This window comes from Mesorhizobium sp. M0954, from assembly GCF_040319155.1.
In the GTDB taxonomy this organism is placed as follows: domain Bacteria; phylum Pseudomonadota; class Alphaproteobacteria; order Rhizobiales; family Rhizobiaceae; genus Mesorhizobium.
This window is the reverse complement of sequence record NZ_JAMYNR010000011.1, coordinates 1-114450: the sequence shown is the minus strand read 5'-3', so window position 1 is coordinate 114450 and position 114450 is coordinate 1. Positions and strand designations below refer to the sequence as shown.

General features: G+C 63.5%; 107 protein-coding genes, 1 pseudogene and 1 riboswitch (1 of these 109 only partly in view). Of the genes and pseudogenes, 47 read left to right on the top strand and 61 right to left on the bottom strand.

Translation table 11 applies throughout. From position 1 onward, the window contains the following. The 3 genes from NKH93_RS17080 to NKH93_RS17070 all read right to left on the bottom strand — a co-directional run. On the bottom strand, window positions 1–1262 hold the 5' portion of the coding sequence (locus NKH93_RS17080; RefSeq protein ID WP_352819046.1) for a putative sulfate exporter family transporter. It extends 169 nt beyond the left edge of the window; 1262 of the gene's 1431 nt are visible here — the first part of the coding sequence; the start codon lies at window positions 1260–1262; the stop codon falls past the left edge of the window. Then, window positions 1259–3346 (bottom strand): di-heme oxidoredictase family protein, encoded by a 2088-nt coding sequence (locus NKH93_RS17075; protein ID WP_352971154.1) that lies wholly within the window; start codon window positions 3344–3346, stop codon window positions 1259–1261. Before NKH93_RS17075 ends, NKH93_RS17080 begins: the two co-directional genes overlap by 4 nt. A gap of 339 nt (window positions 3347–3685) precedes the next feature. After that, window positions 3686–4399, bottom strand: coding sequence for a GntR family transcriptional regulator (locus tag NKH93_RS17070; RefSeq protein WP_352819051.1), 714 nt, complete (start codon window positions 4397–4399; stop codon window positions 3686–3688). 258 nt (window positions 4400–4657) lie between these two features. On the opposite strand from NKH93_RS17070, the gene NKH93_RS17065 reads away from it, so the two are divergent. From NKH93_RS17065 to NKH93_RS17040, 6 genes are all read left to right on the top strand, one after another. Beyond that, window positions 4658–5746, top strand: a complete 1089-nt coding sequence (locus NKH93_RS17065) for an ABC transporter ATP-binding protein (RefSeq protein WP_352819053.1) — start codon at window positions 4658–4660, stop codon at window positions 5744–5746. 36 nt (window positions 5747–5782) lie between these two features. Continuing rightward, window positions 5783–7072: an ABC transporter substrate-binding protein gene (locus NKH93_RS17060; RefSeq protein ID WP_352472208.1), complete on the top strand. Its 1290-nt coding sequence runs from the start codon at window positions 5783–5785 to the stop codon at window positions 7070–7072. 197 nt (window positions 7073–7269) lie between these two features. Further along, a complete protein-coding gene (locus NKH93_RS17055; protein ID WP_352612193.1) occupies window positions 7270–8181 on the top strand; it encodes an ABC transporter permease in 912 nt (303 codons plus the stop codon). 4 nt (window positions 8182–8185) lie between these two features. Beyond that, window positions 8186–9004 carry an ABC transporter permease gene (locus tag NKH93_RS17050; RefSeq protein WP_352451583.1) on the top strand — a complete coding sequence of 273 codons (819 nt, stop codon included), beginning with the start codon at window positions 8186–8188 and terminating at the stop codon, window positions 9002–9004. A 2-nt stretch (window positions 9005–9006) separates the two neighbouring features. After that, the gene (locus tag NKH93_RS17045; RefSeq protein WP_352971034.1) at window positions 9007–9747 is read left to right on the top strand and encodes an aspartate/glutamate racemase family protein; all 741 of its coding nucleotides are present in this window, start codon (window positions 9007–9009) and stop codon (window positions 9745–9747) included. A gap of 5 nt (window positions 9748–9752) precedes the next feature. Beyond that, a complete protein-coding gene (locus NKH93_RS17040; RefSeq protein WP_352819060.1) occupies window positions 9753–10589 on the top strand; it encodes a GNAT family N-acetyltransferase in 837 nt (278 codons plus the stop codon). A gap of 51 nt (window positions 10590–10640) precedes the next feature. On the opposite strand, the gene NKH93_RS17035 is transcribed toward NKH93_RS17040, so the two are convergent. From NKH93_RS17035 to NKH93_RS17010, 6 genes are all read right to left on the bottom strand, one after another. Next, a complete protein-coding gene (locus NKH93_RS17035; RefSeq protein WP_352452379.1) occupies window positions 10641–10787 on the bottom strand; it encodes a hypothetical protein in 147 nt (48 codons plus the stop codon). 76 nt (window positions 10788–10863) lie between these two features. Continuing rightward, window positions 10864–12156 (bottom strand): NAD(P)/FAD-dependent oxidoreductase, encoded by a 1293-nt coding sequence (locus NKH93_RS17030; protein WP_352819062.1) that lies wholly within the window; start codon window positions 12154–12156, stop codon window positions 10864–10866. After that, a complete protein-coding gene (locus NKH93_RS17025; protein WP_352819163.1) occupies window positions 12153–13130 on the bottom strand; it encodes a branched-chain amino acid ABC transporter permease in 978 nt (325 codons plus the stop codon). The genes NKH93_RS17030 and NKH93_RS17025 overlap by 4 nt, the downstream gene beginning before the upstream one ends. Continuing rightward, entirely contained in the window at window positions 13127–14035 is a 909-nt protein-coding gene (locus NKH93_RS17020; RefSeq protein ID WP_352819064.1) for a branched-chain amino acid ABC transporter permease, read from the bottom strand. Before NKH93_RS17020 ends, NKH93_RS17025 begins: the two co-directional genes overlap by 4 nt. Next, entirely contained in the window at window positions 14032–14781 is a 750-nt protein-coding gene (locus tag NKH93_RS17015) for an ABC transporter ATP-binding protein (protein WP_352819066.1), read from the bottom strand. The genes NKH93_RS17020 and NKH93_RS17015 overlap by 4 nt, the downstream gene beginning before the upstream one ends. Next, on the bottom strand, window positions 14778–15575 hold the full coding sequence (locus NKH93_RS17010) for an ABC transporter ATP-binding protein (RefSeq protein WP_352612206.1): 798 nt from the start codon (window positions 15573–15575) through the stop codon (window positions 14778–14780). Before NKH93_RS17010 ends, NKH93_RS17015 begins: the two co-directional genes overlap by 4 nt. Before the next feature lie 125 nt (window positions 15576–15700). On the opposite strand from NKH93_RS17010, the gene NKH93_RS17005 reads away from it, so the two are divergent. From NKH93_RS17005 to NKH93_RS16980, 6 genes are read left to right on the top strand one after another with little or no spacing between them, the layout of a single operon-like run. After that, on the top strand, window positions 15701–16438 hold the full coding sequence (locus tag NKH93_RS17005; RefSeq protein ID WP_352502975.1) for a GntR family transcriptional regulator: 738 nt from the start codon (window positions 15701–15703) through the stop codon (window positions 16436–16438). After that, window positions 16435–16923: a DUF3830 family protein gene (locus tag NKH93_RS17000; RefSeq protein ID WP_352452384.1), complete on the top strand. Its 489-nt coding sequence runs from the start codon at window positions 16435–16437 to the stop codon at window positions 16921–16923. The genes NKH93_RS17005 and NKH93_RS17000 overlap by 4 nt, the downstream gene beginning before the upstream one ends. Next, on the top strand, window positions 16924–17283 hold the full coding sequence (locus tag NKH93_RS16995) for a TIGR04076 family protein (protein WP_352472221.1): 360 nt from the start codon (window positions 16924–16926) through the stop codon (window positions 17281–17283). It abuts the gene before it with no gap. Next, entirely contained in the window at window positions 17280–18335 is a 1056-nt protein-coding gene (locus NKH93_RS16990) for an aldo/keto reductase (protein WP_352819069.1), read from the top strand. Before NKH93_RS16995 ends, NKH93_RS16990 begins: the two co-directional genes overlap by 4 nt. Before the next feature lie 8 nt (window positions 18336–18343). Next, window positions 18344–18772: a DUF4440 domain-containing protein gene (locus tag NKH93_RS16985; RefSeq protein WP_352819071.1), complete on the top strand. Its 429-nt coding sequence runs from the start codon at window positions 18344–18346 to the stop codon at window positions 18770–18772. A gap of 48 nt (window positions 18773–18820) precedes the next feature. Beyond that, complete coding sequence (locus NKH93_RS16980; RefSeq protein WP_352472226.1) at window positions 18821–20080, top strand: ABC transporter substrate-binding protein; 1260 nt, start codon at window positions 18821–18823, stop codon at window positions 20078–20080. Here the strand turns inward: NKH93_RS16980 and NKH93_RS16975 are convergent. Both NKH93_RS16975 and NKH93_RS16970 read right to left on the bottom strand, forming a co-directional pair. Further along, on the bottom strand, window positions 20074–20337 hold the full coding sequence (locus NKH93_RS16975) for a sigma-70 region 4 domain-containing protein (RefSeq protein WP_352503014.1): 264 nt from the start codon (window positions 20335–20337) through the stop codon (window positions 20074–20076). The two genes, NKH93_RS16980 and NKH93_RS16975, sit on opposite strands and share 7 nt — an antisense overlap. 202 nt (window positions 20338–20539) lie before the next feature. Further along, window positions 20540–21079: an Lrp/AsnC family transcriptional regulator gene (locus NKH93_RS16970; RefSeq protein WP_352452390.1), complete on the bottom strand. Its 540-nt coding sequence runs from the start codon at window positions 21077–21079 to the stop codon at window positions 20540–20542. Window positions 21080–21127: 48 nt separating this feature from the next. Here NKH93_RS16970 and NKH93_RS16965 point away from each other — a divergent pair, with 48 nt between their 5' ends. After that, window positions 21128–22309: an MFS transporter gene (locus NKH93_RS16965; protein WP_352819073.1), complete on the top strand. Its 1182-nt coding sequence runs from the start codon at window positions 21128–21130 to the stop codon at window positions 22307–22309. 49 nt (window positions 22310–22358) lie between these two features. Then, window positions 22359–22787, top strand: a complete 429-nt coding sequence (locus NKH93_RS16960) for a GNAT family N-acetyltransferase (RefSeq protein WP_352971030.1) — start codon at window positions 22359–22361, stop codon at window positions 22785–22787. Here NKH93_RS16960 and NKH93_RS16955 read toward each other — a convergent pair whose 3' ends face one another. The 9 genes from NKH93_RS16955 to murA form a co-directional block, all read right to left on the bottom strand. Continuing rightward, window positions 22788–23918: an anhydro-N-acetylmuramic acid kinase gene (locus NKH93_RS16955; RefSeq protein WP_352971027.1), complete on the bottom strand. Its 1131-nt coding sequence runs from the start codon at window positions 23916–23918 to the stop codon at window positions 22788–22790. A gap of 5 nt (window positions 23919–23923) precedes the next feature. After that, window positions 23924–24925: a serine hydrolase domain-containing protein gene (locus tag NKH93_RS16950; RefSeq protein ID WP_352971024.1), complete on the bottom strand. Its 1002-nt coding sequence runs from the start codon at window positions 24923–24925 to the stop codon at window positions 23924–23926. A 69-nt stretch (window positions 24926–24994) separates the two neighbouring features. Continuing rightward, window positions 24995–26743 (bottom strand): ABC transporter ATP-binding protein, encoded by a 1749-nt coding sequence (locus NKH93_RS16945; protein ID WP_352971021.1) that lies wholly within the window; start codon window positions 26741–26743, stop codon window positions 24995–24997. Next, window positions 26740–27579 (bottom strand): ABC transporter permease, encoded by an 840-nt coding sequence (locus NKH93_RS16940; protein WP_352971018.1) that lies wholly within the window; start codon window positions 27577–27579, stop codon window positions 26740–26742. Before NKH93_RS16940 ends, NKH93_RS16945 begins: the two co-directional genes overlap by 4 nt. Then, a complete protein-coding gene (locus tag NKH93_RS16935; RefSeq protein ID WP_352472240.1) occupies window positions 27579–28538 on the bottom strand; it encodes an ABC transporter permease in 960 nt (319 codons plus the stop codon). The genes NKH93_RS16940 and NKH93_RS16935 overlap by 1 nt, the downstream gene beginning before the upstream one ends. Before the next feature lie 32 nt (window positions 28539–28570). After that, window positions 28571–30091: an ABC transporter substrate-binding protein gene (locus NKH93_RS16930; RefSeq protein ID WP_352472241.1), complete on the bottom strand. Its 1521-nt coding sequence runs from the start codon at window positions 30089–30091 to the stop codon at window positions 28571–28573. A 100-nt stretch (window positions 30092–30191) separates the two neighbouring features. Further along, entirely contained in the window at window positions 30192–31115 is a 924-nt protein-coding gene (gene murQ / locus NKH93_RS16925) for an N-acetylmuramic acid 6-phosphate etherase (RefSeq protein ID WP_352819165.1), read from the bottom strand. Between the two features lie 184 nt (window positions 31116–31299). Beyond that, entirely contained in the window at window positions 31300–32190 is an 891-nt protein-coding gene (locus tag NKH93_RS16920) for a glucosamine kinase nucleotide-binding domain-containing protein (protein WP_352542245.1), read from the bottom strand. Continuing rightward, on the bottom strand, window positions 32187–33443 hold the full coding sequence (murA, locus tag NKH93_RS16915) for a UDP-N-acetylglucosamine 1-carboxyvinyltransferase (protein WP_352971015.1): 1257 nt from the start codon (window positions 33441–33443) through the stop codon (window positions 32187–32189). Before murA ends, NKH93_RS16920 begins: the two co-directional genes overlap by 4 nt. Before the next feature lie 187 nt (window positions 33444–33630). Between murA and NKH93_RS16910 the strand changes: the two genes are divergently transcribed. The 3 genes from NKH93_RS16910 (at window position 33631) to NKH93_RS16900 (ending at window position 36743) form a co-directional block, all read left to right on the top strand. Beyond that, window positions 33631–34479 carry a MurR/RpiR family transcriptional regulator gene (locus tag NKH93_RS16910; RefSeq protein WP_352472245.1) on the top strand — a complete coding sequence of 283 codons (849 nt, stop codon included), beginning with the start codon at window positions 33631–33633 and terminating at the stop codon, window positions 34477–34479. A 212-nt stretch (window positions 34480–34691) separates the two neighbouring features. Continuing rightward, a complete protein-coding gene (locus NKH93_RS16905) occupies window positions 34692–35801 on the top strand; it encodes a carbohydrate kinase (protein WP_352472247.1) in 1110 nt (369 codons plus the stop codon). 12 nt (window positions 35802–35813) lie between these two features. Further along, complete coding sequence (locus NKH93_RS16900; RefSeq protein ID WP_352502990.1) at window positions 35814–36743, top strand: pseudouridine-5'-phosphate glycosidase; 930 nt, start codon at window positions 35814–35816, stop codon at window positions 36741–36743. A gap of 35 nt (window positions 36744–36778) precedes the next feature. Here the strand turns inward: NKH93_RS16900 and NKH93_RS16895 are convergent, their stop codons facing one another. The 8 genes and pseudogenes from NKH93_RS16895 to NKH93_RS16860 form a co-directional block, all read right to left on the bottom strand. Further along, window positions 36779–38170 (bottom strand): FAD-binding oxidoreductase, encoded by a 1392-nt coding sequence (locus NKH93_RS16895; protein ID WP_352971011.1) that lies wholly within the window; start codon window positions 38168–38170, stop codon window positions 36779–36781. A 221-nt stretch (window positions 38171–38391) separates the two neighbouring features. Continuing rightward, window positions 38392–38541, bottom strand: a pseudogene (locus tag NKH93_RS16890) (VWA domain-containing protein); the annotation flags it as partial. A 268-nt stretch (window positions 38542–38809) separates the two neighbouring features. Next, window positions 38810–40090 carry an amylo-alpha-1,6-glucosidase gene (locus NKH93_RS16885; RefSeq protein ID WP_352971008.1) on the bottom strand — a complete coding sequence of 427 codons (1281 nt, stop codon included), beginning with the start codon at window positions 40088–40090 and terminating at the stop codon, window positions 38810–38812. 32 nt (window positions 40091–40122) lie between these two features. Next, entirely contained in the window at window positions 40123–41163 is a 1041-nt protein-coding gene (locus NKH93_RS16880) for an ABC transporter ATP-binding protein (RefSeq protein WP_352768439.1), read from the bottom strand. A 21-nt stretch (window positions 41164–41184) separates the two neighbouring features. After that, window positions 41185–42027 carry a carbohydrate ABC transporter permease gene (locus NKH93_RS16875; RefSeq protein WP_352502993.1) on the bottom strand — a complete coding sequence of 281 codons (843 nt, stop codon included), beginning with the start codon at window positions 42025–42027 and terminating at the stop codon, window positions 41185–41187. After that, a complete protein-coding gene (locus NKH93_RS16870) occupies window positions 42024–42869 on the bottom strand; it encodes a carbohydrate ABC transporter permease (RefSeq protein ID WP_352971005.1) in 846 nt (281 codons plus the stop codon). The genes NKH93_RS16875 and NKH93_RS16870 overlap by 4 nt, the downstream gene beginning before the upstream one ends. Before the next feature lie 75 nt (window positions 42870–42944). Beyond that, window positions 42945–44213 (bottom strand): ABC transporter substrate-binding protein, encoded by a 1269-nt coding sequence (locus tag NKH93_RS16865; RefSeq protein ID WP_352768442.1) that lies wholly within the window; start codon window positions 44211–44213, stop codon window positions 42945–42947. Window positions 44214–44249: 36 nt separating this feature from the next. Next, window positions 44250–45293 (bottom strand): LacI family DNA-binding transcriptional regulator, encoded by a 1044-nt coding sequence (locus NKH93_RS16860; protein WP_352768445.1) that lies wholly within the window; start codon window positions 45291–45293, stop codon window positions 44250–44252. A 226-nt stretch (window positions 45294–45519) separates the two neighbouring features. On the opposite strand from NKH93_RS16860, the gene NKH93_RS16855 reads away from it, so the two are divergent. The 10 genes from NKH93_RS16855 (at window position 45520) to NKH93_RS16810 (ending at window position 57256) form a co-directional block, all read left to right on the top strand. Continuing rightward, window positions 45520–46479 carry a sugar-binding transcriptional regulator gene (locus tag NKH93_RS16855; RefSeq protein ID WP_352971002.1) on the top strand — a complete coding sequence of 320 codons (960 nt, stop codon included), beginning with the start codon at window positions 45520–45522 and terminating at the stop codon, window positions 46477–46479. Between the two features lie 59 nt (window positions 46480–46538). Beyond that, window positions 46539–47984 (top strand): ABC transporter substrate-binding protein, encoded by a 1446-nt coding sequence (locus NKH93_RS16850; protein ID WP_352455241.1) that lies wholly within the window; start codon window positions 46539–46541, stop codon window positions 47982–47984. 152 nt (window positions 47985–48136) lie between these two features. After that, window positions 48137–49060 carry a carbohydrate ABC transporter permease gene (locus NKH93_RS16845; protein WP_352452414.1) on the top strand — a complete coding sequence of 308 codons (924 nt, stop codon included), beginning with the start codon at window positions 48137–48139 and terminating at the stop codon, window positions 49058–49060. Between the two features lie 9 nt (window positions 49061–49069). Then, entirely contained in the window at window positions 49070–49927 is an 858-nt protein-coding gene (locus NKH93_RS16840; protein WP_023676025.1) for a carbohydrate ABC transporter permease, read from the top strand. 4 nt (window positions 49928–49931) lie between these two features. Then, window positions 49932–51050: an ABC transporter ATP-binding protein gene (locus tag NKH93_RS16835; protein ID WP_352970999.1), complete on the top strand. Its 1119-nt coding sequence runs from the start codon at window positions 49932–49934 to the stop codon at window positions 51048–51050. Beyond that, a complete protein-coding gene (locus tag NKH93_RS16830; RefSeq protein WP_352970996.1) occupies window positions 51047–52171 on the top strand; it encodes an ABC transporter ATP-binding protein in 1125 nt (374 codons plus the stop codon). The genes NKH93_RS16835 and NKH93_RS16830 overlap by 4 nt, the downstream gene beginning before the upstream one ends. After that, window positions 52171–53733 carry an FGGY-family carbohydrate kinase gene (locus NKH93_RS16825; protein WP_352472265.1) on the top strand — a complete coding sequence of 521 codons (1563 nt, stop codon included), beginning with the start codon at window positions 52171–52173 and terminating at the stop codon, window positions 53731–53733. Before NKH93_RS16830 ends, NKH93_RS16825 begins: the two co-directional genes overlap by 1 nt. A gap of 7 nt (window positions 53734–53740) precedes the next feature. Beyond that, entirely contained in the window at window positions 53741–54781 is a 1041-nt protein-coding gene (locus NKH93_RS16820; protein WP_352472266.1) for a 2-hydroxyacid dehydrogenase, read from the top strand. Between the two features lie 19 nt (window positions 54782–54800). Continuing rightward, complete coding sequence (locus NKH93_RS16815; RefSeq protein WP_352970993.1) at window positions 54801–56318, top strand: glycerol-3-phosphate dehydrogenase; 1518 nt, start codon at window positions 54801–54803, stop codon at window positions 56316–56318. Beyond that, window positions 56318–57256 carry a sugar phosphate isomerase/epimerase family protein gene (locus tag NKH93_RS16810; RefSeq protein WP_352472317.1) on the top strand — a complete coding sequence of 313 codons (939 nt, stop codon included), beginning with the start codon at window positions 56318–56320 and terminating at the stop codon, window positions 57254–57256. Before NKH93_RS16815 ends, NKH93_RS16810 begins: the two co-directional genes overlap by 1 nt. Before the next feature lie 47 nt (window positions 57257–57303). Here the strand turns inward: NKH93_RS16810 and fba are convergent, their stop codons facing one another. Further along, entirely contained in the window at window positions 57304–58368 is a 1065-nt protein-coding gene (fba, locus tag NKH93_RS16805; RefSeq protein WP_352472270.1) for a class II fructose-bisphosphate aldolase, read from the bottom strand. A 255-nt stretch (window positions 58369–58623) separates the two neighbouring features. Here fba and NKH93_RS16800 point away from each other — a divergent pair, with 255 nt between their 5' ends. Genes NKH93_RS16800 through derI form a run of 3 tightly spaced genes read left to right on the top strand, consistent with a single transcriptional unit; the run spans window position 58624 to window position 60627 of the window. Then, complete coding sequence (locus tag NKH93_RS16800) at window positions 58624–59388, top strand: DeoR/GlpR family DNA-binding transcription regulator (RefSeq protein ID WP_023676017.1); 765 nt, start codon at window positions 58624–58626, stop codon at window positions 59386–59388. A gap of 10 nt (window positions 59389–59398) precedes the next feature. Beyond that, entirely contained in the window at window positions 59399–60157 is a 759-nt protein-coding gene (locus NKH93_RS16795) for a triose-phosphate isomerase (protein ID WP_352472271.1), read from the top strand. 26 nt (window positions 60158–60183) lie between these two features. Next, entirely contained in the window at window positions 60184–60627 is a 444-nt protein-coding gene (gene derI, locus NKH93_RS16790) for a D-erythrulose-4-phosphate isomerase (RefSeq protein WP_023676015.1), read from the top strand. Here the strand turns inward: derI and dhaL are convergent. The 10 genes from dhaL to mtnK form a co-directional block, all read right to left on the bottom strand. Next, complete coding sequence (gene dhaL / locus NKH93_RS16785; protein WP_352835260.1) at window positions 60624–61262, bottom strand: dihydroxyacetone kinase subunit DhaL; 639 nt, start codon at window positions 61260–61262, stop codon at window positions 60624–60626. The genes derI and dhaL overlap by 4 nt on opposite strands. Window positions 61263–61271: 9 nt before the next feature. Further along, entirely contained in the window at window positions 61272–62279 is a 1008-nt protein-coding gene (locus NKH93_RS16780) for a dihydroxyacetone kinase subunit DhaK (protein WP_352768455.1), read from the bottom strand. 68 nt (window positions 62280–62347) lie between these two features. Continuing rightward, window positions 62348–62821 carry a 6,7-dimethyl-8-ribityllumazine synthase gene (locus NKH93_RS16775; protein ID WP_352612254.1) on the bottom strand — a complete coding sequence of 158 codons (474 nt, stop codon included), beginning with the start codon at window positions 62819–62821 and terminating at the stop codon, window positions 62348–62350. 77 nt (window positions 62822–62898) lie between these two features. Next, window positions 62899–63045: riboswitch (FMN riboswitch) on the bottom strand. A gap of 116 nt (window positions 63046–63161) precedes the next feature. Then, window positions 63162–65471 carry a xanthine dehydrogenase family protein molybdopterin-binding subunit gene (locus tag NKH93_RS16770; protein WP_352970988.1) on the bottom strand — a complete coding sequence of 770 codons (2310 nt, stop codon included), beginning with the start codon at window positions 65469–65471 and terminating at the stop codon, window positions 63162–63164. A 98-nt stretch (window positions 65472–65569) separates the two neighbouring features. Next, complete coding sequence (locus NKH93_RS16765; protein WP_352970985.1) at window positions 65570–66040, bottom strand: nuclear transport factor 2 family protein; 471 nt, start codon at window positions 66038–66040, stop codon at window positions 65570–65572. 71 nt (window positions 66041–66111) lie between these two features. Beyond that, entirely contained in the window at window positions 66112–67098 is a 987-nt protein-coding gene (locus NKH93_RS16760; protein ID WP_352681004.1) for an FAD binding domain-containing protein, read from the bottom strand. 3 nt (window positions 67099–67101) lie between these two features. Continuing rightward, window positions 67102–67761, bottom strand: a complete 660-nt coding sequence (locus NKH93_RS16755; protein ID WP_352681006.1) for a 2Fe-2S iron-sulfur cluster-binding protein — start codon at window positions 67759–67761, stop codon at window positions 67102–67104. Window positions 67762–67891: 130 nt separating this feature from the next. Beyond that, window positions 67892–68776, bottom strand: coding sequence for a helix-turn-helix domain-containing protein (locus NKH93_RS16750; protein ID WP_031211585.1), 885 nt, complete (start codon window positions 68774–68776; stop codon window positions 67892–67894). 181 nt (window positions 68777–68957) lie between these two features. After that, window positions 68958–70052 carry an S-methyl-5-thioribose-1-phosphate isomerase gene (gene mtnA, locus NKH93_RS16745; RefSeq protein ID WP_352612266.1) on the bottom strand — a complete coding sequence of 365 codons (1095 nt, stop codon included), beginning with the start codon at window positions 70050–70052 and terminating at the stop codon, window positions 68958–68960. After that, window positions 70049–71320, bottom strand: a complete 1272-nt coding sequence (gene mtnK / locus NKH93_RS16740; protein WP_352970982.1) for an S-methyl-5-thioribose kinase — start codon at window positions 71318–71320, stop codon at window positions 70049–70051. The genes mtnA and mtnK overlap by 4 nt, the downstream gene beginning before the upstream one ends. Before the next feature lie 135 nt (window positions 71321–71455). On the opposite strand from mtnK, the gene NKH93_RS16735 reads away from it, so the two are divergent. The 4 genes from NKH93_RS16735 to NKH93_RS16720 all read left to right on the top strand — a co-directional run bounded on the left by NKH93_RS16735 (window position 71456) and on the right by NKH93_RS16720 (window position 76148). Further along, on the top strand, window positions 71456–72967 hold the full coding sequence (locus tag NKH93_RS16735) for a sugar ABC transporter ATP-binding protein (protein ID WP_352970979.1): 1512 nt from the start codon (window positions 71456–71458) through the stop codon (window positions 72965–72967). A gap of 83 nt (window positions 72968–73050) precedes the next feature. Next, window positions 73051–74046, top strand: a complete 996-nt coding sequence (locus NKH93_RS16730) for an ABC transporter permease (protein ID WP_352615088.1) — start codon at window positions 73051–73053, stop codon at window positions 74044–74046. Window positions 74047–74092: 46 nt separating this feature from the next. Beyond that, complete coding sequence (locus tag NKH93_RS16725) at window positions 74093–75148, top strand: substrate-binding domain-containing protein (RefSeq protein WP_352472282.1); 1056 nt, start codon at window positions 74093–74095, stop codon at window positions 75146–75148. Between the two features lie 157 nt (window positions 75149–75305). Then, on the top strand, window positions 75306–76148 hold the full coding sequence (locus tag NKH93_RS16720) for an acyl-CoA thioester hydrolase/BAAT C-terminal domain-containing protein (RefSeq protein WP_352970976.1): 843 nt from the start codon (window positions 75306–75308) through the stop codon (window positions 76146–76148). Between the two features lie 29 nt (window positions 76149–76177). On the opposite strand, the gene NKH93_RS16715 is transcribed toward NKH93_RS16720, so the two are convergent. The 4 genes from NKH93_RS16715 to NKH93_RS16700 form a co-directional block, all read right to left on the bottom strand. Next, window positions 76178–76450: a type II toxin-antitoxin system RelE/ParE family toxin gene (locus NKH93_RS16715; protein WP_352918040.1), complete on the bottom strand. Its 273-nt coding sequence runs from the start codon at window positions 76448–76450 to the stop codon at window positions 76178–76180. A gap of 1 nt (window position 76451) precedes the next feature. Continuing rightward, window positions 76452–76709: a type II toxin-antitoxin system RelB/DinJ family antitoxin gene (locus NKH93_RS16710; protein ID WP_352970973.1), complete on the bottom strand. Its 258-nt coding sequence runs from the start codon at window positions 76707–76709 to the stop codon at window positions 76452–76454. A 72-nt stretch (window positions 76710–76781) separates the two neighbouring features. Then, on the bottom strand, window positions 76782–78836 hold the full coding sequence (locus NKH93_RS16705; protein ID WP_352970969.1) for a bifunctional aldolase/short-chain dehydrogenase: 2055 nt from the start codon (window positions 78834–78836) through the stop codon (window positions 76782–76784). An 81-nt stretch (window positions 78837–78917) separates the two neighbouring features. After that, entirely contained in the window at window positions 78918–79883 is a 966-nt protein-coding gene (locus NKH93_RS16700; protein ID WP_352542222.1) for a sugar-binding transcriptional regulator, read from the bottom strand. A gap of 146 nt (window positions 79884–80029) precedes the next feature. On the opposite strand from NKH93_RS16700, the gene NKH93_RS16695 reads away from it, so the two are divergent. From NKH93_RS16695 to NKH93_RS16670, 6 genes are all read left to right on the top strand, one after another. After that, entirely contained in the window at window positions 80030–80275 is a 246-nt protein-coding gene (locus NKH93_RS16695) for a type II toxin-antitoxin system ParD family antitoxin (protein WP_352453248.1), read from the top strand. 17 nt (window positions 80276–80292) lie between these two features. Further along, entirely contained in the window at window positions 80293–80607 is a 315-nt protein-coding gene (locus NKH93_RS16690) for a type II toxin-antitoxin system RelE/ParE family toxin (RefSeq protein ID WP_352970966.1), read from the top strand. A 90-nt stretch (window positions 80608–80697) separates the two neighbouring features. Further along, window positions 80698–82338 (top strand): acyl-CoA synthetase, encoded by a 1641-nt coding sequence (locus tag NKH93_RS16685; RefSeq protein ID WP_352970962.1) that lies wholly within the window; start codon window positions 80698–80700, stop codon window positions 82336–82338. Between the two features lie 238 nt (window positions 82339–82576). Beyond that, entirely contained in the window at window positions 82577–83185 is a 609-nt protein-coding gene (locus NKH93_RS16680) for a TetR/AcrR family transcriptional regulator (RefSeq protein WP_352542219.1), read from the top strand. A gap of 62 nt (window positions 83186–83247) precedes the next feature. Further along, window positions 83248–84396 (top strand): efflux RND transporter periplasmic adaptor subunit, encoded by a 1149-nt coding sequence (locus tag NKH93_RS16675; RefSeq protein ID WP_352970959.1) that lies wholly within the window; start codon window positions 83248–83250, stop codon window positions 84394–84396. Window positions 84397–84604: 208 nt separating this feature from the next. After that, window positions 84605–87739 (top strand): efflux RND transporter permease subunit, encoded by a 3135-nt coding sequence (locus NKH93_RS16670; RefSeq protein ID WP_352970956.1) that lies wholly within the window; start codon window positions 84605–84607, stop codon window positions 87737–87739. 58 nt (window positions 87740–87797) lie between these two features. On the opposite strand, the gene NKH93_RS16665 is transcribed toward NKH93_RS16670, so the two are convergent. Together NKH93_RS16665 and NKH93_RS16660 are read right to left on the bottom strand one after the other, a co-directional pair. Then, on the bottom strand, window positions 87798–88256 hold the full coding sequence (locus tag NKH93_RS16665) for a helix-turn-helix domain-containing protein (RefSeq protein WP_352455217.1): 459 nt from the start codon (window positions 88254–88256) through the stop codon (window positions 87798–87800). After that, window positions 88249–88620 (bottom strand): DUF4258 domain-containing protein, encoded by a 372-nt coding sequence (locus tag NKH93_RS16660; protein WP_352472295.1) that lies wholly within the window; start codon window positions 88618–88620, stop codon window positions 88249–88251. Before NKH93_RS16660 ends, NKH93_RS16665 begins: the two co-directional genes overlap by 8 nt. Before the next feature lie 178 nt (window positions 88621–88798). Between NKH93_RS16660 and NKH93_RS16655 the strand changes: the two genes are divergently transcribed. The 3 genes from NKH93_RS16655 (at window position 88799) to msuE (ending at window position 92454) form a co-directional block, all read left to right on the top strand. Beyond that, window positions 88799–90292, top strand: coding sequence for an aldehyde dehydrogenase family protein (locus tag NKH93_RS16655; RefSeq protein WP_352970953.1), 1494 nt, complete (start codon window positions 88799–88801; stop codon window positions 90290–90292). A 133-nt stretch (window positions 90293–90425) separates the two neighbouring features. Beyond that, window positions 90426–91781, top strand: coding sequence for an LLM class flavin-dependent oxidoreductase (locus tag NKH93_RS16650; protein ID WP_352502051.1), 1356 nt, complete (start codon window positions 90426–90428; stop codon window positions 91779–91781). A 112-nt stretch (window positions 91782–91893) separates the two neighbouring features. After that, window positions 91894–92454 (top strand): FMN reductase, encoded by a 561-nt coding sequence (gene msuE / locus NKH93_RS16645; protein ID WP_352455213.1) that lies wholly within the window; start codon window positions 91894–91896, stop codon window positions 92452–92454. A gap of 146 nt (window positions 92455–92600) precedes the next feature. On the opposite strand, the gene NKH93_RS16640 is transcribed toward msuE, so the two are convergent. The 16 genes from NKH93_RS16640 to NKH93_RS16565 form a co-directional block, all read right to left on the bottom strand. Then, a complete protein-coding gene (locus NKH93_RS16640; protein ID WP_352970950.1) occupies window positions 92601–94310 on the bottom strand; it encodes a trimethylamine N-oxide permease in 1710 nt (569 codons plus the stop codon). 276 nt (window positions 94311–94586) lie between these two features. Further along, window positions 94587–96956: a trimethylamine N-oxide demethylase gene (locus NKH93_RS16635; protein WP_352970947.1), complete on the bottom strand. Its 2370-nt coding sequence runs from the start codon at window positions 96954–96956 to the stop codon at window positions 94587–94589. A 273-nt stretch (window positions 96957–97229) separates the two neighbouring features. After that, on the bottom strand, window positions 97230–97859 hold the full coding sequence (locus NKH93_RS16630) for a sarcosine oxidase subunit gamma (protein ID WP_352970944.1): 630 nt from the start codon (window positions 97857–97859) through the stop codon (window positions 97230–97232). Continuing rightward, window positions 97852–100836 (bottom strand): sarcosine oxidase subunit alpha, encoded by a 2985-nt coding sequence (locus tag NKH93_RS16625; RefSeq protein WP_352970941.1) that lies wholly within the window; start codon window positions 100834–100836, stop codon window positions 97852–97854. Before NKH93_RS16625 ends, NKH93_RS16630 begins: the two co-directional genes overlap by 8 nt. Continuing rightward, complete coding sequence (locus tag NKH93_RS16620; RefSeq protein WP_352970938.1) at window positions 100836–101111, bottom strand: sarcosine oxidase subunit delta; 276 nt, start codon at window positions 101109–101111, stop codon at window positions 100836–100838. The genes NKH93_RS16625 and NKH93_RS16620 overlap by 1 nt, the downstream gene beginning before the upstream one ends. Before the next feature lie 17 nt (window positions 101112–101128). Next, window positions 101129–102382: a sarcosine oxidase subunit beta family protein gene (locus tag NKH93_RS16615; RefSeq protein WP_352970936.1), complete on the bottom strand. Its 1254-nt coding sequence runs from the start codon at window positions 102380–102382 to the stop codon at window positions 101129–101131. 36 nt (window positions 102383–102418) lie between these two features. Further along, window positions 102419–103726: a type III glutamate--ammonia ligase gene (gene glnT, locus NKH93_RS16610; protein ID WP_023673983.1), complete on the bottom strand. Its 1308-nt coding sequence runs from the start codon at window positions 103724–103726 to the stop codon at window positions 102419–102421. 33 nt (window positions 103727–103759) lie between these two features. Then, window positions 103760–105088: an FMN-binding glutamate synthase family protein gene (locus NKH93_RS16605; protein WP_023673984.1), complete on the bottom strand. Its 1329-nt coding sequence runs from the start codon at window positions 105086–105088 to the stop codon at window positions 103760–103762. Between the two features lie 6 nt (window positions 105089–105094). Then, on the bottom strand, window positions 105095–105829 hold the full coding sequence (locus tag NKH93_RS16600) for a GltB/FmdC/FwdC-like GXGXG domain-containing protein (RefSeq protein ID WP_352453795.1): 735 nt from the start codon (window positions 105827–105829) through the stop codon (window positions 105095–105097). Window positions 105830–105833: 4 nt separating this feature from the next. Continuing rightward, window positions 105834–106727 (bottom strand): class II glutamine amidotransferase, encoded by an 894-nt coding sequence (locus NKH93_RS16595; RefSeq protein WP_352612295.1) that lies wholly within the window; start codon window positions 106725–106727, stop codon window positions 105834–105836. Window positions 106728–106811: 84 nt separating this feature from the next. After that, window positions 106812–107144, bottom strand: a complete 333-nt coding sequence (locus NKH93_RS16590; protein WP_352970933.1) for a hypothetical protein — start codon at window positions 107142–107144, stop codon at window positions 106812–106814. Beyond that, entirely contained in the window at window positions 107141–107821 is a 681-nt protein-coding gene (locus NKH93_RS16585; RefSeq protein ID WP_352970930.1) for a hypothetical protein, read from the bottom strand. The genes NKH93_RS16590 and NKH93_RS16585 overlap by 4 nt, the downstream gene beginning before the upstream one ends. A 46-nt stretch (window positions 107822–107867) precedes the next feature. Continuing rightward, window positions 107868–109268 carry an APC family permease gene (locus tag NKH93_RS16580; RefSeq protein ID WP_352755444.1) on the bottom strand — a complete coding sequence of 467 codons (1401 nt, stop codon included), beginning with the start codon at window positions 109266–109268 and terminating at the stop codon, window positions 107868–107870. A gap of 15 nt (window positions 109269–109283) precedes the next feature. Further along, window positions 109284–109445 carry a hypothetical protein gene (locus NKH93_RS16575; protein ID WP_023673991.1) on the bottom strand — a complete coding sequence of 54 codons (162 nt, stop codon included), beginning with the start codon at window positions 109443–109445 and terminating at the stop codon, window positions 109284–109286. 15 nt (window positions 109446–109460) lie between these two features. After that, on the bottom strand, window positions 109461–109838 hold the full coding sequence (locus NKH93_RS16570; protein WP_023673992.1) for a hypothetical protein: 378 nt from the start codon (window positions 109836–109838) through the stop codon (window positions 109461–109463). Between the two features lie 11 nt (window positions 109839–109849). After that, window positions 109850–110137: a hypothetical protein gene (locus tag NKH93_RS16565; protein WP_352472310.1), complete on the bottom strand. Its 288-nt coding sequence runs from the start codon at window positions 110135–110137 to the stop codon at window positions 109850–109852. A gap of 283 nt (window positions 110138–110420) precedes the next feature. On the opposite strand from NKH93_RS16565, the gene NKH93_RS16560 reads away from it, so the two are divergent. The 4 genes from NKH93_RS16560 to NKH93_RS16545 are packed head-to-tail and all read left to right on the top strand — an operon-like array spanning window position 110421 to window position 114177. Next, entirely contained in the window at window positions 110421–111554 is a 1134-nt protein-coding gene (locus tag NKH93_RS16560; protein ID WP_352472311.1) for an aminomethyl transferase family protein, read from the top strand. A 14-nt stretch (window positions 111555–111568) separates the two neighbouring features. Beyond that, entirely contained in the window at window positions 111569–112165 is a 597-nt protein-coding gene (locus NKH93_RS16555) for a dimethylamine monooxygenase subunit DmmA family protein (RefSeq protein WP_352472312.1), read from the top strand. Then, entirely contained in the window at window positions 112162–113127 is a 966-nt protein-coding gene (locus NKH93_RS16550) for a PDR/VanB family oxidoreductase (protein WP_352970925.1), read from the top strand. The genes NKH93_RS16555 and NKH93_RS16550 overlap by 4 nt, the downstream gene beginning before the upstream one ends. Before the next feature lie 9 nt (window positions 113128–113136). After that, window positions 113137–114177 carry a heme-dependent oxidative N-demethylase family protein gene (locus NKH93_RS16545; RefSeq protein ID WP_352970922.1) on the top strand — a complete coding sequence of 347 codons (1041 nt, stop codon included), beginning with the start codon at window positions 113137–113139 and terminating at the stop codon, window positions 114175–114177. The last annotated feature ends 273 nt before the right edge of the window (window positions 114178–114450 follow it).

Here is a 114450-nt window from a genome sequence, read left to right as displayed (position 1 = left end):
GGCGTTGTCCGCCATTCGGCGCCGATGGCGTTACCCTGGATGATCTTGTCGTCGAGCGCCGATCCCATGTCGTGCAGCAAAAGGTCCGAGTAGAGCCTGACTTCGCCGTTTGTGCCCGCCAGCGCCGGCACATGGCATTTGGCGCAGCCGACCGAAGCGAAGAGCCTTCCGCCATCGCTGGCCAGCATTGCGCTTTCGCTCGAGACCGACGGCGAGGCCAGGAAGCCGGCCGAGAACGGGATCAGTGCGCCATAGGCCAGGGTTGCCGACAAAAGCACTCCGCTGGAGCCGAGGCCGATCAGGCGCCACGCACCGCCGGCTTCGCCGAGACGGCCGATGCGTGTGGTGACCCCGAGCGCGACCATCACCATCAGGAACAGGAACTGGTCGACGTCGAGAATGCCGCGGCGCAGTTGCGGATCGAGCGTGATTTGCGAATTGAGCATCACCACGCCGATGAAGGCGACGATGAACCACGGGAACGGGATCGGCGTTGCTCCGGGCGCGCTCTTGCGGCCGCGAAAGAACGTGCCGATGGCCAGCAGAAGCGGGATGAGCATCAGCACCTTGCTGAGCTTGACGAGGGTAGCGGTGTTCAGCGCCCCGTCCGAGACTGCGAAGGAGGCGCCGTAGACCTGCGCCAGTTCGAAGATGCTCGCGCCGACGAACACGCCGTAGAGCCGGTCGTCGAGATGCGGCAGCCAGCCGCCCAGGAACATCACGGGATAGACGAGCAGCGCCGCGGTGCCGCTGAGCGTGATCAGGGCGATCGCAACCCCGGCGCTCTGGTCGCGTGCGCGCATCAGCGCAGCCACTGAGAGAATGGCGGCTGCGCCGCAGACGGCGCTTCCGACCGCGACCAGCAACGCGATCTCGGCCTCCAGCCTGAACAGCCTACGTGCGATGGCGTAGAGCAAAGCCGCGACCAGGATCAGTTCGATGGCCGCCACCGCGAGCGGCATCAGCCCGAGATCGAGGAACAGTCGCGTCGTGATGCGGAAGCCGACAAGGACGACCGCCAGGCGCAACAGGTAGCGCTTGGTGAAGTCGAGCCCCGGGCGCAGGACGTCGGGGCAGGCAAAGCTGTTGCCGATCAGCAGCCCGAAGAGCATGGCGACGAGGACCGGATTGCGCGACAGCGGCTCGCCCAATCCGCCGGCAATCCAGCCGCCCGCAAGGGCGAGCGCGGCCGCCACGGCTATACCGGGCAAGATCGAGTGCGCTTGTTCCGGCGCATGCGAAAACGTCAGGGCGATGCTCATCGCCTGGCCTCCTCGGCCGGGGTGAGCGTTCGCAGATAGGCAGCCACCGCCTCGATCTCTCCGGACCCTTGTTCGACGGGTTGCGTGTCCGTCCCGCTGTGGCCGGAGACGACGCTGGTGATGCCGAGCTCCCTGGTGAAAGCGTCGGCGACCATCTCTTCGAGGACCGCAATGTCGGCCTTCCAGCCATAGCGGCCGACGCGCGTCGCGCCGTTGGCATCGAGGACATAGTGCGGGCGGCCCTTGATCCCGTCGCCTTTGCTGACTGCCTGCGCCTCGATGACGCTGTCGGGTATGTCGTCTATGCCAGCGACGCCGTAGAGGCTGGGCGGCATGCGCAGCGAGATGACATTGGCCTGCTGCGGCAGTGCAGCCGGTTCAGCCGCGATGCCGGCACCATCGCGCAGCATGTAGCGCCGGGCGACCGGGCTGTTGGGATGATCGATCGGGACCGTGCGCCCGGATCCCGGATCCATATGGGCTATCCTGCGCGCGAAACGGTTCTCATCCGCGCTCGCACCGCCGGGGCCGGGATGACAGGACAGGCAGGACGTCGCATTGAACAATGGTCCAAGACCGGTCCGCGGCGTGAAATCGGTCTGAAACAGCTCCCTTCCGCGAGCGGCGAGATCGGGGTTGGCGGCAGCATTTTGCGTCTGCTGGGCCGTCGCCGACACGCCGTGCTCGTCAAAAGCAGGAACCTCGAGCAGCGCTCCGTCGCGGCCGGGAAATCCGGGAAGCTCGCCGCCTATCGTTATCCAGATCCGCTGCGCGTCCGCCGACGTTCCGATGGCTCGCAGGCGATCGCCGCCGAGAGGCCCAAGGCCAGGGATGTCGATCGTCGCTCGTGCGAGAAGCCGGCCGTCCTGGCTTATGCGCAGCAGCGAGCCGTCGCCGCGATTGGCGACGAACAGGTCCGACCCCCCGGCAAGCGTCGTATGGCTCGAAAAGTGCGGATTGGCGATCTCGGGGACAGCGGCGGCGATGTCGACTGGACGATCGAATTCCGGCAGCGAGACCATGCCAGCCCCGGCGACCGTGAAATGCCGCCGGTCGTCTTGCAGTTTCAGCAGCACCAGCCGGTCGCGGCCGGGGTCGGCGATGTAGAGAACACGGTCCGGATTCCACTTGAAGGCAATGCCGATGACGCCGGGATCGTCGCCGCTGTTGCGGCCCGTGCTCACCGTGCCAGGGCCGGCTAGGCCGTCGACACCGTCCTGGACATGGACCTGGACCACGCTGCCGTCCGCAGTGACCGCAGCGAACACGGCAAATCCGCTGCCGTCCGGTGACGGGCCGAGAAACGCCGTTCCGAGCGCGCCGGTCTGCAGCCCGCCGGGCGTCAGTTGGCCGCTTGCCCGGTAGTTCAGCCGCTTCGCCAGCCATCCGTTGGCCAGCCAGCCGCTCGCCAGCCATCCAGTGGGTTGAGCGATCTGCGCTTGTTTGCGATCGGTAGACCGGCCGGCGAACACGCCGCCGGCCTCGCGGCTTGGCGCATTGTCGAGCGGGGCTCCGTCGGGGTCGACGACGGTGACGCTGCCTTCGCCGGCCAATCCGTTCGGCGCGTTGGCGATCCAGGGCCTTCCAAAGGCGTTGTTGATCGAGATGTAGCGCGGTCCGGATGCCGCCGCCAGCCGCGCCGTTCGAGCCTGGCCATTGTAGCGCCGGTTGAGGAATGGCTCGCTCTGCGCCGTGTAGAGCTGGACTGGGCTCGCTCCGCCATAGTCGGCTAGATCTTGGTCGGTGAGATCCTGCGGAACCAGGATCGTGCCCGATTTGTCGCCGCGCGGATCGATTGACAGGATCGCGCCAGGTTTGAATACGAGATCGCATGGTGGCGCGCCGAAATTGCTGCCTACCGCGACCAGAACCCTAAGCGGATCGAGCACACGTCCTTCGCGCGTGGTCAGCAGGAATTCCGGATTTCCCGGTATCGGTCCGCCATTATGAAAACGCCCCACCTCGCGCACGCCGGCCACGCCCGGCAGCCCGACGGCGACGATACGGGCGCCCAGGCGCCAGGCGGAGATGTGATCGCTGGTGAAGCCCACCGTCGGCAGCAAGATGAAAGACACCGCTGTCATTCCGGAGATAATCCGGCCAAACGAAAGGTCCAGCGAGGCGCAGCTTCCTCGCGACCGACGAGTTTTGACGAAATCCATAAGCACCGCGGCAAGGCCCTTGCGCATTGCGACATCCCCGGCTCGATACCTCGATGCGTCTACATGCGGCCCCGAGCATGTGACGCTTATCTCGACGCAATCATTGAGCGGGTGCACTTACGTATCGTGTACGGCACCTCAACCGCCGGCCGTATCTTGCGCTTTGGGGGAAGGCGTGCGGCCGCGCGCGCTTCGCAAGGCAAGCGCTTGTCGGGCAAAGGTGATTATGGGCATGGCGAGGTTGCCGCGAACGGCAAATTTTCAGAACTCGAGCGCCTGCCTGAGTGCCGGGCCGCTCCTGACGCGCAAATCGAGGTCGGCCTCGATATGGTCGATGTGGTGCAGCATCAGCGCGCTGGCGCGTTCGGCATTGCCATTTTCCAGCGCCTCGAGGATCTGCGTGTGTTCGTTGTGGCCGCAGCTCGAGATGCCCGAGCGGCCATAGAGTGCGATCACCAGCGATGAACGAGCGACCAATTCCTCCATGAAGCGCTGCAGGATGACGTTTCCCGCGACCGACGCCAGAAGCAGGTGAAAATCCCCCGACGCCTTGATCTCCGATCGCCTTGCGTTCGGTCCGCGTTCGGCGATGAAACGGCCTTCTTCGTCGAGCTGGGCCTTGAACGCGGCGACATGCGCCGGCGTTATCCGTCCGGCGGCGGCGATCGCGATGCCTGGTTCGATGAGCCGGCGCGAAGCAAAAACCTGCCGCGCTTCCTCCGGCGACGGATTGGCGACGAAGGCGCCGCGATTGCGCTCGGTGCGCACCAATCCCTCGAAGGAAAGCATCTGCAGTGCGGCACGCGCCACGGTGCGGCTGACATCGAACAGCGTGCCGACTTCGCCTTCGGAAAGCTTTGTTCCCGGCGCCAGCCGGCGATCGACGATCGCGTCGCGCAACTGGTCGCGGATCGCCTGCGCGCGATCCTCGTTGGCGGCCTCGATAGCAGGGAAGGTCTGGTCGGCAATGTTCATGGCAGTGGTCCTGCGTTCTTCTACCCTGAATCGCATCGCTTGGACGAGAGACAAAGTGAATACAGAGATGAAAAAGATTGCATACGATCTTGACGAAGATCGGCGGCAATCGCCTATAATTTGTGCATCGCACAAGGGCGACGTGTCGGCAGCTACATAGAGGCAGCCCTGATTTCTTCGAGGATTCAGTCAGTTGGTGCGGCGGCGCGCAACTGGCACGCATGATGCTTTGGCTAATCCGACCAAAGGGGAAGCTGGATGTCCAAAGCCGCCGAAATCGACATTGTGTCCGTTTCGAAAGTCTATGGCGCGACGACTGCCGTCGAAGGCATCAGCCTGAAAATCCCTGCGGGAACCTATTGCTGCCTGCTCGGTCCGTCCGGCTGTGGCAAGACCTCGACGCTGCGCATGATCGCCGGGCACGAGAGCATATCGAGTGGCGACGTGCGTCTCGGCAACACAGTGGTCACCGACCTGCCGCCGGCCAGGCGCGGCACTGCCATGATGTTCCAGTCCTACGCACTGTTTCCGCATCTCGACCTGATCGACAACGTCGCCTTCAGCCTGAAGATGAAAGGCGTCGGCAAGGAGGAGCGCCGCGCCAAGGCGCTCGACATGCTGAAGCTGATGCAGATGGAGGCCTATGCCAGCCGCCGCCCGGCGCAGCTTTCCGGCGGGCAGCAGCAGCGCGTTGCCCTTGCGCGCGCCTTAATCACCGATCCCGAGGCGCTGTTGCTCGACGAACCGCTTTCGGCGCTCGATCCTTTCCTGAAGATCCGCATGCGAGCCGAACTGAAGAAGCTGCAGACGTCGCTCGGCATCACTTTCGTCCACGTCACCCACAGCCAGGAAGAGGCGATGGCGCTGGCCGACCTGATCGTGGTGATGAACGACGGCCGTATCGAGCAGGCGGCGCACCCTCGCACGGTGTTCGAGCGGCCGGCCACGGCCTTCGTCGCTCGTTTCATGGGCGACCACAATGTCATCTCCGGGCGCGTCGCCGGCAGTCGCGACGGCATGGTCGTTTTCGATGTGCCCGTCGGCGTCACGCTCGCCGCCAGCGGGCAGGGCAGGGAGACCGGGGAACCCATCGACATCGCCATTCGCACCGACCACGTGCGCATCGGCGAGCCGCCGGCAGCCGGGCTCGGCTTCACTGGCATCGTTTCAAACATCGAGTACCGCGGTTCGACCGTGAAGCTCTTGGTCAATGGCGCCGGCATCGAAGATTTCACGGTGATCGTCGACGACACCAGCTTCTTCGCCAGGCCGGTTGCCGTCGGCGACGCAGTGCCGATCGCCTGGGACGCCGAGGACGCGATCGTCCTTGGCCGTCTCGATTCCTGAAATCCAGCATAACCAACCAAAACAGGGGAACTGAACATGACCAACACCACCGACAAGAAGACTGGAATATCGCGACGTTCGCTGCTCAAGACAGGTGCCGCCGCCGTCGGTTTCGCCGCCGGTTCCGGCGCCATATCTGGCTTTCCGACCATCTGGGCGCAATCGAACATTACGCTGCGCCAGTTCGGCACCGGCGTATCCAACCTCAATGCCATCGCCGACAAGTGCAAGGCCGACCTCGGCATCACGCTGGAGATGACAGCAACCGATTCCGACGCCGCCGCGCAGCGCGCCGTGACGCAGCCCGACAGCTACGACATCGCCGACATCGAATACTGGATCTGCAAGAAGGTGTTCCCGACAGGCGTCCTGCAGCCGATGGATGTCAGCAAGCTGAAATATTACGACGAGCTGGTGCCGCTGTTCAAAACCGGCAAGCTGACGCCGGACAGCGTCATTGCCCAGGGCACCGCGCCGCATACCGTCGGTTACGTCGAGGCGCAGGACAGCAAGGTCTTCGCCAAGGCGCCGACCAACTGGTTCACCATGGTGCCGACGATCTACAATGCCGATACGCTCGGCATCCGCCCCGACCTCGTCGGCCGCGATATCACCACCTGGGCCGACATCATGGATCCGGCCTTCAAGGGCAAGACCGCCATCCTCAACATCCCGTCGATCGGCATCATGGATGCGGCGATGATCATGGAGGCAACGGGCAACATCAAATACGCCGACAAGGGCAACATGACCAAGGAGGAGATCGACAAGACGATCGACTTCCTGATCAAGGCCAAGCAAGCCGGCCAGTTCCGCGCCTTCTGGAAATCCTTCGACGAGAGCGTCAACCTGATGGCTTCAGGCGAAGTCGTAATCCAGTCGATGTGGTCGCCGGCCGTGGCCGCGGTCCGCTCCAAGGGCATCGCGTGCCGGTTCCAGCCGCTCAAGGAAGGCTACCGGTCCTGGGGTGGCGGGCTTGGCCTGGCAGCCCATCTCTCCGGCGCCGAACTCGATGCCGCCTATGAATACATCAACTGGTACACGTCCGGCTGGGTTGGCGGCTATCTCAACCGCCAGGGCTATTACTCGGCCAACATGGTGTCGGCCAAGAAGTTCATGTCCGAGGACGAGTGGGGCTACTGGATCGAAGGCAAGCCGGCAAAGGGCGATATCCTGTCGCCGGACGGCAAGGTCATGGAAAAGGCTGGCGCCGTGCGTGACGGCGGCTCGTTCGAAGAGCGCATGGGCAAGGTCGCCTGCTGGAACTCGGTCATGGACGAGGACCGCTACATGGTGAAGCGCTGGAACGAGTTCATCGCTGCTTGATGCCCTCTGCCTTCTCCCCTTGTGGGAGAAGGTGGATTGGCGCGCAGCGCCAAGACGGTTGAGGGGTGCTGGACGGAGCACTGTTGGTGCCAAGCTGGAACACCCCTCATCCGACCGAGCTTCGCTCGGCCACCTTCTCCCACAGGGGGAGAAGGGAACACCCCTCAGTCGCATCGCCGACTTCGACCGAGATATAGATGGCAGTAGCGCTCGAACAATCCACGCACGTTACGTCTGCAAAGCCTGCCAGACGTAGGCGCTCCTTTGCCGGAGTCGCCCCCTATCTCCAGGCGGCACCGCTGGCGCTGATCCTCGGCGCGTTCCTCCTGCTGCCAATTCTGATGATCGCCGTGGTCTCATTCTGGGATTACGATTTCGCGGCGATGTATCCGGATTTCCTGACCACCAATTATTCCGACACGCTCGGCTCCTGGGTCACCTGGAAAACCTACCTGAATACGCTGAAATACGCCGCCATCGTCTGGGCGCTGACGCTGTTCATCGGTTTCTGGGTCGCCTATTTCCTTGCCTTCCATATCAGGACCACGGCCATGCAGATGGTGCTGTTCCTTGTCTGCACGGTGCCGTTCCTGACCTCTAACATCATCCGCATGATCTCGTGGATTCCGGTGCTTGGCCGCAATGGCCTGGTCAACTCGACGCTGGTGCAAATGGGGCTGATCCCGAAGCCGATCGAATGGCTGCTCTATTCCGAATTCGCCGTGGTGCTGGCCATGGTGCATCTCTATACGCTGTTCATGGTGACGCCGATCTTCAACACGCTGATGCGCATCGACAAGTCGTTGATAGAAGCCGCGCGCGACGCCGGTGCTTCCGGCTGGCAGGTTCTGTGGAACGTCGTCATTCCGCTCGCCAAGCCCGGCATGGCGATCGGCACCATTTTCGTCGTCACCCTGGTGATGGCCGACTTCTCGACGGTGCAGGTGATGTCCGGCGGGCAGAGCGCCTCCGTCGCGCTGATGATGAAGAACCAGATGTCGCTGCTGCAATATCCGGCAGCCGCCGCCAACGCCGTCGTGCTCTTGGTGCTGGTGCTGCTGATGGTCGCGGGCATCCTGCGCATCGTCGACATCCGCAAGGAGCTGTGAGGCGATGAGCCAGGACAAGCGCACCCTCGAATTCTATGTGTTGGCGGCGTTCTTCGGTCTTTTCGTGTTGTTCCTCTACGGCCCGCTTTCGGCGATCCTGATCCTCTCTTTCCAGGGCGAGAACGGCGGTCTGACATTTCCGCTGAACGGCGTGTCGCTGCACTGGTTCGCCAATTTGTTCGAGCGCCAGGCGGTCGGCGACTTCGGCGGCAGCTTCAAACGCTCGCTCGTCCTTGGCCTGATGGTGATGGTCGTCACTGTCGCCGTGTCGCTGCTCGCCGGCCTGGCCTTCCGGCAGAAATTTCGCGGCGCAACCGCACTGTTCTATCTGGCCGTCGCCAGCCTGGTCGTGCCGTCGATCATCATCAGTCTCGGCATCGGCGTCGTCTTCCAGCAGATCGGCTTCCGCCCCGCCTGGTACACCTCCGCTTTCGGCGCCCATCTGACCTGGACCTTGCCTTTCGGCGTGCTGATTATGTTTGCTGTCTTCAACCGGTTCTCGCCAGCCTATGAGGAAGCCGCGCGCGATCTCGGAGCATCGTCGTGGCAGACCTTTGCCCATGTCGTGCTGCCGATGATTGCGCCCAGCCTGATCGGCGTCGGCCTGTTCGGCTTCACTCTGTCATATGACGAGTTCGCCCGCACGCTGATGACCTCGGGCACGTTCAACACGTTGCCGCTCGAAATCTACGGCATGACGACGAATGTCACGACGCCGGTGCTCTATGCGCTGGGCACCGTGACGACCGTGTTTTCCTTCCTGGTGATCCTGCTGACGCTCGGCGCAATCGTCTATGTCGGCCGCCGCCGCGAGCGTGCCTGACAGTGCAGATCCTCGTCGTCAATCCAAACACCACGGCCAGCATGACCGGCACTATCGCAGCGGCGGCCCGATCGGTCGCTGCTCAATCGACGAAGATCATTGCCGTCACCTCGTCGATGGGACCTGTATCGATCGAAGGCTATTACGATGAAGCACTTGCCGTGCCCGGCCTGCTGGTCGAGATCGCCGCCGGCGAACGCTCGGGCGCGCAAGCCGCGATCATTGCCTGTTTCGACGACACCGGCCTCGATGCCGCGCGCGCCATGGCCAACATTCCGGTCATCGGCATTTGCGAGGCATCGCTCAGCACGGCCTCGTTCATCGCCCAGCGCTTCACCGTCGTCACCACCACCGGACGTTCGCGCGTGCCGGTCGAAGGCCTGGTGCAGCGCTATGGCATGGCGGGGCGGGCACGCGTACGCGCCGCCGACATCCCGGTTCTTGCCCTCGAAGATCCGGCGTCCGACGCACTGCTCAGGCTGCGCAGCGAGATTGCGCGCGCCATCGACGAGGATCGCGCCGAGGCGATCGTGCTCGGCTGTGCCGGCATGGCCGATCTGGCGGCGGCGCTGCAGCGGGAATTCGGGCTTCCGGTCATCGACGGCGTGGGCGCTGCCGTGAAACAGGCCGAGGCATTGATCGCCCTTGGCCTGACGACATCCAAGCGCGGCGCCTATGCAAGCCCTCTGGCAAAGCCCTATCATGGCGCCTTAAAATCCTTCGCGCCTGGCGCCGCCGAGTGATCGCAATGCCCCGAACGATCCGAACGCTCGCACGTGAAGAAGTGCAAACCCTTGTCGATTGGGCGGCGACGGAAGGCTGGAATCCCGGCCTTAACGATGCCGCGCTGTTTCAGGCAGCCGACCCGCAGGGCTTCATCGGCGCCTTTATCGATGGCGAGATGGCGGCCGGCATTTCGGCCGTTGCCTATGGCGACGGTTTCGGCTTCATCGGCCTCTACATCTGCCGGCCGGACAAGCGTGGCCAAGGCCATGGCAAGGTCGTTTGGGATGCCGGCACGGCGCGGCTCGGCAAGCGCACGATCGGCCTCGACGGTGTCGTCGAACAGCAGGCCAACTACCGCAGCATGGGTTTTGCACCGGCCTACCGGACGATCCGGTTCATGGGGGCACCGAATGTGCCGGCAGCCGTCGGCAACGACATTCGCGCCATAGGGCCGGAACTCGTGCCGGACATACTGGACTATGACCGCCGCTTCTTTCCCGGTCCGAGGCGATCCTTCCTGGAACACTGGCTGCGCCCGCCGCATATGGCGCTTGCGATCCTCGAGCACGGCGCCATTGCGGGATACGGCGTCGCGCGCCAATGCCGGGACGGCTGCAAGATCGGCCCGCTCTTTGCCGACAGCCTGGACGCGGCAAGCCATCTCTTCGCCGCGCTCGCGCACATGTCCGGTCCCGGAAACGTCCATCTCGACGTTCCCGAAACCAGCCGGCAATTTGCAGACTTGCTGTCGTCCGCAGGCCTTCAACCGGGCTTCGAGACGGCTCGGATGTACAAGGGAAAGGCGCCGCAGCTCGTGCAGTCCGGAGTTTTTGCGATAACGACGTTGGAGTTGGGGTGAGGCGGTACAAGCCGACTTCCAGTGCAAAGTCGGGCAACAGGACTACGCGGTCTATTTTTCCTGAACTGAAATGCCGGAATCGTCGATGCGAAGTTCCACGCCTTTCGGCCTAGTCTCCTCGCGATAAACGTAAATCCCCAACGCAATAACGGCGACGGCCAAAGCGCCGATGATGAGATAAAGATAGTTCTGCTTCATCCGCTGTCGTTAACAACATGGTGTGGGCGAGTCTAGCAGTTCGGGTATCAGGACGGCGGCCAGAGACGCACGTCGATCAGCCATCCAGCCGGTCGCGCAGCATGCTCCAGGGGAGCACCATGTTTGGTGCATGCCGCATCAGGCTATGGAACGGGATCGGCGACGGCGGCGCAAACGGCAGCGGCAAATCCTGAGGCTTTGTGCCATCAGCCCAATCCGCAAGCACCTTGCCCATCGCAGTGGTCATGGCGATGCCGCGTCCGTTGCACGCGAAGCCGGCGATCAGCCCGGGGCCGAGATCGACGAGGTGCGGCAGGAAGTCGGGCTCGACGGCAGCCATCCCCGACCAGCTGTATTCAAGCGGCGGGATGTCCGGGAGATCGAGATATCTGGCAAGCCGCCGCCAGATCGCCCGCGGCACCCGCGTGTCGGCACCGGGGCCAAAAACATGCATGCCGCCGGTGATCAGCCTGTTTTCGCCGTCGAAGCGGAAGGTGAAGAGATTGCGTCTTGTGTCGCCGACGCCTTGCCCGCCAGGAAGCAGGCGAGTGCGTATTTCGCGCGGCAGCGGCGCTGTCGCGATCTGGAAGATTTTCAGCGGGAAATAGGTTCGCTGCAACGCCCGATCCAGCGCTCCGCCATAGGCGTTGGTGGCGACCAGCACCTTTCCTGCGCGTACCGAACCGGAGGCCGTCTTCAAAGCCCAACCATCGCCTATGTGATCGATCGACGCGACACGCGTATGCTCGAAGATGCGCGCTCCGGCCTTTTCCGCCGCGTCGGCCAATCCGCGCGCATATTCGACCGGATTGAGGACGCCACCCGATCTGTCGATCCAGCCGCCGAGATAACCGCGAACGCCGGTCAGCTCTTCGACCGCCTGTCTATCCAGCGCAATAGCCGGCCTTCTGCGCGGTGCCCATTGTTCGGCGCGCGATCTGGTCTTTTGCAAAGCAGCCGGTGAATGGGCTGGTTGTATCCAGCCGCTCTGGACGGCATCGCATTCGATGGCATGCCGCCTGATCAGGTCGAAGACGAGGTCGGCGCTGCCGGCGGCGAAATCGACAAGGCGTTCGCCGCGTTCGGGCCCGAGTTGGGCAATGATATTGTCGGGGTCTCTTTTCGCGAAATTCGGGACGACGAAGCCGGCATTCCTGCCGGTTGCCCCCCAGGCGATGATTTCCGCCTCGATGACGGCAACCGAGATGCCTTTCTCGGCACTGTGCAGCGCGGTGGAAAGGCCTGAAAACCCGCCGCCGACAATTGCCAGATCGACATCGAGTGCGCCTTCGAGGGTGGGCCGGTCGCGGCGACTGCGGCTGACGGCATGCCAAAGGGAAACGCCGTGCGGCCCGGTCACGCCGTTCATGAGCCGCTCTCGCTCGGGGCCACGCGTGCACGCTTGCCGAACCTTGGACGCCGCGGCCTGTCGCCAAACAGGCCGTTCGGCCTGACCAGAAGGATGACGCACAGCATCACGCCGATGGCGACGATCTGCAGCGAAGCGGCGCGGGCCTGCTGTTCCGGCGAGAACAACATACTGGTCAAGGCTCCCGATCCTGCCCATATCGCCCAGACCAGGATGCTGCCGATGACGGCGCCGATGTTGCTGCCCGAGCCACCGACGATCAGCATCACCCAGACCTGGAAAGTCAGTGCCGGCAAATAATTGTCCGGGGCGATGAAGCCGGTGAAATGCGCCTGCAGCGCACCGGCAAGCGCCATGATGGCGCCACCGACGGCAAAGGCCTGGACGCGGTAGAACCGTGCGCTTTTGCCTAGGGATATCGCGGCCCGCTCATCCTCGCGAAGCGCCTTCAACACGCGCCCCCACGGGCTGCGCGACAGATGCTCCAGCGCGAGATAGACGATCAGCGTCACCACCGAGACGATTGCAAGGTTCGAAAGGTTGAACAGCAACGGCGTTTCGGCAAGACCGCCGAACGGACGCGGAATAAAGCCGATGCCGAACGGCCCGCCGGTCAGCTTCTGGGCATTGAGCGCTACCAGTTGCACGACGACGGCGACGCCGAAAGTAGTGATCGCCAGATAGTCCGATCTCAGGCGTAGCGTGGCAATGCCGGTGATGGCGGCGGTGACGCCGCCCAACAGCATGGCGCCAAGCCAGCCGATAAGGATCGGCAGGTCGAAGCCGCCCAGGCGCGCGGCATCGTCGGGCGTGGTCAGCAGCGCCGAGGTGTAGGCGCCGATGGCAACGAAACCAGCGACCCCGACATTGAAAAGCCCGGTCAGCCCCCATTGCAGATTGAGCCCGAGCGTGATGAGCGAAAAGATCAGCGCGGTGGTCAGGAAGAAGGCGCCGTAGCTGAGCAGATCCATCAGCGTTCCCTCGCTCCGAAAAGGCCGATGGGCCGCACGAACAGCACCGCCATCAGGATGATGAACGAGACGGCTGCCCGCCATTCGGCGCCGATCAAATGCACGGCAGCCGCTTCGGCCATGCCGATGATCAGGCCGCCGAGAACGGCGCCAGGCACGCTGCCGATGCCGCCGAGGATGGCGGCCGCGAACATCGGCAGCAGCATCTCGAAACCCATGAACGGGCGGACCTGGATGAGAATGCCGATCATGACGCCGGCGACGCAGGCCAGCGCGCCGCCGATGATCCAGGTGACGCGCACCACCCTGGCGACGTCGATGCCGACGATGCGGGCAAGTGCCGCGTTCTGGCTCAATGCCTGCATTGAGCGGCCGGTCTGGGTCCGCGTCATCAGGAGATGCACGCCGAGCACCAGCACGGCGGTCAGCAGCAGCAGCGCGATCTGGTCCGGGGTGATGCGGATGCCGAAACCTATCGGCATGGCGATCTGGATCGCCCGGCTGAAATAGGTCGGACGCGAGGTGAAGATGAATTCGAGCAGGCTTCTCAGCGCCATCGAGGCGCCGAAGCTGGCCATCACCACGATGATCGCCTGGCCCTTGGCCCGCAGCCGCGCGAACAGCACTATGTCGAGCACCAGCGCCAGCAGGCCGGTGGCCGCCATGCCGATGATGAGCGCGACGATCAACGGCCAACCGAAGGAGAGGGGCGCGATCGGCGCGATCTTGCCGAAAATCGCGCCAATGGCGCCAACCACGGCGAGCGTCGCATAGGCGCCCCAGGCCATGAAGTCGCCATGGGCGAAGTTCGAGAAGCGCAGGATCGAATAGGTGAGTGTCACGCCGATGGCGCCGAGGCCGATCATCGACCCTGCCAGCAGTCCGTCGACGACGAATTGCAGGTTCATGCCGCGCTTCCTTGTCCAAGGTCGAGGCGGCGCTGGCCAAGATAGAGTTCAGCGACGACCGGGTCGTTCCAGAGCTCGGAGGCGACGCCCTGGTGCCGCTCCTTGCCCTCGACCAGCACATAGGCGCGGTCTCCAATGGCAAGCGCTGCCTTGGCGTTCTGTTCGACCAGCAGGATGGTGACGCCGGACTTTCGGATGCCGGCCAGCATCTCGAACACCATCGCCACGAATTTCGGCGACAGGCCGGCCGACGGCTCGTCGAGCACCAGCACCTTGGGATGGACAATCAACGCCCGGGCGACGCCCAGCATCTGCCGCTGTCCACCCGACAGATTGCCCGCGGCCGTTCTGCGCTGACGGGCGAGATCGGGAAAGGCCGCATACATCTCCTCGATGCGGGCTGGGACCTCGCGCGGCCTCAGGATGCCGCAGGCGACCCTGAGATTGTCCTCGACCGACATCAGCGGGAAGATGTTCTCTGTCTGTGGCACGAAAGCAAGGCCACGGCGGACCATGATGTGAGCGGGCGACGCCGTGATATCCTTGCCGTCCAGCAGCACCGTGCCGCCGGTGATCGGGACAAGGCCGGCGATGGCCTTGATAAGGCTCGACTTGCCGGCGCCGTTGGGACCGAGAACGACGACGATCTCGCCCTGGTCGACGGTGATCGAAGCGCCGCGCACGATCGGAACGCCAGGCTCGTAGCCGGCTTCGAGATCGCGGACATCGAGTACCTTTTGGCTCATGCCGTGCCTCCGAGGTAGGCCTCGATGACGCGCGGGTCGCGCGCCACCTCCTCCGGGGTGCCTTCGCACAGAAGCTGGCCGCTTGCCATGACCAGGACGCGGTGGCAAAGCCGCGTCACCATGTCGATATTGTGCTCGATCAGCAGGAAGGTGATGCCGCGCGCATTGATGTCGCGGATGCGATCGATAATGATCTCGAGCAGGGTTGCGTTGACCCCGGCCGCCGGCTCGTCGAGCAGGATGATCGCCGGGTCGGCCATCATCACGCGGGCCAACTCGAGCAGCTTGCGCTGGCCGCCTGAAAGCACGCGCGCAGGTTCGTGCGCGAGGTGAGCGATCGTGACGAGCTCGAGCAGTTCGACGGCTCTTGTCTCGGCAGCCCTTTCTTCGGCAGCGACCCGCCGGGGCGTCAGGAAATTGGCGAGCAGTTTTTCTCCAGTCTGTCCTTGCGCGGCCAGCATGACGTTTTCGATCAGCGTCAGGTTAGGCAAGGGCCGGGGGATCTGGAACGTGCGGCCAAGGCCGCGGCCGATGCGCCGATGGGCTGCTTCCCCCGACACCGATACGCCATTGAGGAGGATTTCGCCGCTGGTCGGCAGAATGCTGCCGGCGAGCAGGTCGAACATCGTGGTCTTGCCGGCGCCGTTCGGGCCGATGAGGCCGAGTATTTCACCCGGCCGGACGTCAAACGAGACATTGTTGACCGCGACGAGGCCGCCGAAGCGCTTGACGACGTTCCTGGCCGTCAGAACCGGCGTGCGGATCTCCTCCTGCCGTTCCGTCGTGTCGCCCATGAATCCCTCAGGCCGAAAGCGATCTTCGCCGCCAATGATTTGATTTGTGATCACACTTGCTTTGATCACGCTATTCGGCTTTAATTTCTTCCGCAAGCCGAAAACGGCCAAGACCGGGATTGCCCATGCAGAAGGCCGCCATCGAAAAGAACAATGAGGTGATCGCAGCCCAGCTTACGCCGGTCGGCCGCGAGACCGTGCAGGATCGCGTCTATTCGGAGCTGCGCCGCGCCTTGATCGGCGGCCTTTTCGAGCCGAGCCAGGTGCTAACCATCCGCGGCCTCGCCGACGCGCTGGTCACAAGCACCATGCCGGTGCGCGAGGCGCTCGGACGGCTGATCACCGAGAAGGCGCTGGAGGCGCTTCCCAACCGTTCGGTGCGCGTGCCGCCGATCACGCTGGAGCGCATCGACGACCTCTTGCGGGCCCGCTCCCTGATCGAGGGCGAAGCGATCGCCCTGGCCGCCACGCGCATGAACGCGCGCCAGATTGCTTCGGTCGAGGCCATGCTCGGCGAATGGGACGAGATGCGGGCGCTGAAGCACAAGAAGGATATCGACCGCGAGGCCACGCTCAACCAGAGCTTCCACTTCGAGATCTACCGTTGCTGCGGTTCCGCCGTGCTGATCCCGATGATCGAGAGCCTGTGGTTGCAATCCGGGCCTTGCATCCGCGTTGCCATCTACGCCTTCTCCGACGCCGGCGAGGTCGATACGGCCCACTACCACCGCAGCATCGTCGCAGCGCTTGCGAGGCAGGATGCGCAAGCGGCGCGCGAGGCGCTGGTGGCCGATATCAGCCGGCCCTTCGCCTTTCTGCGCGACAAGCTCCAATCCACAAGCAAGGAAGGATTGAGGGCATGACGGCGCCTGGCATCAGCATCACCGAGCCACGCTCGAAGCTTTCCGTGACCGCGCTTCTGTTGCCTGAAAAGGCGCCCGACAACGCCGCCTTCCTGCTGGCGTATCTCGAGCAGCCGCGCGTCGTTTCCGGCATCCATGCTATGTGGACGGGGCCGGAAATCTCCTGCCCGGTTCCATCAGCCGAACTTGAGGGCCAAACCTATGCCAGGCCCTTGCCGGCGGAGAACGCAACGCTGACGCCGCAGCCGGGCGACATCGTGTTGTCCTACGTGCCGCCGCGCATGTGGGGCGGCAACCCGAATGCCATCTTTGACGTCGGCCTGTTCTACGGAGCGGGTGCACGCCTGCTGTTCCCGATCGGCTGGCTTGCCGGAAGCGTCGTCGCGCAGGTGGTGCCTGAGGATCGCGACAAATTCGCAGCTGCTTGTGGCGTGATCCGCCGCAACGGTGCCTGCGACATCACCTTCACCCGGGTGGAGATCTGAATGGCTGAGACCGACGACAGTTTTGAGCTCTTCGACCTTCGCGTCGAGGCGGTTATCCCCGAGGGCAAGCCGATCTATTGCGGCGCCAAGCCCGGCGACTATTTCGAGTTGAAGGGCGAGATGCTGTCGATGCCGGCGGGGCAAGGTTTCTCGATCTATTCCATTGCGGCAGTGTTGCCGCTTCTGGCCGCAAAGCAGCGCCCGACCCACAGGAACGACTGGATGACGTCGGACGCCGAGATCGCTTGTCCGGATCCCAATTGTGCCAGCCGGCTGAGGATCGTCAGGACCGGCAAGCGGCGGTTCAGCCATGCCGAAACGACGGCGGTGCCGCTGCCGAAGGAGAATGACCGGAGATGACCGCCAAGGCTTTCGAGCTCAGCCCCGGCTATACGATCTCGCGCGTTATTCGCGGCGGCTGGCAGCTTGCCGGCGGGCACGGCGCGATCGACCGCCAACAGGCGGTAACCGACCTGATCGCCACCTTCGACGCCGGCATCAGGACCTATGATTGCGCCGATATCTATACCGGTGTCGAGGAGCTGATCGGCGCGGCACGCCTGCGCCTTGCCAATGAGCGTGGCCTTGATGCTGCCGCCAAGATGAAGGTGCACACCAAGCTGGTGCCTGACCTCGAACGGCTTTCCACGATCAGCCGCGACTACATCAGCAGCATCGTCGAGCAATCGCTGCGGCGGCTGAAGACCGAGCGGCTCGATCTCGTGCAGTTCCACTGGTGGGACTATGCGCTGCCCGGCTATGTCGAAGCGATGGGCTGGCTCAACGAAATCCGCAGGGAAGGCAAGGTGCGCAACATCGGCACCACGAACTTCGACACGCCGCGGTTGGCCGAGATCCTGGCCGCCGGTGTGCCGCTGGTCAGCCAGCAATTGCAATACTCGGTGCTCGACCAGCGGCCAGCCAACAGCCTTGCAGCGCTCGCCAGCCGGCACGGCGTCAGTTTCCTCTGCTACGGTTCGGTGGCTGGCGGCTTCCTCAGCGAAAAATGGCTTGGCGCTGCCGAGCCGCAGACGCCGCTCGAAAACCGATCGCTGGTCAAATACAAGCTGATCATTGACGACTTTGGTGGCTGGGAGCTTTTCCAGGAGTTGCTTCGCACACTGAAGGCCGTCGCCGACCGCCACGGCGTCGATATCGCCACCATCGCCAGCGCCTGGGTGCTGGAGCAGCCGCAAGTGGCGGCCATCATCGTCGGCGCTCGCAACCAGGCGCACGCCCTTGCCAATGCCAGAATCATGGACGTCGCGCTCGATGCCGACGACCGGGCGAGGATCGCTGCCGTGATCGCGCAAAGCCGTGGGCCGCTGGGAGACGTCTACACTTTGGAACGCGACCGTCACGGCCGCCACGGCTCGATCATGCATTACAATTTGAATGCAGGCAGGAAATGAACGCGGCCATGGACGAAAAGCCCTCCTTGCTTTCCCGCGCCAGCGCCGAGGTGGTCGATCTCCACCGCTTCTTCGTCGACTGGTTCAATGCGGCGAGTGCGGACAATTCAGATTTCAGGCGCTTCGAACGCGTCATGGGCGAAGGCTTCCGCATGGTTGTGCCGGACGGCCAGGTCCTCGATCGTGACGCGGTGCTCGACCATGTCAGGGCAAGCCGCGCCACTTGTGACGGCGATTTCACCATCTCGATCGAGGAAATCCGGGCCGGCTGGCAACAAAGCGACACGATCGTCGTCAGCTACATCGAAGCGCAGCAGCGCGCCGGCAAACATAGCCGCCGCCGCTCAAGTGCCGTTTTCACCACCAGTTCATCGGCGCCCAACGGCGTCGAATGGCGACATCTGCATGAAACCTGGCTGCAGATGCCGGAAGGCTGAACAGGCTCAAGACATCAATGAGAGTCGTGTAACGAAAGGGGAACAACAATGAAAAAGACCATACTTCAGATCACCACCGCGCTCGCACTGCTGACAGCGGCCGGCGCAGCGCAAGCCGCCGATTGCAAGATCACCGTCGGCCTCGTCATGGAACTGACAGGCCCGGCCGGCGAGTACGGCCAGGCCGGCGCCAAATCGGTCGAGATGGCCTTCCGCGACATCAACGATGCGGGTGGCGTCCGCGGCTGCGATCTCGCAACCGACACGCGCGACAGCCAGAGCCAGGGCAACATTGCGGTCGACGCCGCGACGCAGCTCGTGCAGGTCAAGAAGGTGCCAGTGATCATCGGCGGCATCATCTCCTCGGTGTCGATCCCGATCCTGACCTCGGTCACCGCTCCGGCCAAGATAGTCCAGGTGTCGCCTGCTTCCTCGTCGCCGACGCTGACGGCGCTCGGGCGCGACGGCAAGACCAACGGCATCTTCTTCCGCACCATCACATCTGATGCGCTGCAGGGCGTCGCCGCCGCCAAATATGCCATCGACAAAGGCTTCAAGAAGCTGGCGGTCATCCACGTCAACAACGACTTCGGCGTCAACATGGTGGCGGAATTTTCGCGCGCCTATAAGGCACTCGGCGGCACCATCGTCTCCGACACGCCCTACAATGAAAAGCAGTCGAGCTATGCCTCGGAAGTGACGGCGGCGATGGCCGGCGAGCCCGACGGGCTTTATCTCGTCAGCACGCCTGTCGACGGCGCAACCATCGCCCGCACTTGGATTTCGCAGGGCGGTGTCCAGAAATTCCTGCTCAATGACGGCATGAACAGCCCGGACTTCATCGAATCCGTTGGCGCGGATTATCTGAAGGATGCGTACGGCACTTCCTCCGGCACCAGCCCGACCGCATCGACCGAGTATTTCACCAAGAACTATAAGGAATTTTCGGGCATCGAACCGTCGAACCCGGCGGCCGACCGGTCGTATGATGCCGGCGCCATCGTCGGCCTGGCCATCGCCATTGCGGGCTCCGAGGATCCGGCCAAGATCAAGGAGGCGATGTACAAGGCGGTCGACCCGGCCGGCACGCCGATCTATGCCGGCAAGGACGAGTTCGCCAAGGCGCTCGGCCTGATCAAGGATGGCAAGCCGATCCGCTACGAAGGCGTCATCGGCCCGGTCGCCTTCGACAAATACGGCGACATCACCGGCCCGTTCCGCCTCTGGAAGATCGTCGACGGCAAGGTGACGACCGACGGCGAAATGACGACGGATGACGTCAACGCCCTGCAGGCGAAGCTTCAGTAAGCCGCCCATGTCTTGTCCGGCATCGATCCCATTCCATTGAGGTTGATGCCGGACACTTGCATGTCCTGTTGCTGGTCAGGCCGGCCTGGAAACGACCACCGCACCAGCCCAGAGCGGCCTCGGTTCAACGCAGCTTTGACACCACCCACGGTCGAGCCGACGAGATCGGCAATCTCTTCCAGCGAATAGTCGAAGACATCCTTGAGCAGGACGCAGGCGCGCTCCTTGGGCGGCAGATGGATCACCAGCCGCTCGATGGCGCGATCCGCGCCCTGGCCCGCCGTCCAGCGAAATGAAGCTGCCCACGATCAATTTTCTCATCGCGTGTCTCCGGTTGCGCAACAGGCATCCAGTCGGATCCAAGAACCGGCGCAAACGAACCGGCCCGACGGATGACCACAGGATGCTTGCCTGAGACGTTTCCGGTTCGACTTTGGATACGCGTGAGGACCGTTTGAGCTAATAAAGCGGCTTGGCCATGTGCCGGGGGGTCGGCCATTCCGTCGTTATCCCCGGCTGCACCGGCCGCTCGAGATAGGTCGACAGGACCACATAGCTTCGGGTCGAGGTGACGCCGGGTGTTTCGTAGAGGCGCGACAGCAGGCCCTCGAGCGCCCGCGTGTCCTCGGTGCGGACCTTGATCAGCATGCATGTGTCGCCGGCCACCGAATGGATCTCCTCGACTTCGGGGTGTTCGGAGATTGCCATCAGCTCCGGCGTCTTTCCCCACCCCTTTGTGTCGATATGGACGAAGGCAAGCAGCGGCTTGTGCACCGCCTTGGGATCGATGATGACCGCGGTGTTGCGGATGGCGCCGCTGCGCCGGAGGCGCTTGACGCGTTCATGGGCTGCCGGCGGTGAAAGGCCGACGCGGTCGCCGAGCTCGGCATAGCTGATCGTGGCGTCGTCGACCAGAACGCCTAATATTTTTCGGTCGGTTGCATCGATATCGCGGGCGGCGGGCCTGTTCTGCGGAATGCCATCTGTTTCTTCATCCATATTAAAATTCCCGATTGATGCAGAATTTAATACGGCCATTATTGCCATATGTCGAACACTGATCAAGTCGCCACATTCGCAGCGGCGCCCAAGCCGCCAATCCCGGCACTCGCTTACCTGCTGACGGGGTGCATTGCCGTGATCGGCTCGAACTCGCTGGTGCTCGGTCCGATCGCGCCGGCGGTGGCCGCGTCCTTCGGCACAAGCGTGCCGGCGGTTATGATCGCGTCGGCCGCGTTCGGGCTCGGGACGTCGGCAAGCGCCTTGTTCCTGGCGCGCTATATCGATCGGCTTGGCGCCCGCCGCATGCTGCAAGGGGCGTTGCTGCTGCTGGCGATAGCGCTCGTCGCCAGCGCCGCTGCGCCGACCGTGACGGCGCTGGTCGCGGCCCAGCTTCTCGCCGGCATCGCTGCAGGTGTCGCCATGCCGGCAATCTATGCCAGCTCCGCCGCGATTGCGCCGCCCGGCCGCGAAAGCGGCACCATAGGCGTCGTGCTGACCGGCTGGACGCTGAGCATGGTCGCCGGGGTTTCGCTGTCGGCCGTGCTTGCCGATCTGGTGCATTGGCGCGCCGTATTCGCTGCGGTCGCGGTGCTCTCAGCACTCGCCTTGGCCAGCCTGTCGCTGACCTCGCTCAGCGATGTCAGGAAGAGCGGTCCGGCACCGACGCCGCTGGGTGCGTTGGCCGTTCCGGGCATAGTGCCGCTGCTGGTCGCCTGCGCCGCCTTCATGACCGCGTTCTACGGCATCTACGGCTATCTTGGAGATCACCTTCACAACGGCTTGGGACGGCCGGTCAGCGCGAACGGGCTGGCCGCGCTCGCCTATGGTGTCGGCTTTGGCGCGGCGGCGCTCCTTGACGGCGTTATCGATCGCCTGGGTGCGCGGCGTGTCATGCCGTTTGCCTACCTGCTCGTCGCGGTCGTCTATGTCGCGATTGCCGCGGCAAGCAGTAGTTTTCATCTGACCATAGCGGTGATAGCCGTCTGGGGCCTTGCCAATCATTTCGGGCTGAACGTGCTGGTGATGCGCCTGTCGGCGCTCGACCCTGCGCGCCGCGGCACGATCATGGGTTTGAACAGCGCGGTGACCTATCTTGCGGTGTTCGTCGGCACCACGGCGTTCGGACCGCTCTATTCCACGTTCGGTTTTGCGGCATCGGCGGTGGTTGCAGCCTTGCTCATGCTAATCGCTGCTGCGGCAGCGGCGTGGCGTTCGCCGAAGCTATAGCACAGCAAGGCTTGCGTCTCGGTCCCGTCCTTCGATAGATGCTTGGTGGATGGACAATACAACGCTTGAGACAACCGCCGACCCCTTGCCGCACGAGCTGGCTTTTCTCGGAGAGCGGCTTGCGGCGTTCAACGACAGTGATGTCGGCGCCTCCTGCAGGAAGGCATTGGCCGTGTTCGTGCGCGATGAGCACGGCGCTATTGTCGCCGGCATCTCGGGATATACAGCCTGGGGCTGGCTCTATGTGCAATGGCTCTGGGTCGATGAAAAACTGCGCGGTCACCGCATGGCCGGCAGGATGCTCCAGGCGGCCGAGAGGGAGGCGATCGCGCGCGACTGTCACGGCGCCTGGATCGACACGTTCAATCCCAAGGCCGCCAGGGCCTATGAGCGCCAGGGCTATTTGCCCTTCGGCGTGCTTGCCGATTTTCCCGTCGGCCGCAGCCGTATCTTCCTGCAGAAGAAATTGTTGGCTTAGTTACCCGGCAAGGCGTCCGCCGCGCATCGGCTGGGGCACGCCGGTCGTACTGGGAAAGCTGATCGGCAAGCCCCTGAGCACGCGCACTGCCAGGAACGCAAAACACTCCGCCTCCACCGCATCGCCCTTCCAGCCAAGCGCCTCGGCCGGAACCGCTTCGACGCCAGCGCGGCTGGCAAGCATGGCCATGATCGTTGGGTTGTGTCGACCGCCACCGCTGACCACCAGCCGCTTCGGCCGGCGCGGCAGAAGATCGAGCGCCTTGCCGACGGCGGCCGCGGTGAAGGCCGTCAGCAGGGCTGCGCCGTCCTCGGCGTTCATTCCGTCCGCCATTGAGGCGCCGAAATCGAAACGGTCCAGCGATTTCGGGTAGGGTTTGGTCAAATACGGATGCTGCAGGAGCTTGGCCAGCCGCGCTTCGTCGACCGTGCCGGCGCGGGCAAGGGCGCCGTCGCGGTCCATTTCGCCGAGCCCCTTCGATTTGATGAAATCGTTCAGCGGTGCGTTGGCGGGCCCGGTGTCGAAGGCAACAACATTGTCCGTGCCATCCCACCAGGTGATGTTGGCGACGCCGCCGAGATTGAGCACCGCCGTGTCGCCGGTGGCGTCGGCTTCGCGCAGCAGCGCGGCGTGATAGGCGGCCGACAGCGGCGCGCCCTGGCCGCCGGCGCGCATGTCGGCCGAGCGGAAGTCATAGGCGACCCTGGTGCCAAGGATGGCATGCATCAGCTCGCCGTCGCCAAGCTGGCGGGTTTGGCCCAGTCGGCCCACTTGCGGGGTACGGTGCAGCACGGTCTGGCCGTGGAAGCCGACGACCCCTATATCGGCCATCGTCAGCCCGTGGCTTTCGACCAGATCCTTGACTGCCGCGGACTGGGCGCGCGTCAGCGCTTCCTCTGCCTCGTCGAAGATTGCCGGTTCCGGCCCTGTGAAATTCCAGCTCCTTGCCTGCCGCAGCGTCTCTTCCAGCAAGGTCCGGATCGACTGCGGGTAGGGGGCAAGCGTGTAGATGCCGAAGTCGTCAATCCGTTCGCCGTCGGTCTTGATCAGCGCGACATCGATATTGCCGTCCAGCACGGTGCCAGTCATCAGGCCGACGGCCCACATGGGTTCGCCATTTTTCGGATTCATGGTTGTCAGGCTCCGTTGACGAGATCGCCGACCGCTTGGCGAAGCGCTGCGATCCCGCTGTTGAAATGACGTGTTGGATGGATCCGGTTGGTGAGCAAGGTCCAGGCTCTGCCTTTGTCGAAGTCGACCCACAGCCCGACACCGGTAAAGCCGGTATGCCCGATGGTTTCGGGGCTGCATAAACGGCCGCCGGACCAGCCTTCGTAGGGTCGCTCCCAGCCATGGGTGCGGGTTGCCGACAAGGGCGTGCGCATTAGCGCGATCGAACGCTGCGACGCGCCGGTCCCGTCCAGCAGCCCTTGCGCAAAGTCGAGGACCGAAGCCGCCGTTCCGAACAGGCCGGCGTGACCGGCACCTTGCAAGGCCGAGCAATTGTCGTCGTGGACTTCGCCGCAGAGCACGCGATGACGCCATGTGCAGTCTTCGGTCGCCGCCGCTTGATCCCGTTCGGCGGAGAACGCGAAGCCCGGACCGGGATCCATCTCGCGAATGGTCTTGCCAGACAGGCGCTCCAGGACGAAGCCGAGCAGGATGAAGTTGATATCAGAATAGACCGGCTCGCCAGCCTGCCATTCGCGCTGCAGGATGAAGGCGCGCAGCAGGTCCGGATCGTGGCCATAGGTGTAGATCGGCGCGACGGCGGGAAACGGTGTCTGATGGCCGAGACACTGGCGAAACGTTACGTTCCGTTCCCAGGCTTTTTCGTCATATTGGCGAAGGTCGGGCAGGACGGAAATCAGCGGCGCGTCGAGGTCGATGACGCCTTCTTCCGCCAGTGCCAGGATACGCGACGTGGTGAAGATGATTTTGGTCAGCGAGGCCAGGTCGAACCATGTCCCGACATGCATCGGCCGTATCTTGGGCACGGTTTGAGCCCAACCGATTGCCCGGACGATGCGTTCGCCGTCCCCGTCAACTATGCCGAGCACGCCGCCCGGAATGCGCGATGCGGCCACGGCCGCTTCGAGCGGGGCGAATGCGCGGGAGAAGAAATCATGGTCGATCAACTACGCCTCCGTTTGGAAGGCAGCGATGGGGCTGTCCCTCCGGCCTTTCGTATCCTTGGGCGACAATCATCACACTTCCATCCGTGCTCTATGATCCGGCCCGAATTGCTGCCAATTAGCCGGCCCCGGCTCAAACCCCAGCGGACGCACGAGCGAGGGGACCTGGCGCGTGTCCAGCTCGAAACGTTCATGCCGCCGGTCTATAGTAGGAACGGCCGCGATAAGCTGTTTGGTATAGGAGTGCTTCGGCTCCGAGAGCACCGATCTGGCATCGCCGATCTCGACAATCTGGCCGGCATAGATGACCGCGATGCGATGGGCGATCCGCTCGACGACAGCGATGTCATGCGAGATGAACAGATAGGCCAGCCCGAATTCACGCTGCAGCTCGATCAAAAGCTCCAACACCCTGGCCTGCACCGACACATCGAGCGCCGAAACCGCTTCGTCGAGGACGACAACCGAAGGATTGAGCATCAGCGCGCGAGCGATGCACAGGCGTTGCCGCTGGCCGCCGGAGAATTCGTGCGGATAGCGCTGCAGGCTGTTTTCCGGAAGGCCGACGCGTTTCAGCAGCGCGGCCATTTTCGCCCGCGTTTCAGCAGTTATCCGTCCGCCGGTAGCGATCACAGGCTCTGCGAGGATGCTTTGGATGGTGAGTCTGGGATTGAGCGAGCCATAGGGATTCTGGAACACCATCTGCATGGGAAGGGCGCTCTGCCCGGTGACGGGCTTGCGCGTGCTGGCCGAGATTGTGCCGTGCGTCGGGCGCACCAGCCCCAGAATCGCGCGGGCGGTAGTGGACTTTCCGGAACCGCTCTCGCCGACGACCGCCAATGTCTCGCCCGGCATTAGCTCGAAATCCACCCCGTCCACCGCGTGCACGGCACCGCTGGCGCGGCTGAAAAACCCAGCCTTGACCGGAAACCGCACTACGAGGCCATCGACCTTCAGCGCCGGCTCGGCAGCTTTTTGCGTTTCGCGTTGCACGTCCTTGCGTGCGGCACTGCCGCCGGCGAAATGCGGCACCGCATGAAGCAGATGCCGCGTATAGGGATGCCGCGGATCGTCCAATATCTGGTTCAATGCGCCCTGCTCGACAGCTTCTCCGCCTTGCATCACCATCACCTTGTCGGCGATGCCTGCAACCAGACCGATGTCGTGGGTGATGAAGATCATCGACATCCCGGTTTCCTGCTTTAATTCGGCGAGCAGCGCCATGATCTGCGCCTGCACCGTAACATCCAGCGCCGTCGTTGGCTCGTCGGCAATGAGCAGGCGCGGGTTGCACGCAATCGCCATGGCGATCATCACCCGCTGCAGCATGCCGCCCGAAAGCTGGTTGGGCGTGTATTTCAGCCGCCGTGCAGCGTCGGGAATACGCACGCGGTCGAGCGCGTCCTTGGCCGCCGCCGTCGCTCGCCGGCCGGTCAGGCCGCGATGCAGGCGAAACGATTCCTCGATCTGCCTGCCGATGGTCAGCACCGGATTGAGCGAGGTCATCGGCTCCTGGAAGATCATGCCGATTTCGCCGCCGCGGATCTTCGTCAATTGCGGCTCGGCTGCGGCTGTCAGGTCGAAGGTGCTGCCGTCGGCCCGCCTCAGCTTGATCGACCCGCCGGTGATGCGGCCGCCGCCATAATCGACGAGGCGATTGATCGACAGCGCCGTGACCGACTTGCCCGAGCCGCTTTCGCCGACGATGGCCAGCGTCTCGCCGTCGGCGAGATCGAAACTGACGCCGCGCACGACCTCATTGGCTTGCGGGTTGCGGCCGAAACCGACGCGCAATCCGCTGACGGACAGCAGCGGGATCATGCGATCGATCTCCGCATCTTCGGGTCGAGGACATCACGCAACGCATCGCCGAGCAGGTTGAAACCGAGGATGCCGATCATGATCGCCACGCCCGGGAAGATCATCAGCCAGGGAGCTGTCTCCATCAGATTGCGGCTGTCGCTCAGCATCAGGCCGAGCGACGCGGCGGGCGGCTGCGTGCCGAGCCCGAGGAAGCTTAAGCCGGCTTCGGTCAGCAGTGCCCAGGCCAGCGCCAGCGTCACCTGAACCGTCAGTGGCGCCACCAGATTGAGCAGCAGATGCCGTGTTACGATATAGCCCGCACTGCTGCCGAACGTGCGGGCCGCGTCGACGAACTCGCGCGCCTTGAGCGACAGAGCCGGACCTCGCACGACGCGCGTGAAGATCGGTGTGTAGACGACGGCGATGGCAATGACGCTGGTCGAGGTTCCCGGTCCCGCAACCGCGACGATCAGCAGCGCCAGCAGGATCGCCGGGAACGCCAGCACAACGTCCATGATGCGCATCACCATGCCGTCCCAGCGGCGCCCGAACCAGGCTGCCGCCAGCCCGAGCACGGTGCCGGCCAGTGTCGCAAAGGCGACCGCAAAGAAGGCCACGATGAAGGACTGGCCGATCCCGGTCATCAGCCGACTTGCGACATCGCGGCCGAACAGGTCCGTGCCCATCCAGTAGATGCCGTCAGGCGCATGCAGTCGCTCGACCCGGTGCTGCGTCAGCGGATTGTGCGGCGTCAGCCCCAGCATGCCAAGCATGGCAAGCAGCAGATAAAGCGCAACGATGGCACCGCCGATCCGGCCGCTGGGATGCGCAAATATAGCCCGCAATGTCGCCATCAATGCTCGCTTAACCGGATACGCGGGTCGAGCGCGACATAGGCGAGGTCGACGAGGAGATTGACGATCATGAAGTTGAAGGCGATGAATAGCACGCTTCCCTGCACCAGCGCGTAGTCGCGCTGCAGGATGGCATCCAGCACCATGCGGCCGAGACCGGGCAGCGCATAGATCTGCTCGACGATGACAGCTCCGCCCAGGAGGTAGCCGAACTCTATGCCGCTCAGCGTCACGACCGGGATGAGCGCGTTGGGCAAAGCATGCCGCCAGATGACGCCGCGCGCCGAAACGCCCTTGCTACGCGCCGTCCTGACATAGTCGTCGCTGAGCACATCGAGCATCGCCGAACGCGATATGCGGGTCACCGAAGCCGCGAAGGCAAATCCAAGCGTGACCGCAGGCAGCAACAGCTGGCCGAGATTGCGCAGCGGATCCTGCCACAGCGGCGAAAACTCGCCCATCGCCGGCAAAACGCCAAACCCCGCCGACAGCGTGTAGATGATCAGCAGGGCAAGGACGAAGTTCGGCGTCGACTGCCCGATCATTGCGACAACGCGCACGCCGAGGTCGGACAGCCTTTCGTTATGGGTGGCGGCAAAGATCCCCGCCGGCATGCCGACAAGCAGGGCGATGACCATCGACAGCAAGGCGAGTTCCAACGTTAGCGGGAAACGCTCGAGGATGACGTCGAGCACCGGCCTGCCATAGGTGGACGAAATGCCGAGATTACCTTGGAAAAGACCAAGCAGCCAGCGCCAGTACTGGATGAACCAGGGCTGGTCGATGCCGAAATAAGCTGCAAGCGCATCGCGCTGCTGCGGCGTCAGCAGGCCGGCTTCGGTCCCCAGCATTGCCGTGATCGAATCGCCCGGAACCATCCGGATCGCCAGGAACACCACGATGGATACGCCAAGCAGGACGAGAGGGAAGGTCGCCAGTCGCCGCATCAGATAGTTCACGCGAAGAATTCCTCTCGTCCGGCACAAAGCAGCTACTGGATCGTCACCTTGGCGAGGCTGAACAGCGAACCTGTCGGCACCGGTTCGAATCCTGCGATATTCTTCTGCTGTGCCGTGTAGCTGTAGGACGTGTAGAGCCAGATCCAGGGCGACATCTCAGTGATGTGCTTCTCGAAGTCGGCGAAGATCGCTTTGCGCGCTGCCGGGTCGGTCTCGGTGCGGCCCTTCTGCATAAGACTGTCCAGCGTGTCGTCGATATAGTTCGCCACCTTCTGCAGATTGCCCGTCTTGGTCCAGTAGCGGTTGTACATAGTGTAGGGATCGGCCCTGCCGCCGTTCAGCGCGACGGCCATGTCGAAATCGCCCTTCAGCCAGGCGTCGACATAGACGTTGAGCTCCATCATCTTGATGTCGAGCTTGACGCCGATTTCTGCGAGTTGCGACTGGATGACCTGGGCTTCCGCCGCTGCCGTCGGCGGCTCGCCGGTGGCGCCGATCACTGTCGCCGAAAAGCCGTCGGCATAGCCGGCTTCGGCCATCAACTGCTTGGCCTTCTCAATGTCGCGCTTATAGCAGAACAACTGCTTCGGATCGGTCGCCAGTGCCGGGATGGTCAGCGGGCCGGTGACCTTGCCTTCGCCGAGCGAGGCGGTGTCCAGCACTTCCTGCCGGTCGATGGCGCAGGAAATCGCCTGACGCACCTTGAGTTCGGTCATCGGCTTGCGGGAGGGATTGAGCTGCAGCACGTGATAGGCAAGCACCGGCACGCGGTTCAACTGCAGGCTGGCTTCCTTGGGCACCAGCGTGGCGACAAGCGGATCGTTGAGCAGGGCAAAATCGATCTGCTTGGTGCGCATCGCCGCCAGGATCGCCGTCTCGTCCGGCAGCACGCTGATTTCGATGCCGTCGACGCCGGTCGCGCCGCCTGCCCAGTCCTTGTTGGCGACAAGCACTTCCTTGGAATTCGGATCCCATTTTTCGAGCTTGAACGGACCCGAGCCGATCGTTGTCGTGCCGATCGAGCCGGCCGCGATTTCGCTTGCCGGGACGATCGCCGCATTGACGTCGCTCATCGCCGTCAGGATCGGCACGTCCGGCTGCGAGAGGTGGAACACGACGGTGGCGGGATCGGGCGTGTCGATGCTGGCGATCGAGAGAAAGTTGGCGCGCGCCGCAGCACCCGTCTTCTCGTCGAGTATGCGCTCGAACGATGCCTTGACGTCGGCCGAGGTCACGGCGGCGCCGTTCTGGAATTTTGCTTTCGGATTGAGCTTGAAGCTCAGCTCCTTGCCGTCCGGCGAGAACTGCCATGAATCGGCAATCGCGGGCGTGATTTGCAGGTTTGCGTCGAGCCGCACCAGCGGTTCGTAGATCAGCTCCAGCAGCCGCAGTGAGGAGAATGCGGTCTGCTTGTGCGGATCAAGACCGGTGGCGTCCTGCGACCACGCCATATGCAGCGTCGCCGCACTCGCCTGCACCGGTAGCGCGGCGATGCCAACCATTGCCGCGAGCGTCATGCCGGAAAGCAGTTTCTTGCCAATGTGCCGTACCATTGTCGTTCTCCCATTATTGTTAAACCAGATGCCTTGCAGTTCCCCGGACCGCTTCAAAGGGACACACGCCCCGGAACATCGGCCCAGTATCCATGCGGTCTTACACCGTCTTTTCGCCTATCGCCTTGCGCAGGAAACCTCCCGCGTTGGCAAGCGCCTTACGTGCTTCTTCGACACCCATGCCGGTGATCGTCACCAGGATTGCCAGTTTTACATCATTGCCGGTCTGGTCGAGTGCCTGTCGTGCCTGCTGTGCCGCGCAGCCGGTCGTCTGCATCACGATCCTGACCGCCCTTGCTACAAGCTTCTTGTTGCTTGGATTGAGGTCAACCATCAGGTTCTGATAGCTCTTGCCGATGCGGATCATGCTGGCGGTGGACAGCATATTGAGCACCAGCTTTTGCGCGGTTCCCGATTTCAGCCGGGTCGAGCCGGTGAGGACCTCCGGGCCAACCACCGGAGAGATGCCAATATCGGCAATGCCGGCAATGGTCGATCGAGGATTGCAGGACAACGCCACGGTGGTGGCTCCCACTTCCTTGGCATAGGTCAGGCCGCCGATGACATAAGGTGTGCGTCCGCTGACAGCGATGCCGACCACCACGTCGTCGGCGGTCAGCTTGATGTCCTGCAGCGCCTTTATTCCCTGTTTCGGATCGTCCTCGGCGCCTTCCGCAGAGTGCACCAGCGCGTCGACGCCGCCGGCGATCAGGCCCACCACCATGTCCTCGGGTACGCCAAAGGTCGGCGGACATTCCGAGGCGTCGAGGACGCCGAGCCGGCCGCTGGTGCCAGCCCCCATATAGACAAGGCGTGCACCGTTCTGGAACGCGCTCACGATCCGGTCCACAGCCGCAGCAATATCGGGGATGACCTTCTCGACGGCTGCCGCAACGCCTTTGTCCTCGTCATTGATCTTGCGCAGCACCTCGAGGGTCGGCAACAGATCGATGTCCATGGTTTTCGGGTTCCGGTCCTCGGAAACCAGCCGCTCCAGCTCCGACATCAACCCTTGTTCGACCACTTCGCTTACTTTCAAGTGCGACTGCGAGCAGGACTGTGATGCCCGCAGCAAGCGGCGTCCAGTGCCTGCACCTGGCCGTCGGCTCCGTACCGGCTGCGCCGGTTCTGTTTCGTTAACTTCTTAGAATTCGATATTCCCTGTGTCAACGGAAAGTAGGAATATTATATTCCTTGCGAGCAAGGCATCACTGGCGGCAGAGGGATTTTCTGGCCAGGATTATGGCTCCCGAAACCGCGTCGCCGTCGGCCGGTTTCAGCCGTCGGCGGACGTCGGGAGCGAGCCATGGCTCAAGCGGGCTGGACAACCCTCCGAGCAGCGTAACCCGCGGCGCGCCTTTTTCGAACAGCACCCGCACGAAGGTGTCGATCTGCTCGGCAGCGCCTTGCACGATCCGCCGACCGGCCGGATCGCCCTGATCGGCATGGCGGATCACCATCGGCGCCAGGGCGGCATAGTCCGTCGCACTGGCGCGGTCCATCCAGGCCACCGCCTCGAACGGATCGTCCTTGAAGCGCTGCATCACCTCGGCCAGCAGCGCCGTCCGCTCATGCCGACCGTCATGGGCTCGCAAGGCAAGCTGCACTGCCTTCAGTCCGAGATCGGCGCCGCTGCCCTCATCGGAAATCGGAAAACCGTAGCCGCCGACGCGCAGGTCGCGCCCTTCGACAAAGCCGAGCCCGATCGAACCGGTCCCGGCTATGACGATGGCGCCGTCTTGACCCGAATGCGCGCCAAGGCAAGCCGCGACGCCGTCGCTGACGAAGTCGATGCTCGCAAAGGGTTGTTCGATGCCATGAAACGCCTCGAGCGCACCCTTACGGCCGATGCCGGCAACACCGATACCCGCGCGGATCCTGGCGATTTCCGCCGCCGTGAACCCTCCCTCTTCGATCGCCGCGCCAAAGGCTTTGGCAATCGAGGCCCAGGCCACCTCTATACCGAGTCGCGTTGTCGCCGGGCCCGACAGGCCTTGCCCGAGCACGGTTCCTGCCTCGTCTTCGATACGCGCCCGGCAGCCGGTTCCGCCGCCATCGACGCCCAGGAAATAATGCGGAGACGCCCCACCGGCACTCATTGCCTTATTCGTTCGATCTGGGCGCCGCACAGCCGGAGCTTGCGGTCCAACTGCTCGTACCCGCGGTCGAGATGATAGACGCGATTGATCGTCGTCTCGCCCTCCGACACCAGCGCTGCTAGCACCAGCGAGACGGAGGCGCGCAGGTCGGTCGCCATCACTTGCGCGCCCTTCAGCTTCTCGCCTCCGCGCACCAGCGCCATGGTGCCTTGCAGCTTGATATTGGCGCCGAGCCGCATCAGTTCAGGCACATGCATGAAGCGGTTCTCGAAGATCGTCTCGCGCAACAGCGAAGCGCCCTCGGCACAGCACATCAACGCCATGAACTGCGCCTGGAGATCGGTCGGAAAGCCCGGATGGGGCTCCGTCGTCACGTCGACCGCCTTGAGCGGCCCGTCTCTCGATACGATCAGCCCGCGGTCGCCCGGCCATATTTTCACACCGGCTGCTTCGAGCAGCTGGACGATGGATGCCATGTGCTCGAGCCGCGCGTGGGTCAGCTCGAGCTGACCGCCGGTGATGGCCGCTGCGACGGCATAGGTGCCGGCCTCTATCCGGTCCGGGATGATGTCGTGCGTGGCGGCGCGCCAGTCTGTGCTGCCCCCGATCAGGATGCGGTGCGTGCCGGCGCCCTCGATCCGCGCGCCCATGTCGTTCAGGCAGGCGGCAAGATCGGCCACCTCCGGCTCGCGGGCCGCGTTGAGGATCTCGGTCTCGCCGTTTGCCGTCGTCGCCGCCATCATCGCCGTTTCGGTCGCGCCGACCGACGGCGAGCTCAAAACGATGCGCGCGCCTTTCAGTCCGCCCGGCGCAGACGCGACGATCAGTCCGTTTTCGATCGCGATATCGGCGCCAAGTGCGGCAAGTGCGGCGACATGCATGTCGACCGGCCGTGCGCCGATCGCGCAGCCGCCAGGCAGCGAGACCCGGGCATGGCCGAAGCGGGCAAGCAGTGGACCGAGAACCAGCACCGTCGCGCGCATGCGCCTGACGGTATCGTAGCTTGTCTCCCTGGAAGCGGCAGCACTGGCATCGATTGTGGCGGCATGCGCCGATCTGGTGACTTCGGCCCCATGAAGGCCGACGACGCCAAGCATGTTGTCGATATCCGTCACCTCAGGCAGGTTGGTCAGCTGCAGCGGATAGGGGCTGAGCAACGCCGCCGCTATTTGCGGCAAGGCCGCGTTCTTGGCGCCGGAGATCGTCACCGCGCCCTCAAGCCTGTGCCCGCCGACGATCCGCAATTTGTCCATGGCTCTGACCTAATCCCGAGCTGTCGGCGAGTCTACGATCTTTTCATGTCCGAATCGTCGACATGCCCGAAGGCTGGGCCGCAACCGCACCAGTCGAGATTTGATGGTTCATTCTTGGCTGTCAATCAGAGGCGGAATAATTTATTCCTTGGCTTGGCGTTGTCTATGACAGGCAATGGGGGAACGCATGTCCGTCCTGAAGAAGATCGAGGCCAAGCTCGAAGTCATGGCGCCCGGCGACCGCGAGATCGGTCAGTATATCGTCGATAATCCCGACCAGATGCTCCGCCTGTCGACGGCGGCGCTTGCCGCCGAGATCGGCCGCAGCCAGTCGAGCGTCGTCAAGTTCAGCCAGAAGCTCGGCTATTCCAGCTATCAGGAGCTTAAGCTCGCCGTCAGCGAGGCCAAGTCGCAGGAATGGCACGTGCCGGCCGGCATGATCCACGGTTCGATCGAGGTCGGCGACAGCTATCTGGTCATCCTGCGCAAGCTGATCGGCAGCAAGCTTTTGTCGATGCAGCAGACCGTCGCGGCCAACACCGAGCAGGAAATCGGCAAGGCCCTCGAAGCATTGAATGGTGCGCGCCGCATTCATTTGGCCGGCGTCGGCGCATCCTCGCTGGTGGCGCGCGATTTTTCCTACAAGCTGATGAAACTCGGCCGCAACGTGCTGCACGACAGCGACAGCCATGTGCAAATGGCCAATGTCTCGACGCTTGGAAGAGGTGACGTGCTGTTCGCGCTCTCCTATTCCGGGGCGAGCATCGAAACCCTGCGGATAGCTGAACTTGCCCGCAAACGTGGCACCACCGTGATCGCCGTCACCGGACTTCGCGACAATCCGCTGAGCCGGGTTGCCGACATTCGCCTCCACACGATCGCCGATGAAGAGCGCGCGCGCTCGTCATCGATAACTGCGCGTGATGCACAACTGACGCTGACCGACCTGCTGTTCATCCTGCTCGTGCAGAAGCAGCCTGACGCCAACGAATACGTCCACAACAGCGAATTGGCCGTCTCGGTGCTGAAGGCTTAGTGGTGTTCGCAGTCTCGCGTTAAGGCTCCCTGTTCTCGGAGAAATGCCCGCGCCGTAGGGCCTTCAGCGCGAGCGCGTCCGATAGGTCGACACAAGTGGCCTGACCAAATGTGGGCACCCGACCGGAAATGCCCAGGTCCAAACAACTGTTGACAGCAGCATCTGTTGTTATATCAACATTCAGCCTCGAATTTGGCGGGCCGGGTGAGACAATGGACGACCTTGGAGCACAGGAACAAGCGGTTCTCGACCTCATTGCCGCGAACCCATTCGCCGGCCAGCAGGACATAGCAACGGTGCTCGGCATCGCCCGCTCGACGGTTGCGGCCCACATCGTGCAACTCGTCAACAAGGGATACATTCTCGGCCGTGGTTACGTCTTGCCGACGTCCAAGCGCATGGTCTGCGTCGGCGGCGCGGTGCTCGACCGCAAATACCACGCCAAGAAGGATCTGATTTTCGAGACGTCGAACCCGGTCGACGGCTATCGCAGCTTCGGCGGGGTTGCCCGCAACGTCGCCGAAAACCTTGCCCGCCTCGGCGTCGACATAAGCTTCGTCTCGATCGTCGGCGAGGATGAAACCGGCCGCTCGCTAGTGCGGCATCTTCGCGACCTCGGCGCCGATGTCAGCCAGGTCATCACCACCACGGAACGGCCGACGGCGGAATACGCGGCCATCCTCGACCGCAACAACGACCTCGTGCTCGGCATTGCCGACATGGAGATCTTCGATCTGTTTTCGTCGTCCTATCTCGACCGCTTCTGGCCGCATCTGGCTTCGGCGACATGGGTGTTCATCGACTGCAATCTGCCGGCCGCGACCCTCGCAGCACTGATGTCGCGAAAGCAGGGTGCGCGCTTCAAGCTCGCGGTCGACACGGTATCGGCGCCGAAATCAGCGCGCCTGCCGAAGGACCTGACCGGCATCGATCTTCTGTTCACCAATCATGACGAGGCCAATACGATGCTCGGCATGACGGATGCCGACAGGCGGCTGACGCCGGAGCAAGCAGCGGCAGCGCTGCGCGCGGCCGGCGCCGGCGAGGTGATCGTGACCGTGGGCGCGCATGGATTTGCCGTTGCGACTGAGAGCGGTGTGACGACCATGCACTCCGTCCCGGCGCAGCCCGTCGATATCACCGGCGCCGGTGACGCGATGATCGCCGGCACACTCTACAAGGTGCTTTCGGGTGAGCCGGTCGCTCATGCCGTGCGCACCGGCGCGCTGCTTGCCACACTGACCACCGAGAGCGAATCCAGCGTCCATCCCGATCTGTCGCCGCGCTTCCTTGCCGCCGGCACGTACCGCATTCCTGCCTGAAAGCGAGATGATATGAAACCTTTCCTTGTCCACCTGAACGATGAAGTCGCTGCTGCGCTTGATGAAGGCCGCGCGGTGGTGGCATTGGAATCAACGATTATCACCCACGGCATGCCATATCCGGCCAATCTGGAAACTGCCCGTGGGGTCGAGACCGTAGTGCGTGAAAACGGCGCCGTGCCCGCCACGATCGCAGTGGTCGCCGGCAAGATCAAGGTTGGCCTCGACGACCGTGAACTGGAAGAGCTGGCAGCGGCAAAGGGCGTGGTCAAGGCTTCCGGGCGCGATCTCGCCGCCATCATGGTGCGCGGCGGCTCGGCCGGAACCACCGTCTCGGCGACGATGCGGATCGCCGCTTTAGCCGGGATCGGCATTTTTGCGACCGGCGGCGTGGGCGGCGTGCATCGCGGCGCCGAAGCCACTTTCGATATCTCCGCCGACCTGACCGAACTCGGCCAAACCGGCACGACCGTCGTCTGCGCCGGAGTTAAGTCGATCCTCGATATTGCGAAGACGCTGGAATATCTGGAAACTCAGCGCGTGCCGGTGATCGCCTATGGGAGCGATGATTTTCCGGCTTTCTACACCCGCTCCAGCGGGCTCAAGGCCGATCATCGCCTCGACACGCCCGACGAGATCGCGCGAGCCATGTTGCTGCATGACGAGATGGAATCCGGCACCGGCATTCTCGTCGCCAACCCTATCCCCGAAGCGGACGCGCTCGATCCGGCGTTCATCGACGGCACGATCGCAGCGGCCGTGGCTGAGGCCGAGAAGCGCGGCATCGGGCGCAAGGAACTGACGCCGTTTCTGCTCGCACGCATCAATGAGCTTTCGCAAGGCCGCAGCCTGAAGGCCAACATCGCGCTGGTCCGCAACAACGCCGCGCTTGCTGCCCGCATCGCGGTTGCGCATGCGGAATTGAAGGGCGCGACCAGATAGAGACAGCGCCCGGCCAGCGCTACGTACCTTCGATTTCAGCCCGGCGCGAGGTCGAAGATGCGCCCCGCATTGAGGATGTTGTTCGGGTCGAAGGCTGCTTTCAGGCGCCGCATGGCCGCGATCTCGGCGTCGCTGCGCACAAGGTGCAGCCATTCCTTCTTGTCCAGGCCGATGCCATGCTCGGCCGAGACGCCGCCGCCAGCCGCGGCCACACCCTGGTAGATGATCCCGTATGCGGCCGCCGGATCCGCGGTGCGGACCTGGTAATGCAGATTGCCGTCGCCGAGATGGCCGAAGACGTAGATGTCGGCGCCAGGGTCGACGGCCCTGATGCCGGCTTCTGTTTCGCCTAGGAAAGTCGCCATTCTCGCCAGTGGGATGCTGATATCGACGCCGATCAGGCCTGCCATCGAAAACAGGAAACGGTTGGCCTCCTCGCGCACCGCCCAGAGCGCCCGGAATTCGCGCGGCGATTGCGAGACGACCACGTCGTCGATCAGGCCATCTTCAACCGCCTGCATCAGCACCGCGGCAAAGCGTTCGGCGTCGCGGTCCGGCTCGCTGCCCTGTATTTCGGCCAGTACATAGACGGGTGAGCCGACCGGCAGCGGCGCCGGCGCCTCCATGCCGGCGATCATGGCGCCATAGAGCGGTGCGAAATTCACCTCATAGGCCGATAGCAAGGGCCCGAGCTTCCGCCTGAGCCGCGCAAGCAACGTGATCACCGCGTCCAGCGAAGCAAGCGCGCAGAAGGCGGTGATCTCGGTGGCCGGCTTCGGATGCAGCCGCAGGCATGCGCGCGTGACCACGCCGAGCGTGCCTTCGCTGCCGATGAACAATTGGCTGAGGTCGTAGCCGGAGTTGTCCTTCGCCAAACCCTTGAGCGAGGTCAGGATACTGCCGTCGGCAAGCACCGCTTCCAGCCCAAGCACCTGCGCCCGGTACATGCCGTAGCGCAGCACACGGATGCCGCCGGCATTGGTGGCGACATTGCCGCCGACGGTGGCCGTGCCGCGCGCTCCGATGTCGACGCCGAACAGCAAGCCGGCCGCATCGGCGGCTTCCTGCACCGCTTGCAGCGGCGCGCCGGCCTCGGCGATGATGGTCGCCGCCTCGCGGTCGATAGCCTCAACGGAAGTCATGCGCTCCAGCGACAGCACCGCTTCGCCGCGCTGGATGCGCGCCGCGCCCGCAAGACCGGTGCGGCCACCCTGGACGACGAGCCTTTGCCCGACCTCGTTGCACAGGCGCAGAATGTCCGACACCTCGCCGGTCGTGCGTGGACGCAAGACGATCGCCGGCGGCGCGCCGTCCTTGCCGTCGGGGTCTTCCCGGTAGCGTGGTCCGGCCTCCTCAGACGAGACAATCGCTGACCTGTCCAGCCGCTTTTCCAGCCGCGACAGAAGCTCGGTAATTTTCTGCGACATGTGGCTCAAGGACATGAACGGCCCGGGCGCATCGACGCGGCCGGGAGAGGGAAGGGCGAGGGCTGTGAAAGCGGCCGTGGCTGATTTCTACTGTTCAGCAAATGTGCGGAAAACCCGCCAAGAATACAGCCGGTTGTCTTCGCCATGCGTCGCTCCTGTAACAGGTCGACCATAGGCGCGGCCGGCTATTTGTCAAACCTTTGACCGCAAGCGCTTACCTGATCGTAGCCGGGCCGTCCCTGATCGGTCAGCGCCAGAAGCACGACTACATTGACGCCGGATCGAACCAGCGCCGCCAGCCGCCGCAGCAGTTCCTGGCCATTGCCGCCTTCATAGAGGTCGGTGATTAGCACGAAGTGGGATTTGTGGGGCAAGCCTTTCCCCGTTCATGCTTGCTTGCCAGTCTATCCATGGTGCGTAGACGATGGTTTTCAGATCGAATTCCAAGCCGCGCTTCTCCCCGCCCCGACGCAGTATAGATAGCGGTTTGTGAAGAATTATTATAGCTCTGGCATGGTGAAGATTGGCATGCCTTGGCCCTGTTTTGATGGGCCAGGACATGCCTCAGACGCAAATGGGGTCGACTGTTATTCGGCAGACAGAACGGGCTTTGGTAGCCGGCGGCCTAGGCGGAAGCGTTCAGGCTCTGCCCTTCAGGAACTCGATCACCATTGCCGCGGTCCAGGTGAAGCGATTGCCGCCGAGCGGCTCGCCGCTGAGGGGATCGTAATATTCGGCAAAACCGCTCTCGGCGATCAGCTCGAGACTGGATTGCGTGATGCGTTGTGCGATTTGGCTGTGGCCGGCGGCGGCAAGGCCGTCGGCGATCATGTAGTTGACCACCAGCCAGACCGGGCCGCGCCAGTAGCGCTTTGGGTCGAAGCGCCCATCCTCAGGATCATGCGACGGGACGATGTAACGCGCTTTGCCGGCGATGCGCTCGATCGCTGCAGCGATGGTCGCTGCCCGGCTTTCCGGGATGGCCGAAAATACCGACAGAATGCCGCCGACCGACGCGCTGTCAACATGCTTTCCGGCCACTCGGTCGAAACAAATGTACTGGCCATGCGCGTCGCTCCACAGCCGTTCCATTGCCGAAAGCCCCTTTTCGGCACGGGCGCGATTGGCTTCTGCGATTTCGGTTTCGCCAAGTGCCTCGGCGAGATCGGCAAGGTCGGCGGCGGAACGGATCAGGATGGCGTTGAAGCCGGGATCGACGACCTGGAATGGCGAGGCATCGTGCAGCCGGGCATTATCCCAGCCAAGCCCGCGGAAATGCTGCAACAGCCAGACATAGCGGTCATACTGTGCCTTGGTTGGACGATGCGCCGGATCGGCGTGCAGGATGTCGCGGCGGGTGTAGGGCTCGACGCCTTCGGTCGGCACGCGCTCGAACGCCTCGTCCCAGTCGATCGAGTTGTCGCGGCCGGACTCCCATGGGTGGATTATGGCGACCAGCCCTTCGCCGTCCGGGTCGCGATTTTCGTAGAACCAGCGGTGCCAGGCGTCGATTTTCGGCAACAGCGCGCGGGCGCGCTCGGCCGCCAGGGTCTTGTCCTTGGCCTGGTCGAACAAGCGGCGCACGGCAAAGCCGGCGACCGCCGGCTGGGTGATGCCGGAGGTGGCAGTCGGGCGATTGGTTCGCCAGACCTCCGGCCCGGGGAAATAGCCGTCGCTCCAGACATGGAAGACGATGTGCGGCACCATGCCGTCTGGCCATTGGTGGGCGAACAGCGTGTCGATCTCGGTCCAGGCGCGCGCCTCGTCATAGTGGGCAAGGCCGAGCGCGGTCAGGCAGGAATCCCAGTTCCACTGAAACGGGTAGAGGCCCTTGGTCGGTATGGTGTAGGTGCCTTGGTCATTTTCCCTGAGCACCTCGACGGCGCGGGCGATGGTTTCGTCGACAGCAAGAGATATCATCGGGGCGTTCGTACTTTCAGAATCGAAGGGGATCAAAGGGCGTTGGTGGTTTCGGGATCGAACCAGCGGATGCGATCGGGTTTGGGCGAAAGCCGCAAGTGATCGCCGACGGCGACCGTGGCATTCGATTCGAGGATGGCGCGGAACAGGCCGCCCTCGACGTCGCAGGTGACCAGCGTGTGCGGTCCGAGCGGCTCGACAACGCGCACGGTGGCGTTAATACCTTCGTTGCCGGCGTCCACATCCTCGGGGCGAATGGCGAATTCTATCGTCTGCTTGTCCGATTTGGGGCCGGGCAGCGTCAGCCCGGCGACGGTCCAACTGCCGTCGGCCGTCTTCGTCGCCGGGATGAAATTCATCGGCGGGTTGCCGATGAAGGAGCCGACGAAGCGGGCCGCCGGATTGCGGTAGACCTCTACCGGCGGGGCGGCCTGGACGATACGGCCCTGATGCATGACGGCGATGCGGTCGGCAAGGCTCATCGCCTCGACCTGGTCGTGGGTAACGTAGATGGTGGTGGTCTTGGACGCCGCGAGCACACCTTTGAGCTCGGCGCGCATTTCGAGCCGCAGCAGCGCGTCTAGGTTGGACAGCGGCTCGTCCATCAAGATCACGTCAGGCTCCATCGCCAGGGCCCGGGCCACAGCCACGCGTTGGCGCTGACCGCCGGAAAGCTGGCCCGAATAGCGCTTCAAAAGCTGTTCGATATGCATGAGCTCGGCGGTGCGGTTGACGCGCCCGTCGACCTCCTGCTGCGGCAGCTTCTTCATGCGCAGGCCGAAGGCGATATTCTCGAATACCGTCAGGTGCGGAAACACGGCGTAATTCTGGAACACCATAGCGATGCCGCGTTCGCGCGGCGGCAGATGGTCGACGCGGCGCCCCCCGATCCAGACTTCGCCCTGGCTTGGCGTTTCCAGGCCGGCGACGATCCTCAGCAGCGTGGTCTTGCCGCAACCTGAGGCGCCGAGCAGCACCATGAATTCCTGGTCGGCGATGGTCAGGTCAATCGAATGCAGCGCGGTGAAGCCGCCGAAACGTTTTGCCACCTGCTTGATGACGATCTCAGCCATCGGCGTTCTCTTTTGTGCGCGTCATCGATTGGCGATCCCCCACATGGCGAACAAATATTTGCGGACGGCAAAAATGAAGATCAGTGCCGGGATAACCAAGGCAGCACCGCCGGTGAATTTGAGGTAGAGCGGCGATTCGCCAAGGCTCTGCAGCAGGAAGGCGGTCAGCGTCCGGTTCTCGATGGTGAGCACGGCGGCGGCAAACACCTCGTTCCAGGAGATGGTGAAGGCAAACACCGCGGACGCCGCGATGCCCGGCAGCGCCAGCGGCAGAATGACTTTTCGGAATGCCTGCAATCTCGTGCAGCCGAGCGTCCAGGCCGCCTCCTCCAGCTCGACGGGAATGCCGGAGAACAGCGAGAAGGTGATCAGCACCGCAAACGGCAGCGCCAGCGTGGTGTGGACCAGCGCCAGCCCGATCGCGGTGTCGTCGAGGCCGGTGCGGATGAACATCACCGCCAGGGGCAGAGCCAGCAGCGGCAGCGGGAAGGCGCGGGTCATCAGCACGAGGAAACGGAACGTTTCCTTGCCTGGGAAATCGAAGCGCGACAGTGCGTAGCCCGCGGGTGCGCCGAAGCCGATCGAGAGGAGCATCGTCAGCGTGGCGACGAGAACGGAGTTCCACAGCGCCTTGGCGACGCCGGCGAAATTGATGAAGAAAGAAAGGCTGCCGAAATCGAATGACGGGAAGAAGCGCTTGGGGAAGGCGGTCACCTCTTCCGGCGACGACAGCGCGTTGACGATCAGCAGATAGATCGGCAGCAGCACCCAGACGCAAAGCAGGATGACCGTTGCGACCAGCAGCCAGTTGCCGGCTTTGCGGGCCGCAGGCGCGGCGATCGACAGCTCCGCGACGGTGCTCATATCCGCGCCTCCTTCGGCACACGCAGCACACGCAGGAAGAACAGTGTGAAACCGATCGAGATGGCGAGGATGAACAGCGCCATGGCGGCGGCGACATTGTGGTCCTGCAGCGTGAACTGCCAATTGTAGGTCTCGCCCATCAGCACCGGCAGATTGGTGCCGCCGAGTGCTGCAACCACGGCAAAGACCTCAAAGGCAAGGATGACGCGCAGGATGATCGCCGTCTGCAGGCTTGGGCGCAGCAGAGGCAGCGTGATCTTGATGAAGCGCTTCCACGGGCTAGCGCCAAAAACCTCCGCCGCCTCGTAGTATTCCCGGGGGATCAGCCCCATGCCGGCGACCAGAATGACCATCATGATGGCGGTCGCGCGCCAGATCTCGGCCAGCGCCACGGCGATGAAGATCGTCAGCTTGCTCTGGTAGCCGAGGAACATGACCGGGCTGTCGATGACGCCGAGATTGGAGAGCAAGGTGTTCAGGAAGCCGGACTGGTCGAAGATGGCGAGCCAGATCAGCCCGGCGGCCAGATCGGAGATGCCGAGCGGAATGGCGAAGATATAAAGCGCGGCGCTGCGTCCCGTTTCGAGCCGCGACACCGCGGTTGCCATCAGCAGTGCCATGACCAACTGAATCGGCACGACGACGACGCTCAGCAGTAGCGTATTGCGGACAGTGACCGGAAACTTCCAGCTGCCCGCCATGGTGCGGAGATTGTCGAGCGTAAAGCCGCCGTCGCGGGTGAATGCCTCGAAGGCGACCAACACGAACGGGTAGAGGAAGAAGACGCAGAGGAACAGCGTCGCCGGTGTCAGCAGCAGATAGGGCAGGGCCTTGCTGTGCATGGAGCGCTCTCTATTCGAAGCTTCAAAAGGGGTGGGCGCCCGGCGCGCTGGAAATCCGGACGCCCGGGAGGATTCTTAATCGACCGGGCAGGCGCCTTGCGAGGGCTTGTCGGGCGCCCAGCACGGCGCCTTCGCCTGTTCGATGATCGCTTTCAGCGCCGTCGCCTGTTCGTCGAGCACGCCGTGCACATCCTCGCCGCCGAGCACGATGCGCTCGAAGCTGTCGGTGTAGATCTGATTGAACTTGCCGCCGAGGCCGCCAAGTCCCATCGGCAGCAGCGCCGGCAACGCATCGGGAGCTCCGGTCATGGTGGCGATCACTGGGCTGAAGGCCTTCACCGAGGCCGGCATGTCGTCGGGCAGCTTGACGTCGACGATGGGGAAGAAGTTTGTCGCCTTCAGCGTCGCGATCTGGGTTTCCGGTTTCAGCATATAGGCGACCAGCGCCTTGGCCTTGTCCATGTCGGGCGAGGTCTTCGGGATAGCGACGCCGGCCACCACCGGCATGTAGCCGCGGCCTGCCGGGCCAGCCGGCGCCGGGAAGGCGACGAAGTCATCGGGTTTCTGGTTGAAGGCGTCGGCGAGGCGCGCCACGTGATCGAATGCCACCCAGACTTCGCCGGTCAGCAGCGGCTCCTGCATGAAGGCATAGTTGGTCGAATTCGGGTTGGTGTATTGCCACAATTCCTTGAACTTGTTCCACGCCGTTTCGGCCTCCGCCGAGCGGAACTTCGTCACCATCGAGCCGGTATACGATGGAAGGAGAAAACCCTCGAAGAAACGGTGCTTCAGCCCTTTCGGGCCGGCCGGAAAACCGAATTTGGGCGAACCGGTCTTTTCAGCGATGTTTTTCGCCCACTCGATCAGTTGGTCATAAGTGATGGTGTTGAGATCGGTGCCGGCCGGCAGATATTGCAGCGCCTGTTTGTTGGCCGCCATCAGAAAGGTGGCCTGCATCCATGGCAGGTACTTCTGCTCGCCGGTGCCGAGCATGCCGAGCTTCTTGTAGGTCTCGTTGACCTTGACGCCACCGAGATCGACGCCAGAGAGATCGACGAGGTTCGCGCCGACGGTGGAGAAGTCTCCGTGCAGGCCGCCGAGCACGCCTATGGTGCCGGCGCCGGCCTGCAGTTCGGCCTGAAGGCGGGTGAGCCAGGGCCCGTCCTCGGCGACCTGATAGTCGACCTGGCCGTCAAACCCCTTCAGCACTTCGCTGCGCATCTTCTGTGTCTCTTCCACTGGTCGCGCCTGTGTCGACCAGAACAACACCTGCTGGGCTTGTGCTGCGCCGGCAGCAAGCGACAACGCCAGCACCGCACCTGCCAATGTCCTCAACGCATTCATCGTCGTCTTCCTCCCTGGTTGTGCGCCGCTAAGGCGTCAGTTCCGTCCTGTGGGTGCCGGGCCATGGCTTGCCCGCAAGACAAGTGTCGGCCGGACCAGCCGCGTCAGTGGCGCGTCCGGCCTGTCGCCGATGACGGTCAGCAGCATCTCGCCGATCTCGCGCGCGCACTGGCGGATCGAGGCGTCGAAAGTGGTCAGCCCCGGCGGCGCATAGGCGGAGGCGGCTATGTTGTCGAAGCCGATCACCGAAAGGTCGCGAGGAATGGCAAGTCCGGCGCGCCCCGCCTCTTCCATCACAGTCAGCGCCAGCTCGTCGAACAGTGCGACAATCGCCGTCGGCCGCTCGGTGGCGTGCAGAAGCCGGTTGATTGCCTGGATGCGGGCACCGCGATCGAAACGCGGCGCCGTCGCCACATCGAGACTGACGGACGGATCGCCCCGGCGGGCGATCGCGGCGGCGAGCCCGTCCTGCCTGAGATGGCGAAATGTCATCGGCTCCGAAATCGTCACCAGGCCGAAATGGCGGTGTCCGAGATCGTAGAGCATGTCGAAGGCCTCGCCGAAAGCATGCGCGCCATCGGTATCGAGCCAATGGTAGGCAAAGTCGCCGTCGAGCAGCCGGCCGTGCGCGACGAACGGGAAATTGCGCTGGCGCAGATAGGCAAGGCGCTCGTCGACCTCGGCGATGCGGGTGACGACGACCCCGTCGGCGCGGCCCGATTCGACGACATGGCGAAGCACGGAAAGTTCCGACTGGCCCTGCGCCGCTGCGGCCAGGATCAGGTCGGAGCCGTGCGAAACCAGCCCTTCGCCGAGCCCTGTGACGAATTCACCGAGGAAGGAGTCGACCAGATTGGGGCCGCGGATCGGAAGCACCATGCCGACAAAGCCGCTGCGGCCGGAGACCAGCGTGCGGGCTGCGGTGTTCGGCACATAGCCGGCCTGATGCGCAGCCTCGGCGACACGTTGGCGCGTTTTCAAGGCGATCTGCTCGTGGCCGGCAAGGGCGCGCGAAACGGTCGTGATCGACAGGCCGAGCTGCGCAGCAAGTTCCTTGAGGGTGGTAACGCGGGCCGGCATCGTTTCTCCCGAACGAAGTTTGAAACGTTTGTAATGCGTCCAATCCAAATTGCAAACGTTTTAAATGCGCATGGTCGGTGTTGTTTCTTGCCCGTTGGTTAGCGCGGCCCAATTCGGCCCCGGCCGGCAAGCTCCTGGCCGGAGATTTAAACGCAGCGGTTGCTTGACTCGGGCGACGCCTTGTGAAAAATTTTGCAGCAACTGATAAAAATATCAAAGGGCGGAAATGGTTGGTTTTGGCAACGGCCTGCTGCGCGACGATGAGACCGGCATGGCCGCCCGTGCCGCTTGGCTTCACTATGCCGGCGGCCTGACCCAGTCGGAGGTCGCCAAGCGGCTCGGCCTGACCAGTCTCAAGGCGCATCGCCTGATCACCAAGGCCAATCAGGAAGGCCTGGTCAAAGTCTACATCGACGGCGAAGTCTCAGAATGCGTGGAGCTTGAGGATGAGTTGTCCGGCCGGTACGGCCTCGACTACTGCGAGGTGGTTCCGGACTTCGATGCCGAAGACCTGCCGCTCAAGGCGCTCGGCATTGCTGGCGCGCAGTTTCTCAAGCGCGAGATCGAACGCGGCGAGGAGGCGCTGATCGGCGTCGGCCACGGCCGCACGCTTGCCGCCTGCGTCGAATATCTGCCGCGCATATCGGCGGGCAGGATCCGTTTCGTCTCGCTGCTTGGCGGCCTGACGCGCAAGTTCTCGGCCAATCCGCATGACGTCATCCACCGCGTCGCCGAGCGGACTGGTGCGGAGGCCTATGTGATGCCCGTACCGATGTTCGCCAACACGGTCGAGGATCGAACCGTGTTGCTCGGGCAGAAAGGCGTCAGCGATGTCTTCGACCTCGCCAAGTCCGCCGACTTGCTCATCGCCGGCATCGGCACCGCCGAACGTGAGGCCTCGCTTGTCGCCACCGGTATGATCGAGAAGGGCGAGATGGAGGAGATCCGCCGCAACGGCGGTGTCGGCGAATTGCTCGGCCATTTCTTCGACGATGCCGGAAAGGCCGTTGCGACGACGCTTTCCGACCGGGCGCTGGCACTGGCGCGCGAAGACATCAGCAACCGCAGGATTGTCGCCGTCGCCGGCGGCAAGGTGAAGGTTCGCGCCATCAAGTCAGTGCTGGAGGGCCGTTATCTCAAAGGCTTGATAACCGACGAGCGGACGGCGCGATCGCTCGTGGAATAGACGCCGGTCGGGTAGCCGGCAACCATTTCGTTGAAACTACCCTGTGGAGGAGAAGAGAAATGCATGAGAAAGAGAAAGACCTCATCGACGCATTCCTGCGTGGACAAGTCGACCGCCGTGGGCTGATCAAGGGCCTCGGTGCAATGGGCCTTGCCGCCAGCACCGCCGGCACACTGCTCAACTTCGGGCAGACCCGCGCCCTGGCGGCTGATTTCGACTGGCAGGCGCATAAGGGCAAAACCATCAAGCTGTTGCTCAACAAGCATCCTTATGCCGATGCGATGATCGCCAACCTCGACAATTTCAAGAAGCTGACCGGCATGGAAGTCGTCTATGACGTGTTCCCCGAAGACGTCTATTTCGACAAGGTTACCGCCGCGCTGTCGGCCAGCTCGCCCGAATACGATGCCTTCATGACCGGCGCCTACATGACCTGGACCTACGGTCCGGCCGGCTGGATCACCGACCTCAACGAATGGATCAAGGATCCGGCCAAGACCAACCCGAAATATGCCTGGGACGACTTCCTGCCCGGCGTCAAGAACTCCTGCGCCTGGAACGGCCAGCCGGGCGGCGCCCTCGGTTCGGCGGACGCCAAGCAATGGTGCATTCCGTGGGGCTTCGAGCAGAACAACATCACCTACAACAAGGGCATGTTCGACAAGGTCGGCGTCAGCGTTCCCGGCAATATGGATGAGATGGTCGCTACGGCGGCGAAGCTCACCAAGGACGTCGGTGGCGGCGTCTACGGCATCGGCGTGCGCGGCTCGCGCTCCTGGGCGACGATCCACCCGGGATTCCTGTCGGCTTACGCCAATTTCGACCAGAAGGACCTGAACGTCTCGGCTGACGGCAAGCTGTCGGCCGCGATGAGCACCGCCGAATCCAAGGCTTTCCACAAGCAGTGGGTCCAGATGATCCAGGAGAGCGGCCCGAAGGACTGGTCGACCTACACCTGGTACCAGGTCGGCACCGATCTCGGTGCAGGTGCTTCGGCGATGATTTACGACGCCGACATCCTTGGCTACTTCATGAATGGCGGCGACAACAAGATGGCCGGCAAGCTCGCCTTTTCGGCATTCAAGGCCAATCCTGCCGCCAAGGCGCCGACGCCCAATATCTGGATCTGGTCGCTGTCGATGTCCAACTTCTCCAAGGACAAGGACGCCACCTGGTACTTCATGCAATGGGCATCCGGACCCGAGCATGCATTGTTCGGTGCGACCAAGATGGACTTCGTCAATCCGGTTCGTCAGTCGGTCTGGAACGACGAGATGTTCCGCGAGAAGCTGAACAAGAGCTATCCGGGTTATGTCGAGATGTTCGACGTCTCGGCGCCGGGCGCCAGCATCAAGTTCACCCCGCAGCCGCTGTTCTTCGATCTCACCACCGAATGGGCGGCGACGCTGCAGAAGATGGTGGCCAAGGAAGTGCCGGTCGACGAGGGCCTCGACAAGCTGGCCGAGAGCATCAACAGCCAGCTCAAGGAAGCCGGGCTCGGCTAAGCCGCGGCCAAGGCTGGCCCGTCCGCGGGCCAGCCTTTGAGATGTGATACGTTTGCGACGCGGTCCCGAAAGGTGCCGCCTGCTCGCCCGACCGGCCGCCTTGCTCCCTTGGGCGGCCGGGACGGCGAAGTAACAGGATGACGGAGCAGCCGATGACTGCGGCGACAATACAAAGAAACAGGCCGTCGGGCTTCAGGATCAGCAAGCGGGTGCTGCCCTATCTCCTCAGCCTGCCGGCTCTGCTGGTCTGCATCGGCATCCTGATCCCGTTCCTGACGTCGGTGGTCTATTCGTTCCAGCGCTACCGGTTGAGCCAACCCTGGGCGCGGCAGTTCAACTGGGGCGACAACTATATCTCCTTCTTCACCGACCCGAAGTTCTGGAACACCCTGGAGATCTCGCTGCTCTACGCCGGCATCACCGTTGTGCTTGAACTGCTTCTCGGTCTCGGCATCGCCATGCTGCTGCAAAAGCGCTCGACGCTGAACAACTTCATCTCGATCATGCTGCTGATGCCGCTGATGACGGCGCCGGCGCTCGCCGCGCTGATGTGGAAGCTGATGACCAATCCCGGTTTCGGCGTGCTCAGCTATCTCGCCAGCCTGATCGGGTTGCAGGATTTCCGCTGGGCCTCGTCTCCGTCGACGGCGCTGCTCACCGTCGTGCTCGTCGACATCTGGGTCTACACGCCCTTCATCATGATCCTGCTGCTTGCAGGCCTGCGCAGCCTGCCGACGCAGCCCTTCGAGGCGGCAGCACTCGACGGCGTGCCACGCAGCTTCGTCTTCTTCCGCATCACACTGCCGATGCTGACCCCCTACATCCTGACGGCGACCCTGTTCCGCCTGCTTGATTCCATCCAGCAGTTCGACATCATCTACGCCATGACGCAGGGCGGTCCGGGCGACACGCTGACCGTCTTCCAGGTCGAGGCCTACCTCAACTTCTTCCAGTCGACCAATGTCGGCCGCTCGGCGGCACTGATGATCATCCTGTGGGCGATCACCTATTTCCTCTCGAACATTTTCATCAAGAACTGGCTGCGGCTGCGCGAACGCGCCCGCGGCCAGGCATAGGAGGCTGGCGTGGAACACACCTCGCTTCTCGAACGCATCCTGCGCGGCATTGCCCTGGCGCTGGTCGTGATCTTCTTCATGTTCCCGATCGTCTGGATCCTGATGATGTCGTTCCAGACCAACGAGACAATCCTGCGGATTCCGCCGCAGCTTGTCTTCGAGCCGACGCTCGCCAACTACACTGCCTTGATCACCGGCAAGCTGATGACGGCGGCCGGCACGCTCGACATCGCCTTCATGCGCAACCTCTGGAATTCCGTCTTCCTGTCGGTCACCTCGGTTGCCGTCGCGTTGCTGCTCGGCGTTCCGGCGGCCTACGCCTTTGCGCGGCACAAATTCCGCGGCTCGGAGGACATTGCCTTCACGCTGCTGTCGTTCCGGTTCGCGCCGGCGCTGCTGGTGCTCCTGCCGCTCACCCTCTATTTCCAGAAGCTCGGGCTGGCCAACACCTATATCGGGCTGATCTGGGTCTATCAGTTGATCTGCCTGCCGTTGATCCTGTGGATCGTGCGCGGCTATTTCGAAGACATTCCCGCCGACATCGAATACGCCTACCGCATTGCCGGACATTCCTGGTTTGCCACCTTCCGCAAGATCGCGCTGCCGCTCGCCGGCCCAGGCATTGCCGCTGCCGGTCTGCTCGCCTTCATCTTTGCCTGGAACAATTTCGTTTTTGCGCTGGTGCTCGCCTCGGCCGACAAGCAGCCGGTGACGGTCGGCGCGCTCGCCTTCATCACCTCCTCGGGCATCCAGTATGGCCAGATCTCGGCGGCGATCGTGCTGTCGATCACGCCGACGCTGGCGCTCGCGCTTTATGCGCAGCGCTATCTCGTCGAAGGCCTGTCGCTTGGCGCGGTGAAAGGATAGTCCGATGGCAAGCCTCGAACTGCGAAACATCGTCAAGCGCTACAAAAGCCAGACCGTTCTCGACAATCTGTCGCTGACCGTCGCCGACGGCGAAACGCTGGTCCTGTTCGGGCCGTCCGGCGCCGGCAAGACGGTGCTATTGCGGCTGGTCGCCGGCGTCATCGACCCCGACGAGGGAAAGATCCTCATCGGCGGCGAGGACATGACCGACGTCGACGCCGAGTTCCGCGGCGTCGGCATGGCATTCCAGAACTTCGCGCTGTTCCCGCATATGACGGCGTTCGACAACATCGCCACGCCGCTGCAGGCGAAGCATTCGTCGCAGGGCGCGATCAAGGCCGGCGTCGAGAGCGTCGGCAAGCTGTTGAAGATCGGCCATGTGCTCAGCCACAAGCCGCGGGCTCTGTCCAACGGCCAGAAGCAGCGCACCGCGCTTGCCCGCGCCCTGGTCGGCTCGCCGCCGCTTCTGCTGCTCGACGATCCCTTGCGCAACGTCGATGCCAAATTGCGCTTCGAAATGCGGCTCGAGCTGCCAAGGCTGCTCGCCGATCGTGGCGCAACCGTTGTCTACGTCACCCAGGACTACAAGGAAGCGATGGCGCTTGGCGATCGCATCGCAGTGATGTCGCAAGGCGTCGTGAAACAGCTCGGCACGCCCGAACAGATCTATCGCGAGCCGGCCAACGTCGAGATCGCCCGGCTGTTCGGCGACCCGACCATCAACCTGCTCGACGTCAAGCCGGCGCGGGACGCCAAGGGCATCTATGTTGGCTTGTCCAACGTCCAGGTCCATCTTGCCGGCGCTCATGAGGCGGCGGTCGGCCGCGACTGCGTGATCGGTTTGCGGCCGGAGGCGCTGGCGTTTGTCGATGAACGCACGCTCGGCGCCATCCCGGTGACGGTCGAGGCTGAGACGCCGCTCAACGAGAAGATCGTCACGCTGGTGCGCACCGTGCGCGGCCGTGAAATCCTGGTTTCGCGTCCTTCCGGGACACCGGGCCAATCCGAGGGCAAGGTCTACATTGCCGTCGACAGTAAAAGCGCCCTTTTGTTCGATCGCACAAGCGGCGAGCGCATCGGCTCGAAAAACGTCGTCAATTTGCGCAGCGGAGAAGCGGCATGAGCCCGACCGCAATCACCATTTCGGGCGTCGACAAGTTCTACGGTCCGATCGACCGTGGCGTACACGCCGTCAAGAACCTGACGATGGAAATCGCCAAGGGCGAGATCGTGGCGCTGCTCGGCTCCTCCGGCTGCGGCAAGACCTCGACATTGCGCATGATCGCAGGCTTCGAAGAGGTCTCGCGCGGCGCCATCGCGGTTGCCGGCCGCAAAGTGCACATGCTGCCGCCGGTCAGGCGCAACGTCGCAATGGCCTTCGAGGGCTATTCGCTCTACCCGCCGCTGACCGTGCGCGAGAACATGGCCTTCGCCCTCAAGGCCGCCAGGCTGGCGAAGAGTGCGGTCGATGCAAAGGTCGCCAACATCGCCAAGCTGCTCGAGATCGAGGACATTCTCGAGCGCTATCCGAGCTCGATCTCCGGCGGCCAGCAGCAGCGCGCCAGCCTTGGCCGGGCGCTGATCCGCGAGGCCGACCTGCATCTGCTGGACGAGCCGATGGGCCAGCTCGAGCCGCAGCTTCGCGCCGTGCTGCGCGGCCGCATCAAGCATTTCATCAAGGAGCGTGGCCTGACCGCGATCCTTGTCACCCACGACCAGACTGAGGCCAATGCGCTGGCCGATCGCATCGCTGTCATGGAGGGCGGCGTGCTGCAGCAGTTCGATACGCCTGACAGGCTCAAGGAGCGGCCGGCAAACCTGTTCACCGGCACCTTCGTTGGCGAGCCGCCGATGAATGTCTTCGAGGCCTATGTCGGCACGGCTGCCGGCAAGATCAGTCTCAAGCTGCCCGACGGGCTTTCGCTCGACTACGACAAGGATGCATTCAGCGGCCCGGTTCGCGACGAATTGCTCAACCGGCAGCGCGTCGTCATCGGCGTCAGGCCCTATGCGGTCCGCCGCTCGAAGGATGGTGTGCCGGCGACGGTTTCGGCCAATCAATGGCTCGGCGACCAGACCCATATCGCCGCCGATTTCGCCGGCGGTTCGCTGGTCCTGGTCGAACATGACCGAACCCGCTTGGAGCTTGGCGCGCCGATCAAGATCAGCATCGATCCGAAAAACCTTCACGTCTTCGATCAGGCGAGCGGCAATGCCATTTCGCACGGCACGGAGCTGGCTTGATGCAGGATGTGCTGATCGGCATCGACGCCGGCACGTCTGTCATAAAATCCGTCGCCTTTGACACGGCGGGCAGGCAGATCGCGTCCGCCGCGCTGCCCAATAAATACGAGACACTGCCGGGCGGCGGCGCCGAGCAGGACCTGACACGCACCTGGGCCGATACCGCGACGACCTTGTGCGAGCTTGCCGACAAGGTGCCGGATCTCGCCAGCCGGACCATTGCCATCGCCGTGACCGGGCAGGGCGACGGTACCTGGCTGATCGACAAGGATGGCGAGCCGGTTGCCAAGGGCTGGCTGTGGCTCGACGCGCGCGCTGCCGCGGTCGTCGAGGAGATCCGCGCGCGGCCGGAGGACCGGCTGCGCTTCGAAAAGACCGGCAGCGGGCTCGCTGCCTGCCAGCAGGGATCGCAGTTCGTGTTCATGAAGCGCCACATGCCCGCGATGCTTGCCAATGCAGCGACGGCGTTCCACTGCAAGGACTGGCTCTATTTCAAGCTGACCGGCCACCGCGCCACCGACCCGTCCGAGGGCACCTTCACCTTCGGCGACTTCCGCACGCGCGGCTATTGCGATGATGTGCTCGAGGTACTCGGCGTCACCGATCTCCGGCATCTGTTGCCGCCCATCGTCGATGGCACCAGGCAAAGCACCTCGCTGTCGGCGGCAGCAGCCGATGCGACCGGCCTGCTCGCCGGCACACCGGTCGTTCTGGCCTATGTCGATGTCGCCTGCACGGCGCTCGGCGCCGGCCTGTTCGATCGCGAACGCAAGCCGGGATGCTCGATCATCGGCTCCACCGGAATGCATATGCGGCTTGCCGAAACGCCGGACCAGGTTCTGCTCAACGAGGCTGCAACCGGCTACACGATGACGATGCCGGCACCCGGCGTCTTTGCGCAGATGCAGTCGAACATGGCGGCAACGCTCAATATCGACTGGGTCCTTGGCCTCGCCTCCGGCATTCTCGCCTCGCAAGGTATTACGCGGACCAATGGCGAGATGATCGCGCTGGTCGACCAGTGGATATCGTCGTCCGAGCCAGGCGCGCTGCTCTACCAGCCCTATGTCTCGGAGGCCGGCGAGCGCGGGCCGTTCGTCGATGCCAATGCCAGGGCCGGCTTCATCGGCATTTCGTCCAGGCACGGCTATGCCGACATAGTCCGCGCGGTGTTCGAGGGGCTGGCTTTCGCGGCGCGCGATTGCTACGCCGCCATGGGGCCCCTGCCCAAGGAAATCCGCCTGACCGGCGGAGCGGCCAGGAGCCCGGCTCTGCGCAAGATCCTGGGTGCTGCGGTCGGCGCCGACATTCGCACCAGCGAGCGCGAGGAGGCCGGTGCTGCGGGCGCCGCAATGATTGCTGCGGTCTGCGTCGGCCAATACGCATCGATGGACGATTGCGTCAGCGAATGGGTCACGCCTTTGCTCCGTACGGCCGAACCCAGCGATCGGAAACTTGCCGCTGCCTATGAGGCGATGGCTCCGTCCTACACATTGGCGCATGAGGCGCTGCGGCCGGTCTGGCGCTCGATGGCCGCGTCCAGGCAAACCGACGTGAATTGAGAAGAGCATGCCCAAGAAAATTGCGATCATCGGCGACCGCTTCATGCTTCCGGAAGTGTTTCGCGAGAAAATCGAGGCGGCCTGCGGCGACAATCTCGACATCCGCAGCATTGAGACCGCTTGGCCCGACGAGCCGATGCAATTCGGCAATGCCGCGCTTGGTCTGGACAAGGTCAAGGAGTATTTCGGCGATCCCGACGAGGTGGTGGATTTCATCGGCGACGCCGAAATCTTCGTCACCCAGCTTGCGCCGCTCTCCGAAAGCATGATGCAGCGCCTGCCCACGCTCAAGCTGGTTGCGGTCTCGCGCGGCGGACCGATCAACATCGACATGGCCGCCGCCAAGGCCCATGGCATTACCGTGGTCAATGTGCCCGGCCGCAACGCCAGCGCCGTGGCCGAGTTCACCATCGGCGCCATTCTCGCCGAAACGCGGCTGATCCGCGTCGGCCACGAAGCCTTGCGCAAGGGCGAGTGGCGCGGCGATCTCTACCGCGCCGACCGTACCGGCCGCGAGCTCAACGAAATGACCGTCGGCGTCATCGGCTACGGCAATATCGGCACCAGGCTGGTTCGGCTGCTGCGCGCCTTCGGCTGCCGCATCCTGGTCTGCGATCCCTATGTGCAATTGAGCGCCGAGGACCGCAATGCCGGCGTCGAGCTGGTTGCGCTGGACGATCTGCTGTCGCGCTCCGATGTGGTCACGCTGCACTCCCGGGTCACCGAGGAGACGCGCGGCCTGATCGGCAAGGACGCCATCGCCCGGATGAAACCCGGCGTAATCTTCGTCAATACCGCGCGCGGACCGCTGGTCGACTACGATGCGCTCTACGAAGCGCTCGTCTCGGGACACATCGGCAGTGCTATGCTGGAGACGTTCGCCGTCGAGCCGGTGCCTGCCGACTGGCCGCTGTTGCAACTGCCGAACGTGACGCTGACGCCGCATATCGCCGGCGCGTCGGTACGCACCGTGACCTACGCGGCCGAGCAGGCGGCCGAGGAAGTGCGCCGCTACATCGCCGGGCTGCCTCCGGTCAATCCATGCTGACGACAGGGCATAGAGCGAGATGAACGGTGAAACCGAAATCGTCGACCTCTTCGTCATCGGCGGCGGCGTCAATGGCGCCGGAATCGCGCGCGATGCGGCGGGCCGGGGCCTGTCGGTCATTCTTTGCGAAAAGGACGATCTTGCCGAGGGCACCAGTTCGCGATCGGGAAAGCTCGTTCATGGCGGTTTGCGCTATCTCGAATATTACGAGTTCCGCTTGGTGCGGGAGGCGCTGATCGAACGCGAGGTGCTGCTCGAATCCGCGCCGCACATCATCTGGCCGATGCGCTTCGTGCTGCCACACAGCCCCGATGACCGGCCGGCCTGGCTGGTGCGGCTCGGCCTGTTCCTCTACGACCATCTTGGCGGCCGCAAGCGGCTGCCGGCCACGCGTACGCTCGACCTGCGCACCGCGCCAGAAGGCGCGCCGATCAAGGACAGCTTCAAGCGCGGCTTCGAATATTCCGACTGCTGGGTCGACGACGCCCGCCTGGTCGTCATCAATGCGCTCGACGCCGCGGAGCGTGGGGCCAGGATATTCACCCGCACTGCCTGCACCGCCGCCCGCCGCGAAAACGGCCTGTGGTCGGTGGAGATGCGCGACGGTCGAACCGGCGTCAGGACCACAGTCCGGGCACGGGCGCTGATCAACGCCGCCGGACCCTGGGTCAACGACGTCATCAACCGCGTCGCCGGCCAGAATTCCAGGCGCAACGTGCGCCTGGTCAAGGGCAGCCACATCGTTGTGCCGAAATTCTGGGAAGGGCGGCAGGCCTATCTCGTTCAGAACAGCGACAAGCGGGTGATCTTCATCAATCCCTATCAGAACGATCTGGCGCTGATCGGCACCACTGACATTCCCTATGAAGGGCGACCGGAGGACGTGACCGCGGATGCCGGCGAGATCGATTACCTGATCAAGGCAGTCAATCGCTACTTCAAGCGCCAGCTCGCACGAAGCGACGTCGTCTACTCGTTTTCCGGCGTCAGGCCGCTCTATGACGACAATGCCGACAATCCGAGCGCGGTGACCCGCGATTACATATTCGAACTCGACGCACCGGCTGGGCAGGCGCCGCTGCTTTCGGTCTTCGGCGGCAAGATCACCACCTTCCGCAAATTGGCCGAGCACGCGCTCGACCGTATCGCCCCGTTCTTTCCGAAAATGGGCAAGCCGTGGACCTCGAAAGGGCACCTGCCGGGCGGCGATATCGCCAATGCCGATTTCGAGCAGTTTCTGGGCGACCTCGGCCATGAATTTCCCTGGATGCCGGCATCGCTGGTCAAGCATTACGGCAGGCTCTACGGCACAAGGACGCGCGATCTGGTCGGCGCGGCCACCTCGCTCGCCGAACTGGGCCGGCGCTTCGGCAAGGATTTTTTCGAGCGCGAAGCCAATTACCTGTTCGAGCATGAATGGGCCGAGACCGCCGCCGATATTCTCGAAAGGCGCACCAAGCACGGCCTGCATCTGTCCGCCGCGGAAAGAACCGCCTTCGAGGACTGGTGCTCGAGCCGGCTGGCAAAGGCCGGCTGATGGCCTTTACGCTTTCGCTCAACACCAATCCGCTGGTCAACCGCTTTGCGGAGCCGGACGACCTGATCGACGCGATCGCCTATCAGATCGGTATCAGGGACGTCCAACTCACCCATGAATTCGTCAATCCCGGCTGGCCGGCGGCGACGATCGCCAAATTCGTCCGCCTGTTCCGCTCCGCGCTCGACCGCACCGGTGTGCGCGTGACCTCCGCGATGACCGGCCCTTACGGCCGGCTCAATCATTTCGGCCATCCCGATGCCGACGTGCGGCGCTACTACGTCGACTGGTTCAAGACCTTTTCAGAAGTTTCGGCCGAGCTCGGCGCCGCAGGCATGGGCACGCAATTCGCGATCTTCACTCACCGGGATTACGACAATCCTGAACGTCGCGCGCGGCTTTTCGACATCGCGCTGGAATGCTGGCGCGAGGTCGCCGAGCATGCCAAAGCAGCCGGCTTGACCTACCTGTTCTGGGAGCCGATGTCGGTCGGCCGCGAATTCGGCCATACGATCGAAAGCTGCCGGGCACTGCAGCGCGAGATCGAAGCGGCCGGCATGGCCGTCCCGTTCAAGATGATGGTCGACATCGACCATGGCGACGTGACCTCGAGCAATCCGGCGGACACCGACCCTTATGCCTGGGCCGAAGCCTTTCCCAGGCAATCGCCGATCATCCACGTCAAGCAGTCGTCGATGAACAAGGGTGGTCACTGGCCGTTCATTGCCGCTCACAACAAGGACGGCCGCATCACGCCGGAAAAGCTGCTGGAGACGGTTCGCCGTGGCGGCGGCGTCGACAACGAGATCTGCCTCGAATTGTCGTTCCGCGAGCGCGAGCCCGTCGACCACCAGGTCATCGCCATGATCCGCGAGTCGGTCGACTACTGGGCACCCTTTATCGAGACCGGCAGGGCCGATCTCTTGCCGCGAGCATGATCGGATGAGCAGGAGCTGAGGCAGCTCCTGCTCAGAGCCGGAATACATCAGCCAAATTTCGGATCGAGGCTTCCGGACTTGTAGCGCTTGGCCATTTCCGACAGCGGCAGCGGCTTGATCTTCGGTGCGTTGCCGGCGGTGCCGAATTGCTCGAAGCGCTCCTTGCACAGCTTCCGCATCGCGGCCATTGCCGGCGTCAGATATTTGCGCGGATCGAATTCGCTCGGGTTCTCGGTCAGCACCTTGCGGATTGCGCCGGTCAGCGCCATGCGGTTGTCGGTATCGATATTGATCTTGCGCACCCCGTGCTTGATGCCGCGCTGGATCTCTTCGACCGGCACGCCCCATGTCGGCTTCATCTGGCCGCCATATTTGTTGATGATCTCCTGCAACTCCTCCGGCACCGAGGACGAGCCGTGCATGACGAGATGCATACTCGGCAGACGGCGGTGGATTTCCTCGATGACGTTCATGGCCAGTACAGCGCCGTCCGGCTTGCGGCTGAACTTGTAGGCGCCGTGGCTGGTGCCCATGGCGACTGCCAGCGCATCGACACGGGTGTCGCGCACGAACTGTTCGGCCTGCACGGGATCGGTCAGCAGCTGGTCGTGGCTGATGACGCCCTCGACGCCATGGCCGTCCTCCTGCTCGCCGCCGCCCATCTCCAGCGATCCGAGAACGCCGATCTCGCCTTCCACCGAGACGCCGCCCCAATGCGCCATGTCGACGACGCGGTGGGTGATGCCGGAATTATAGGCGTAGTCGGCCGGCGTCTTGCCGTCTTCCTTCAGCGATCCGTCCATCATCACCGAAGTGAAGCCGTGCTGGATCGCGGTGACGCAGGTCGCTTCGTTGTTGCCATGGTCGAGATGCATGCAGACCGGGATATCGGGATGGATTTCGACCAGCGCGTCGATCAGCTTGGCCAGCACCACATCATTGGCGTAGGCTCGCGCGCCGCGGCTCGCCTGCAGGATAACCGGCGATTTGGTCTCCTCGGCTGCCTCCATGATGGCGAGGCCCTGTTCCATATTGTTCATGTTGAAGGCAGGCACGCCATAGCCGTATTCGGCGGCATGATCGAGCAATTGTCTCAGTGTGATGCGAGCCACTCAGTAGTCTCCCGTATCCGGTTTCGAGCCAGTGTTTGCGGGCCGTTCGGTTGTCGACGAGCCCCTGATGCTTCTGGCCGGATTTCCGCGGCACCGCAACCGCTGGGCGCTCGGCCGGCAGCAATTCTTGTTACAGGACGCGACCAGAAGCGTCATGATATCCCAAAGAGATATAACATTATCACAAAAATTTGGTGGCTTGTGCGACGTTTGCTGTTATATCTCGGAACCGGATTGCACAAGGATGCCGCGGAAATGAAGAGCGACGGCCGCCGGCAAGGCATCATGGATTTTCTGATGGACATCGGCACCGCCAGTGTCGACGATCTTGCCTCACGCTTCGGCGTGTCAAAGATGACTGTCCACCGCGACCTCGACGAGCTCGAGGAAAGCGGCTTCCTGCGCAAGGTGCGCGGCGGCGCCTCGATCCAGCCGAGCAGCCTTTTCGAGAGCGATTTCCGCTACCGCCAGCGGCTGGCCGGCGACGAGAAGAAGCGCATCGCCGCCGCTGCCGTGACGATGATCGAACCGGGTCAGACGGTGATCATCGACGATGGCTCAACCGCGGGCGGCGTTGCTCGGCATCTTGCCGATCTGCGTCCGCTGACGGTGATCTCGAACAATCTGGCCGTCATCCAGGATTTGGCGGGCGTTGCCGGCATCAACCTGATTGCGCTCGGCGGCCAATACAACAAGAAGTTTCACGGCTTCTTCGGCCTGCTCGCCGAGGATACGCTGAAATCATTGCGCGCCGATGTCGCGTTCCTGTCGTCATCGGCCATCCATGGTGCCTCTGCCTTTCACCAGGATCAGGAAGTGGTCCAGACCAAACGGCTGATGATGGCCGCAGCAGCGCGCAAATATCTGCTGGTCGATCATGGGAAATTCGGCCGCACTGCCTTGCACTTCCTGACAGATCTCAAGGCCTTTGACACGGTCTTCACCGGCCGCGAGCCGCAGCCGCAGATGCGCGCCGCGCTGGATGGTGCCGGCGTTTCGCTGACAGTGATCGCAGAATAGGAGGGCACGTATGGTTTATTGGGTCGGCACCAGCTGGAAAATGAACAAGACGCTCGCCGAGGCGATGGCTTTCGCCGAGGCGCTGGCGGAGTTCGTCCCCGGTTTCGACGAGCGCATCCAGCCTTTCGTCATCCCGCCCTTCACGGCGATCCGCGAGGTCAAGAAAGCGCTGTCGCCGACGCGCATCAAGGTCGGCGCGCAGAACATGCATTGGGCCGACGCCGGCGCCTGGACCGGCGAGATCTCGCCGGTCATGCTGAAAGACTGCGGCCTCGACATGGTCGAGCTCGGCCACAGCGAACGGCGCGAGCATTTCGGCGAGACCGACAACGCCGTCGGTCTGAAGACTGCGGCGGCGGTGAAGCATGGTCTCGTGCCACTCATCTGCGTCGGCGAGACCCTGGCTCAACGCGACAGCGGGCAGGCCGCTGCGGTGCTGGCCTTGCAGGTGCACGGCGCGCTGCAGTTTCTCGAAGGCGCGGCGAAGGCGGCGACGATCCTGTTTGCCTATGAGCCCGTCTGGGCGATCGGCGACAAGGGCGTGCCGGCCAGTTCGGACTATGCCGACAGGCAGCAGGCGCTAATCAAGAAAATCGCACGCGACCTGCTGCCGGTGGTACCGCCGGTGCTTTATGGCGGCAGCGTCAATCCGCAAAATGCCGCCGAACTGGTCGGCCAGCCCAACATCGACGGCTTGTTCATCGGCCGCTCGGCCTGGCAGGCGGACGGCTATATCGACATCCTCAAGCGCGCCTCGGCGGCGATCTGAATCACCAAACAGGAAGGAAACGGAACATGAAAATTGCCATTGGAGCTGATAGCGCCGGTAAGCCGCTGCTCGACGTCATTGCCGCTCACCTCGCTACCAAGCCCGGCCTCACGGTTAGCGACCTCAGCCAGTCGGGCTACTATGCCGACCTGTCACAGAAGCTCGCCCAGACCATCCTGGACGGCGAAAACGATCGCGGCATCCTGTTTTGCGGCACCGGCATCGGCGTATCCATATCCGCCAACAAGGTGCCCGGCATTCGCGCCGCACTCACCCACGACACCTATTCGGCAGAGCGCGCCGCGAAATCCAACAACGCCCAGATCATCACCATGGGCGCGCGCGTCATCGGCCCGGAACTGGCCAAGTCGATCGTCGACGCCTGGCTCGCATCGGAATTCGATGAGAAGGGACCATCGGCCGGCAATGTCCAGGCCATCGACAGGCTCGACGCGGCGAAGCGGGGCTAAGCCAGACTGTTCCGCATCGCCCTGATGATCGTCACGGCCGACGCGGCGCCGGGGTCCATATGCCCGAGCGAGCGCTCGCCGAGCCGCGATGAGCGGCCCTTGGCGGCGATCATGCCCTTGGTCGTCTCAGCGCCTTGTTCGGCTGCGGCGAGTGCGGCTTCCAGGCTCCCGCACAGGCTCTTGCCGGCTTGCTGCGCGGCACCCGCTGCTTGCGCCGCCGGCAGCCAGGCGTCGACCATGGTCTTTTCGCCGAGCTCGGCCTTGCCGCGATCCTGGATGCCTTGCGCCATCGCCCGGAGCATGGCGATAATGTCAGCGTCCTCCAGAATTGCCTTGCCTTTGACGGCGGCGGCACCGCGCATGAAGGCGGTCGCATAGAGCGGGCCTGACGAGGCGCCGACCGCGTTGAGGAAGGATTTCGCCGCAGTGTTGAGCAGCGCCGTCGGCTCGGTCGCCGCGAGGTCGAGTTGCGCTAGTGCATCGCGCGCAGCTGTGAAGCCTAGTGCCATGGCGATGCCATGGTCGGCGTCGCCGATGACGCCGTCGAGTTGGCAGAGCCTGTCCTTGTCGGCGTCGATCGCCGCCGCGATCTCATCGAACATTCTTTTCAAGCCGACTGAATCGATCGAGGTCATGATGCTTTCTCAGCCGGCGCGGAACATGGCGCAGTCGCAAGGATGGTCGAGCATCGCCTGCAACTCGCCGTCGAGATGCATCAGCGTCACCGAGGCGCCAGCCATTTCGAGCGAGGTGCAGTAATTGCCGACCCAGGTCGCGTGGACGGAAATACCGACGTCATCCAGCCTCTGCTTGACGCGTCGGTTCATGATGTAGAGCTCCATCAACGGCGTTGAGCCGAGCGAATTGACCAGAACGGCGACCTTATCGCCGCGCGCCGGCGCCATCTCGTCGAGGACCTTGTCCAGCATTTCGTCGGTGATCTCGTCGGCCGTTTTCAACTTTCCGCGCGCGATGCCTGGCTCGCCATGGATGCCCATGCCGATCTCCATCTCGTCCGGTCCGATCTCGAAATTGGGCCGGCGGGTCTGCGGCAGCGAGCAGGGCGACAGCGCCACACCCATGGTGAAGGTGTGATCGTTGGCCTTCCTGGCGATACGCTCGCATTCATCGAATGACAGCATCTGGTCGCATGCGGCACCGGCGGCCTTGAAGATGAAGAAATTGCCGGCGACGCCGCGCCGCTTCTGCCTCTGGTCGCGCGGCGCCGAGGCGACATCGTCGGTGGTCAGCACGGTGCGCACCTCGATGTCGTCCATTGCCGCCATTTCGGCGGCCATGTCGAAGTTCATCACGTCGCCGGCATAGTTGCCGTACATGAACAGCACGCCGGCGCCACCGCTGGCCGCCTTGGCGCATTCGAGGATCGGGTCCGGCGGCGGCGAGGCGAAGACATTGCCGATCGCGGCGGCGTCGGCCAGCCCCTTGCCGACGAAGCCGAGGAAGGTCGGCTCGTGGCCCGAGCCGCCACCGATGACGAGACCGACCTTGCCTGGGCGCGGTCCGTCGCGGGCGATAATGGCGCGCGGACTGCCGTCCGCGCTTCTGAGATGGCGCGGATGCGCGGCCAGGATGCCCTCCAGCATCTCATCGACGGAGCGGTTACCGTCATTGATGATCTTCTTGGTCTGCACCGGCATCCTCCCTGGTTTTCGTGAGATACTACAGCGCCTTACCGGGATTTCCACCCGCGACGGAGATTTCACGCCGCGATGCGTTCGCGTGCTGCCAGCAGTTGCACGCAGGCACTGGCCGCCTCTTTGCCTTTGACCCTGAAATGCTCGAAGAAGAAGCGGTGATGGTCCGCGCTGTCATGATAGTTGTGCGGCGTCAGCACCGCCGAAAGCACCGGCACGCCAGTCGACAATTGCACATTCATCATGCCGTCGATGACCGCGCTTGCAACAAACTCGTGCCGGTAGATGCCGCCATTGACGACGAACGCGGCGCCGAGGATAGCGGCATAGCGGCCGGTCACGGCAAGCGTCTTTGCATGCAGGGGAATCTCATAAGCGCCAGGCACATCGAAGACATCGACGGCAAAGCGTTTCTCTCCGAGAACCGCCAGTTCCGCCTCGAATGCTTCAACGCATTGGTCGACGATATCGGCATGCCAACGCGCGCGAATGACGGCAACGCGGATCGCTTCATAGTCGTTGTGGGAATGCTGATTCATGGGTCCATCCTTCCGTTTCGAACCAGAATCAGGACGCACGATACGGAGTCCGAACCGCGAAAGCGGACCGTCTTCCATTTCGTTCTCTTCCATCCGGACTGTGACCGTCGGCTCCGGAATCACACCGGATCTGCTGACCTCTCCGGCTAACCGGAAAGCGCTCGCGGGCTTGGGCCGAGACCCTTACCGCCGGTGGGGACTTTCACCCCGCCCTGAGAACATTGACGGCGTTTGTATGGAAGGGTCGGAAAGCGCTGTCAACCACCGTCGTCGTCGTCGATGGCGCAGAAATAGCGATCCGTTTCGACCTGGTCACCGTTGAGGGCGAGGGAGGAGAGCGTCAAATAGCGATCACAGGTAAGGCAGGCAGCACCTTGTCCAAGGTGATGGGAAATTCACGCACTCGCACGCCGGCCGCGTTGTAAACGGCGTTGGCGACAGCAGCCCCCGCACCGCACACGCCGAGCTCGCCGAGACCCTTTGCGCCAAGCGGGTTGGCCTTGTCGTCGTCTTCCTCGAGGAAGGCGACCTCCATATCGGGGACATCGCCATTGACCGGCACATGATACTCGGCAAGATCGTGATTGACGAAGTGGCCGTAGCGCGGGTCGAGCACCGTCTGCTCCATCAGCGCTGCACCGATCCCCCAGGTCATGCCGCCGATGATTTGCGAGCGCGCGGTCTTGGCGTTGAGGATACGGCCCGCGCCGATCACAGCCAGCATCCGGCGCATGCGGATTTCACCGGTATCGCAATCGACAGCGACCTCTGCGAAATGCGCGCCATAGGAATGCTGCGAATAGGTCTTGTATGACTGGGTGGTGGCGCCCGCGGCTACGGAGCCTTCGGCTTCGAGTCCATCGGGAGAGATCCCTCGGATAAGATCGGTCAGGCTCGCCGATCGCTGGCCGACCCTGACCTCGCCGTCGGCAAAGCTTGCCTCGGTGGCGTTCGCGCCGCGCAACGGCGAGGCTTCGTTCGACTGCGCCGCCTCCAGGATCCGTTCCTTGAGGACGTTGCACGCATTATACAAGGCCGAACCCGCGCTTGCTGCGCCCCAGGACCCGCCGGAGCCGGCGGTACGCGGGAAGCGGCTGTCACCGAGCTCCACCTTGACGGACGAGATCGGCAGGCCGAGGCTCTCGGCGGCAATCTGGGTCAGGATCGTATAGGTGCCGGTCCCAATATCGGTCATGTCGAGCCGCGCCGTCACCCGACCGTCCCGGTCGATCGCAACCCGCGCCGTCGCCGCGCCGATATAGTTCGGACGGATCGCCGCCGCCATGCCGTGGCCGATAAGCTTGCGGCCCTCCCGAGTTCGGCCCGGTGTCGGGTTTCTCCGCTCCCAGCCGAAACGGCGGGCGCCTTCCTCCATGCAGGCGACGAGATTGCGGGTGGAGAACGGCACGCCGCGCTCGGGATCCTGTGCCGGTTCGTTGCGGATCCTGAGTTCGATCGGGTCCAGACCGGCGCGCTCGGCGAGCTCATCCATGGCGCATTCGAAAGCCAGCATGCCGGGCGCTTCGCCGGGCGAGCGCATCCATTCGCCGCGGTTGATGTCCAGCGGAACCAGGCGATGGCGGGTGAGACGGTTCGGCGCCGCGTAGAGCGAGCGCGCAAAAACTGCCGTTTGTTCGCAGTACTCCTCGAAGCTGGACGTTGCCGACCAGACATCGTGCGCGATCCCGGTGAGCCGCCCGTCAGTGTCCGCGCCGAGACGTACCTGTTGGACCATCTCTGCGCGATGACCGGCATTGGCGAACATCTGTTGTCGCGTCAGCGCGATCTTCACGGGGCGCTGCAGCACCTGCGCTGCAAGTGCGGCCAGGATCGTGTCGGCATGGGCAATCAGCTTCGAGCCGAAGCCTCCGCCGATGAAGGGGCTGACGATGCGCACTCGCTCGAGCGGGATGCGAAGCGTGCTGGCGACCCCGGCCCGGAAGTTCGCGAGGGTCTGCGCCGATGTTCGGATCGTCAGCTCGTTGCCTGACCAGGCAGCAAGCGTCGCATGCGGCTCCATCGGATTGTGATGTTCGAAGGGGGTCCCGTAAGTGGAATCGATCTTGATCGGCGCCGTCGCAAAGGCACGCTCGAAGTCGCCGACCACGCTGTCGGTCTCGAAGCCGGCATTGGTCCGCTTTGGCGCGTAGGCGTCGGCGATATGTCCCGGTAGATCGTAGAGGCCTGGCTCCTCGTCGTAGCGTACTCTGATGAGGCCCGCAGCAGCGCGTGCAGCCTCGAACGTCTCCGCAACGACCAGCGCGACCGGCTCGTCGCAATACCGTACCCGATCGCTGTTGAGCGCGGGCCGGGCGCGCGTGAAGACCTCCGGCACCGTTGGCGTGACCGTTGGGCCGAAATCCGGCTGGGCCGGCGCATTGCGGTGCGTCATGACGAGCAGCACTGCCGGCGCCCGTTCGGCTTCGGCCGTGTCGATCTTGGCGATGCGGCCCTTGGCGATGGAGGCGCCGAGAATGTAGCCATAGGCTGTACCATCCAGCTCATTCTCGTAAGCGTATGTGGCGCCGCCCGTCACTTTGAGCGGACCGTCGATGCGGTCGATCGGCCGCCCGATGATGCCAGCATCGGCACGAGGTTTCACCCTTGAATGGGTGGCGGAGCCGGGCAGTCCGGGTATGGTCTCGCTCATAAGTCACCTAAGGATTTTTCATCTGGAGTTCGGAAGCATCGAGGCCGCGACGACGCCGCTTCCTCGCACCTTTATGTTCGGCGCGCGGCGGCCGGAGCTCACGCGGCGATCTCGCCGAAATACTCGCGAAACTCGACCAGCCTCCCTGTTGGGCCGGCTCGCATGAAGATCGCATGCAGGCCAGTGTAGGGCGCGCCACCGATTGTCCCGCTCCCGCGATCGCAGACGATGACCCAGTCGGCGGCGAAGAGCTTGAGATCGACGGTCGATTTGGTGATCCTGTTCCCCTGCGCTTGGTGCGCGGCGGTCCAGGCTGCGAGTGCCCGTTTGCCCTCTGGCGGTCCGTGTCGGCCTCGTTGCTCGCCGACAGGGAATTGGAAGGTCATCGTCTCATCGCAACAGTCAAGGAATGCCGTCCAGTCGCCAGAGGCCCAGCCGGCAAAGAAGGCGTCTACGGCGGCCTCGAGCCCGTGACGAGCTCCCGGATCGGATTTGGCGCCCCAGGCTGTGGCGGCAGAGACGAGAAGGCCGCCACCCGCGGCGGCAACGGCGCGTCGCGTGAGTTTCATATCGATCTCCTGCTCGGCGCCTGCATCTGGGAACCGCGATTCGGGGTCGTCGTCTCTGTCATCGCATCACCTCATGCACTCTCGGCGGCAGCAGCGAGCGTGTGCCGCATCGTCCGTTTCGCCAGCGGGATCTTGAAATCATTGCCGCCATGCCCGACGGCTCCGGCGAGCGCGGCTTCGGCGGCGTCGCTAAAGGCGCCGTCGGATGCCGCCGCTCCTGCGAGCGTCCGCTCCGCCTCCGTCGCGCGCCATGGCTTGGCTGCCACGCCGCCCATGGCGATCCGAGTGCTTCGGATACGGTCGCCGCTTTTCTCGACGATTGCTGCCACCGACACCAGCGCGAAGGCGTAGGAAGCACGGTCGCGCACCTTGCGGTAAACCTGTCGGCCGGGTGGCGGCGGCGGCAGGGCAACCGCGACGACTATTTCGCCGTGGCCGAGCACGGTCTCCACCTGGGGCGTCGCCTCGGGCAACCGATGGAAATCGCCGATCGGGATCGTGCGGGTCTCGCCGCCGGGCGAGACGGTCTCAATCCTGGCGTCGAGCCCGGACATGGCGACCGCCATGTCGGAGGGATGGACCGCAATGCAGGCTTCGCTCGCGCCGAGTACGGCGTGCATGCGATTGAAGCCCTGAAGTGCCGCGCAGCCCGAACCCGGCTGGCGCTTGTTGCAGGGCATGTTGCGGTCGTAGAAATAGGGACAGCGCGTGCGCTGCAGGAGATTGCCGCTGGTCGAGGCCTTGTTGCGTATCTGTCCGGACGCTCCCGCCAGCAGCGCTTGCGTGAGCATCGGATAGCGCGACCTTACCCGCGGGTCGGCGGCAAGATCGCTATTGCGGACCTGGGCACCGATCCGAAGTCCGCCTTCCGCCGTCTCCTCGATCCGATCAAGCGGCAGCCGGCTGATGTCGACGAGATGCGCTGGGCGCTCGATCTCGAGCTTCATCAGGTCGAGCAGGTTGGTGCCGCCGCTGATGAACTTGGCGTCCGGCCGGGCCGCAACCGCGGCCGCCGCCTGCTCAGCACTCGCCGCACGTTCATAAGTGAAGGACTGCATTGCTCATGCCTCCTCTGCCGCGTCGCGGATTGCAGCGACAATGTTCGGATAGGCGGCGCAACGGCAGATGTTGCCGCTCATCCGCTCGCGGATCTCGGCATCGGTGAGAGCGACGGAAGCCGCTGCCACGTCGGCGCTCGCATGGCTTGGCCAGCCGGCCCGCGCCTCGCCCAGCATGCCAACCGCCGAGCAGATCTGGCCTGGCGTACAGTAGCCGCACTGGAAACCGTCGCGGGCGACGAAGGCGGCCTGGACCGGATGCAGCCGGTCACCCTCGGCAAGGCCCTCGACCGTGGTGATCTCGTCGCCTTCATGCATTGCGGCAAGCGTCAGGCAGGAATTGATCCGGCGCCCATCGACGAGCACCGTGCATGCGCCGCACTGGCCGTGGTCGCAGCCCTTCTTCGAGCCGGTGAGGCCGACATGGTTGCGCAGCGCGTCGAGCAGCGTCGTCCGCGGGTCGAGCTCGACGGCAAGATCCTTCGCGTTGATCCGTAACGACATCGTCATCGTCGGTAGCGGCGAGGACGATGCAGCCGCCGTGACGGTCTCGGCCGGCTCGGCGTCAACCGGTAGTCCGGTAGCCAGCAGCACCCCGGTCGCAACACCGCCTTCCAATACCATCCGACGCGTCGGCCCGCTCCTGTTGTCCGTTTTGGCCATGCATGATCTCCCAGCCGCAATGAGGCGCAGACGGCAACTTGACCCGAGCGAACCCTCGGGTTCTGTCACCCAACGACACTGGAGGTGGGAGTGCGGGCGGCGGCTTTCTTTCAAGAAACCGGCGGCACTATCAGGATTCTGGAGAAGAATTCACCCGATAGGCACGAGGCGTCATGCCCCTCAGACGTCGGAAGGTCGTGGTGAAGTGGCTCTGGCTTGAGAAGCCGAGCCGAAAGGCAATGACACCGATCGACAAACCCGTTTCGCGCAGTAGCGCCTCCGCTCGCCGCACCCGTTCCTCGATCACATAGGCGTAGGGTGCAAGGCCGGTCGTCGCCTTGAAGCGACGCGCAAAACTGTCGACGGCCATGCCCGCGGCGGCTGCCAGCTCACTTAGCGAAATGTCGGAATTCATATGCGCATCGATGTAATCCCGAACGCGACCAAGTGCCCGGCGGCTGAGACAGCCGTGACGTACAAACCGCGGTTGCTCCCGGCTCAGGTTGGCCACGCGGAGACTGACGAGGGCGACCAGATGCTCGACATAGGCAGTGTCTGGCTTGTGGCCGAGTGCCATCTCGTCACGAAGCGAACTCAAGAGCGTGGCGACGACCGCGTCTTTCTTGTTTACCAGTATAGGCAGGTTCCTCAGGCGTTCGCATCCGGGAAGCCCGATATCGGGATCGATCCACAGGGCTGAATAGGAGAGGTTTACATCGCGATAGAAGCCCTGTCGTTCCGCGCCTGCCGGGACGAAGGTGAGGGCTCCGGGACGGTCCATTCCGTCGTAAAGGGATCGTGCCTCGTGCCGGATGGATGTATGGGACGTGCCGCCTTCTTCGGTCAGCACGATCAGATGATGAGGGGCTGTCCAGCGGAGCTCCGCCTCCCGGCACGCCCACCGCCGGTTGTCGAAGACGATCGAGGAGCTGACCCATGATGCGGTTTGCAGGGGCTCCGACTTCTCGTCCTGGCTCCGAACCCGTCCGTCACCAAGCAACGGTCTGAATGACATCGCGGTATCCCGCTGGTTCACTCGCCGAGCCGTGGGCAGCCCCGGCTTCGAGCGTTGGGCGCCGCCCCGCCGCTACGCATCCGGCCGTCCATGTGGGACAGGCAACGGGCGTTTTTAACCGTGCCGTGTTCAAGAAATCGTGAGATCAGGCAAATCCGGAGCGCCCTCCCGGAAAAGCCGATCATCCGCGCTCGGGAAACATCACCCTCAGGCCTTCGCGCGAGGCCGTAGCGACACCGCGTTCGGTGATCAAGCCGGTGACCAGCCGCGCCGGCGTCACGTCGAAGGCCGGATTGGCCGCCGGCGTGCCTTCCGGGGATACGCGGACCTGGGCGATCTCGCCGGAAGCGGTCTTGCCCCAGACCAGTGAGACCTCGTCGGGCGAGCGCTGTTCGATCGGGATGTCGGCCAGCCCGTCGCCCACGGTCCAGTCGATCGTCGGCGACGGCAGCGCGACATAGAACGGCACGTCGTTGTCGGCGGCGGCGAGCGCCTTGAGATAGGTACCGATCTTATTGCAGACATCGCCGTCGGCGGTGGTCCTGTCGGTGCCGACGACGACCATGTCGATCTGGCCGCGCTGCATCAGATGGCCGCCGGCATTGTCGACGATCAGCGTATGCGGCACGCCGTGGCCGGCCATCTCCCAGGCGGTCAATTGGGCACCCTGGTTGCGGGGTCGTGTTTCGTCGACATAGACATGGACTGGAATACCGGCTTCCGTCGCCAGATAGATCGGCGCGGTGGCGGTGCCGTAGTCGACGGTGGCCAGCCAGCCGGCATTGCAGTGGGTCAGGATATTGACTGGTTCGCCCGGCTGCTTGCGCGCCGCGATCGCCTTGATGATTTCGAGCCCATGGGCGCCGATGGCGCGGTTGAGGCCGACATCCTCGTCGGCGATCTCGCCGGCACGCCGATAGGCAGCCGCGGCACGTTCTGCCAGCGGAAGCGTCAGCAGAAAGCGCTGCATTTCGTTCAGCGCCCAGCGCAAATTGATCGCCGTCGGGCGCGTTTCGTGCAAGGTTGCCCAGACGGCGTCGAGTGCTGCGTCCGACGGATCGTCGGCCATCTGCATGGCGACGCCATAGGCGGCGGTGACGCCGATCAGCGGCGCCCCGCGCACCCACATGTCGCGGATTGCCGTGGCGATGCCGGCGACGGTATCGATCTTTTCGATGCGGAAATCATGCGGCAGCCAGCGCTGGTCGATGATCTCCACCGAACGCCCGTCGTCACTCGGCCAGATGGTGCGGTAGTGGCGGTCGCCGACGTTCAAATCCTGCTCTCCCGTTCGATCAGCGCGGCCAACCGGTTGACCTCGTCGATACTGTGGATCTGGCGCCGGCTGACGGCGAGGTGACGGCCGAATTTCAGCGCCTTTGCCTCACATCTGGCGCGCAGATCCGGATCGGCAATGGTCTCGAAATCGGCATTGTGGGCAAGGCCGAGAATTCGCCGGTGAACCTCGACGCCGGCAAAGCCGAGCAGATCGGTCCAGATCGAATGCAGCATGTGGTCTAGCGCCTGCTCGGCGCCAAGCCTGTCGCCCTGATCTTCGAACAGGCTCTTCTGGTAGAGCATGCCGGTACGCTCGGTTCGCCACAGATGCGAGAACTCGGCGCGAAACACCGACCATGTCTCGACCGTAACGCCGATCAGATAGTCACGCATGGCGTCGCGGCTTCCGTCCTGTTCATGGCCGCGCTGCGAGAAGAACGCCATCCAGAAGTTGGCGAGCAGCATGCCGACGTCGAAGGCGATCGGCCCGTAGAAGGCGAATTCGGGGTCGATCATCCTCGTTTCGGTGTCGGTGACCATGATCGAGCCGGAATGCAGGTCGCCATGCAGCAGCGTCTCGGCATTGGCAGCGAAGATGTGCTTCATGCGCTGCGCCTCGACCTTGAGGTCGCGGTCGGCGCGCAGCTCGGCAACAATGCCGTCGAGCTGCGGGCTGGTGTGCCGGTTCATCTTGGCACCGAAATACGGATCCGAGAAAACCAGGTTCTCGGTGATGTCGCAGAGTTCGACATTGTCGGCGAACAGCGCCAGATCGGCCTTGCGGTCCTTGGTCGCCATATGCAGGTCGGAGCCGCGAAACAGCGTGCGGGCCATGAACAAGCCGATGTCTGTCGCGATGTTGGGCAATTGCCGGCCTTCGATCAGCGCCCGCCGCAGGATAATGTGCGGCGACAGATACTCCATGATGATCAGCGCCTGGCCTTCGTCGAAGTGATAGATATAGGGCACCGAACCCGGCGCCCGCGCCTGTTGCCGCGTCAGCGCATGGTATTCGAAGAAGGAGCGTTTTAGCGGCAGCGGCCAGCTGTCGCCGACCAGCCGGACGTAGGGCAGGGCCTGCTTGACGACGGCCGCACCCTCAGCACCCTCGACGATGAACACCAGGTTCAGATTGCCGTCGCCGACTTCACGAACCTTCCACTGGCTCGTATCCTTGCCGATCTGCGAACACAGGGCCTCGTTGGCACCGAGACGGCCCGCCAGTGTCTCGACCGACAGTGCTTCGAACGGCGATTTCCCAGTCATCCTCACCTCCCGCTCATGTGCTCCGATGATAGCGGAGCCAACGCGGTCGGGCCAAGCTAGGAAGCCTGCTGGCAATTGTCAATCGTGTTGACAATTGCCGATATAGCCCATAGCGTCATGGTCAGGGAGGAGCGAATGGGCAATGATGCCGTGTTCCGCGTCGACGGCCTGAGGAAATCCTTTGGCCATATCGAGGTGCTTGGCGGCGTCTCGCTCGAATTGCATGCCGGCGAAGTGACCGTGCTGATGGGCGCCAACGGCGCCGGCAAATCCACCCTCGTCAAGATCATCAGTGGTGTCTACGACCATAGCGGCGGCACGATGTCGCTTGCCGGTCACGTGTTCGACCCGAAAACGCCGGCGGAGGCGATCCGCGCCGGCGTCGTTACCGTCCACCAGAACGTCAATGACGGTGTCGTCGCCGACCTCGATGTCGCCACCAACCTTACCCTCGACAGGCTGAGCGGCAGCGGCGTGCCGACCCTGTTCAATCCAGGCCGGGTGCGTCGCGAGGCAAAGGCGGTGGCCCACCGCATGGGACTGGCCATCGACCTCAAGGCCCGGATCAGCGATCTCTCTCTGGCCGACCGCCAGATGGTGGCGATCGCCCGCGCCATGGCGCACCGGCCGAAAGTGCTGATCCTCGACGAGCCGACCTCCTCGCTGTCCAGCGCCGAAGCCGACCGGCTGTTCGCGCTGCTCGACCGGCTTCGCCAGCAAGGCGTGGCCATCCTCTACATCTCGCACCGCATGTCGGATATCAGACGGCTTGCCGATCGCATCATTTCGATGCGCGATGGGGTTATCTCAGGTATCTTCGACAAGAAGCCGCTGGATTACGAAGGTGCGGTCAACGCCATGCTCGGCCGCAAGATCCAGCTCGAGCGGATCGTCGCCAGGAATTCGGCCAAAGCAATTTTCACTGCCGACGCGCTGCGGATTGCTGAAGGCGCCAGGCCGATCTCGCTGACCCTCGGCGATGGCGAGGTCGTTGCCATCACCGGCCTTGTCGGTGTCGGCAAGACCGTGCTCGCCGAGACGCTGTTCGGCCTGCGCCAGCCGCTGGCCGGGACCATGGTGCTGAACGGGAAACCTTATGCTCCGGCATCGACCGGCGAAGCGATTGCCGCCGGTGTGTTTCTCGTCGCCAAGGACCGAGGCGAAAACGGCATCGTCGGCGACTTCAACATCCAGGAGAATATCAGCCTGCCGTTCCACAGCCGCATGTCGCGTCTCGGTGTTCTCAAACGCCGTATCGAACGCGCCATTGCCCGCCAGCAGATCCAGGAGCTCGGCATCGTCTGCCGCTCGGAGAGGGACGAGATGGCGTCGCTTTCCGGCGGCAATCAGCAGAAGGTGATGGTCGCCCGCTGGATGTCGCAGGCGGCAAGGCTTTTCATCCTCGACGAGCCCTTTCAGGGCGTCGACATTTCGGCTAGGCGCGACATCGCCGCCAAGCTGCGGGCCAGCGCCCACGGCCGCGCGACGCTGCTGTTCGTCACCGAACTCGACGAAGCCCTGGAGACGGCCGATCGCATCCTGGTGATGTCGGAGCAGACGATCGTCGGCGAGCACCGCAATACCGATGTCGATCTCGAGCGTCTGCTGGCCGAAGTGGCGGGCGGGCCGCTGCACAGCGCAGCCTGACGGCGGGATGACGATGAGAATTGGAATGGAGAGGGCATGAATTCGGGTTGGATAAAGACGGTGCCGGCGTGCGGGAGCGCTGAATGATCCTGCGCGACAATGCTATTCGCTACGGCTTCATCGTTCTGTTGTTCGGGCTGATCGCCTATTTCGCCGTCGCTGCCGATGGTTTCGTCTCGCCGCAAAGTGCTGTCTTCATCTTCCAGTCGGTCGCCATCACCGGCGTTCTGGCGCTCGGCGTCACCGCCACGCTGGTCGTCGGCGGCTTCGACCTGTCGATCGGCTCGGTCGCCACCAGCGCCATGATGGCGGCTGCCTATGTCATGGTGGTGCTGGAGCAGAACGCCGTCATGGCGGTCGTCGTCTGTCTTGTGATCGGCGCCGTGGTCGGCCTGATCAATGGCTGGCTGATCGTCTATATGCGGGTTCCGGACCTTTTGGCGACGCTCGGCATGATGTTCCTGCTTGTCGGCCTGCAGCGCATCCCGACCGAAGGCCGTTCGATCGCCACCGGCATGACCATGCCCGACGGCTCGGTCGCCAACGGCAGCTTCGGCGCCGCGTTCCTGGCGCTTGGCCGCCATCGCTTCGATTTCTTCATCCCGAACCTCATTCCGGTGTCGGTCGTCGTTCTGCTCGTGCTGGCGGTGCTGATCTGGTTCTTTCTCGAATACACGCGTTTCGGGCGCATGATGTATGCGGTCGGCAGCAACGAACGCGCCGCAGAACTCGCCGGCGCGCCTGTCAAGGCATACAAAATCTGGGCCTACGTTATTTCGGGAGTTTTTGCCTCGATCGGCGGCATTTTGCTCGCTGCCCGGCTTGGACGCGGCGACATCGCCTCGGGTAATAATCTGTTGCTCGACGCGGTGGCTGCGGCACTCATCGGTTACGCGGTTCTCGGCGCCGCCAAGCCGAACGCCTTCGGCACGGCTGTCGGCGCGGTGTTTGTCGGCGTGCTGCTGCAAGGCCTGACGATGATGAACGCGCCTTACTACACGCAGGATTTCGTCAAGGGCGTGGTTCTCGTGGTCGCCCTTGTCTTTACCTTCGCCCTTTCCGGCAGGGGCAGGAGATAGGGTTCGACCGGGTCATATTTTGGGTTCAACAAGTGGAGGAAACGACGTGAACATCACAAGAAGGCTTTTGGGGAAGGCAGCGCTCGGGCTTGCCGGCGCAACATTGCTGATGCAGATGCCGGCAATAGCGCAGGACAGGCCGGCGCCGTTCGACAAGCCGGGTGCCGTCAAGATAGCGCTGGTCCGCTATCTCTCGACCGGCGACTTCTTCCAGGCCTACCTTTCCGGCGTCGAGGCGCAGGCCAAGGCGCTCGGTGTCGACCTGCGCGTGCTCGATAGCCGCCAGGACGCGGCGCTTCAGGCGGACATGGTCGACCAGGCTATCGCGCTCGGCGTCCAGGGCATCATCATCCAGCACGGACTGACGGAATCGATGAAGGACGCCGCCCAGCGTGCGGTCGACGCCGGCATCAAGGTTGTCGCCTTCGACGTCAATGTCGAAAACCCCAAGATCCCGCAGATCGAACAGTCCGACCGCGACCTCGCGCGCCTGGCGCTCGAACAGGCGGTCAAGGACAATGGCGAGAGCTGGAAGGCCGGCTATGTCTATGTCGCCGGCATCGCGCCGCTCGACCGCCGCAACGAGACCTGGGTCGAATTCAAGAAGAAATATTCGGGCATCAACGAAGCCGCCATGTTCGGCACGCTCGACAATCCGATCGCCAATTCGGTCGCCAACCAGGCCCGTTCGGTGCTATCGGCCCATCCCGACATCAAGGTGATGTTCGCGCCCTATGACGAATTCGCCAAGGGCGTGAAGATCGCGGTCGACGAGGCGGGGCTGAACAAGGACATCAAGATCTATTCGGCCGACATCTCGACCTCGGATATCGCCGCGATGCGCGAGCCGGACAGCGCCTGGGCGGCAACCGCCGCCACCAACCCGGCCGTCGTCGGCCAGGTCTCGGTGCGCGCGCTGGCGCAGCTCTTGGCCGGCGAGGATCCCGGCCACAACGTCATCGTGCCGCCGACGCTGATCACCCAGAAGGATCTGCTCGACAAGGACATCAAGAACATGGAGGACCTCTCGGCCAAGCTGCCGCAATTCGCCCATGCCGATGTCGCGATGCCGACCTGGATGCCGAACCCGAACGCGAAGTGACTTTCGGCACGAGCAAAACAATAGCCGTCTGCAGCAGCTTGTTGCAGGCGGCCTTTTTGTCGAAGATGTCTGGCGTGCCGGACCGCCGAATTGCAATTGTCGCAGCCGCCGGCTTTGTGGGCCGATTGGACAATCGAAACCCAGGATTGACGGGTACATGGAGATGCGGGCGGTAGAGGAAAGTCTTACCGGCGCCGTCGCCGGAACATGTTTTCGATGCTTGAAGGCCACCACGGGCGTTGTGGTGTTGGGTGGATCGAGCGGCCGTGTTGACGTCGGTCGCGCGCGGCTCTTTGCAAATGCGGGTGCATCGGCCTTGGCTCTGCAGTGGTTTGGCGGTGAAGGCCAGGTTCCCGGAATATGTGAGATTCCCCTGGAAACGTTCTTTGCGGCAACCGATTATCTCATTGAAACAGGATGCCGTCATATCGTCTATGTGGGCACGTCTAAGGGTGCCGAGGCGTCATTGCTTGCCGCCGTCCATGACCAGCGAATTGATGCGGTGGTCGCGATTAGCCCGTCATCCGTAGTTTGGGGAAATGTCGGTGCGGGCCGCGATGGTGTCAGCTGGCCTGAACGATCCTCATGGTCGCTCGACGGCATCGCGCTGCCGTTTGTGCCGACAGATCCAGATTGGACACCAGAGTATGTCGATGGCCAGGTGTCCTACAGGGGGCTTTTCGAAAGTTGTTTGAAAACGTTCAAGCGGGAAGCGAATGCGGCGACCATCCCTGTTGAGACCGCATCGGCCGAGCTTCTGCTCGTCGCCGGTGGCGGCGATGCACTGTGGCCTTCCCTATCGTTCGCCCGAGATATTGTTGGGCGGCGCGGCGAAGCAGGCAAGGTCACGCATCTCATTTCGTCGCCGGATGCCGGTCACCGCATTCTCTTGCCAGGCGAGAACACACCACGCTCGACTTTGCATGCACACGGAGGCAATGACGAGGCCGATTCAAAGCTGGGCCGAAAGGCTTGGGAAGGCATCCGAGAACTACTTTAGCAAAATTCTCAAATGCGCACCTGTCTCGGCTACTCGTTGAACAGATCGGAATGTGAGCCGGTGCGAGCAAGCTGTAGCTCGTCACCGGCAACACGATAGATCAAGAGCCAGTCCGGTTCTATGTGAGCGTCACGAAAGCCTTTCCAATCGCCTTTCAGCGAGTGGCCCTTATAGCTCGCCGGTAGCTCATCTCCGGCGAGCAGAAGGCCTAGCAGTTCGCGCAATTTACCAAGGTCTTTGCCGCGCTTCTCCGCACGTTTCACGTCCCGGCGGAATTGCCCGGAGCGAACGGGCGTCAGCACGTCAGATGCCCAGATCCTTGAACAACTCATCGGCCGAGGCGAAGCGCTTGCCCTTGCCACGCTCCAATTCCGTCATCGCCTTCCGAGTGGTTGCGTTCGGCACTTTCACCGGAAAGGGAAACTCCTTGTCGGCGGCGACGCGGACCAGCAGCAGGCGGATGGCGTCGGAAACGGACAATCCCATTGCCGCCAAGGCCTCCGTTGCCTGATCCTTTGTCGCCGTATCGATCCGAGCGCGGACCACGGTATCCGTTGCCATGTTGTGACTCCTTAAGAGAGCCACAATGTAGCTACAAAATACCAATTACGCAAGTGTGATCCCCGATCGCGCCTACCTCAACGCCGCCGCGATGTTGCCGCCATCGACCGTCGTCACATCGGCGGTGGTCCGCTCGGCCAGCGCCTGATGCAGGAAGGCCTGGGCGACGTCTTCTGCCGTCACTTCCTGCCCGAGCAGGTTGCCCGACATGTACTCCTTCTCCGACACGCCGCGCGCGCCCGAGCGGCTGGCGATCATGGCGTCGGTCAACAGCCCCGAACGGATGCGGTCGGCGTTGACGGCATTGGAGCGGATGCCATGCGCGCCGTAGTCGAGGGCATATTGCCTGGACAAAAACAGCGTTGCCGCCTTGGGAATGCCATAGGCGCCGAACTTCGGCCCCGGATTGACCGCCTGCTTGGAGGTATTGAACAACAGCGCGCCGCCGGTGCCCTGTTCCAGCATGATGCGCACGGCATTCTGCGCCGCCGACTGGTGGGCGAAGAAATTGAGTTCGAAGCTTTTGCGCAAGGCGGCGTCGTCGAGCTCGCCGATCCGGCCCTCCCAGGCAGCACCGGCATTGGACACGAGAATGTCGAGGCCGCCGTAGACGTCGACCGCCTTGTCGAAGGCGGCGCGCATCTGCACCGGATCGGTGATGTCGGCGCCAATGCCGATCGAATTGTTACCGGCCTTTTTTGCCGCCTCGGCAGCCCTTGACCCATCGAGATCGACGACGACGGCATGGGCACCGTTGTCGGCGAACAGCTTTGCCGTGGCAGCACCGATCGCGCCGGCGCCGCCGGTGACCAGCATCACCTGGCCGGTCAGCGGCTTCGGCTTGTTGGCGGCGAGCTTGGCCTGTTCCAGCGACCAGTATTCGAGCGGGAACAGGTCGGCTTTGGAGAGCGGGCGGAAATCGCCGACGGCTTCGGCGCCGCGTACCGCCTCGATCCACATTTCGCCGACGTCGGAGGCGATCTTCGCATCCTTGAGCGTGCGACCGTGGCCGAACATGCCGAGGCCGGGCACCAGCGTCAGCCGCGGCATCGGGTCGAGCATGGTGCGCTTCACGTCGTCGAGCGCATCATTGGTTTCGAAATAGGCGCGATAGTCCTTGGCGAATTTCTCGACATGCTGGCGGATGACGGATTTGTAGTCGCCGACCTTGTCCGCGTCGGGCGCCGGCAGTGCCATCGGTCCGGTCTTGATGCGGATCGACAGGTCGGGTGTCGACACGCCGCGTCCGGCATAGTCGGCAATTTTTGCCGAATTGGTGAAATCGACGATCGCATCCGAGGTGCGGAAATCGCTGATCATGCGGTCGAAGCGGCCTTCGCCGCGTGCTACCGCCGCTGCGCCGCGCAGCATCGGCGCAATCTCCGCGGGCTTCGCCAGCCTGGCCGGCAGTGCCACCTTTTCGGTGCGCGGCTTGCCGTTCCCAGCGATGAAATCCTCGGCGACGTTCACATAATGGATCATCCTGTCATAGGCCTGCCTGGCATCGTCGCCGAAGGTGAAGATGCCGTGCTTGTCGAGGATCAGGCCTTCGACCGTCGGATCGGCGTCGAATACATCGGCGGCCGCCTTGGCCAGATCGAAGCCCGGCATGATGTAAGGCACGAATCCCATTTTCTCGCCGAACACCTTCCGGCTCAGCGCCTCGCTGTCCTCCTGGTCGACGATGGCCAGGATCGCCGTCGAATGGGTGTGGTCGACGAATTTGTGCGGCAGGAAGGCGTGCAGCAGCGTCTCGACCGAAGGGTTGGGCGAGGACGGGTCGATGAGGTTCGCCCGCTGCAGCGCGACCATGTCCTCGTCGGAGAGCTTCTTGAGCGACCGCGCCTTCAACAGCGCGCCGAGCTTGACCGCCGGCAGGCCCTGCGGCTCGATGACGCCCATGTCCCAGCCGCTGCCCTTGACGCAGAGCACGTCCCATTCGTCGCCGACAAGGTCGGTGGCCTTGGTCTTGCACGATGTATTGCCGCCGCCATGGAGGACGAGCCGCGGCTCGCCGCCCAGCAGCCTGGTCGTATAGACGCGCAGCGCCAGGTCGCGGGCCACACCCTTCTTTGCATAGTCGGCGACCAGCTTCTCCGCCTCGCCGTCATTCCACAGGTTCTTCATGTCAGCTTCGTCCGATTTCTCTTTTGTTGTGAACAGGAATACCGCGACGCCTTGATGACAATGCGTCGGCGGCTCTAGGTATCAGGCGACCTCTTTTGCTGCTGCTCCGGCATGGTCGAGCAGCCGTCGCGCCATGCGCGCGCCTACGACCAGATGGGTGCAGAGCCCGCCGGCGATCGCCGCGACGAGCGGTTCGAACTTGCTGTCCTCCTGCACCACCACAAGGCGCTTTTCGATGCTGCGCAGCGATGACAGCTCTGCCGAAATCAGCCGGCGGTTGTAGCTGCAGTCGAGCGCCTGGCCTCGGGCGTCGATGATCTGCCCGGCAATGACGCCGGCCGCACCCGCCTTGCGCAATGCAGCCATTTCGCTCTCGGTCAGCGCGCCGCATTTGACCAGATGGCTGTCGGTGTCCACCGAGCCGACCGAATACAGCGCCAGGTCGCATTCGCCGATGCCCGACAATTGCTCGCGGATCACCGGCTCGGCGCGCAGGCCGCGTGCCAGTTCTTCCGTCGTCAGCACCAGCGGCGCGTAGAAATTCAGCCCCTTGGCGTTGAGCCGGCGCGCGATTTCCATCGTGCATTGGTCCGGCCGGTACGAATAGGGGGCGCCCAGATTGCCGCAGAGCTGCACCACGGTGACGTCCTGCAGATCGGCATAGGACATGATGTCGGCGATGGTGTAGATGGTCCGCCCCCAGGCGACGCCGATGCGGTCGCCCTTCCTGACCAGCTCGAGAAAGACGCTTGCCGCCAGCACCGCGATGTCGGTCGAGGGGTCGGCGACATAGCCGTTTTCCGGCGCGATCCAGACCGCGTCGAGCTTCAGCGCGTCTTCCAGCTTGCGCGCCAGCACGTCGTCGGTGAAAAGCTGGGTCGAGGTCGAGATGTTGACGATGCCGGTCTCGCGCGCCTTGCGCAGATACATCGCCACCGAGGCACGGGAAATCTTGAGCTGGCTGGCCACCTGGTCCTGGCGCAGGCCGTGTGCATAGTAAAGCCAGGCGGCCTTGTGGATAAGCTGTTCTGCCGGTCGGATCGCCATGCCATCTCCTCGCTGACATTATTCACGGCTCTCGACAAAAGTCAAACCTTAGGCTGCGCACCTGATCCGACACCTGGCATTCCGGATGTCAGTAATTGCGCATTTATTGTTATCTCGGTACAATAAACCGATCAGGAGGTTCGACAATGAACGTATCATTGGGAGAGCGTTGGGAAACCTTTGTTTCCAACATCGTCAAGCGCGGCCGCTACGGTTCTGCCAGCGAAGTCGTGCGCGAGGGCCTGCGCCTTGTCGAAGAGCGCGAGGAAAAGCTGAAGGCGCTCCGTGCCATGGTGGACAAGTCGTTTGCTGAAGGCGGCGAAGCCACCGAGCAGGATATTGACGCCGCCTTGGAAGCCAAGGCCAAGCAACTCGCAAGGGAAGGCTTTTAGGAGTGCCACGGCTGCGCATGCTGCCGTCGGCACAAGCAGATTTGGTCAATATCCTTGAATACCTCACTCGTGAAAGCGGCAGCCTGTTGATTGGCGGGCGTTTTGTGGATGCTCTGCGCCAGAAATGCCGTGATCTGGCGAGCTTGCCGGCGACGATTGGTCGTGCTCGTCCCGAACTCCGGCCGGACGTCCGAAGTTTCGCTTTCAGGGGATACGTGATTTTCTTCCGCTATAATGGCGACTTTTTCGAAGTGGCGAATATCGTGGAAGGGCATCGGGACATCGACGCTTTGTGGCCGGAGGGTGAGGGCGGGGAGGGGCGTCCCAAGTAATGGGCGAAGGGTCTGATGGCGGTGCACGAATCCAGTACGCGCTCAGGATCTGGTGGTAAGAAGGCTCGACCAGACATTGCGGAGGACGGGATGGGCAATCCCTACGAACAGGATCTCGACAGGAATCCGGCCAACCACCAGCCGCTGACGCCGCTCACCTATTTTGAGCGGGCGGCAAAAACCTTTCCCGACCAGACCGCCATCATCCATGGCCGCCAGCGCACGACCTATCGCGATTTCTGGAAGCGCTCGCTGAGGCTTGCCTCGGCGCTGGCGAAGCGCGGTATCGGCAAGGGCGACACCGTCACCGTCATGCTGTCCAACACACCGCCGATGCTGGAAGCGCATTTCGGCGTGCCGATGACCAGGGCGGTGCTGCATTCGCTCAACACCCGCCTCGACGCCGCCGTCATTGCCTTCCAGCTCGATCACGCCGAAAGCAAGGTGCTGATCGTCGACCGCGAATTCGCCGGCGTGGTTCGGCAAGCGCTGACGCTGGCCAAGGTCAGGCCGCTGCTGATCGATTACGACGATCCCGACTATGCCGCCGATGCGCCCTATGCCAAGGGCGAGCGGATCGGCACGCTGGACTACGAGGCGTTTGTCGCCGACGGCGACGAGGATTTCGCCTGGTCGATGCCGGACGATGAATGGGATGCCATTTCGCTCAACTACACCTCCGGCACGACAGGCAATCCGAAGGGCGTCGTCTGTCACCACCGCGGCGCGGCACTGATGGCCTATGCCAACACCATCCATGCCGGGATGGGCAAGCACCCGGTCTATCTGTGGACGCTGCCGATGTTCCACTGCAACGGCTGGTGCTTCCCCTGGACGCTTGCCGTGCAGGCCGGCACGCATGTCTGCCTGCGCTGGGTGCGGCCGAAGCCGATCTACGACGCCATCGCCGATCACGGCGTCACCCATCTGTGCGGTGCACCCATCGTCATGTCGGTGCTGATCAACGCCTTGGACGAGGACAAGCGGCAATTCCCGCAGACCGTCACCTTCAACACCGCCGCGGCGCCGCCGCCTGAGGCGGTGCTGTCGGGCATGGCCGATGCGGGCTTTGCCGTCACCCATCTCTACGGCCTGACCGAAACCTATGGCCCGGCCGTCGTCAACGAATGGCATGGCGAGTGGGACCTGCTGGAGAAAGGGGCGAGGGCGGCGAAGAAGGCCAGGCAAGGCGTACGCTATGCCGCGCTCGAAGGCCTGACGGTGATGGACCCGCAGACGATGCAAGAGACGCCGGCCGACGGCGAGACGATCGGCGAGGTGATGTTCCGCGGCAACATCGTCATGAAGGGCTATCTCAGGAACCGCAAGGCGAGCGATGAGGCCTTTGCCGGCGGCTGGTTCCATTCGGGCGACCTCGGCGTCATGCACCCGGACGGCTACATCCAGCTCAAGGACCGTTCCAAGGACATCATCATCTCCGGCGGCGAAAACATCTCCTCGATCGAGGTCGAGGAGGCGCTGTACAAGCATCCCGCCGTCGCTTCTTGCGGCGTTGTCGCCCGATCCGACGACAAATGGGGCGAGGTGCCGGTCGCCTATGTCGAGCTGAAGCCGGGCAAGGCGGCGACCGAGGCGGAGGTAATCGAGCACTGCCGTGCGCTGCTCGCCCGCTTCAAGGTGCCGAAAGCGGTGATCTTCGCGGAAATCCCGAAGACTTCGACGGGCAAGATCCAGAAGTTCCGGCTGCGGGAGATGGCAAAGCAGCCTTAGGGCCTGATCCGAAAACGGAACCGATTTCGGAAAGCATCTTTTCAAGATCCTTCGCAAAAAAACACGGGGCGGCGTTGCAGGCGCGCGCGGCGGAAACCACATGCGTTTCATGGGCCAACTCCGTCCAGGGATGTCACCATCTATCATCAGTAGCCAAAATCGTGCCTTGACAGGTGATGGTTTTCAATTTACGAGTGACGAAATTCTAAATTCGTCAGTCGTAAATTTGGCCAACGAGATGCTTGAAACCCTAGACACCACCGCCGATTCCGCCCGCCAGGAAAATGTCACGCGCATCCTGGATTGCGCGGAGCGATTGTTTCGCCACTACGGCTACGGCAAGACCAACGTCGCCGACATAGCGCGCGAACTCGGCATGTCGACCGCCAACATCTACCGCTTCTTCGCCTCCAAGGTGGAAATCCATCAGGCGGTTTGCGGCCGTATGCTCGAGACCTGCTACCGGTTGAGCTACGAAGCCTGCCATGGTTCCGGCACCGCCAGCGAGAAGCTCCGCCGCTATGTGCATACGCACTATCAGTGGACGCTGGAAACCATGATCGACCAGGAGAAGGTGCACGAGATGGTCATCGTCGCCATCGAGCGCGACTGGCATGTCATCGAAAAGCACATCGACCGCATCCACGACCTGGTCGCTGACGTGATCCGCGAGGGCATCGCCACCGGCGAGTTCGTCGATCAGGATCCGGTAGTCGCTTCCCGGTGTTTCGGTGCTGCCATTATCAGCCTCTCTCATCCACAGATGATGGCCCAGTGCCTCGCCAAGAAGAACCGGGCGACGCCGGACGAGCTTACCGAGTTTGCCATCAGAGCCTTGAAGAAATGACCATTGCCGCCCGTCGGGCGGTGATGTCGGCAATTCATCTCCACAATTCGGGAGTACGAAAAGTGTCTTTGTCCAAGTCCATCACCTACAGGCGACCGGCCGCCGGCCTGGCACTGATTGTCGTTGCCGCTCTCGGCCTCGCCGGCTGCTCGCAGGAGAAAGCCGAGGTCACCGAGATCATCCGCCCGGTCAAGGTGGTCGAGATCGCCAAGGCGAGCGATACCCGTCAGCTTTCCTATTCCGGATCGGTGCGCGCCCGCACCGAGATGAATCTCGGCTTTCGCATCAACGGCAAGATCACCGAGCGCCTTGTCGACATCGGTGACCGCGTCAAGCCGGGTGACGTTCTCGCCCGCGTCGATCCCACCGACTACGAGCTCTCGGTGAGAAGCTCTCAGGCCAGCCTCGATGCTGCCGACCGTCAGGTCGAGACAGTCGAGCTTACGCGCAAGCGGGCCGAACAGCTCTACGCCAAGAATTTCGCGCCGAAGTCGCAGCTCGAGCAGGCGACGCTCGCCTATAATCAGGCGGTCGCCACGCGAGACTCCGCCCGCTCGCAGCTTGCCCAGGCACAGAACCAGGTCCGCTATACCGATCTCAAGGCGGACAAGAACGGCATCGTCACATCAGTTGCCGCCGATGTCGGCCAGGTGGTCGGCTCCGGCACGCCGGTGGTGACCGTTGCCATCGACGGCGAGAAGGAAGTCCTGATCGCTGTTCCGGAAACCGATATCGCCGAATTCAAGCCGGGCAAGACCGTCAAGGCTGGCTTCTGGTCCGATGAGGCGCTGACGCTCGACGGCAAGGTCCGCGAAGTCGCCGGCAGCGCCGATCCGCAGTCGCGCACCTTTGCCGTTCGCGTCAGCCTGCCCAACGATCCTCGCGTGCTGCTAGGCATGACCGCCTCCATCGAAGCCGCGGCGGACAACCGGCAGCAACTGGTGTCGATCCCGCTGGCCGCGTTGGCGCAAAAGGACAGCCAATCGATCGTCTGGACAGTCGACCGCAACGGCGGGACCGTCCATGCGCATCCGGTCAAGGTCGCCGCCTTCACCCCCGACGGCGTCAGTGTCGCCGATGGGCTGAAGCCGGGTGACGTCGTCGTCGCCGCCGGCACGCAGTTCATGACCGAGAATCTGAAAGTCAAGCTGACCGGTGATGCAGCGCAACAGTCGGCGTCGGCCGATGACGCTGCAAGGCGCTTGCGCTGACGGCCAGGCAATTCACGGTTTCCGGGCGGCAGGCGCCCCCGATTTTCGAGATCTCAGGTCGATGTAACCCCCACGTCGATCCTCGCGTCCCACCGCGATGTAGATCTCTCAACTCGGAAAGCCACGCCGCCCGGAAGCCCACATCGGAAGTTCCTTGGGCATGCGAAAGCGCGTGCTCTGTTGATCAAATTGAAACGGACTGACGCCGATGACCATCGACACCAATGAAAAGCGGTCTTTCAATCTTTCGCGTTGGGCAATCGGCCATCCGAGCATTGCCCGCTTCCTGTTCGGGCTGATCATCGTCGCCGGTGCACTCGGCCTGATGCGCATGGGCCAGAAGGAAGACCCCGATTTCACCTTCCGCGTGATGGTCGTCCAGGCGATCTGGCCAGGCTCCTCGATCAAGGAGATGGAGGACCAGGTGGTCAACAAGATCGAGCGCAAGCTGCAGGAAACGCCGCACCTCGATTTCGTCCGCTCCTACACCCGCGCCGGCAGCGCCATCATCACCTTGCAGGTCAAGGGCGACACCAATCCAGCGCAGGTCGCCGATGCTTTCTATCAGGTGCGCAAGAAGGTCGGCGATATCGCCAATGAGCTGCCGCAGGGGCTGCTCGGGCCTTACTTCAATGATGAATTCGGCGACACGTTCATCACCCTGCATTCGATCAGCGGCGACGGCTACAGCTATCCCGAGCTGAAGAAATTCGCCATCCAGGCGCGTGACATGCTGCTGACGACGCCCGGTGTCGAGAAGGCCGTGATCATCGGCGACCAGCCGGAAAAGCTCTACATCGACGTTTCATCCAAGGTGCTTGCCGAACGCGGCCTGACGTTGACCGACCTGCAGAATGCGATCCAAGGCCAGAACAATGTCGACCCGGCAGGTTCGGTCGACACCGGCCAGCGTTCGGTGCGCATTTCGGTCGAGGGCGATGTCACCAGGGCGGCCGACATCCGCGAGCTTCGCCTGCGCGCCGGCAACCAGGTGACGCGCCTCGGCGACATCGCCACCGTGACCTCCGGCCTCGAGGATCCGTACCAGCGCAAATACCGTTTCAACGGTCACGACAGCGTCCAGCTCGGCGTCGTAATGGCCAAGGGCTTCAACGTCACCGACGTCGGCAAGGACGTCGAAGCGACCTATAAGCGCTTCGAAGAGGCGCTGCCCTATGGCGTTTCGGTCGATCAGATTTCCGACCAGCCGCATGTCGTGAAGGAGGCTGTGAGCGAGTTCATGGAAGCGCTCGGCGAAGCGCTGCTGATCGTGCTTTTCGTATCGTTCCTGTCGATCGGCTGGCGCTCGGGCCTGGTGATCGCGATCGTCATTCCGCTGGTCCTGGCCGCCACGTTCGCCATCATGTACGAGCTCGGCATCGACCTGCAGCGCATTTCGCTCGGCGCGCTGATCATCGCCCTTGGCCTCTTGGTCGACGACGCGATGATCGTCGTCGAAATGATGGAGCGAAAGCTCGAGGAAGGCTTGGTCAAGGTCGAGGCGGCGAGCTTCGCCTATTCCTCGACCGCCTTCCCGATGCTGACCGGCACGCTGATCACCACGGCCGGCTTCATCCCCGTCGGTTTCGCGGCCTCGACGGCCGGCGAATATGTGCGCACCCTGTTTTACGTCGTCGGCATCGCGCTGGTCGTGTCCTGGTTCGCGGCGGTCTATTTCACGCCGTGGCTCGGCCACATGATCCTGAAGCAGCGCAAGCACGCCGGCAACCATCACGATGTCTTCGACACGCGCTTCTACCGCCGTCTTCGCTCGACCGTTGCATGGGCGGTGCGCCACCGCATCATCGTCCTGGTGATGACGCTGATGACGTTTGCCACCAGCCTGTGGGCGTTCCAGTTCATCCCGCAGAATTTCTTCCCGCAATCGTCGCGCCCGGAAATCCTTGTCGACCTCTGGCTGCCGGAAGGCACCAGCATCAAGGAAGTCGAGACCCAGGCCAAGGCGCTCGAAGCCAGGATGATGGACGACAAGGACAAGCGCTTCATCGCCACCTATGTCGGCGAAGGCGCGCCGCGCTTCTTCCTGCCGCTCGACCAGCAGCTTCGCAACCCGAATTTCGCCCAGCTTCTGGTGATGGCCAATGACGAACCGGCCCGCGAGCGGCTGATTGTCAAGCTGCGCACCATCCTGGCCAATGATTTCCCATCGATCCGCGCCAAGGTCGACCGCCTGTTCCTTGGTCCGCCGACCGGCTGGCCGGTGCAGATGCGCGTCATGGGTCCGGATCGCCAGGAGGTGCGCCGCATCGCCGACGAGGTGAAGGCGAAGTTCCAGGCAAATCCGCTGCTCGGCGCCATCCACGACGACTGGCTGGAGCCGGTGCCGGCGATGAAGCTGGTGATCGACCAGGATCGCGCCCGTGCGCTCGGCGTCACCTCGCAGCGCATCCGCCAGACGCTGCAGGCGGCCATGTCGGGAGCGCCGCTCGATGACTTCCGCGACGGCGAGGAGACGGTTTCGATCGTCGCCCGTGAGCCGGAGGCAAGCCGTCACCTGCTGTCGGCGGTCGACTCCGTCTACATCCCGACCGATTTCGGCGGCTCCGTGCCGCTGTCGCAGGTCGCCAAGGTGGTCCCGGTGCTGGAGCAAGGCGTCGAATGGCGGCGCGACCGCTTGCCGACCATCAGCGTACGCGCCACGCTGCCGGACGGCGTGCAGCCGAACGATGTCGCCATGAAAATGTACAGCGAGATGCAGGGCCTGCGCGCCAGCCTCGCACCCGGCTACAAGATCGAGATACAGGGCGGCGCCGAGGATGCGGCCGAAAGCCAGGCCTCGATTGCGGCGAAAGCGCCGATCATGCTGGCCGTCATCGTCGTGCTGCTGATGATCCAGCTGCAGCATTTCGGCAAGGCCATGCTGGTGCTGGCGACCGGTCCGCTCGGCATCATCGGCGCGGCGGCGGCACTTTTGATCAGCGGCGCGCCGTTCGGCTTCGTCGCCATCCTCGGTGTCATCGCCCTGCTCGGCATCATCATGCGCAACTCGATCATCCTGGTCGATCAGATCGACCAGGACATCGCCGCCGGCGTGGAGCGTTCCGAGGCCATCATCGGCTCGGCGGTGCGCCGGTTCCGGCCGATCGTGCTGACGGCGCTGACGGCGGTGCTGGCGCTGATCCCGATCTCGCGTGGCGTCTTCTGGGGGCCGCTCGCCTACGCCATGATGGGCGGCATTCTCGTCGCCACGGTGCTGACCATCCTTGTCCTGCCGGCAGCCTATGCGCTGTTCTTCGGCAGGGAGCCCAAGAAGGTGGTGGAGCAGCCGGCCGAGACGGAAGAAAAGAACGAAAGGCCGCAACTGGCCCTGGCGGCCGAATAGCGGTCGAGCGAACGTCTTCCATAGATAACCCCGCCGAGGCGGGGTTATCAGGGTCGGGTCAGGCCGCAATCAGTTCGTACGGCCGAGCATCGTTATTCATTTTCTGTATTTTGATCGGTTGCTCGTCCGCGGTAGGAACGCTCCGACGCGACAACTCATCGATTCCCGCGTCAACAGGCAGCCCCAGCTTTTCGATTGCCAAACGACGCACCAGGGCCTCAGCCGAGCTGTCAATGTCGATTTCGTTGCGCTCCCATCGGCCAATCGACTGCTTGTCACGGTGGACCATGGCGGCCAATTCAGCTTGGGTCAGACCCATTTCGGAGCGCAGGAAACGAAGCTCGTCCCCGCTCATGCCCTTGGCATGGCTTACGATCCCAAGCGCGATTACTTGATGCAGTTCATTCACAGCAGGAATCGTGATGATGTCGTCGCCATCGTCATCCACCTCAACGGCGATGCCTTCGATGTAAACGTTGAGCAGACCGCTTTCTGTGTAGTGGTGTGCGTTATTCATCAGCTTCAACTCCAATTATCGAGCCCGCTTTTCGCTCGAACTCATCGATCCACATGACCGAAATAACTTTGACGAGACATCCGTTCTTGGAAGGGATGATAACGACCCCGATGGATCGACTCCCGCTGTTCGGTGTCTTGCACTCCACGCGATAACGGAAATGACCCGGCCGGGTTGCGGGCACAGGTGGTTGGTACACATTTCCAAACTTGAGCGCATGCAGCACATCAGACATGATCAAGCCGCGTTCGGAAAGCCGATCCTGCGCATGCAGCTTGTACGAGATGTTTAGTTTCAGATTTCTCGCGATAGATCTTATTTCAATCGTCGCACGGCCGGCATCCCAAGGTTGCGTGATCGTCACAAATCCCCCTTCTATGGCATTCCTTCCGGTGCTTCATCTATCATGGTGATACCTTACATAAGTGCTGAACGTCAATAAACAAGCGGCATGCCATTGACGCCCGTTGGGTGGTGACAAATTCGCTACCGAACACAGGACGACACCGCTATTAAGACTAGCGCGTGGTTGGAGGACAGTCATGACCATAGCTCAGACAAAGGCACCGCTGCGGCTGCCGATCGACGGGCGCCATCGCCGGATGTTCATCGGCGGCGGCTGGGTCGATGCCCGCTCCGGTCGGACCACGGAGAGCCGCAATCCCGCCACCGGCGCGGTCATCGCCACGGTGCCGCGCGCCGACCGCCAGGACATCGACTTGGCGGTGACTGCTGCGCGCAAGGCGTTCGAGGGCCCGTGGAGCCGGTTCAAGCCTTACGAGCGGCAGGTGCTGCTGCTGAGGATCGCCGACCTCTTCGAAAAGCACTGGGAAGAGATCAGCCGCTCCGACACCACCGACATGGGCATGCCGATCATACGCACCCGCGCCAATCGCAACCGGGTCATCGGCATGCTGCGCTACTATGCCGGCATGGCGACGGCGCTGCACGGCGAGACGATCGACAACTCGCTGCCCGGCGAAATCGTCTCGTTCACCCACAAGGAGCCGGTCGGCGTCGTCGGCGCCATCATTCCCTGGAACGCGCCAACGGCGGCGTCGATCTGGAAGATCGGCCCGGCGCTGGCGACCGGCTGCACCATCGTGCTGAAACCATCGGAAGAGGCGCCGCTGACGCCGCTTTTGATCGCCGACATCATGAACGAGGCCGGCGTTCCGGAAGGCGTCGTCAACATCGTCACCGGCACCGGCACCGAGGCAGGTGCCGCACTCGCCGAGCATATGGGCGTCGACAAGATCGTCTTCACCGGCTCGACGGCGACCGGCCAGTCGATCGTGCGGGCCTCGGCCGGCAACCTCAAGCGCGTCTCGCTGGAGCTCGGCGGCAAGTCGCCGGTCATCGTCTGCGCCGATGCCGATCTCGACAAGGCGGTGCCGGTGGCGGCGATGTCGGTGTTCGCCAATTCCGGCCAGATCTGCATCGCCGGTTCGCGCCTTTTCGTCGAACGCGCCGTCCATGACGAGTTCGTCGAGCGGCTCGCGGCATACGCCAAGGGTCTCAGGGTCGGCGACGGCATCGACCCGGCGACCGAGATCGGTCCGCTCGTCTCCGAAAAGCAGCTGCAACGGGTCACCGGTTACCTCGAGGCCGGCACCGCGGAAGGGGCGAAACTCGTCACCGGAGGCACCCGGCTTGTGGAAGGCGCGCTTGGCGCCGGCAATTTCGTCGCGCCGACTGTCTTTGCCGGCGTCTCGGACGACATGAAGATCGCCCGTGAGGAGATCTTCGGGCCGGTGATTTCAGCCTTGCCGTTCGATACGCGGGACGAGGCGGTCGAGCGGGCCAACAACACGCCTTACGGCCTGGCTGCAGGGGTCTTCACCCAAAATCTCGCCACCGCCCACCAGCTGTCGCGCAAGATCCGCGCCGGCTCGGTCTGGGTCAATACCTATCACGCCATCGATCCGGCCGTGCCCTTCGGCGGCTACAAGATGAGCGGCTACGGCCGCGAGGGCGGCGCCGAGCACCTCGCCGAATATCTCAACACCAAGGGCGTGTTCATCAAGATCGATTGATTTGTCCGCCGCCCGCACAAAAAATGCTCCCCGACGCCGGTTTTGCAAAACAGAATTCCTTCCCATGGCCGCAAAGCCATCCCATGCTCGAGCAATTGGAGCGTTACGCTCGTCGTCATCGGTGCGTTTTTCCATGGCAGAAAATCGACAATTGCGGCTTGGCGCTTTCATGCGGCCCGTCAGCCTTCATACCGGCGCCTGGCGCTACCCGGGCGCCTATCCCGACGCCAACTTCAATTTCGCGCATCTCAAGCACTTCGCGCAAAGGCTGGAAGCGGCAAAGTTCGACGCCTTCTTCATGGCCGACCACCTGGCCGTGCTCAACATGCCGATCGAGGCGCTGCGGCGCAGCCACACGGTCACGTCCTTCGAGCCGTTCACGCTGTTGTCGGCGCTTGCCGCCGTCACCGATCGTATCGGGCTGATCGCAACCGCCTCGACGACGTTCGACGCGCCGTACCACATCGCCCGTCGTTTCGCCTCTCTCGACCATATCAGCGGCGGGCGCGCCGGCTGGAATATCGTCACCACATCCAATCCCGACGCCGCGCTGAATTTCGGCCTCGACGAGCATGTCGAGCACGACGAGCGCTATCGCCGGGCGCGGGAGTTTTACGATGTCGTCACCGGCCTGTGGGACAGTTTTGCCGACGATGCCTTCATCCGCGACGCCGAAAGCGGGCTCTATTTCGATCCGGCGAAGCTGCATGTGCTCGACCATAAGGGCGAATATCTTTCGGTGCGGGGACCGCTCAATATCGCGCGGCCGGTGCAGGGCTGGCCGGTCATCGTGCAGGCCGGCGCGTCGGAGGCCGGACGGCAGCTCGCGGCGGAAACGGCCGAGGTGATCTTCGCCGCCCATGCCGATCTCGCCTCGGGGCAGCGCTTCTTTGCCGACGTCAAGGGACGTGCGCAAAAACTTGGCCGGTCGCGCGACGACATCAAGATCCTGCCCGGCGCCTTCGTCATTGTCGGCGAGACCGTCGAGGAGGCGCAGACGAAGCGGGCCAAGCTCGACAGCCTCGTCTACTACGAGAGCGGCGTCGCCTCGCTGTCGATCGCGCTCGGCCACGACGCGTCGCGGTTCGATCCGGATTCAGTCTTGCCCGAAATCCCGGAAAGCAACGCCAGCAAGAGCGGCCGCGAGCGCGTCATCGAACTGGCGCGCAAGGAAAACCTGACCGTCAGGCAGCTTGCGCAGCGGCTGGGCGGCTATTCCGGTCTTGCCTTCGTCGGCACTTCGAAAACCATCGCCGACGAGATGGAGGAATGGCTGGTCACCGAAGGCTCGGACGGGTTCAACGTTATGTTCCCCTATCTTCCCGCCGGATTGGATGATTTCGTCGAGAAAATCGTGCCCGAATTGCAGCGGCGCGGCATTTTCAGGAGCGAATACGAAGGATCGACCCTGCGCGAAAATCTTGGCCTGAAGCGGCCGCCAAACCGGTTCTTCCAACCTGAGACGGCAGCGATCCGCAAAGCTGGCTAGAACCGGTAATGATTTTAAACCGTGGCAAGCATCCGTTCTTTTCGTTCGGCCCGAATGTCCATAGGGTCAGCAGCGGGCTGGCAGCCCGAAATCATCGCGAGGGCTTCGCATCATGACCAATCCGGCCGTTGTCGGTTTCTCAGGCAATTTCACCCGGCCGTCCAAGACGCGCGGCTTCGTCGATCGTATCGTGAACGAGGTAGCCGGCAGATATGGCCTGGCCGCCAGCACGCATGACGTCGTCGACCTCGGCCCCAGCCTCGGTGGCGCCAAATGGGCGCGTGAACTGGATGCGCAAGCGGGCGATATCCTCAAGCGCGTCGTCGCGGCGGACGTGCTCGTCGTTGGCTCGCCCACCTACAAGGGCAGCTATACCGGCCTGTTCAAACACTTCTTCGATCTTGTCGACCCAACGGCGCTCAGGGGCAAGCCGGTGGTGCTGCTGGCGACCGGCGGCGGCGACCGGCATGCGCTGATCATCGAGCACCAGCTGAGACCGCTGTTCGGCTTCTTCGAGGCCTTTACGCTGCCGACCGCGATCTACGCTTCGGACAGGGATTTCATCGACGGCGTGCTTGCGTCCGAGACGATCCAGGCGCGCGTCGGACAGGTCCTCGAGGATATCGGTGCAGCGCTTGGCGGTCGCTCCCGCGCCGGCACCGCTGCCGAATAGCCCCTAAAAAGAAAAACCCGCCTCAGCGGCGGTCTCGGGGCGAATCAGCACCATATGGAAATTAGTAGCATAGCTGCCGGCACAAAGCAAGAACAAAATGCAGGGACCGAGCGCGCCTTGCACGCCCGATCCCTCAAGGCAAGCCGTCAGATGACGAACAGCCAGTTGGCGAGCAGCATCACCACGACGCCGGCGACGAGCGTCAGATAGGGCAGCATCCCCGCCTTTTTCACCGCAAGGTCGGACGAGCTCATGCCGAGATCGGCCAGCATGTGGTCGGGGAATTTGCCCTTGTCCTGGATGTAATGCCTGAAGCAGAACACCGGGATGATCAAGGCTGCCGTGATCAGCCCGGCCCACAATGCCATCGGGTTCCAGACCTTGGCTCCGGCGCCCATGAAGACCGCGTTGACGTAGGCAAAGAAGGCGCCGAGGCCGAGCAGCCAGCTCGGCGCCTTCCATGGCCGCGCGATGTGGCCATTGTCGATGCGGTGGATCCAGCCGGCATTGAGATTGAGGAAGTTGAAGATGATGTAGCCGCAATTCGACACGGCGAGGATGAAGAAGAAGCTCGTCGCGTCGGCCGAGGCGATGGCCAGCACGATCAGGTTGAAGATCAGGTCGGTCCACATCGCCCGCGTCGGGGCGCCGTGCTCGTTGACATGGCTGAGATAGCGCGGCAGCCAGCCGTCGACCGAACCTTGATAGAGCGTGCGCGAGGAGCCGGCCATCGCCGTCATGATGCATAGCACCAGCGCCAGGATCATCAGCATCACCAGCAGGCTGTGGATCAGCTGTCCGCCGCCGACCATGCCGGCCAGCGCATCGGCAACGCCGGAGCCATCGACGATCGGCGTCGCCAGCATGCCGTTCAAGCCGAGCACGCCCTGGAAGGTGAACGGCACCAGGATGAACAGCAGCATACACAGCAGGCCGGAATAGAAGATCGCCTTGAAGGTATCGGTGCCCGGGTTCTTGAACTCGGAGGTGTAGCAGACCGCAGTCTCGAATCCGTAGGTCGACCATGCCGCGATGAACATGCCGCCGAGCACCAGCGTCCAGCCGGCGATGTTCCACGCGCCGGGCTCCGGCGCATAGGCTGCCGCGAGCGGCACCAGCGGCGAGAAGTTTGCCCAGTTGATCTGGCCGGTGACGATCGGCACCACGCCGACGATCAGCATCGGGATGATGACCAGCAGGCCGATATATTTCTGCACGTTGGCCGTGCCCAGGATGCCGCGATGCTGGATCGAGAAGATGATCAGCATCAGCACCGCGCCGATGAAGAAGGTGGCGTTGAAGGTGAAGGAAACCGGGCCAAGCGTGTGACCGTAGAGCGTCCAGTTACGGATCGCCGGCGTCGCCGCCGCGGTGACCGCGGTGATGGCGTCGGCGGCGCTGGTTCCGGCATGGGCCGCAATATAGGCGGCGACTTCCGGCGAAGTGTCGGTGAACAGCGGCACCGGCGCCAGTGCGTTGAGGATATAGGCGGCGGCGATCGAGCAGCCGAGCGACAGCACCGGCGACCAGGCGAACCAGTTGCACCACACCGAAAGCGGCGCGATGAATTTCGAATAGCGCAGCCACGCGGTGGCGCCGTAGACCGAGGCGCCGCCGGATTTGTTCGGGAACAGCCCGGCGATCTCCGCATAGGTGAAGGACTGCAGGAAGCCCATGACCATGGATACGGCCCAGATCAGGAAGGCCAGTGTTCCGGTGGTGCCGGCGATGCCGCCGATCGAAAACAGGACAAGGGCCGGAACGCCGCTTGCCACCCAGAAGGCGCCGCGCCAGTCGATGTTCCGGTGCAGCTGCCCTTCGGCAGGCGGCACCAAGGCGGTGACTATCGTGCTCATTTACGTGGATTCCCCATTTTTGATGTTCCCCATCGGCAACAGCCGCAATCTCGCGAGGCGTCATCGACGCTCACGTTGAACGGCCCCAGGCGTTTTCCGCTCAGTAGTATTTTTTTCTTAGCAGTGAAGATTGACCCAAGGCGCTTTCACGTCAAGTGGTTTGTGACGCTTTGCACATTGCGTTTGTGAAACAGTCGAGCTTCGCTGGCGCTGCCAACGGGTGCGGTCTTCCTTCTCCCCTTGTTGTGGGAGAAGGGAAGAACCAGACAGCGTCGGTCAGGAGCGCGGCCTGGTCTTTTGCGGGTCGTAATGGGCGAAGGCGACGACGCGCGCCGGCAGCCGCTTGCTGTGACCATCGAGCTTGCCTATCTCGACCTCGGTGCCGATCGCCGAATGCGTGACGTCGAGCCTGGCCAACGCGATGGTCTTGTTCAGCACCGGCGAACGCATGCCGGAGGTGACGACGCCGATCTGCGCCCGGCCGATATGCACGCAATCGCCGTGGCCGACGGCGACATTGGCGTCGACGTCGAGGCCGACCAGCTTCTTCTGCGGGTTTTCCTTGCGCCGGATCAGTGCCTCGCGGCCGATGAAATCGTCGCTCTTGGTCTTCAGCGGTACGGTGAAGCCGATGCCGGCCTCGAACGGGTCGGTCTGGTCGGAAAACTCGTGAGCAGCAAAGATCAGCCCGGCCTCGATGCGCACCATATCGAGCGCCTGCAGCCCCATCGGCTTCAGGCCGTGCGGCTGGCCGGCCTGCCAGATCGCGTCGAACACCTTTTCGGCGTCGCGCGGATGGCACCAGATCTCATAGCCGAGCTCGCCGGTGTAGCCGGTGCGCGAGACAACGACCGGAATGCCGTTGCCGCCGCCGATGCGGGCGACGGCGAAACGGAACCATTCGAGCTCGTCGATCGACGGCTGCAGCGGCGAGGTCCAGATGATCTGCCGCAGGATGTCGCGGCTTTTCGGCCCCTGCACGGCAACATTGTGCATCTGGTCGGTCGAGGAGCGCACCAGCACGGTGAGGCCGAGTTTTTGCGCCGTTTCCCGCAGCCATTCGCCGGATAGATCGTCGCCGCCGACCCAGCGGAAATTATCCTTGCCGAGCCTGAGCAGCGTGCCGTCGTCGATCATGCCGCCATGCTCGTAGCACATGGCGGAATAGACGACCTGGCCGACGCCGAGCTTCTTGATGTCGCGGGTCAGCGTGTATTGCAGCAGCGCCTCGGAGTCCGGCCCGGTGACCTCGAACTTGCGCAGCGGCGACAGGTCCATGATCACGGCGTCCTGCCGGCAGGCCCAGTATTCAGCGATCGGGCCTTGCCTGGCGAAGGAATTGGCCAGCCAATAGCCCTTGTACTCGACGAAGTTGCGGGTGTGCTTGGCAAAGCTCGAATGAAAGGCGGTCTCGCGGGTCATTTTCGGTTCCGAATCGGGCGTCATGCGTCTGGCGATCGCTCGCGAGAATTTGTGCTGGCCGCGATAGGTTCGCACATGGATGTCGGTCAGGTTCCAGCCATTGGCCGGCGTCGTATCGTCGGGGCAGGCGGACGAGACGCAGACGATGTCCGTGAGCGCCTTGAGTAGCACATAGTCGCCCGGCCGCGACCACGGCTCGTCCGATACCACGACGCCATGCGCGTCGATGGCCGTGTTGAAGAAGAAGTTGATCGCCATCCAGCCGGCGCGAGGCGTGACACCCTTGTCGGCCAGCGCGCGGTTGAAATTCTCCGAGCAGTTGGGATGGCCGGGATAACCGATGTCGTCGTAATATTTGGCCGCGCAGGCGAGCGCGAATGCATCGTGGCGGCCGCAAGTGTCCTGCACAACCTCGACCAGCGGCTCCATGTCCTGGTCGCAGTATTTTGAGTGCAGACCGGGCATCGGATAGCTCGAACCCATCAGCGTGCGCGTCGTCGTCACGTCGAGCGGATGATCGCGGCCCTTGTCCAGCTTGCGCGCCGAAAAGCACTGGAAGTCGGTGCATTGGCGCCCGTCGACATCGATGATCTGCAGATAGTCGCCCGCCTTGACGAAGTAGGCCTCCGCCGTCGCCGAATGGACGCGCAGGTCGAGCACGGGATCGGCCAGCGGGTCGGCAAGCCTGGATTTCGCTGCCGGGCGGATGGTGGCGCGGCGGACGATGACGCTAAGCGGCGTCGCCGTATCGTGGCCGTCGACCAGCATCGGCCCGCCGGGCGCGGCAATCAGCATCGACCCATCGCGGGCGACGGTAAAAGTCTGTTCGGTACCGGCAGGGGTGGCGCCGCCGAAAACGCGAACCGCCTTCGCCTGGTCGAGCTGCACCTGGCGCCGCTCGAGCCCCCGGCGCAAGGATGCGAGGCTGTCGTCGCCTTCGGCCAGCAGCGCCTTGATGCCGGCGGCATTGCTGTTCGATTTCTCGCCGAGAATGCCGGGATCGGTCGCGTCGCTGCTGTCCCATGCCAGCAGCTCGCAGGCCTGCCCGCCCTCGACATCGCGCACGGTGACAATGTCGCCGGCCTCGACCTCGATCAGCACCGCGCCATTGCCCTGAACCGAGTAGCGCTCCATCGCGGCCGGCAGCGTAATCTGGCCTGGCCGCAGGATCAGGCTCGGCCGGGGCGGTCCGGCGACGACGGCGGGGTAGGGCGACTGGCTCATCTCAACCTTGGTTTCGAGAAACAAGTTTGCCTGTGTGTGAAATTATTTTAGCGGGAAGAATAGGATAGAAGAGCCGGAGTTGGCAAGTGAAGGCGAGGCGCGCGCCTCTTCCTTCTCCCCTTGTGGGAGAAGGTGGATCGGCGCGCCGCGCCGAGACGGTTGAGGGGTGTTGGACGGAGTGCCGTCATAGCCAAGCTGGAGCACCCCTCATCCGACCGAGCTTCGCTCGGCCACCTTCTCCCACAAGGGGAGAAGGGAAGGTGGCGCACAATCCTACCCCAACTCCTCCAAATGCCCGATCTCGACGCCATACTCGGCGGCAGCGTCCAGCATCGTATGCGACAGGCTTTCCGCGAAGGTGGCGAACACCAGAAGATTGAACACCGCCTGTCCGTCCGGCCGGTCATTGCCGCGCCAGAGATTGATGCTGGTGTGATCGACCGCGGTCGCCGCAGCGGTGCCGGCCGGGAACGCCGCGGGGTGCAGGTCTAGTGACGACAGTTTGGCCAGCATCGCGCGCGCCTTTTCTCCGGAAACGCTGATCAGCGCGCGAGCATGCGACTGGTCGGACAACGAGGCGGATTGCGCAAACGTCTGGCTCAGCGGTTCGCTCGCGTGCTTGCCGCCATTGGACAGGACCAGGAACTGATCCGGTCCCGACCAGATCAGCGTAGCGTCGGGAGTTCGGGTCGCCTTGGGCGTTTCCGGGGCGGCAACCCCGAAGCGGGTTTCGGCGGCCTTCGCCAGTTCTGCCGCTTTGCCGCGCCGCGCCATCACCTGGATCAGGTCCAAATTGCGGATCTCGGTGAGCGATACGCCGGCCGCCGTGCCGCGTGCGCCATAGGCGCCGACAACAAGCGCTTTCTCCAGCGGACTGCGGGCAATCCAGGAAAACTCAGCCACGCTGGCGCCCTCCATCGGGATCGTAGAAGACCGGGCTGCACAGCTCGACGTCGTAGTCTTCGCCGCGCAGCGGGTCATGCGCATGGACGATCTCGCCGATGCGCTCGCGGCCACGCTCAACAAGCGCCAGCCCGATCCACTGGTCGAGCATGGGCGAGAAGCAGACCGAAGTGACATAGCCCTGGTCGTTGCCGGGACCGGGCGTCTCGCCTTTCGGAATGATATGCGCGCCGGAGCGCAGGCGGCGCGTCTTGTCGACCGGCTTGATGCCGACGACGACCTGCCGGTCTGGGGCAATCAGCGCCTCGCGCCCGGCCATGACGTGGCCGATGAAGTCTTTTTTGGTCGACATCATCTTGCCGAGGCCGAGGTCGGCGGCGGTCGTCGTGCCGTTCAGCTCCGGGCCGGCGACATGGCCCTTTTCGATGCGCATGACGCCGAGCGCCTCGGTGCCGTAGGGCGTAACGCCGAACGGCTTGCCGGCCAGCATCAAATTGCGCACCAGCGCCTCGCCATAGCGGGCGGGAACCGAAATCTCGAACGCCATTTCGCCCGAAAACGAGATGCGGAACAGCCGCGCCTTGATGCCACCGCGAAGCGTGACTTCCCGCGCCCCCATGAAGGGAAAGCCCTCGTTCGACAAATCCTCCGCCGGATCGACGATTTCCCGAAGCAGGTCCCGGGTCTTCGGCCCGGCGATCGAGAACTGCGCCCATTGATCGGAGACGGATGTCAGCTGCACGTCGAATTCGGGGAACAGCACCTGCCGGCAGAATTCGAGATGCTGCATCACCAGCCCGGCCTTGGCGGTGGTGGTGGTCAGGAAATAGCGGTCCTCGGCCAGCCGTGACGTCGTGCCGTCGTCATAGACGATGCCGTCCTCGCGCAGCATCAGCCCGTAGCGGGCTTTACCGACGGCGAGATTGGAGAAGGTGTTGATGTAGACGCGGTCGAGAAAGGCGCCGGCATCCGGGCCGCGCACGTCGATCTTGCCGAGCGTCGAGACATCGCAGAAGCCGACGCCGGAGCGCACCGCCTTGACCTCGCGGGTGACCGATTCCAGCCAGTCCTTTTCGCCGGCGCGCGGATACCATTGCGCGCGCTTCCACAGGCCGGTGTCGACGAACACCGCGCCCTGTTCGGCTGCCCAGTGATGCGACGGCGTCAGCCTCGTCGCATGGAAGTCTTCGTCGCGATGATGGCCGGCGAAGGCGCCGATGGCGACCGGCACATAGGGCGGGCGGTAGATCGTCGTGCCGGTTTCGGGGATCGATTTGCCGCTGATTGCCGCCATGATGGCGAGACCGGCGACGTTCGAGGTCTTGCCCTGGTCGGTGGCCATGCCGAGCGTCGTATAGCGCTTGAGATGCTCGACCGATTCGAAACCTTCGCGCTGCGCCAGCTCGATGTCGGACGCGGTCACGTCATGCTGGTAATCGACGAAGGCTTTCCCTTTGCCGGCCACATACCAAAGCGGCGTCAGCGAAAACGCCTCGCTGTCGGCGACCGGCGATGTGCCGGCATTGCCGCCGCGTCCAGCACTCTGCGCTGCCGCAGCACCCGCGGCAAAGCCCTGGCGCAGGCAGTCGCCCAGCCCGAAGGCGCCGTTGGCGGCGCCGACGGCCATCATGCCGGGCGGCGCACCATCCGGCACGAAGGCTGCGATATCGTCCTGCCATTTCGGCCGGCCGCGATGATAGGAGGTCAGCCCGACCGCCGGATTCCAGCCGCCGGACACGGCAAGCCCGTCGGCTTCGACTTCCGCCCGTGCGCCGCCGGTCAGCGCCACCACGATTTTCCGGACCCCGTCCTTGCCGCCTTCGACCCCGCTGACCGAGCCGTTGAGCACGGCAAAGCCGCCCTTGGCGGCAAGCGCTCGATGCGCGGCGGAGACGTCCGGGCGCGCATCGACGACCGCCGCGATCTGCAAACCGGCGCCAAGCGCGGTCTCGACCGTGCGCCAGCCATCCTCATTGTTGGTGAACAGCGCGATCCTCCTGGCAGGGGCAACCGCGTAGCGCGCGACATAGGTCCGCATAGCCGAAGCCATCATCACGCCCGGCGTGTCGTTACCGGCAAAGACGATGGGTCGCTCGATGGCGCCGGCGGCGACGACGCAGCGCTTGGCCACGATCCGCCACAGCCGCTGGCGCACCTGGTGCTCGGGCGGCGAGGGCAGGTGGTCGTTGACCCGCTCGATGGCGCCATAGGTGCCGCCATCATAGACGCCGAACAATGTCGTGCGGGTCATGATGCGGACATCGGGCAGTGCGGCGAGTTCGGCCAGCGTGCGCGTAATCCATTCGGCCGCCGGCGCGCCGTCGATCATGCCGCCGTCGGCGAGCAGACGGCCGCCAAGCGCAAAATCTTCCTCGCACAGGATGACGCGGGCGCCGCCGCGTCCGGCCGCCAGTGCCGCAGCCAGCCCGGCCGGGCCGGACCCGGCAATCAGCACGTCGCAATGCGCCCACGCCTTGTCGTAATGGTCGGGATCGGCGACGCCAGCAGCGCGGCCGAGCCCGGCGGCGCGGCGAATCGTTGGCTCGTAGATCGTCTCCCAGAATTTCGCCGGCCACATGAAGGTCTTGTAGTAGAAGCCGGCGACGAAGATCGGCGCGAACAGCTGATTGACTGCCATCAGATCGTGGCGCAGCGACGGCCAGCGGTTCTGGCTGGCGGCTTCGAGCCCGTCATAGAGTTCGGCCGTGGTCGCTTTGGTGTTCGGCTCGCGCCGCGCTCCGCTGCGCAGTTCGACCAGCGCGTTGGGCTCCTCCGAACCAGCGGTCAGGATGCCGCGCGGCCGATGGTATTTGAACGAGCGGCCGACCAGCTTGACGCCGTTGGCGATCAGCGCCGAGGCCAGCGTGTCGCCCTGGAAGCCGGCAAAGCTCTTGCCGTCGAAGCGGAAGGCCAGCGGCGCGGCGCGATCGATGAGACCGCCGCTCTCCAGCCGGTGTGTCTGCGCGGGCCCAACCATCAGCGCCCAACCTCGGCGGCACCAATGCCTGCAGCCGGTTCGACCGCCGAAATCTCGTGCGTCAGCGTGTTGCGGGCGACCTTCAGCCAGGCCCGGCAGCCGCCGCCATGGTACCAGTATTCGCTCATCGGCCCGGCGATGTTGTCGCGCAGATAGACGTAGTCGAAGACCTCGTCGTCGGTGGCGCCGGCCGCCGGACGCACCGGCTTGGCGTCGCCCAGATAGGTGAACTCCCCGAGTTCGCGTTCGCCGCAGAAGGGACAGACAATGCGCATGCTTCTTCAGCCAGCCTTTAATGCAGGTTCGGTTGGGCGCCTTGGCCCTTTTCGTCGATCATCGCACCTCGCCGGAAGCGGTCGAGACGAAAGCGGGCAGCCTCCTTGTGCGGCTCGTCGCGCGCCAGCAGATGGGCAAAGACCAGGCCGGAGCCGGGCGTCGCCTTGAAGCCGCCATAGCACCAGCCGGCGTTGAGATAGAGCCCGTCGACCGGTGTTTTGTCGATGATCGGCGAGCCGTCCATCGACATGTCCATGATGCCGCCCCACTGACGCAGAAGCCGTATCCGGCCGATCATCGGCATCAGCGCCATGCCGCCTTCGCAGACGTCTTCCATGACAGGCAGATTGCCGCGCTGGGCGTAGGAATTGTAGCCGTCTATGTCGCCGCCGAAGACCAGGCCGCCCTTGTCGGACTGGCTGACGTAGAAATGCCCGGCGCCGAACGTCATGACATTGGGGATCAGCGGCTTGATCGCCTCGGAGACGAAGGCCTGCAGCACATGGCTTTCGATCGGCAGCCGCATGCCGGCCATCGCCGCGACGCGCGACGAGGAGCCGGCGACCGCCATGCCGACCTTGGCCGCGCCGATCCTGCCGCGGCTCGTCTCGACGCCGGTCACCTTGCCGCTGCCATCGCGGACAAAGCCGGTCACCTCGCAGTTCTGGATGATGTCGACGCCGAGCGCGCTCGCCGCATGCGCGCAGCCCCAGACCACGGCATCGTGGCGCGCCGTGCCGCCGCGTCGCTGCAAAAGCCCGCCTTGCACTGGAAAGCGCGCATTGTCGAAGTTCAGGAACGGCATCATCTTCCTGACCGCCGCCAGATCGAGCAGTTCGGCATCGATGCCGTTGATGCGCATGGTGTTGCCGCGCCGCGCATAGGCGTCGCGCTGCGCGTCGGAATGGTAGAGGTTGATGACGCCGCGCTGGCTGACCATGGTGTTGTAGTTGAGGTCCTGCTCCATCCGTTCCCACAGCTTCATCGAAAGCTCGTAGAAACCGGTATTGCCGGGCAGCCCGTAATTGGAGCGGATGATGGTGGTGTTGCGGCCGGCATTGCCGGAGCCGATCCAGCCTTTTTCCAGCACCGCGACATTCCTGATGCCGTATTCGCTGGCGAGGAACCATGCCGTCGCCAGGCCATGGCCGCCGCCGCCGATGATCACCACGTCGTAGTGGCTCTTCGGGCTGGCGTCGCGCCAAGTGCGCTGCCAGTTCTTGTGGCCGGAAAATGCCGCCCGGGCGAGGGAGAAGATCGAGTATTTCATGAACCTGTTTCGCGCCGGGCGTGCAACAATTCCGGATCAGATGTCGAGCGTGTGGTCGCGCTCCCACTGGGTGAAGTGGGAAGCATAGGAATTCCATTCCTGCTGCTTGAGCTTTAGATAGGCCGACGAGAATTCCTCACCCAGCGCCGCCTTGAGCGATTTGTCGTTGTCAAACTCGCGCAACGCGTCGAGCAGGTTGAGCGGCAGCTTCGGCGCGCCCTCGACCGTATGGCCGAACTGGTACATGTCGATATCGTAGCGCCTGCCGGGGTCGGCCTTCGAGCGGACGCCGTCAAGGCCGGCGGCGATGATGACGGCCTGCAGCAGATAGGGGTTTGCCGCGCCGTCCGGCAGGCGCAGCTCGAAGCGGCCGGGGCCGGGCACGCGCACCATGTGGGTGCGGTTGTTGCCGGTCCAGGTCACCGTGTTCGGCGCCCAGGTGGCGCCGGAGATGGTGCGCGGTGCGTTGATGCGCTTGTAGGAATTGACCGTCGGGTTGGTGATGGCGGCAAGCGCGGACGCATGTTTCATGATGCCGCCGAGGAAATTCCTGCCCTTGGCCGACAGGCCGAGCTCCATCGCATTATCGGCAAAGACATTGGTCTTGCCGTCTTTGTCCCACACCGAGATATGCGCATGGCAGCCATTGCCGGTCAGGCCCTGGAAGGGTTTAGGCATGAAGGTTGCGCGCAGGCCGTGCTTTTCGGCGACCGATTTCACCATGAATTTGAAGAAGGAATGCTTGTCGGCGGTCGCCAGCGCATCGTCGAAGGCCCAGTTCATCTCGAACTGGCCGTTGGCGTCCTCGTGGTCGTTCTGGTAGGCGCCCCAGCCGAGCGCCAGCATGTGGTCGCAGATCTCGGCGATCACGTCGTAGCGGCGCATCACCGCCTGCTGGTCGTAGCAGGGCTTCGACGCCGTGTCATATTCGTCGGAAATCGTCTTGCCATCCGGCGAGATCAGGAAGAATTCGGCCTCGACGCCGGTCTTGATGTGCATGCCGTCGCCAGCAGCCTCCGCGATCAACCGCTTCAGCGTGTTGCGCGGCGCCTGCTCGACCGATTTGTCGTCCATGATGCAGTTGGCGGCGACCCAGGCGACCTCCGGCTTCCAAGGCAACTGGATCACCGAGGCCGGATCCGGCACCGCCAGCATGTCGGGATGCGCCGGCGTCAGATCGAGCCAGGTGGCAAAGCCGGCAAAGCCGGCACCGTCCCGCTGCATGTCGGCGATCGCCTGCGCCGGCACCAGCTTGGCGCGTTGTCCACCGAACAGGTCGGTGTAGGATATCATGAAATATTTGACGCCCTTTTCCTTGGCGAAGGCGGCGAGATCGTTCCCCATTATAGTTCCTCGCTTACTGGCATTTGGTTTGTCTTAGAAGCCGTTCTTGCCCGGTATCCAGTTGGTGCCGGCCAGCGGCACGCCGGCCATGGCGGCGGCTTCGATCGTCAAGGCCACAAGATCCTCGGGCTCGAGATTGTGCAGGCTGTTCTTGCCGCAGGCGCGGGCGATTGTCTGAGCCTCAAGTGTCATCACCTTAAGATAATTCGCCAGCCGTCGGCCGGCCGCAATCGGATCGACCCGTTTCATTAGCTCGGGATCCTGCGTGGTGATGCCGGCCGGGTCGCGACCCTCATGCCAGTCGTCATAGGCGCCGGCGGTGGTGCCGAGCTCGTTGTATTCCGCCTCCCAGCGCGGGTCGTTGTCGCCGAGCGCGACAAGCGCTGCCGTGCCGATCGACACCGCATCGACGCCGAGCGCCAGCGCCTTGGCGACGTCGGCGCCGTTGCGGATACCGCCGGAGACGATCAGCTGCACCTTGCGGTGCATGCCGAGATCCTGCAGCGCCTGCACGGCCGGCCTGATGCAGGCAAGCGTAGGCTGGCCGACATTTTCAATGAACACTTCCTGGGTCGCCGCAGTGCCGCCCTGCATGCCGTCGACGACGACGACATCGGCGCCCGATTTCACCGCAAGCGCGGTGTCGTAATAGGGCCGCGCGCCGCCGACCTTGACGTAGATCGGCTTTTCCCAGTCGGTGATCTCGCGCAGTTCGAGGATCTTGATCTCGAGGTCGTCCGGCCCGGTCCAGTCGGGGTGGCGCGAGGCCGAGCGCTGGTCGATGCCTTTCGGCAGCGTGCGCATTTCGGCGACGCGGTCGGAGATCTTCTGGCCGAGCAGCATGCCGCCGCCGCCTGGCTTGGCGCCCTGGCCGACGACCACTTCGATCGCGTCGGCGCGGCGCAGGTCGCGCGGGTTCATGCCGTAGCGTGACGGCAGATACTGGTAGACCAGTGTCTTCGAATGGCCGCGCTCTTCCTCGGTCATGCCGCCGTCGCCGGTCGTCGTCGAGGTGCCGGACAGCGTCGCGCCGCGGCCAAGCGCTTCCTTCGCCGGGCCGGACAGCGAGCCGAAGCTCATGCCGGCAATAGTGATCGGGATTTTCAGTTCGATCGGTTTTTTCGCATAGCGCGAGCCGAGCACGACGCTGGTGTCGCAGCGCTCGCGATAGCCTTCGAGCGGGTAGCGCGAGATCGAGGCACCGAGGAACAGAAGGTCGTCGAAATGCGGCAGCTTGCGCTTAGCGCCGGCGCCGCGGATGTCATAGATGCCGGTCGCCGCGGCGCGGCGGATCTCGGAAAGCGTGTAGTCGTCGAAGGTCGCGGATTTGCGCGGCGTCGTCGGCGGGTTGCGATAGGTCATTGAGCCTCAATACGCGTCGGCGTTGTCGATATTGAAATTGTAGAGGGTACGAGCCGAGCCATAACGCTTGAACTCCGCCGCCTTGACGCCGGTCACACCGGCGCGGTCGAGCAAGCCTTGCAGCAATTCGAGATGCTCGGGCCGCATCTCCTTGGCGATGCAGTCGGCGCCGAGGCTTTCGACCTTGCCGCGCACGAAAAGCCGCGCCTCGTAGATGGAATCGCCGAGCGCATCGCCGGCGTCGCCCAGCACCACGAGGTTGCCGGACTGCGCCATGAAGGCCGACATGTGGCCGATATTACCATGGACGACGATGTCGATGCCTTTCATCGAGATGCCGCAGCGCGACGACGCGTTGCCTTCGATGACGAGCAACCCGCCCCGGCCGGTGGCGCCGGCATACTGGCTGGCATCGCCTTTGACGACGATCTGGCCGGACATCATGTTCTCGCCGACGCCGGGCCCGGCCGAGCCATGCACGGTGATGGTGCCGCCGTCGTTCATGCCGCCGCAATAATAGCCGACGCTGCCGCGCACATCGATGGCGACCGGCTGGTCGACGCCGACGGCGACCGAATGGCTGCCTCGCGGGTGGAGCACTTCCCAGGCGGTCTCGTTCGAACCGGGCGCCAGATCGTGCAGCGCCTGGTTGAGCTCGCGCAACGACATTTCGGCCAGATCGAAGACCCGTGACGCATGGCCCGGCTCGCGAGCCGCCTTGGAGAGGTTAATTGCCGGCATTGGTTCAATGCTCCCAGAAATAGACGGTTGCGGGCTCGGGTTCCCAGACCTTCGCATTGTCTATGCCGGGCAGTTTGGTGAGCGCACGATATTCCGAGCCGAAGGCGACATACTGGTCGGTTTCGGCCATTACTGCGGGCTTGCAGGCGATCGGGTCGCGCACCACGCCGAAGCCGTTCTTGGTGCCGACGACGAAGGTGAAAAACCCGTCGAGATCACTCAGCGTGCCTTCCAGCGCCTCGCCGAGGTTCTTGCCATGCGCCATCTGCGAGGAGAGATAGGCGGCAGCGACCTCGGTGTCGTTCTCGGTCTCGAATGTCATGCCTTCGCGGATCAGCTCGCGGCGGACATTGTTGTGGTTGGACAGCGAGCCATTATGCACCAGGCACTGGTCGGCGCCGGTCGAGAACGGATGCGCGCCCATCGTCGTCACCGCCGATTCGGTCGCCATGCGGGTATGGCCGATGCCGTGGGTGCCGGTCATCTCGCGGACGCCGAAACGGTCGACGACCGCTTCCGGCAGCCCGACTTCCTTGTAGATTTCGACGACGTCGCCGGCGCCCATGATGCGGATGTCGGGGCGCAGCGTCTGGATCGCCTCGCGCGCTTCGTCGATCTTGGCAGGCATCGTCCGGACCACGGCATGCGTCGACTTCGCAGCAATGCTCACCGGCGCGCCGATTGCCTTGGCAAGTTCGGCGTCGAGGCCGCGGAAATCGCGCTCCGGCTTGGCCGACTGGATGGTGATCTTGGCTTCATTGGAGGACGCGCCATAGATGGCGATGCCGGCGCTGTCGGGACCGCGATCGCTGAGCGAGATCAGCATCTCCGACAGCATCGCGCCAAGCTGGGGCTCGAGCGACTTGTCCTTCAAAAACAGTCCGACGATTCCGCACATGTCAGCCTCCGCGAGTTTGTTCCCTCCGAGATGTATCGAATGAGTCCCGGGAATTCAATTGGTATGAAAAAAATTTTCCTGTCGTTATATATCGGCTGAGGCGCCGCCGGCCGCACTATCGCTGCGCTGGCCGCCATTGTGAACCCATCTGGCATAGCGGATGCGGGCGATCTTGTAGGCATCCAGGATCGACAGGGCATAGATCAGGAAGCCGCCGGCATGGCGTCCGACGAAGCTGGCGTCGGGCGGCGCGATCTTGGCGGTGACCCAGGCAAGGATCACCATGAAGAACAGGAATTGCAGGCCGCGCACCGGCACGCCGAGCACGACATGCCCGCTCGCCGGCAAAACGATCGCAGCGCCCAGAACCAGATAGGGGCTCGGTGGTGCGGGGGAGGTGGTGATCTGGCTGATCATGCCGCTTGCCGTTCGCTTTGATTGATGGCATCGCGCAGCGCCGAAGCCGACGACAGCAGCCTCTCGATCAGCACCGGATCGAGCCTGACCGTGCCGAATTCGGCTTGCCGGAATACGCCGTAGCGCGCCCGCTCGGCCTCGGCCAGAAGCCAGACGATGCGCACGCCGTTCGGCGTGATCAGCAATTCCTTGGCGCGCTCCTCGGCAAAGATATCGAGGTGGCCGGCGATGATGGCTTCGGGGAAGCGCACGCCCTTGCGGTCGCTCCGCAGCACCGCCTCGGCCGGAAACCCCGCCGCCTTCGGCAGCGGATGGACGAGATGATCGAAATTGGAAAAAGTCGTCGGCGATCCCGGCCGCATCATCATATCGAAAGTGCCTGGTATCGCGACCTTTTCGGTGATCGAAACGCTCAGCCAGCGCGCCGGCAGCTTCCTGATCGCCAGCGTGTCGACGATGGTCCGCACCTGCACCCGCCGGCCGTTCCACGAGCCGGCGAAGGTGACGACGCCGGCAGTGCCGTCCGAGACGTTGGCCGCGTCGGGGATGACGGCGCGGACGCCGGCTTCGTCGGCGGCAAGCTCGGTCGAAGCCTTGGCGCGGCTGGCCCGCGCAAGCCAGGCTATATGGAGGACGAGAGCCAGGGCAACCGCCCCGGCGAGCAATGCTGAGATCACCTAACCCACCTCGTCACGCAAATGCCCGCCCAGACCGGGCGGGCCGTCAGTAGCCCTGCGGCTTCGGCCACGGCATGGTGAACTGGGCGCCACGGCGCACGAATTTGTAGCGGTAGAAGTGGAACCACAGCGAGATCAGGAAGTAGAAAGCGACCATGGCGATCAGCTGCGAGCCGAAGCCGAGGAAGATCGCAAAGAAGGTGACCACGCAAAGGCAGAACAAGACGATCGCCGGCAGCGGGTGGAACGGATGGGTGTAGCCGCGGCGGATCGAGCCGAGCGGCCACTTTTTCCTGAACATGATGATGTTGATGCTCATGAAGGTGTATTGCAGCACGCCCGACAGGATCGAGAAGGTGATCGCCTGGTTGAGGTCGGCGATGAAGGCGAAGGCCAGCGCGATCGGCAGCAGAAACAGGATCGAGCGATAGGGCGTGCGGTATTTCGGATGCACCGCCGAGAACCAGGTCGGCAGATAGCGGTCGCGGCCGAGCGAAAACCAGGCGCGCGCGGCGTCGTTGATGCAGCCATTGGCGGAGGCGAGCGCGGCAAGCAGCGTCGCGATGAACAACAGGTTTTCCAGCAGCGCACTGCCGGTCAGTTTGCCCGCGTCCCACAGCGGATAATAGGTGATGCCGAGATATTCCCAGGGCATCAGCGAGGCGCAGACATACCAGGTCATGGCGGCGGCGATCAGAAGCGTGATCATGCCGGCCATCGTGCCATAGGGCAGCGAGCGCGCCGGCGAGCGCACTTCCTCGGCGGCCTGCGTGGTGCCCTCGATGCCGAGATAGTACCAGATGCCGAACTGGAAGGCGGCGATGACGCCGATCCAGCCATAGGGCAGCGCGTTGCCCGGGGTCACCAACTCGTTGAGCTTGAGCACGGCGCCTTGCGTCCACGGGCTGACCGAGAAGAACAGGATGACGATCGAGACATAGGCGATGGCAGTGATGACGAAGTTGACGTTGAGCGTCATCAGCACGCCGCGATAGTTCAGCCATGCCAGCACGACGATTGTCGCGGCGATGAAGGAATTATGGGTGAGGCCCTCGACGCCGGCTTTGGCGACGATGGTGTCGCCGAGCAGGATCGCGTCCGACACTTCGAGCATGGTGTAGGCAAAGACCAGGAACAGCGCGACGTTGAAGGCCATCAGCGGCCCGACAATGTGCTTGGCCTGCGCATATTGGCCGCCGGCGGCGGCAACCGTCGAGGTCACTTCGGAATCGATCATCGCGACCGAGGTGTAGAGCAGCCCGACGATCCAGCAGACGATCAGCGCCGCCAGCGCGCCGCCCTTGTCCGCCGCGAAATTCCAGCCGGTGAATTCGCCGACCAGAACGATGCCGACACCGAGCGCCCAGACATGGGCGGGGCCGAGCACCCTGAGCAGTGAAACCCTGTCGCCCTGCACTTGCACCGCTGGTTCAGCCGTGATCGTCATCGTTCAATCCCCCACTCAGATCCGGTGTTTTTCGGACACGGCTTCAAGTTCGCCTTCCCTGGACGAGGTCAGCATCTCTTCGGAATAGGTCGTGTCGATCTTGAACCAGTCGTAGAGCATCCACAGCGCGAGCACGATCGAGATGCCCCAGCATGCGTAAGAGAGTGCCACCCACATGACGATGCTTCCTATCTATTTGTCGCCGAACTTTTCGTCGATGACGTCGCGGTATTCGCGGTCCGATGCGCGGAACAGAAAGATGAAATAGCCGATCAGCACCGCCGCCATGATGATCAGCGTCGGCCAGTCGATGATGTAGTGGAACCGGTTCTGGATGATGTCGTGCGCGGTTTCCGGCGTGTAGCCGAGCTTTTCCCAGATCGAGGCCATGGTCGGGTTCTGGCCGAGCGCTTCCCACGTCTTGGCGTCGAGCGCGTCGATGGATTTTGCCGCCCCTGCCAGACCTAGTTTCAGCGGCAGCCACAGCGCGACGAAAATCGCGACCACGACGACGGCGATATCGAAAACCTGTCCGGCCTTGCTCTGTTCGGGCGGTGTATAGCGGGCCATGCGTCTCCCCCTCAGGACTTGCGGTTGCGGTAGGCGTCGGCGTTCTTGATGTCGAGGCCGTAGATGAAGTCCTTGTCTTCCTTGTAGTGGTTGACCATCGCCAGAATGGCGGCCGTGTTGAAGATCAGCACCGCGGCGGCGGCGACCGCGACGACGAGCTTGATGCCGGCGTCGGGGACGTATGGCCATGTCATGAACAGGACAAAGAGGATCGTCGCCCACAGGCAGACGATCAGGAGCACGGATCCACGCACGTCGGAACGGTACAACGCTTCCACGCGCTGTTGCAGGTCGGACATCGGCTTTCCCCTTTTTCAACGCCGGTCCAGGCCGGTCATTGCCCTCTTTCAAGAGAGTGAAATTTTTTTCATAAAATCCGGCCGAATTCTGGAATTGTCAAGACGATTTTACGCGACGTTAACCGTTTGTTTGAGCTCGCCGGATTTGCCTGACAATGAAATTATTTGCTTACGGGTATTGCAGGCTCCCGGCGTTTGCGATCAATATTCAAGGCAACGCTCCCGCCCGTGTGCAGGGAGCAGGGGAAAGCAAAAAAGTTTCTTTCGAACGGAGGACCAGCGGATGACGGCATCCTGGAGATTTTCGACGCTTGCGGACCGCCATCGCGCGCTCGGCTCGAAGCTCGAGGACTGGAGCGGCATGGGCACCGCCTGGACCTACGACAAGGACGCCGACGAAGAGTATATCGCGATCCGCACCAAGGCCGGCCTGATGGACGTGTCCGGCTTGAAGAAGGTCCACATCACCGGGCCGCACGCCTCGCACCTGATCGATCTGGCAACGACGCGCGACGTCGAAAAGATCTATCCCGGCAAGTCGGCCTATGCCTGCATGCTCAACGAGGCCGGCAAGTTCACCGACGACTGCATCCTCTACCGCACCGGCCCGAATTCCTGGATGGTCGTGCATGGCTCGGGCACCGGCCATGAAGAGTTGCAGCGCGCTTCCGTCGGTCGCGACGTGTCGCTGCGCTTCGACGACAATCTGCACGATCTTTCGCTGCAAGGCCCGACCGCCGTCGATTATCTGGCAAAGCATGTGCCCGGCATTCGCGACCTCAATTATTTCCACCACATGCAGACCCAGTTGTTCGGCTTTCCGGTGATGATCTCGCGCACCGGCTACACCGGCGAGCGCGGCTACGAGATCTTCTGCCGTGGCCAGGACGCCGGAACGATCTGGGACGGGATCCTCGACGAGGGCAAGAGTGCCGGCATCATCCCGTGCCGCTTCACCACGCTCGACATGCTGCGCGTCGAGAGCTACCTGCTGTTTTACCCCTACGACAATTCGCAGAAATATCCGTTCGAGAACGAAGGCCCGGGCGACACGCTGTGGGAGCTTGGTCTCGACTTCACCGTCAGCCCCGGCAAGACGGGCTTTCGCGGTGCCGAGGAGCACTACCGCCTCAAGGGCAAGGAGCGCTTCAAGATCTTCGGCGTGCTGCTCGAAGGCAAGGAGCCGGCCGACGAGGGCGCGCCGGTCTATCGCGACGGCAAAAAGGTCGGCGTGGTGACCTGCGCCATGTATTCGCCGTTGGTCAAAAGATCGATGGGCATTGCCCGGCTCGACGTCGACTGCGCGGTGCAGGGCACCAGGCTCGAGATCCGCAACAAGAGCGGCACCATCAGCGCAACCGCCGAGCCGCTTCCTTTCGATGATCCGAAGAAGACCAAGCGCACGGCGAAAGGCTGAGGCATACTGCGGGTATGGCAGCGAAAAGCATCATCAGCCGCCCGGCCTATGGGACCCTGTCTCCGCAGCCTGGCAAGCATCATCTTTTCATAGCTGATGCAGAGGGAGCGCTGGCGATTGCCGATCTGGCCGCCAAGGCACCGGCGGATTTCTTCGGTGGCGCCCACATCATCTTCATTCCCGGCCGCGACGGCAAATACGCCGATGCGCTCGAAGCACTGAAGCCGGCGCAGCTCTACCTCGGCCATTCCTTCGCCAGTGCCCTGCCGCGGCTGAAGCAGACGCTGGCCAACGCCCATATGGGCCTCAGGCTCTATCTTGCCGGCACCGAGGGGCTGATCGGCCAGGCCATGCAGGCTGCGCTGGAAGCCGGCATCGACCACACCTCTGTTCAGACCGAGCATCGCGGCTCGTTGGCGCGCCGCATGCAGTGCGTCCATTGCAAGGGCATCACCGAGAACGTGACGACGCAGCCGGCAACCTGTTCGCATTGCGGCCTCTTGCTTCTGGTGCGCGACCACTATTCGCGGCGCCTCGCCGCCTTCCAGGGCGTCTGCATCAACGCCGAGGACCGCAGCGAAATTCCTCCGACCGAGGAGGTCTTTCGATGAGCACCGGCACCACCAAGCTCGATGTCGTCGTCAGCGATGTCGTCCCGATCAACGAACTGGTGACGCGCTTTCATTTCCGACGGCGCGACGGCGAGCTTTTGCCGACCTTCTCCGGCGGCGCCCATGTCGTCGTCGAGATGCGCGATGGCGAACGCACCAGGCTCAATCCCTATTCGCTGATGGGCTCGCCGCTCGACACCCGCGAATACACCATCTCGGTGCGCCGCGACGACGCCGGCCGCGGCGGCTCGCTGTTCATGCACAGGCAGGTCCGGCCGGGCACGGAGATGGTGGTCAGCTACCCCGTCAACCTGTTCTCGCTCGATCTTCGGGCCAGGAAGCATCTGATGCTGGCCGGTGGCATCGGCATCACCCCGTTCATGGCGCAGACCGCGCAGCTGGCGGCGGAAGGCGGCAATTTCGAATTGCACTACACCTGCCGCACCGCCTCGCTCGGCACCTATGCCGATCTGCTGAGAGAGCGCTACGACCGCCGGATCAGGCTCTATTACGACGACCGCGACGAGCGCGTCGATCTCGACCGGCTGCTGTCGTCGCAGCCGCTCGGCACGCATCTCTATGTCTGCGGCCCGTCCGGCATGATCGACTGGGTGCGCGATCGCGCGGCTGCCTTAGGCTGGCCTGCCGAGACCGTGCATTTCGAGCATTTCGCGGCACCGCAGCCCGGCGCGCCCTTCGACGTGACGCTGGCGCTCAGCGGCAAGATCATCCGTGTCGACGAGCAGCAGAGCCTGCTCGAGGCGATCGAGGCGGCCGGGGTCGATCCGCCCTATCTCTGCCGCGGCGGCGTCTGCGGCCAGTGCGAGACCAACGTCATTTCGCATGACGGCAAATTCATCCACAACGACCACTGGCTGAGCGAGGAAGACCACCGTTCGGGCTGCAAGATCATGCCCTGCGTCTCGCGCTTCGAGGGCCGGTCGCTGGTGCTGCAAAGATAGGAGGCGAGCTTGGGCATCACCTTTCGCAAGGAAACGTTCCGCGACGACTTCACCTTCAGGAACAGCCCCGAGCACATCAGGCGGTTCCCGTTCCCGTTCCACGAAGACAGCTACATGTATGCCGTCAACATCGAGCCGCATGTCGCCGGGCCGAAGGGCAGCGTGCTGGAGAATTTGATCGACGTCGACGAGCACTATGTCGCCGAGATGCAGGACCGCGCCTTGGTGCTGGCCGAGGATCCGCTGCGCTGCCAGTCGCTGCCGCACATGACGCTGGCCGGCTGGGATCTGCTCGAGCTTTTGATGGAGCAGCAGGCGCTGGGCTATCCCGAGCATTTCACGCTGATCCGGGACGGCGATCGCTGGCGCTGGATCAACCGCCCGCTCGGCATCGACGACAGCTTCACCTTCGGCGACGTCTCGACGCTGCCCTATGGGCCGATGGAGTACATCACGCGGCAGAGCCAGGGCGATTTCTGCATTCTCGATCAGCGCGACGGCAATCTGTGGATGGATGCCGGCATGGTCACCACCCAGGCCGACTGGTCGCTCGATTTCGACATCGGCATGAACTTCTTCGAATGGCACGCGCCGGTGCCGCTGGCGCACGAGAAGGGGATATTCGTCCGGGCGCTGAAATTCCTCACCAACATCCAGCAGGGCAAGCCGGCGCGGCGGCTGAACTGGACGATGACCATCAATCCGCGCCTCGATACCAGCCCGGAAAACTACCACAAATGGGGTCCGGACCGCGCCACGGTGACGCCCGAAAACGTCGGCGACAAGGTCCATCTGCGCGTCGAGCTGCAGAGCTTCTGGCGGCTGCCGCGCTCGAATGCGATCGTCTTCCCGATCCGCTGCTACCTGATCAAGATGGATGAGCTGGTGACGCAGCCGAAATGGGCACGGCGCCTGCACCGCGTCATCCGCGACCTGCCCGACGAACTCGCCAACTACAAAGGCCTGACGCGCTACCGCGCGACGCTGGTCGAATGGCTGTCGAAGCTGGATGACGGGAGTGCGACGTCGCCGGGGTTCGGGCCGGATTGAGGTTCTGTTTGCGAGATTCGCGCTGCCCGTCAAGCTGCCAATCTCCCCCCAAGAGGGGGAGATGCCCGGCAGGGCAGAGGGGGGCGCCGCAGAGCGCCGGCCTTTAGCCCCCTTGCGACCAATCGAGGACGAGCTTGCCCTGCAGTTCAACGTAGCAGCGCGTGGAGGTTACGGCATGATGGGGTGGACGGCGCCCGACGGCATCGGATGTGCCAGAATGAGTTCGTTGAGATCTCAAACAAGGGAGCCGTCCGTGGAACACCTTATCCGTAT

Coding starts and splice junctions, on each gene's coding strand:
- NKH93_RS16830 (WP_352970996.1), top strand. CDS start 51,047: ATGAGCCCGACCGCAATCACCATTTCGGGCGTCGACAAGTTCTACGGT.
- NKH93_RS16845 (WP_352452414.1), top strand. CDS start 48,137: ATGACTGCGGCGACAATACAAAGAAACAGGCCGTCGGGCTTCAGGATC.
- NKH93_RS16700 (WP_352542222.1), bottom strand. CDS start 79,883: ATGGCGATCCGACCGGCAGAACAGCTTATCCACAAGGCCGCCTGGCTT.
- NKH93_RS16730 (WP_352615088.1), top strand. CDS start 73,051: ATGATCCTGCGCGACAATGCTATTCGCTACGGCTTCATCGTTCTGTTG.
- NKH93_RS17050 (WP_352451583.1), top strand. CDS start 8,186: ATGAGCCAGGACAAGCGCACCCTCGAATTCTATGTGTTGGCGGCGTTC.
- NKH93_RS17010 (WP_352612206.1), bottom strand. CDS start 15,575: ATGGGCGACACGACGGAACGGCAGGAGGAGATCCGCACGCCGGTTCTG.
- NKH93_RS16720 (WP_352970976.1), top strand. CDS start 75,306: ATGGAGATGCGGGCGGTAGAGGAAAGTCTTACCGGCGCCGTCGCCGGA.
- msuE (WP_352455213.1), top strand. CDS start 91,894: ATGACCAATCCGGCCGTTGTCGGTTTCTCAGGCAATTTCACCCGGCCG.
- NKH93_RS16755 (WP_352681006.1), bottom strand. CDS start 67,761: ATGGCCAAAACGGACAACAGGAGCGGGCCGACGCGTCGGATGGTATTG.
- NKH93_RS16580 (WP_352755444.1), bottom strand. CDS start 109,268: ATGACGATCACGGCTGAACCAGCGGTGCAAGTGCAGGGCGACAGGGTT.
- NKH93_RS17015 (WP_352819066.1), bottom strand. CDS start 14,781: ATGAGCCAAAAGGTACTCGATGTCCGCGATCTCGAAGCCGGCTACGAG.
- NKH93_RS17060 (WP_352472208.1), top strand. CDS start 5,783: ATGACCAACACCACCGACAAGAAGACTGGAATATCGCGACGTTCGCTG.
- NKH93_RS16775 (WP_352612254.1), bottom strand. CDS start 62,821: ATGAATCAGCATTCCCACAACGACTATGAAGCGATCCGCGTTGCCGTC.
- NKH93_RS16705 (WP_352970969.1), bottom strand. CDS start 78,836: ATGAAGAACCTGTGGAATGACGGCGAGGCGGAGAAGCTGGTCGCCGAC.
- NKH93_RS17005 (WP_352502975.1), top strand. CDS start 15,701: ATGCAGAAGGCCGCCATCGAAAAGAACAATGAGGTGATCGCAGCCCAG.
- NKH93_RS17070 (WP_352819051.1), bottom strand. CDS start 4,399: ATGAACATTGCCGACCAGACCTTCCCTGCTATCGAGGCCGCCAACGAG.
- NKH93_RS16855 (WP_352971002.1), top strand. CDS start 45,520: ATGGTTGGTTTTGGCAACGGCCTGCTGCGCGACGATGAGACCGGCATG.
- NKH93_RS16655 (WP_352970953.1), top strand. CDS start 88,799: ATGACCATAGCTCAGACAAAGGCACCGCTGCGGCTGCCGATCGACGGG.
- NKH93_RS16920 (WP_352542245.1), bottom strand. CDS start 32,190: ATGAGTGCCGGTGGGGCGTCTCCGCATTATTTCCTGGGCGTCGATGGC.
- NKH93_RS16965 (WP_352819073.1), top strand. CDS start 21,128: ATGTCGAACACTGATCAAGTCGCCACATTCGCAGCGGCGCCCAAGCCG.
- NKH93_RS16590 (WP_352970933.1), bottom strand. CDS start 107,144: ATGATCAGCCAGATCACCACCTCCCCCGCACCACCGAGCCCCTATCTG.
- NKH93_RS16765 (WP_352970985.1), bottom strand. CDS start 66,040: ATGAAACTCACGCGACGCGCCGTTGCCGCCGCGGGTGGCGGCCTTCTC.
- NKH93_RS16735 (WP_352970979.1), top strand. CDS start 71,456: ATGGGCAATGATGCCGTGTTCCGCGTCGACGGCCTGAGGAAATCCTTT.
- NKH93_RS16595 (WP_352612295.1), bottom strand. CDS start 106,727: ATGTGCGGAATCGTCGGACTGTTTTTGAAGGACAAGTCGCTCGAGCCC.
- NKH93_RS17035 (WP_352452379.1), bottom strand. CDS start 10,787: ATGAAGCAGAACTATCTTTATCTCATCATCGGCGCTTTGGCCGTCGCC.
- dhaL (WP_352835260.1), bottom strand. CDS start 61,262: ATGACCTCGATCGATTCAGTCGGCTTGAAAAGAATGTTCGATGAGATC.
- NKH93_RS17030 (WP_352819062.1), bottom strand. CDS start 12,156: ATGAACGGCGTGACCGGGCCGCACGGCGTTTCCCTTTGGCATGCCGTC.
- NKH93_RS16605 (WP_023673984.1), bottom strand. CDS start 105,088: ATGACCTATCGCAACCCGCCGACGACGCCGCGCAAATCCGCGACCTTC.
- NKH93_RS16620 (WP_352970938.1), bottom strand. CDS start 101,111: ATGCGCATTGTCTGTCCCTTCTGCGGCGAACGCGAACTCGGGGAGTTC.
- NKH93_RS17020 (WP_352819064.1), bottom strand. CDS start 14,035: ATGAACCTGCAATTCGTCGTCGACGGACTGCTGGCAGGGTCGATGATC.
- NKH93_RS16870 (WP_352971005.1), bottom strand. CDS start 42,869: ATGCACAGCAAGGCCCTGCCCTATCTGCTGCTGACACCGGCGACGCTG.
- NKH93_RS17075 (WP_352971154.1), bottom strand. CDS start 3,346: ATGACAGCGGTGTCTTTCATCTTGCTGCCGACGGTGGGCTTCACCAGC.
- NKH93_RS16995 (WP_352472221.1), top strand. CDS start 16,924: ATGGCTGAGACCGACGACAGTTTTGAGCTCTTCGACCTTCGCGTCGAG.
- NKH93_RS16980 (WP_352472226.1), top strand. CDS start 18,821: ATGAAAAAGACCATACTTCAGATCACCACCGCGCTCGCACTGCTGACA.
- NKH93_RS17055 (WP_352612193.1), top strand. CDS start 7,270: ATGGCAGTAGCGCTCGAACAATCCACGCACGTTACGTCTGCAAAGCCT.
- NKH93_RS16760 (WP_352681004.1), bottom strand. CDS start 67,098: ATGCAGTCCTTCACTTATGAACGTGCGGCGAGTGCTGAGCAGGCGGCG.
- NKH93_RS16945 (WP_352971021.1), bottom strand. CDS start 26,743: ATGATCCCGCTGCTGTCCGTCAGCGGATTGCGCGTCGGTTTCGGCCGC.
- NKH93_RS16570 (WP_023673992.1), bottom strand. CDS start 109,838: ATGGCCCGCTATACACCGCCCGAACAGAGCAAGGCCGGACAGGTTTTC.
- NKH93_RS16625 (WP_352970941.1), bottom strand. CDS start 100,836: ATGGTTGGGCCCGCGCAGACACACCGGCTGGAGAGCGGCGGTCTCATC.
- NKH93_RS16640 (WP_352970950.1), bottom strand. CDS start 94,310: ATGAGCACGATAGTCACCGCCTTGGTGCCGCCTGCCGAAGGGCAGCTG.
- NKH93_RS16835 (WP_352970999.1), top strand. CDS start 49,932: ATGGCAAGCCTCGAACTGCGAAACATCGTCAAGCGCTACAAAAGCCAG.
- NKH93_RS16690 (WP_352970966.1), top strand. CDS start 80,293: ATGCTGCCGTCGGCACAAGCAGATTTGGTCAATATCCTTGAATACCTC.
- NKH93_RS16970 (WP_352452390.1), bottom strand. CDS start 21,079: ATGGATGAAGAAACAGATGGCATTCCGCAGAACAGGCCCGCCGCCCGC.
- NKH93_RS16710 (WP_352970973.1), bottom strand. CDS start 76,709: ATGGCAACGGATACCGTGGTCCGCGCTCGGATCGATACGGCGACAAAG.
- NKH93_RS16990 (WP_352819069.1), top strand. CDS start 17,280: ATGACCGCCAAGGCTTTCGAGCTCAGCCCCGGCTATACGATCTCGCGC.
- NKH93_RS16635 (WP_352970947.1), bottom strand. CDS start 96,956: ATGAGCCAGTCGCCCTACCCCGCCGTCGTCGCCGGACCGCCCCGGCCG.
- NKH93_RS16910 (WP_352472245.1), top strand. CDS start 33,631: ATGTCCGTCCTGAAGAAGATCGAGGCCAAGCTCGAAGTCATGGCGCCC.
- NKH93_RS16615 (WP_352970936.1), bottom strand. CDS start 102,382: ATGAAATACTCGATCTTCTCCCTCGCCCGGGCGGCATTTTCCGGCCAC.
- NKH93_RS16770 (WP_352970988.1), bottom strand. CDS start 65,471: ATGAGCGAGACCATACCCGGACTGCCCGGCTCCGCCACCCATTCAAGG.
- NKH93_RS16815 (WP_352970993.1), top strand. CDS start 54,801: ATGAACGGTGAAACCGAAATCGTCGACCTCTTCGTCATCGGCGGCGGC.
- NKH93_RS16865 (WP_352768442.1), bottom strand. CDS start 44,213: ATGAATGCGTTGAGGACATTGGCAGGTGCGGTGCTGGCGTTGTCGCTT.
- NKH93_RS16575 (WP_023673991.1), bottom strand. CDS start 109,445: ATGTGGGTGGCACTCTCTTACGCATGCTGGGGCATCTCGATCGTGCTC.
- glnT (WP_023673983.1), bottom strand. CDS start 103,726: ATGGGGAACGATCTCGCCGCCTTCGCCAAGGAAAAGGGCGTCAAATAT.
- NKH93_RS16985 (WP_352819071.1), top strand. CDS start 18,344: ATGGACGAAAAGCCCTCCTTGCTTTCCCGCGCCAGCGCCGAGGTGGTC.
- NKH93_RS16960 (WP_352971030.1), top strand. CDS start 22,359: ATGGACAATACAACGCTTGAGACAACCGCCGACCCCTTGCCGCACGAG.
- NKH93_RS16600 (WP_352453795.1), bottom strand. CDS start 105,829: ATGCCGGCAATTAACCTCTCCAAGGCGGCTCGCGAGCCGGGCCATGCG.
- NKH93_RS16850 (WP_352455241.1), top strand. CDS start 46,539: ATGCATGAGAAAGAGAAAGACCTCATCGACGCATTCCTGCGTGGACAA.
- derI (WP_023676015.1), top strand. CDS start 60,184: ATGAAAATTGCCATTGGAGCTGATAGCGCCGGTAAGCCGCTGCTCGAC.
- NKH93_RS16800 (WP_023676017.1), top strand. CDS start 58,624: ATGAAGAGCGACGGCCGCCGGCAAGGCATCATGGATTTTCTGATGGAC.
- NKH93_RS16680 (WP_352542219.1), top strand. CDS start 82,577: ATGCTTGAAACCCTAGACACCACCGCCGATTCCGCCCGCCAGGAAAAT.
- NKH93_RS16810 (WP_352472317.1), top strand. CDS start 56,318: ATGGCCTTTACGCTTTCGCTCAACACCAATCCGCTGGTCAACCGCTTT.
- NKH93_RS16885 (WP_352971008.1), bottom strand. CDS start 40,090: ATGATATCTCTTGCTGTCGACGAAACCATCGCCCGCGCCGTCGAGGTG.
- NKH93_RS16665 (WP_352455217.1), bottom strand. CDS start 88,256: ATGAATAACGCACACCACTACACAGAAAGCGGTCTGCTCAACGTTTAC.
- NKH93_RS16860 (WP_352768445.1), bottom strand. CDS start 45,293: ATGCCGGCCCGCGTTACCACCCTCAAGGAACTTGCTGCGCAGCTCGGC.
- NKH93_RS16820 (WP_352472266.1), top strand. CDS start 53,741: ATGCCCAAGAAAATTGCGATCATCGGCGACCGCTTCATGCTTCCGGAA.
- NKH93_RS17040 (WP_352819060.1), top strand. CDS start 9,753: ATGCCCCGAACGATCCGAACGCTCGCACGTGAAGAAGTGCAAACCCTT.
- NKH93_RS16560 (WP_352472311.1), top strand. CDS start 110,421: ATGACGGCATCCTGGAGATTTTCGACGCTTGCGGACCGCCATCGCGCG.
- NKH93_RS16825 (WP_352472265.1), top strand. CDS start 52,171: ATGCAGGATGTGCTGATCGGCATCGACGCCGGCACGTCTGTCATAAAA.
- NKH93_RS16550 (WP_352970925.1), top strand. CDS start 112,162: ATGAGCACCGGCACCACCAAGCTCGATGTCGTCGTCAGCGATGTCGTC.
- NKH93_RS16875 (WP_352502993.1), bottom strand. CDS start 42,027: ATGAGCACCGTCGCGGAGCTGTCGATCGCCGCGCCTGCGGCCCGCAAA.
- NKH93_RS17065 (WP_352819053.1), top strand. CDS start 4,658: ATGTCCAAAGCCGCCGAAATCGACATTGTGTCCGTTTCGAAAGTCTAT.
- NKH93_RS16895 (WP_352971011.1), bottom strand. CDS start 38,170: ATGTCGCAGAAAATTACCGAGCTTCTGTCGCGGCTGGAAAAGCGGCTG.
- NKH93_RS16695 (WP_352453248.1), top strand. CDS start 80,030: ATGAACGTATCATTGGGAGAGCGTTGGGAAACCTTTGTTTCCAACATC.
- NKH93_RS16900 (WP_352502990.1), top strand. CDS start 35,814: ATGAAACCTTTCCTTGTCCACCTGAACGATGAAGTCGCTGCTGCGCTT.
- NKH93_RS16670 (WP_352970956.1), top strand. CDS start 84,605: ATGACCATCGACACCAATGAAAAGCGGTCTTTCAATCTTTCGCGTTGG.
- murA (WP_352971015.1), bottom strand. CDS start 33,443: ATGGACAAATTGCGGATCGTCGGCGGGCACAGGCTTGAGGGCGCGGTG.
- NKH93_RS16955 (WP_352971027.1), bottom strand. CDS start 23,918: ATGAATCCGAAAAATGGCGAACCCATGTGGGCCGTCGGCCTGATGACT.
- NKH93_RS16650 (WP_352502051.1), top strand. CDS start 90,426: ATGGCAGAAAATCGACAATTGCGGCTTGGCGCTTTCATGCGGCCCGTC.
- NKH93_RS16940 (WP_352971018.1), bottom strand. CDS start 27,579: ATGGCGACATTGCGGGCTATATTTGCGCATCCCAGCGGCCGGATCGGC.
- NKH93_RS16565 (WP_352472310.1), bottom strand. CDS start 110,137: ATGTCCGACCTGCAACAGCGCGTGGAAGCGTTGTACCGTTCCGACGTG.
- NKH93_RS16905 (WP_352472247.1), top strand. CDS start 34,692: ATGGACGACCTTGGAGCACAGGAACAAGCGGTTCTCGACCTCATTGCC.
- NKH93_RS16750 (WP_031211585.1), bottom strand. CDS start 68,776: ATGTCATTCAGACCGTTGCTTGGTGACGGACGGGTTCGGAGCCAGGAC.
- NKH93_RS16880 (WP_352768439.1), bottom strand. CDS start 41,163: ATGGCTGAGATCGTCATCAAGCAGGTGGCAAAACGTTTCGGCGGCTTC.
- NKH93_RS17000 (WP_352452384.1), top strand. CDS start 16,435: ATGACGGCGCCTGGCATCAGCATCACCGAGCCACGCTCGAAGCTTTCC.
- NKH93_RS16555 (WP_352472312.1), top strand. CDS start 111,569: ATGGCAGCGAAAAGCATCATCAGCCGCCCGGCCTATGGGACCCTGTCT.
- NKH93_RS16795 (WP_352472271.1), top strand. CDS start 59,399: ATGGTTTATTGGGTCGGCACCAGCTGGAAAATGAACAAGACGCTCGCC.
- mtnK (WP_352970982.1), bottom strand. CDS start 71,320: ATGACTGGGAAATCGCCGTTCGAAGCACTGTCGGTCGAGACACTGGCG.
- NKH93_RS16685 (WP_352970962.1), top strand. CDS start 80,698: ATGGGCAATCCCTACGAACAGGATCTCGACAGGAATCCGGCCAACCAC.
- NKH93_RS16930 (WP_352472241.1), bottom strand. CDS start 30,091: ATGGTACGGCACATTGGCAAGAAACTGCTTTCCGGCATGACGCTCGCG.